The sequence below is a fragment of the Methylophaga sp. F-2 genome (assembly GCF_056859315.1).
This window is the reverse complement of the sequence record NZ_JBSXOF010000017.1, coordinates 57,672-163,591: the sequence shown is the minus strand read 5'-3', so window position 1 is coordinate 163,591 and position 105,920 is coordinate 57,672. Positions and strand designations below refer to the sequence as shown.

106 protein-coding genes, 1 tRNA gene and 1 riboswitch are annotated in these 105,920 nt (G+C 43.7%); of the genes, 33 read left to right on the top strand and 74 right to left on the bottom strand.

Features of this window, described 5'->3' with window-relative positions:
- Nucleotides 1-629: 629 nt before the first annotated feature.
- Together AC13DA_RS07075 and AC13DA_RS07070 are read left to right on the top strand one after the other, a co-directional pair.
- Nucleotides 630-2,501 (top strand): sulfatase-like hydrolase/transferase, encoded by a 1,872-nt coding sequence (locus tag AC13DA_RS07075; protein WP_284451654.1) that lies wholly within the window; start codon nucleotides 630-632, stop codon nucleotides 2,499-2,501.
- Nucleotides 2,502-2,689: 188 nt separating this feature from the next.
- Entirely contained in the window at nucleotides 2,690-3,448 is a 759-nt protein-coding gene (locus AC13DA_RS07070; protein WP_284451655.1) for a lipopolysaccharide kinase InaA family protein, read from the top strand.
- Between the two features lie 7 nt (nucleotides 3,449-3,455).
- On the opposite strand, the gene AC13DA_RS07065 is transcribed toward AC13DA_RS07070, so the two are convergent.
- Nucleotides 3,456-3,827, bottom strand: a complete 372-nt coding sequence (locus AC13DA_RS07065) for a cupin domain-containing protein (RefSeq protein WP_284451656.1) — start codon at nucleotides 3,825-3,827, stop codon at nucleotides 3,456-3,458.
- Nucleotides 3,828-3,854: 27 nt separating this feature from the next.
- Nucleotides 3,855-4,622 (bottom strand): class I SAM-dependent methyltransferase, encoded by a 768-nt coding sequence (locus AC13DA_RS07060; protein WP_284451657.1) that lies wholly within the window; start codon nucleotides 4,620-4,622, stop codon nucleotides 3,855-3,857.
- Nucleotides 4,623-4,739: 117 nt separating this feature from the next.
- Here AC13DA_RS07060 and AC13DA_RS07055 point away from each other — a divergent pair, with 117 nt between their 5' ends.
- Nucleotides 4,740-5,522 carry a helix-turn-helix transcriptional regulator gene (locus tag AC13DA_RS07055; protein WP_284451658.1) on the top strand — a complete coding sequence of 261 codons (783 nt, stop codon included), beginning with the start codon at nucleotides 4,740-4,742 and terminating at the stop codon, nucleotides 5,520-5,522.
- Between the two features lie 161 nt (nucleotides 5,523-5,683).
- On the top strand, nucleotides 5,684-6,412 hold the full coding sequence (locus tag AC13DA_RS07050) for an alpha/beta hydrolase (RefSeq protein ID WP_284451659.1): 729 nt from the start codon (nucleotides 5,684-5,686) through the stop codon (nucleotides 6,410-6,412).
- 9 nt (nucleotides 6,413-6,421) lie between these two features.
- Here the strand turns inward: AC13DA_RS07050 and cysK are convergent, their stop codons facing one another.
- From cysK to AC13DA_RS06930, 24 genes are all read right to left on the bottom strand, one after another.
- Nucleotides 6,422-7,378 (bottom strand): cysteine synthase A, encoded by a 957-nt coding sequence (gene cysK / locus AC13DA_RS07045; RefSeq protein WP_284451660.1) that lies wholly within the window; start codon nucleotides 7,376-7,378, stop codon nucleotides 6,422-6,424.
- A 71-nt stretch (nucleotides 7,379-7,449) separates the two neighbouring features.
- Nucleotides 7,450-7,665 (bottom strand): putative signal transducing protein, encoded by a 216-nt coding sequence (locus AC13DA_RS07040; protein WP_007147060.1) that lies wholly within the window; start codon nucleotides 7,663-7,665, stop codon nucleotides 7,450-7,452.
- A 53-nt stretch (nucleotides 7,666-7,718) separates the two neighbouring features.
- Complete coding sequence (locus AC13DA_RS07035; RefSeq protein ID WP_007147059.1) at nucleotides 7,719-8,180, bottom strand: CBS domain-containing protein; 462 nt, start codon at nucleotides 8,178-8,180, stop codon at nucleotides 7,719-7,721.
- Nucleotides 8,181-8,202: 22 nt separating this feature from the next.
- Nucleotides 8,203-8,400, bottom strand: coding sequence for a (Na+)-NQR maturation NqrM (gene nqrM / locus AC13DA_RS07030; protein WP_284451661.1), 198 nt, complete (start codon nucleotides 8,398-8,400; stop codon nucleotides 8,203-8,205).
- Nucleotides 8,401-9,618 (bottom strand): NADH:ubiquinone reductase (Na(+)-transporting) subunit F, encoded by a 1,218-nt coding sequence (nqrF, locus tag AC13DA_RS07025; RefSeq protein WP_007147057.1) that lies wholly within the window; start codon nucleotides 9,616-9,618, stop codon nucleotides 8,401-8,403.
- A complete protein-coding gene (gene nqrE / locus AC13DA_RS07020; protein WP_007147056.1) occupies nucleotides 9,618-10,226 on the bottom strand; it encodes an NADH:ubiquinone reductase (Na(+)-transporting) subunit E in 609 nt (202 codons plus the stop codon). Before nqrE ends, nqrF begins: the two co-directional genes overlap by 1 nt.
- Entirely contained in the window at nucleotides 10,227-10,889 is a 663-nt protein-coding gene (locus tag AC13DA_RS07015; RefSeq protein WP_007147055.1) for an NADH:ubiquinone reductase (Na(+)-transporting) subunit D, read from the bottom strand.
- A gap of 3 nt (nucleotides 10,890-10,892) precedes the next feature.
- Nucleotides 10,893-11,717 (bottom strand): Na(+)-translocating NADH-quinone reductase subunit C, encoded by an 825-nt coding sequence (locus AC13DA_RS07010; protein WP_007147054.1) that lies wholly within the window; start codon nucleotides 11,715-11,717, stop codon nucleotides 10,893-10,895.
- A gap of 4 nt (nucleotides 11,718-11,721) precedes the next feature.
- Complete coding sequence (locus AC13DA_RS07005) at nucleotides 11,722-12,930, bottom strand: NADH:ubiquinone reductase (Na(+)-transporting) subunit B (protein WP_284451662.1); 1,209 nt, start codon at nucleotides 12,928-12,930, stop codon at nucleotides 11,722-11,724.
- Nucleotides 12,931-12,933: 3 nt separating this feature from the next.
- The gene (locus AC13DA_RS07000) at nucleotides 12,934-14,283 is read right to left on the bottom strand and encodes a Na(+)-translocating NADH-quinone reductase subunit A (protein WP_284451663.1); all 1,350 of its coding nucleotides are present in this window, start codon (nucleotides 14,281-14,283) and stop codon (nucleotides 12,934-12,936) included.
- Nucleotides 14,284-14,413: 130 nt separating this feature from the next.
- A complete protein-coding gene (locus tag AC13DA_RS06995; RefSeq protein WP_284451664.1) occupies nucleotides 14,414-15,571 on the bottom strand; it encodes an MFS transporter in 1,158 nt (385 codons plus the stop codon).
- Between the two features lie 9 nt (nucleotides 15,572-15,580).
- Complete coding sequence (gene aroC, locus AC13DA_RS06990; RefSeq protein ID WP_284451665.1) at nucleotides 15,581-16,678, bottom strand: chorismate synthase; 1,098 nt, start codon at nucleotides 16,676-16,678, stop codon at nucleotides 15,581-15,583.
- Nucleotides 16,679-16,703: 25 nt separating this feature from the next.
- The gene (gene mgtE, locus AC13DA_RS06985) at nucleotides 16,704-18,062 is read right to left on the bottom strand and encodes a magnesium transporter (protein WP_007147049.1); all 1,359 of its coding nucleotides are present in this window, start codon (nucleotides 18,060-18,062) and stop codon (nucleotides 16,704-16,706) included.
- 180 nt (nucleotides 18,063-18,242) lie between these two features.
- The gene (gene ptsP, locus AC13DA_RS06980) at nucleotides 18,243-19,991 is read right to left on the bottom strand and encodes a phosphoenolpyruvate--protein phosphotransferase (RefSeq protein WP_284451666.1); all 1,749 of its coding nucleotides are present in this window, start codon (nucleotides 19,989-19,991) and stop codon (nucleotides 18,243-18,245) included.
- Nucleotides 19,988-20,257, bottom strand: coding sequence for an HPr family phosphocarrier protein (locus AC13DA_RS06975; protein WP_007147047.1), 270 nt, complete (start codon nucleotides 20,255-20,257; stop codon nucleotides 19,988-19,990). The genes ptsP and AC13DA_RS06975 overlap by 4 nt, the downstream gene beginning before the upstream one ends.
- Nucleotides 20,254-20,661: a PTS sugar transporter subunit IIA gene (locus AC13DA_RS06970; RefSeq protein WP_007147046.1), complete on the bottom strand. Its 408-nt coding sequence runs from the start codon at nucleotides 20,659-20,661 to the stop codon at nucleotides 20,254-20,256. Before AC13DA_RS06970 ends, AC13DA_RS06975 begins: the two co-directional genes overlap by 4 nt.
- A 117-nt stretch (nucleotides 20,662-20,778) precedes the next feature.
- Nucleotides 20,779-21,297, bottom strand: a complete 519-nt coding sequence (locus AC13DA_RS06965) for an HPr kinase/phosphorylase (RefSeq protein WP_284451667.1) — start codon at nucleotides 21,295-21,297, stop codon at nucleotides 20,779-20,781.
- A gap of 2 nt (nucleotides 21,298-21,299) precedes the next feature.
- A complete protein-coding gene (locus AC13DA_RS06960) occupies nucleotides 21,300-21,761 on the bottom strand; it encodes a PTS sugar transporter subunit IIA (RefSeq protein WP_007147044.1) in 462 nt (153 codons plus the stop codon).
- A gap of 13 nt (nucleotides 21,762-21,774) precedes the next feature.
- Nucleotides 21,775-22,101 (bottom strand): ribosome hibernation-promoting factor, HPF/YfiA family, encoded by a 327-nt coding sequence (gene hpf / locus AC13DA_RS06955; protein WP_007147043.1) that lies wholly within the window; start codon nucleotides 22,099-22,101, stop codon nucleotides 21,775-21,777.
- Nucleotides 22,102-22,136: 35 nt separating this feature from the next.
- Entirely contained in the window at nucleotides 22,137-23,591 is a 1,455-nt protein-coding gene (locus AC13DA_RS06950) for an RNA polymerase factor sigma-54 (protein WP_284451668.1), read from the bottom strand.
- A 94-nt stretch (nucleotides 23,592-23,685) separates the two neighbouring features.
- Entirely contained in the window at nucleotides 23,686-24,537 is an 852-nt protein-coding gene (gene metF, locus AC13DA_RS06945; protein ID WP_284451669.1) for a methylenetetrahydrofolate reductase [NAD(P)H], read from the bottom strand.
- 62 nt (nucleotides 24,538-24,599) lie between these two features.
- Nucleotides 24,600-25,910: an adenosylhomocysteinase gene (gene ahcY / locus AC13DA_RS06940; protein WP_007147040.1), complete on the bottom strand. Its 1,311-nt coding sequence runs from the start codon at nucleotides 25,908-25,910 to the stop codon at nucleotides 24,600-24,602.
- Between the two features lie 21 nt (nucleotides 25,911-25,931).
- Nucleotides 25,932-27,092: a methionine adenosyltransferase gene (gene metK / locus AC13DA_RS06935; protein WP_007147039.1), complete on the bottom strand. Its 1,161-nt coding sequence runs from the start codon at nucleotides 27,090-27,092 to the stop codon at nucleotides 25,932-25,934.
- A gap of 91 nt (nucleotides 27,093-27,183) precedes the next feature.
- Nucleotides 27,184-27,263, bottom strand: a riboswitch (S-adenosyl-L-homocysteine riboswitch).
- A gap of 71 nt (nucleotides 27,264-27,334) precedes the next feature.
- Complete coding sequence (locus tag AC13DA_RS06930) at nucleotides 27,335-28,027, bottom strand: M48 family metallopeptidase (protein ID WP_284451670.1); 693 nt, start codon at nucleotides 28,025-28,027, stop codon at nucleotides 27,335-27,337.
- A gap of 72 nt (nucleotides 28,028-28,099) precedes the next feature.
- On the opposite strand from AC13DA_RS06930, the gene dusA reads away from it, so the two are divergent.
- On the top strand, nucleotides 28,100-29,092 hold the full coding sequence (gene dusA, locus AC13DA_RS06925; protein ID WP_273178568.1) for a tRNA dihydrouridine(20/20a) synthase DusA: 993 nt from the start codon (nucleotides 28,100-28,102) through the stop codon (nucleotides 29,090-29,092).
- Here dusA and AC13DA_RS06920 read toward each other — a convergent pair.
- The gene (locus AC13DA_RS06920; protein ID WP_284451671.1) at nucleotides 29,089-29,871 is read right to left on the bottom strand and encodes an ABC transporter permease; all 783 of its coding nucleotides are present in this window, start codon (nucleotides 29,869-29,871) and stop codon (nucleotides 29,089-29,091) included. The genes dusA and AC13DA_RS06920 overlap by 4 nt on opposite strands.
- Nucleotides 29,872-29,876: 5 nt before the next feature.
- The gene (locus AC13DA_RS06915) at nucleotides 29,877-30,791 is read right to left on the bottom strand and encodes an ABC transporter ATP-binding protein (protein WP_007147035.1); all 915 of its coding nucleotides are present in this window, start codon (nucleotides 30,789-30,791) and stop codon (nucleotides 29,877-29,879) included.
- Between the two features lie 70 nt (nucleotides 30,792-30,861).
- On the opposite strand from AC13DA_RS06915, the gene mutH reads away from it, so the two are divergent.
- Complete coding sequence (gene mutH, locus AC13DA_RS06910) at nucleotides 30,862-31,533, top strand: DNA mismatch repair endonuclease MutH (RefSeq protein ID WP_007147034.1); 672 nt, start codon at nucleotides 30,862-30,864, stop codon at nucleotides 31,531-31,533.
- A gap of 60 nt (nucleotides 31,534-31,593) precedes the next feature.
- The gene (locus AC13DA_RS06905) at nucleotides 31,594-32,763 is read left to right on the top strand and encodes a GGDEF domain-containing response regulator (RefSeq protein ID WP_482945857.1); all 1,170 of its coding nucleotides are present in this window, start codon (nucleotides 31,594-31,596) and stop codon (nucleotides 32,761-32,763) included.
- Nucleotides 32,764-32,903: 140 nt separating this feature from the next.
- On the opposite strand, the gene prmB is transcribed toward AC13DA_RS06905, so the two are convergent.
- The 7 genes from prmB to hxlA (AC13DA_RS06870) all read right to left on the bottom strand — a co-directional run bounded on the left by prmB (nucleotide 32,904) and on the right by hxlA (AC13DA_RS06870) (nucleotide 39,131).
- Nucleotides 32,904-33,830, bottom strand: a complete 927-nt coding sequence (prmB, locus tag AC13DA_RS06900) for a 50S ribosomal protein L3 N(5)-glutamine methyltransferase (protein ID WP_284451673.1) — start codon at nucleotides 33,828-33,830, stop codon at nucleotides 32,904-32,906.
- Nucleotides 33,827-35,236 (bottom strand): 3-isopropylmalate dehydratase large subunit, encoded by a 1,410-nt coding sequence (leuC, locus tag AC13DA_RS06895; protein ID WP_284451674.1) that lies wholly within the window; start codon nucleotides 35,234-35,236, stop codon nucleotides 33,827-33,829. Before leuC ends, prmB begins: the two co-directional genes overlap by 4 nt.
- Nucleotides 35,237-35,382: 146 nt before the next feature.
- The gene (gene hxlB / locus AC13DA_RS06890) at nucleotides 35,383-35,922 is read right to left on the bottom strand and encodes a 6-phospho-3-hexuloisomerase (protein ID WP_007147030.1); all 540 of its coding nucleotides are present in this window, start codon (nucleotides 35,920-35,922) and stop codon (nucleotides 35,383-35,385) included.
- Between the two features lie 11 nt (nucleotides 35,923-35,933).
- On the bottom strand, nucleotides 35,934-36,569 hold the full coding sequence (gene hxlA / locus AC13DA_RS06885; RefSeq protein WP_007147029.1) for a 3-hexulose-6-phosphate synthase: 636 nt from the start codon (nucleotides 36,567-36,569) through the stop codon (nucleotides 35,934-35,936).
- 166 nt (nucleotides 36,570-36,735) lie between these two features.
- Nucleotides 36,736-37,719 (bottom strand): transaldolase, encoded by a 984-nt coding sequence (locus tag AC13DA_RS06880; protein WP_007147028.1) that lies wholly within the window; start codon nucleotides 37,717-37,719, stop codon nucleotides 36,736-36,738.
- A gap of 144 nt (nucleotides 37,720-37,863) precedes the next feature.
- Nucleotides 37,864-38,178: a hypothetical protein gene (locus AC13DA_RS06875; RefSeq protein ID WP_007147027.1), complete on the bottom strand. Its 315-nt coding sequence runs from the start codon at nucleotides 38,176-38,178 to the stop codon at nucleotides 37,864-37,866.
- A 311-nt stretch (nucleotides 38,179-38,489) separates the two neighbouring features.
- Complete coding sequence (gene hxlA, locus AC13DA_RS06870) at nucleotides 38,490-39,131, bottom strand: 3-hexulose-6-phosphate synthase (protein ID WP_007147026.1); 642 nt, start codon at nucleotides 39,129-39,131, stop codon at nucleotides 38,490-38,492.
- Nucleotides 39,132-39,324: 193 nt separating this feature from the next.
- Between hxlA (AC13DA_RS06870) and AC13DA_RS06865 the strand changes: the two genes are divergently transcribed.
- Nucleotides 39,325-40,170 carry an HAD-IIA family hydrolase gene (locus AC13DA_RS06865; protein ID WP_284451675.1) on the top strand — a complete coding sequence of 282 codons (846 nt, stop codon included), beginning with the start codon at nucleotides 39,325-39,327 and terminating at the stop codon, nucleotides 40,168-40,170.
- Nucleotides 40,171-40,194: 24 nt separating this feature from the next.
- Entirely contained in the window at nucleotides 40,195-41,181 is a 987-nt protein-coding gene (gene dhaK, locus AC13DA_RS06860) for a dihydroxyacetone kinase subunit DhaK (RefSeq protein WP_284451676.1), read from the top strand.
- On the opposite strand, the gene dhaL is transcribed toward dhaK, so the two are convergent.
- From dhaL to AC13DA_RS06815, 9 genes are all read right to left on the bottom strand, one after another.
- Nucleotides 41,178-41,807 carry a dihydroxyacetone kinase subunit DhaL gene (gene dhaL, locus AC13DA_RS06855; RefSeq protein WP_284451677.1) on the bottom strand — a complete coding sequence of 210 codons (630 nt, stop codon included), beginning with the start codon at nucleotides 41,805-41,807 and terminating at the stop codon, nucleotides 41,178-41,180. The genes dhaK and dhaL overlap by 4 nt on opposite strands.
- An 84-nt stretch (nucleotides 41,808-41,891) precedes the next feature.
- Complete coding sequence (nikR, locus tag AC13DA_RS06850; protein WP_007147022.1) at nucleotides 41,892-42,341, bottom strand: nickel-responsive transcriptional regulator NikR; 450 nt, start codon at nucleotides 42,339-42,341, stop codon at nucleotides 41,892-41,894.
- An 86-nt stretch (nucleotides 42,342-42,427) separates the two neighbouring features.
- The gene (gene glnT / locus AC13DA_RS06845; protein WP_273178589.1) at nucleotides 42,428-43,798 is read right to left on the bottom strand and encodes a type III glutamate--ammonia ligase; all 1,371 of its coding nucleotides are present in this window, start codon (nucleotides 43,796-43,798) and stop codon (nucleotides 42,428-42,430) included.
- A gap of 26 nt (nucleotides 43,799-43,824) precedes the next feature.
- Nucleotides 43,825-44,589 carry a creatininase family protein gene (locus AC13DA_RS06840; RefSeq protein WP_007147020.1) on the bottom strand — a complete coding sequence of 255 codons (765 nt, stop codon included), beginning with the start codon at nucleotides 44,587-44,589 and terminating at the stop codon, nucleotides 43,825-43,827.
- Nucleotides 44,589-45,497: an ABC transporter ATP-binding protein gene (locus AC13DA_RS06835; RefSeq protein WP_284451678.1), complete on the bottom strand. Its 909-nt coding sequence runs from the start codon at nucleotides 45,495-45,497 to the stop codon at nucleotides 44,589-44,591. Before AC13DA_RS06835 ends, AC13DA_RS06840 begins: the two co-directional genes overlap by 1 nt.
- A gap of 9 nt (nucleotides 45,498-45,506) precedes the next feature.
- Nucleotides 45,507-46,454, bottom strand: coding sequence for an ABC transporter permease (locus tag AC13DA_RS06830; protein WP_284451679.1), 948 nt, complete (start codon nucleotides 46,452-46,454; stop codon nucleotides 45,507-45,509).
- A 107-nt stretch (nucleotides 46,455-46,561) separates the two neighbouring features.
- Entirely contained in the window at nucleotides 46,562-47,527 is a 966-nt protein-coding gene (locus AC13DA_RS06825; RefSeq protein ID WP_284451680.1) for an ABC transporter substrate-binding protein, read from the bottom strand.
- 457 nt (nucleotides 47,528-47,984) lie between these two features.
- On the bottom strand, nucleotides 47,985-49,190 hold the full coding sequence (locus AC13DA_RS06820; protein WP_273178597.1) for a porin: 1,206 nt from the start codon (nucleotides 49,188-49,190) through the stop codon (nucleotides 47,985-47,987).
- A 319-nt stretch (nucleotides 49,191-49,509) separates the two neighbouring features.
- Nucleotides 49,510-49,585, bottom strand: a tRNA-Phe gene (locus tag AC13DA_RS06815).
- Between the two features lie 139 nt (nucleotides 49,586-49,724).
- Here AC13DA_RS06815 and AC13DA_RS06810 point away from each other — a divergent pair.
- Nucleotides 49,725-50,816: an efflux RND transporter periplasmic adaptor subunit gene (locus tag AC13DA_RS06810; RefSeq protein WP_284451681.1), complete on the top strand. Its 1,092-nt coding sequence runs from the start codon at nucleotides 49,725-49,727 to the stop codon at nucleotides 50,814-50,816.
- A gap of 41 nt (nucleotides 50,817-50,857) precedes the next feature.
- Nucleotides 50,858-53,974 (top strand): efflux RND transporter permease subunit, encoded by a 3,117-nt coding sequence (locus tag AC13DA_RS06805; protein WP_284451682.1) that lies wholly within the window; start codon nucleotides 50,858-50,860, stop codon nucleotides 53,972-53,974.
- 70 nt (nucleotides 53,975-54,044) lie between these two features.
- Here AC13DA_RS06805 and AC13DA_RS06800 read toward each other — a convergent pair whose 3' ends face one another.
- From AC13DA_RS06800 to AC13DA_RS06780, 5 genes are all read right to left on the bottom strand, one after another.
- Nucleotides 54,045-55,151 carry a hypothetical protein gene (locus AC13DA_RS06800; RefSeq protein ID WP_284451683.1) on the bottom strand — a complete coding sequence of 369 codons (1,107 nt, stop codon included), beginning with the start codon at nucleotides 55,149-55,151 and terminating at the stop codon, nucleotides 54,045-54,047.
- 28 nt (nucleotides 55,152-55,179) lie between these two features.
- Nucleotides 55,180-56,841 (bottom strand): DNA mismatch repair endonuclease MutL, encoded by a 1,662-nt coding sequence (gene mutL / locus AC13DA_RS06795; RefSeq protein ID WP_284451684.1) that lies wholly within the window; start codon nucleotides 56,839-56,841, stop codon nucleotides 55,180-55,182.
- 33 nt (nucleotides 56,842-56,874) lie between these two features.
- Nucleotides 56,875-58,221 carry an N-acetylmuramoyl-L-alanine amidase gene (locus tag AC13DA_RS06790; RefSeq protein WP_040576642.1) on the bottom strand — a complete coding sequence of 449 codons (1,347 nt, stop codon included), beginning with the start codon at nucleotides 58,219-58,221 and terminating at the stop codon, nucleotides 56,875-56,877.
- A 98-nt stretch (nucleotides 58,222-58,319) separates the two neighbouring features.
- Nucleotides 58,320-58,775, bottom strand: coding sequence for a tRNA (adenosine(37)-N6)-threonylcarbamoyltransferase complex ATPase subunit type 1 TsaE (tsaE, locus tag AC13DA_RS06785; protein ID WP_007147010.1), 456 nt, complete (start codon nucleotides 58,773-58,775; stop codon nucleotides 58,320-58,322).
- 9 nt (nucleotides 58,776-58,784) lie between these two features.
- Nucleotides 58,785-60,266 (bottom strand): NAD(P)H-hydrate dehydratase, encoded by a 1,482-nt coding sequence (locus AC13DA_RS06780; protein ID WP_284451685.1) that lies wholly within the window; start codon nucleotides 60,264-60,266, stop codon nucleotides 58,785-58,787.
- A 44-nt stretch (nucleotides 60,267-60,310) separates the two neighbouring features.
- Between AC13DA_RS06780 and queG the strand changes: the two genes are divergently transcribed.
- Nucleotides 60,311-61,381 carry a tRNA epoxyqueuosine(34) reductase QueG gene (queG, locus tag AC13DA_RS06775; protein ID WP_007147008.1) on the top strand — a complete coding sequence of 357 codons (1,071 nt, stop codon included), beginning with the start codon at nucleotides 60,311-60,313 and terminating at the stop codon, nucleotides 61,379-61,381.
- Nucleotides 61,382-61,435: 54 nt separating this feature from the next.
- On the top strand, nucleotides 61,436-63,373 hold the full coding sequence (locus AC13DA_RS06770; protein ID WP_284451686.1) for a methyl-accepting chemotaxis protein: 1,938 nt from the start codon (nucleotides 61,436-61,438) through the stop codon (nucleotides 63,371-63,373).
- Here the strand turns inward: AC13DA_RS06770 and AC13DA_RS06765 are convergent, their stop codons facing one another.
- The 6 genes from AC13DA_RS06765 to orn all read right to left on the bottom strand — a co-directional run bounded on the left by AC13DA_RS06765 (nucleotide 63,374) and on the right by orn (nucleotide 69,994).
- Nucleotides 63,374-64,753, bottom strand: a complete 1,380-nt coding sequence (locus tag AC13DA_RS06765; protein ID WP_284451687.1) for a sensor histidine kinase — start codon at nucleotides 64,751-64,753, stop codon at nucleotides 63,374-63,376.
- A 58-nt stretch (nucleotides 64,754-64,811) separates the two neighbouring features.
- The gene (phrB, locus tag AC13DA_RS06760; RefSeq protein WP_284451688.1) at nucleotides 64,812-66,203 is read right to left on the bottom strand and encodes a deoxyribodipyrimidine photo-lyase; all 1,392 of its coding nucleotides are present in this window, start codon (nucleotides 66,201-66,203) and stop codon (nucleotides 64,812-64,814) included.
- Nucleotides 66,203-67,741, bottom strand: coding sequence for a cryptochrome/photolyase family protein (locus AC13DA_RS06755; protein WP_284451689.1), 1,539 nt, complete (start codon nucleotides 67,739-67,741; stop codon nucleotides 66,203-66,205). Before AC13DA_RS06755 ends, phrB begins: the two co-directional genes overlap by 1 nt.
- A 5-nt stretch (nucleotides 67,742-67,746) precedes the next feature.
- Entirely contained in the window at nucleotides 67,747-69,189 is a 1,443-nt protein-coding gene (locus tag AC13DA_RS06750) for an exonuclease domain-containing protein (protein WP_284451690.1), read from the bottom strand.
- A gap of 22 nt (nucleotides 69,190-69,211) precedes the next feature.
- Nucleotides 69,212-69,370: a DUF2256 domain-containing protein gene (locus tag AC13DA_RS06745; RefSeq protein ID WP_007147002.1), complete on the bottom strand. Its 159-nt coding sequence runs from the start codon at nucleotides 69,368-69,370 to the stop codon at nucleotides 69,212-69,214.
- A 66-nt stretch (nucleotides 69,371-69,436) separates the two neighbouring features.
- A complete protein-coding gene (gene orn / locus AC13DA_RS06740) occupies nucleotides 69,437-69,994 on the bottom strand; it encodes an oligoribonuclease (RefSeq protein WP_273178620.1) in 558 nt (185 codons plus the stop codon).
- Between the two features lie 114 nt (nucleotides 69,995-70,108).
- Between orn and AC13DA_RS06735 the strand changes: the two genes are divergently transcribed.
- Both AC13DA_RS06735 and AC13DA_RS06730 read left to right on the top strand, forming a co-directional pair.
- Nucleotides 70,109-71,353, top strand: coding sequence for a M48 family metallopeptidase (locus AC13DA_RS06735; protein ID WP_284452135.1), 1,245 nt, complete (start codon nucleotides 70,109-70,111; stop codon nucleotides 71,351-71,353).
- 1 nt (nucleotide 71,354) lies between these two features.
- Entirely contained in the window at nucleotides 71,355-71,639 is a 285-nt protein-coding gene (locus AC13DA_RS06730; protein WP_273178623.1) for a c-type cytochrome, read from the top strand.
- Here the strand turns inward: AC13DA_RS06730 and AC13DA_RS06725 are convergent.
- The 4 genes from AC13DA_RS06725 to trxB are packed head-to-tail and all read right to left on the bottom strand — an operon-like array spanning nucleotide 71,632 to nucleotide 75,427.
- The gene (locus AC13DA_RS06725; RefSeq protein ID WP_284452136.1) at nucleotides 71,632-72,663 is read right to left on the bottom strand and encodes a GGDEF domain-containing protein; all 1,032 of its coding nucleotides are present in this window, start codon (nucleotides 72,661-72,663) and stop codon (nucleotides 71,632-71,634) included. The two genes, AC13DA_RS06730 and AC13DA_RS06725, sit on opposite strands and share 8 nt — an antisense overlap.
- A 56-nt stretch (nucleotides 72,664-72,719) precedes the next feature.
- Nucleotides 72,720-73,997 (bottom strand): MFS transporter, encoded by a 1,278-nt coding sequence (locus AC13DA_RS06720; protein ID WP_273178627.1) that lies wholly within the window; start codon nucleotides 73,995-73,997, stop codon nucleotides 72,720-72,722.
- Nucleotides 73,998-74,000: 3 nt separating this feature from the next.
- Entirely contained in the window at nucleotides 74,001-74,441 is a 441-nt protein-coding gene (locus AC13DA_RS06715) for a universal stress protein (protein ID WP_284452137.1), read from the bottom strand.
- Between the two features lie 50 nt (nucleotides 74,442-74,491).
- Nucleotides 74,492-75,427 (bottom strand): thioredoxin-disulfide reductase, encoded by a 936-nt coding sequence (gene trxB, locus AC13DA_RS06710; RefSeq protein WP_007146995.1) that lies wholly within the window; start codon nucleotides 75,425-75,427, stop codon nucleotides 74,492-74,494.
- Nucleotides 75,428-75,561: 134 nt separating this feature from the next.
- Here trxB and AC13DA_RS06705 point away from each other — a divergent pair, with 134 nt between their 5' ends.
- From AC13DA_RS06705 to AC13DA_RS06695, 3 genes are all read left to right on the top strand, one after another.
- Entirely contained in the window at nucleotides 75,562-77,859 is a 2,298-nt protein-coding gene (locus tag AC13DA_RS06705; protein WP_273178631.1) for a DNA translocase FtsK, read from the top strand.
- Between the two features lie 64 nt (nucleotides 77,860-77,923).
- Entirely contained in the window at nucleotides 77,924-78,556 is a 633-nt protein-coding gene (gene lolA / locus AC13DA_RS06700) for an outer membrane lipoprotein periplasmic chaperone LolA (protein ID WP_273178633.1), read from the top strand.
- Nucleotides 78,553-79,881, top strand: coding sequence for a replication-associated recombination protein A (locus AC13DA_RS06695; protein ID WP_273178635.1), 1,329 nt, complete (start codon nucleotides 78,553-78,555; stop codon nucleotides 79,879-79,881). The genes lolA and AC13DA_RS06695 overlap by 4 nt, the downstream gene beginning before the upstream one ends.
- Before the next feature lies 1 nt (nucleotide 79,882).
- On the opposite strand, the gene AC13DA_RS06690 is transcribed toward AC13DA_RS06695, so the two are convergent.
- Genes AC13DA_RS06690 through AC13DA_RS06680 form a run of 3 tightly spaced genes read right to left on the bottom strand, consistent with a single transcriptional unit; the run spans nucleotide 79,883 to nucleotide 82,185 of the window.
- Nucleotides 79,883-80,656, bottom strand: coding sequence for a class I SAM-dependent methyltransferase (locus AC13DA_RS06690; RefSeq protein WP_284452138.1), 774 nt, complete (start codon nucleotides 80,654-80,656; stop codon nucleotides 79,883-79,885).
- Complete coding sequence (locus tag AC13DA_RS06685) at nucleotides 80,628-81,614, bottom strand: YVTN family beta-propeller repeat protein (RefSeq protein ID WP_273178638.1); 987 nt, start codon at nucleotides 81,612-81,614, stop codon at nucleotides 80,628-80,630. The genes AC13DA_RS06690 and AC13DA_RS06685 overlap by 29 nt, the downstream gene beginning before the upstream one ends.
- A 7-nt stretch (nucleotides 81,615-81,621) precedes the next feature.
- Complete coding sequence (locus AC13DA_RS06680; RefSeq protein ID WP_007146989.1) at nucleotides 81,622-82,185, bottom strand: SRPBCC family protein; 564 nt, start codon at nucleotides 82,183-82,185, stop codon at nucleotides 81,622-81,624.
- A gap of 216 nt (nucleotides 82,186-82,401) precedes the next feature.
- Between AC13DA_RS06680 and AC13DA_RS06675 the strand changes: the two genes are divergently transcribed.
- From AC13DA_RS06675 to hisC, 10 genes are read left to right on the top strand one after another with little or no spacing between them, the layout of a single operon-like run.
- Entirely contained in the window at nucleotides 82,402-83,205 is an 804-nt protein-coding gene (locus AC13DA_RS06675) for an ABC transporter ATP-binding protein (protein WP_007146988.1), read from the top strand.
- On the top strand, nucleotides 83,202-83,981 hold the full coding sequence (gene mlaE, locus AC13DA_RS06670; RefSeq protein ID WP_284452139.1) for a lipid asymmetry maintenance ABC transporter permease subunit MlaE: 780 nt from the start codon (nucleotides 83,202-83,204) through the stop codon (nucleotides 83,979-83,981). The genes AC13DA_RS06675 and mlaE overlap by 4 nt, the downstream gene beginning before the upstream one ends.
- Before the next feature lie 5 nt (nucleotides 83,982-83,986).
- Nucleotides 83,987-84,454 carry an outer membrane lipid asymmetry maintenance protein MlaD gene (gene mlaD / locus AC13DA_RS06665; protein ID WP_007146986.1) on the top strand — a complete coding sequence of 156 codons (468 nt, stop codon included), beginning with the start codon at nucleotides 83,987-83,989 and terminating at the stop codon, nucleotides 84,452-84,454.
- Nucleotides 84,455-85,087 (top strand): MlaC/ttg2D family ABC transporter substrate-binding protein, encoded by a 633-nt coding sequence (locus tag AC13DA_RS06660; protein WP_284452140.1) that lies wholly within the window; start codon nucleotides 84,455-84,457, stop codon nucleotides 85,085-85,087.
- Entirely contained in the window at nucleotides 85,084-85,389 is a 306-nt protein-coding gene (locus tag AC13DA_RS06655) for an STAS domain-containing protein (protein ID WP_007146984.1), read from the top strand. Before AC13DA_RS06660 ends, AC13DA_RS06655 begins: the two co-directional genes overlap by 4 nt.
- Before the next feature lie 19 nt (nucleotides 85,390-85,408).
- Nucleotides 85,409-85,630, top strand: a complete 222-nt coding sequence (locus tag AC13DA_RS06650; protein ID WP_007146983.1) for a BolA family protein — start codon at nucleotides 85,409-85,411, stop codon at nucleotides 85,628-85,630.
- A gap of 23 nt (nucleotides 85,631-85,653) precedes the next feature.
- Complete coding sequence (gene murA, locus AC13DA_RS06645) at nucleotides 85,654-86,937, top strand: UDP-N-acetylglucosamine 1-carboxyvinyltransferase (RefSeq protein ID WP_273178645.1); 1,284 nt, start codon at nucleotides 85,654-85,656, stop codon at nucleotides 86,935-86,937.
- Nucleotides 86,930-87,574, top strand: a complete 645-nt coding sequence (gene hisG / locus AC13DA_RS06640; RefSeq protein WP_007146981.1) for an ATP phosphoribosyltransferase — start codon at nucleotides 86,930-86,932, stop codon at nucleotides 87,572-87,574. Before murA ends, hisG begins: the two co-directional genes overlap by 8 nt.
- Entirely contained in the window at nucleotides 87,567-88,868 is a 1,302-nt protein-coding gene (gene hisD / locus AC13DA_RS06635; RefSeq protein ID WP_284452141.1) for a histidinol dehydrogenase, read from the top strand. Before hisG ends, hisD begins: the two co-directional genes overlap by 8 nt.
- Before the next feature lie 2 nt (nucleotides 88,869-88,870).
- Nucleotides 88,871-89,926, top strand: a complete 1,056-nt coding sequence (gene hisC, locus AC13DA_RS06630) for a histidinol-phosphate transaminase (protein ID WP_284452142.1) — start codon at nucleotides 88,871-88,873, stop codon at nucleotides 89,924-89,926.
- On the opposite strand, the gene AC13DA_RS06625 is transcribed toward hisC, so the two are convergent.
- Nucleotides 89,927-90,481 carry a DUF4124 domain-containing protein gene (locus AC13DA_RS06625; RefSeq protein WP_273178651.1) on the bottom strand — a complete coding sequence of 185 codons (555 nt, stop codon included), beginning with the start codon at nucleotides 90,479-90,481 and terminating at the stop codon, nucleotides 89,927-89,929.
- A 125-nt stretch (nucleotides 90,482-90,606) separates the two neighbouring features.
- On the opposite strand from AC13DA_RS06625, the gene AC13DA_RS06620 reads away from it, so the two are divergent.
- Nucleotides 90,607-91,362, top strand: coding sequence for a sulfite exporter TauE/SafE family protein (locus AC13DA_RS06620; RefSeq protein ID WP_284452143.1), 756 nt, complete (start codon nucleotides 90,607-90,609; stop codon nucleotides 91,360-91,362).
- 3 nt (nucleotides 91,363-91,365) lie between these two features.
- Here the strand turns inward: AC13DA_RS06620 and pyrE are convergent, their stop codons facing one another.
- The 6 genes from pyrE to AC13DA_RS06590 form a co-directional block, all read right to left on the bottom strand.
- Complete coding sequence (pyrE, locus tag AC13DA_RS06615) at nucleotides 91,366-92,013, bottom strand: orotate phosphoribosyltransferase (protein WP_431522812.1); 648 nt, start codon at nucleotides 92,011-92,013, stop codon at nucleotides 91,366-91,368.
- The gene (gene metW / locus AC13DA_RS06610) at nucleotides 92,006-92,608 is read right to left on the bottom strand and encodes a methionine biosynthesis protein MetW (RefSeq protein WP_007146975.1); all 603 of its coding nucleotides are present in this window, start codon (nucleotides 92,606-92,608) and stop codon (nucleotides 92,006-92,008) included. The genes pyrE and metW overlap by 8 nt, the downstream gene beginning before the upstream one ends.
- Nucleotides 92,608-93,756: a homoserine O-succinyltransferase MetX gene (gene metX / locus AC13DA_RS06605; RefSeq protein ID WP_007146974.1), complete on the bottom strand. Its 1,149-nt coding sequence runs from the start codon at nucleotides 93,754-93,756 to the stop codon at nucleotides 92,608-92,610. Before metX ends, metW begins: the two co-directional genes overlap by 1 nt.
- A gap of 64 nt (nucleotides 93,757-93,820) precedes the next feature.
- The gene (locus AC13DA_RS06600) at nucleotides 93,821-94,390 is read right to left on the bottom strand and encodes a YggT family protein (protein WP_007146973.1); all 570 of its coding nucleotides are present in this window, start codon (nucleotides 94,388-94,390) and stop codon (nucleotides 93,821-93,823) included.
- Entirely contained in the window at nucleotides 94,383-95,216 is an 834-nt protein-coding gene (proC, locus tag AC13DA_RS06595; protein ID WP_273178654.1) for a pyrroline-5-carboxylate reductase, read from the bottom strand. The genes AC13DA_RS06600 and proC overlap by 8 nt, the downstream gene beginning before the upstream one ends.
- A gap of 48 nt (nucleotides 95,217-95,264) precedes the next feature.
- Nucleotides 95,265-95,954, bottom strand: a complete 690-nt coding sequence (locus tag AC13DA_RS06590; protein ID WP_284452144.1) for a YggS family pyridoxal phosphate-dependent enzyme — start codon at nucleotides 95,952-95,954, stop codon at nucleotides 95,265-95,267.
- A gap of 90 nt (nucleotides 95,955-96,044) precedes the next feature.
- Between AC13DA_RS06590 and AC13DA_RS06585 the strand changes: the two genes are divergently transcribed.
- From AC13DA_RS06585 to AC13DA_RS06575, 3 genes are all read left to right on the top strand, one after another.
- Nucleotides 96,045-97,082 (top strand): type IV pilus twitching motility protein PilT, encoded by a 1,038-nt coding sequence (locus AC13DA_RS06585; protein WP_007146970.1) that lies wholly within the window; start codon nucleotides 96,045-96,047, stop codon nucleotides 97,080-97,082.
- An 11-nt stretch (nucleotides 97,083-97,093) separates the two neighbouring features.
- Nucleotides 97,094-98,236: a PilT/PilU family type 4a pilus ATPase gene (locus tag AC13DA_RS06580; protein ID WP_007146969.1), complete on the top strand. Its 1,143-nt coding sequence runs from the start codon at nucleotides 97,094-97,096 to the stop codon at nucleotides 98,234-98,236.
- A 159-nt stretch (nucleotides 98,237-98,395) separates the two neighbouring features.
- Complete coding sequence (locus AC13DA_RS06575) at nucleotides 98,396-99,232, top strand: OmpA family protein (RefSeq protein ID WP_007146968.1); 837 nt, start codon at nucleotides 98,396-98,398, stop codon at nucleotides 99,230-99,232.
- A 568-nt stretch (nucleotides 99,233-99,800) separates the two neighbouring features.
- On the opposite strand, the gene AC13DA_RS06570 is transcribed toward AC13DA_RS06575, so the two are convergent.
- On the bottom strand, nucleotides 99,801-101,573 hold the full coding sequence (locus AC13DA_RS06570; protein WP_284452145.1) for a methanol/ethanol family PQQ-dependent dehydrogenase: 1,773 nt from the start codon (nucleotides 101,571-101,573) through the stop codon (nucleotides 99,801-99,803).
- A 501-nt stretch (nucleotides 101,574-102,074) separates the two neighbouring features.
- On the opposite strand from AC13DA_RS06570, the gene AC13DA_RS06565 reads away from it, so the two are divergent.
- Nucleotides 102,075-102,374, top strand: coding sequence for a hypothetical protein (locus AC13DA_RS06565; RefSeq protein WP_007146965.1), 300 nt, complete (start codon nucleotides 102,075-102,077; stop codon nucleotides 102,372-102,374).
- Here AC13DA_RS06565 and AC13DA_RS06560 read toward each other — a convergent pair whose 3' ends face one another.
- The 4 genes from AC13DA_RS06560 to pstC are packed head-to-tail and all read right to left on the bottom strand — an operon-like array spanning nucleotide 102,375 to nucleotide 105,824.
- On the bottom strand, nucleotides 102,375-103,088 hold the full coding sequence (locus AC13DA_RS06560) for a hypothetical protein (RefSeq protein ID WP_284452146.1): 714 nt from the start codon (nucleotides 103,086-103,088) through the stop codon (nucleotides 102,375-102,377).
- A gap of 14 nt (nucleotides 103,089-103,102) precedes the next feature.
- Nucleotides 103,103-103,930, bottom strand: a complete 828-nt coding sequence (gene pstB, locus AC13DA_RS06555; RefSeq protein WP_007146963.1) for a phosphate ABC transporter ATP-binding protein PstB — start codon at nucleotides 103,928-103,930, stop codon at nucleotides 103,103-103,105.
- 14 nt (nucleotides 103,931-103,944) lie between these two features.
- On the bottom strand, nucleotides 103,945-104,850 hold the full coding sequence (gene pstA / locus AC13DA_RS06550; protein WP_007146962.1) for a phosphate ABC transporter permease PstA: 906 nt from the start codon (nucleotides 104,848-104,850) through the stop codon (nucleotides 103,945-103,947).
- Nucleotides 104,847-105,824 carry a phosphate ABC transporter permease subunit PstC gene (gene pstC, locus AC13DA_RS06545; protein WP_273178665.1) on the bottom strand — a complete coding sequence of 326 codons (978 nt, stop codon included), beginning with the start codon at nucleotides 105,822-105,824 and terminating at the stop codon, nucleotides 104,847-104,849. Before pstC ends, pstA begins: the two co-directional genes overlap by 4 nt.
- Nucleotides 105,825-105,920: the final 96 nt, after the last annotated feature.

The window sequence follows — 105,920 nt, the reverse complement described above, 5'->3', positions numbered from 1 at the left end:
AGACCATAACCTACTTGAACGCCGTGACAAAAACGTCGGGAGCGTTTTTGAATGAGCGAAGCGAACCCGAAGGGGCGCCTACAAGGATGTAGGCGATAAAGTAGGTCACTGCCAGGCTTTATATACAAGAGAAGCCCATCCAAACAGATGGGCTTTTTTTATGTCTCACTGTTTTATATTAACCTGCCTGTGCTGGGCAACACACCCTGTGACCAGCAATCGTGCCTGCATGGCTGGCTCACATCACTTGCTTGTGACTAACAAAAAGCAGCGATAAGCAATGTGCCAGAGATTGCTTTGCATAGACTCCATCCTTGGCGATAAGCATTTTGAATAAGTGAAGCGAACCTGAAGGGGCGCTTACAGGGGTATAAGCAATAAAGTAGATCACTGACAGGCTTTTGGATATTAGAAAAGCACATCCTAAATAATGGTGACCTTTTTTATTGCCTCGTACTCTGCCAAGCTGATCGAAGACTGCTGCAATATTGAGCTTTATAGAGCCTTTCAGATAATTTGTACTTAGACGATGATAACTGAAAAGGTCTTTGTTCAGCTCATCTAAACTACTTAATATCTTGTTAAGCAAAGTCCATTATCGTAACGACCACTATTTATGGACTGTTACTATGCTGAATCACGCCCGTCAACTTAGATTATTTTTTGTTGTAAGTTATCTGATTTTATTTTCTATCACCTGCTTATTTTGGCCATACGCAAAAACTGATAGCAACTGGTTAAATAGCTATCTATTTTTCTCATCTGCAATCTATGCCTTCTTGTATTTATTGCCAGCATTAGTGATTACAAAACTGATTGATCTCGTGGCATTTTTTAACAATCGTTATGAGAAAAAGTGGTTGCTGGTGAGTAGGCAGGTTGCCTGGATACTGACATCAGTAATATTTCTAGCATTATACGCAGACTATGAAATCTATACGCTTTATGAATATCACTTTAACGGATTTGTGTGGAATCTGATAATAACCCCAGGTGGTATTGATGCCCTAGGCGCTACGATATCGACCAAAGTGACTATAGCTACTGAGGTTATCGCTATTATTGTATTTACGTATTTATTGAAGTGGCTATCTGGTAAATTGGCATATCGAACCCATTTTACAGTTTCACGACGTGTTTACATAAGCGCTTTAGCGATCTTATTACTGCTGGCCCCATTAGAAGAAAGTGTTTACGCCTACAGTATTTATACGGGCAAAGACGACTTTATCCAAGTCTCTAGTGTTATTCCCTTCCATCTCAAATCGAGTGCCCATAGCTTTTTCAAAAACATGGGTATTGAACAAGGTGGGCTTAAAAAGCTGAGACTAGCTCATGGAAAGATACATTATCCATTGGAGACGATTGCAACAGAACAGTTAGCAACATATCCGAACATCATTATGCTTGTTGCAGAGTCATTTCGTTGGGATTTACTGGATCCGGAAATAACACCTAATCTATGGAAATTGTCTCAAAAATCACTCACATTCGATAATCATTACAGCGGTGGTAATCGGACAAGGATGGGATTGCTATCGATGTTTTATGGCATTGATGCACCATACTGGTATGGTTTTCAGCAACAGAAGATTTCGCCTGTGCTGCTGAATGTTTTGCGTGATAAAGGTTATCAGTTTGATTTGCACACAAGCCAGAGTTTTGATTACCCAGAATTACGCGATACGGTTTTTCATAATATGCCTGAATCTGTGATGGAAGAATTAAAAGATGGAGAACCATGGGCACGCGATCATCAGAATATCAGTCATGTCATCAGTAATATCGATACACGTGTGAAAAATAAGCCTTTTTATAGCTTTATGTTTTTTGAGTCCACACATGCCCCTTATGCATTTCCTGAATCAATGGCTATCAGGAAAGATTATCTTAAAGATATGAACTATGCTGATCTCAATCTCAGGGATAATATTGAGCAAATCCACAATCGGTATATCAATGCTGCGCACACCATCGATGCTGAAGTAGGGCGTTTGCTGAATTATTTAGAAGAAAACAAGCTATTAGATAATACGATTATTTTATTCACTGGCGATCATGGTGAAGAATTCATGGAAAATGGACATTGGGGCCATGGGCACAATGAAATGTTTCCTGAGCAACAAATCCATGTCCCACTTATATTATCTATTCCAGGTACCAAGCCAGAACATATACGACATACAACCTCTCATATCCAGATTCCTGCCACGCTGATGGAGAAACTGGGTGTGACAACAAATGCTGATAAATATGCGCTTGCAGACGATTTAAACTCCATACTGCCGTATCTAGTTGTTGGTAACTATAATTATCTTTCTGTTATAGATAACAGCCACAAAATTACCTTTCCTTTTACCTCAACAGATTATTTTCACTATACCGTCTTCACTCGTGATGACCAAAGTGTCAATGCCGATGAAAAGCAGGAGGTAATTAAGCAAATCCAGCCTTTGATAGATGATGTTACAAAGGATTGTCAGCGCTTTGTCAGCCATTAAATAAGGAAAATCACTTTAAATCATCGTAATCTGTTGTATTTATCACAAATAAATAAAAAAAGGTCTCTATCTGAGGTAAAATAACAACAAATTCTGTCTGTACGTAAAGCTCATTAATGCCTTTACCTATAACCACTATAAATCAGCAGAATAACGTGTTGATTTAAAGAGTAGAGGATTGGCGAGCATTGATTAAAGAAGTCTGGTCTGCGAGTAATACTGAAATCGCGACAAAGTTCTTAGATTATTTCCCAACATTAGAAAGTATATTCGACTATCAAGCGACAATCATTTCTAAGGGAACACAAAGTGAAGTAATGCGATTTAATATAGAGGATACAGGCTTTTATATTAAACGCTACTCTAGAACCAAGGGTCTTAGAAGTCACTTAGGTTATTCACGTTTGCGGATGGAAATTCGTAATCAACAGCGATTCTTAAGATGGGGACTCAATGCTGCAGCTGTGATTGCCTATGGTGAGCGCTATCGCTTTACACATACGCTTAAGGGTGCATTAGTTACTTTAGCTGTGAACAACAGTTCTAATCTTGAAGATATTTCCCGTAATTCACCTGAGTTATTTAAAAATAAGGCTTGGCTGAGTCAAGTGATAAAGCAGGTTGCTGAGATGGCGCGTATTCTCCATGAACATCGGTTTTGTCATAACGATTTATTCTTACGAAATTTGCTAATACAGCAGAATAATAGTGACCAGCCAAAGCTGTTTCTTATTGATTGCCCATCTGGTTGTTTTTGGTTCGGCACTTTTCTTTCAAAACGTAAAGTTAAGGATATTGCTAGTCTGGATAAACATGCATCACTTTATTTATCCAGAACACAGCGTTTACGTTTTTTGCTCTATTATCGTCAGAGTAAACGCCTTACAAGTAGTGATAAACGATTCATTAGAGATGTGTTGGCCTATTCTCGACGAAAAAATGGATAATCTCTTCCTAGCTCAGCTCAGTGTAGTTTGATTCAGTAAACCGTGGTGAGCAGATAGCTAAAAATATCAGATCGGCTTCACCATTATTACTTATACGCTGGCGTGTTAAAGGGGGAATAATAACTACATCACCAGTGGATACAACTTGTGATAGCTCTTCGCCTATTTCAACGATACCCTGACCTGCGAGAATTACATAACGCTCAGTTGTTTGGTTTAAATGATGCCACTGTGTCGTTACTCCAGGCCCCACTCTGGCTCGAGCAATAGACACATCCGGATCTGATGTATGATTAGATAACTCATTTATATAACACCCCTCAATAAAGAAATACTCTTTATCAGGATCATAGTGCTGGATTGTTGGTTTATTGATCATCTTATTTTATAACCGTTATTTGATGGTTTATTGTTTTTTTGCCCAGTAAAGTCCAGTTTGAGAGGTAAAGCTAGCATCTTTCTCTATTGATAATGCTTGCTTTACTTCTTGGTTAGCATCTAACTGTAATTGCTTGAGTATGCCCACTTTATCTGCTGGTGTGTTCATCCTGCTTACCCATGAGTCAAATTGTAGCCTGGTTGACCAGCTTTTATATTTTTCAATGGTGAAGCCGGCATTTTCAATTACTTCCCGCCATTCAGTATGATCGCGGTTTCGTACATGTGATGGATCACGTAGATACTCGATAGTTTGTAAGTGCGTGTCGACAATTTTATTTATGTCGCCCTCAATATCGATAATAAGCAAATAGCCACCTTTTCTGACTATATTTCCTATGTGCTCAATCGCAGAATTAAAATCTGACCAGTGATGGGCACTGTAACGGCTACACACCAGATCAATATCAGAGAAATGGTGTGCTAGTTCTTCGGCTCGACATTGTTTTGCTTCAAGATTAATAAATTGTTTTGAGTGAGCCTGTTCCTTGACGATTTTTAGCATTGCAGATGATGAGTCTGTTGCAGTGACATTATCTACTAATGGCGCAAGCATGTAACTAAGATGGCCTGCACCACAGCCAATATCAACGGCTGATTTTATGTCTGTGCGATGATGTTCGATAAGTAATTTTGCAAAAGATAAATCAGGTCCTTGACTATGCACTGGGCTTGTTAAATATTCATTCGCTTGAGAATCGAATTGCTTTCCTACGCTTTGGTAATGTGTAGTCATTTTCTGTCTCCATTTTGTAGAAAGCAAAGCATATAAGTCTCATTGTAGTGTTACTAGATAGGTGTTTATCCTATTATAAAAACTGATAGCTAATGATTTAAATTAACGGGTGGAGCGATGAGCAATAATCGCGATAATAGTTTGGGTGCATTTTTGAAATCGGCAAGAGAAAGAACATCACCTGAGCAATTCGGTATAAAGAAAGGACGAAGACGAACGCCAGGACTTAGAAGAGAAGAAGTTGCACAATTAAGCGATATAAGCACGACTTGGTACACCTGGTTAGAGCAGGGTAGAACAACTTCTGTGTCAGCCCAGTTATTAGCACGATTGGCACAAACATTAAAACTATCTCACGCAGAACGGCATTATTTATTTAAATTAGCCAATCAATTAGATAAAGAGGAAATAACACAGTTATCGCCACAACTAAAGCAGCATCTGTTAACGCTAACTGAAACAGTATCAGCACCAACATATGTCATGGATCGTCACTGGGATCTGGTCGCTTGGAATGATGAATGCAAAAAATTGTTTGGTGGATGGCTCAATACCGACAAAAATAAAAATTTACTACGATTTTTATTTTTGGACCCTGTAGCTAAAACACTAATTAGTGATTGGCAACAACGTGCAGAGCGCTTAGTGGCTGAGTACCGGGCAGATAGTGTTGACTGGCATTACGATAAGGTGCATTTGGCACTGGTAGATGAACTCACTGCATTATCTGAAGACTTTAAAACAGCCTGGAGCAAGCAGCATGTATTACCTAGAGAGGGTGGAAAAAGAGGTTTTTTCCGACATGGTATTGAGTGTTTCTATGAACAATTTACTTTACGAGTTGCCGATAATCTCGATATGAAAATGGTGATATTACGCCCTATAAATGAGAGTGGTTAAGGTCTATGCACTAAAATGTAGCGCATAAGATAAATAGTAACCAATTGATTTAATGGCTTACATCTCTCGACTCTAGTCTATATCAGGCTTTCGGTCACTGACTTATAAGCTGGCATCTGTTATGCAAGACATTATCCGACATATGTCATAGGGAGGCCTCTATGAAACTGTTAATGATAGTTTTGCTTCTACTCAGCTCTAAAATGGCGGTTAGTGATACCTCGGCATCATGGAACCGTATTATTTTATCTGGCGGTGCATATACACTATTGGGCTTAGCCCCACCGGAACTCAGAGCTGCGGACACACTCAATATCTTTCTCGAAGGTGATGGCGCGCCTGGTACAGCATTAGAGTTAGCTGAATTCATTGGTGGTAATAGCGTTTATATCGCCAGACCTTGCCAGTATTTTTCGCGTCAACAATTCACCAATTGTGACAAAGCTTTATTGACATCACACCGCTATTCGCGGGCTGTGATTGACTCTATCAGTAGAGCCATTACAGCAATGAAAATTCGTTATCAAGCGAGTCGAGTGCGGCTTATCGGATTTTCAGGTGGCGGAGCTATTGCAACGATTATTGCTGCACAACGTGATGATATTGACTTGCTTGTTACCGTCGCTGGCAATCTTGATCACAAGCGTTGGACTGAGTTTAATGAGATTGCCCCTTTAATCGGCTCATTAAACCCGGTAGATTTCAGCGGCTCTCTTGAGGGTGTGAAACAAATTCACCTTATTGGTGAGCGTGACAATGTGGTGCCTGGCTCTGTACTAAGCTCTTATTTAGCTCACATGCAAAAACTGGATAATGTGAAAAGCTATATTATTTCTGGTGCTGACCATCTTTGTTGCTGGTCAATGGCACTTGCAGATGTCTTAGATTGACGCAGATGCTTAACCCAAGCTAGCCAGCCAATCATCATCTGAGCCTTCGTTCATCCCCTCAAAAAGGTATGTGGAAAGATAACGTTCTCCCGTATCAGGTAACATGGCCAAAATAGCACTTCCAGGCGTAGCTTTTTCCGCGACCTTCATGGCCGCCGCTAGGGTGCCACCGCATGATAAACCAACGAAAATACCTTCTTCTCGAGCAAGGCGTTGTGCCCAATTTTTGGCTTCTTCATCTGTCACAGGATAGAGTTCATCATAGATGTCACGATTTAATACATCAGGAATAAAATCTGGTGTCCAACCTTGGATTTTATGTGGGGCCCATGCATTACCTGCCAGCATGGAAGCAGCGGCAGGTTCAGTTGCGATAATTTTTGTTTCTGGGCGTGCAGCTTTAATGATTTCACCTGCACCTGTTAAGGTACCGCCGGTTCCCCAACCCGATACCCAGTAGTCAAGAGGTTTACCTGCAAAATCAGACAGAATTTCTGGTCCTGTAGTATTTCGGTGATAGGCCGGGTTCGCTGGGTTCTCAAATTGTCTGGCTAGAAACCAACCATACTTTTCAGCAAGTTCTTCTGCTTTTTTGACCATGCCTTTGCCACTTTCAGCTGCTGGGGTCAAAATGACCTTAGCTCCAAGGGCCCGCATAATCTTACGACGTTCCACGGAGAAGGTTTCAACCATGGTCGCAACAAAGGGATAGCCTTTCGCCGCACACACCATCGCGAGAGCAATACCGGTATTGCCTGAAGTGGCTTCAACGACTGTTTGACCCGGTTTCAGAACCCCACGTTTTTCTGCATCATTAATAACAGCATATGCCAAGCGATCTTTGACGGAACCCATCGGGTTAAACGACTCAACTTTCACATACATATCAACGTGGGCTGGAGCTATGTTGTTGAGTTTGACTACTGGTGTGTTGCCGATGGTATCGAGAATGCTGTTGTAAATCATAATATGTTTTCGCTTCTTTATGCTGATCAAAAAGCTTACATGAAATCTATCAATCAGAGGCGTGTCGTAAGCTAGAGAATGTTATTTTCGTAATCGTTAATAATTGACTGTGCAAGATTCACTTTACTTTGCTCAACGAACACATGAGCGAAATCAGTGGCTGGAAGATCGCCGACAGCGCCTTGTAAATAGTGGCCACCAACGTGACAGTCAATGTCATGGCTTTTCAACAAGCCAGCTACAATATGAGCTTCTAAAATATTATTAGCACGAAACATCAATTGCATATGTTTCTCCAATGCTGTTGAGGCTTTAGCTAGCAAAATTCGCTGCGTCGTGTTTATTTTGTAGTAACGTGAATCTGTTGTTTAGTTGATTGCTTTGCAGGTTTCTTGCTGCTCTCGATATTTGAGGAGGTTTGCAATGCACGTAGAATATTTTGTCTGGTAATTGAACCAACTAAACGATTATCTTTGATGACAGGTAAACACTTATATGCAGTACTGAGAAATGTCTGAGCAACATCGATAATAGAGTCATCAACATCAACTGTTGCACATGTTGTGTTCATAAACTCGCCAACTTGTCCTGCAGCTTCCCCTTGATAAGCCGCATTTAAAGCTACTTTCATACAATCTTTTTCAGATAAAAAGCCAATCAGGTTGCCATGATGATCGATGACAGGAGCACCAGATAACTTGAACTCTACCAATTGATTGATCGCCCGCAGAATATCCATATCCGGTGTGAAGGTAATTTTAGTACCATTCATATGATCTTTGACTTTTAACGGCGCTAACATATTTAGCTCTCCTTAATATGCGTTATTGTTGTTGGGCTTTCCGTTTCGCACATTCATCCCTTTCCTGGGCTGAACAAGCGCCACCACAACTTCCACTTAAGCCAACTTGATTGAGACCACCACAACTACCTTTGATGGCTGAGCGACCAAACAACACGCCTATCGCCATTGCTGCGACAACGACAAGTAATACAACAAATGCGGCGATAAAAGTTGTCATCTAACCCCCAAAGTCATCCAGGAATATGTTTTCACGTTCAACACCAAGATCTTCCAGCATTCTAATTACTGCAGCGTTCATCATTGGCGGTCCACACATATAGAATTCACAGTCTTCTGGAGCGGGATGATCTTTAAGATAGTTTTCATACAGTACATTATGAATGAAGCCAGTGTAACCCTGCCAGTTATCTTCTGGCAATGGATCCGATAGAGCCACATTCCAGGTAAAGTTCTCATTTTCGGCAGCCAGCTCATCAAAATCTTCAGTGTAGAACATTTCACGCAAGCTACGGGCGCCATACCAGAAACTGATCTTACGGTCGGTTTTAATTCTACGAAGCTGATCGAAAATATGTGAACGCATCGGTGCCATACCTGCACCACCACCGATAAAGACCATTTCTTTATCAGTATCTTTGGCAAAGAATTCACCAAAAGGTCCTGAGATAGTGACTTTATCACCTGGTTTTAAGTTGAATATATATGATGACATTTGACCTGGTGGAATATCATCGTTGTCTGGTGGCGGGGAAGCGATCCGCACATTCAGCATAATAATGCCTTCTTCTTCAGGATAGTTCGCCATAGAATATGCGCGGATAACATCCTCTTTTACTACGGATTTATAACGCCACATATCAAAGCGGTCCCAGTCGCTTCTATATTCATCTTCTACATCAAAACTTTTGTATTCAACCGTATGAGGTGGGCACTCTATCTGAATAAAACCACCGGCACGGAAATTTACATTTTCACCAACAGGTAATTCCAGTACTAATTCTTTAATAAACGTAGCAACATTGTGGTTAGAGCGAACAGTACAATCCCATTTTTTGACACCGAAAACTTCTTCGGGGACTTCAATTTTCATGTTCTGTTTAACGGCAACCTGACAGGATAATCGGTCACCTTCTGCTGCTTCACGTTTGGTGATATGTGACTCTTCTGTGGGCAGGATTGAGCCACCACCCTCAAAGATTTTAACTTTACACTGCCCACAAGTACCGCCGCCGCCGCAAGCTGATGACACAAATAGATCTGCATCAGCAAGAGCCCCTAACAGTTTACTGCCAGCTTTAGTTTTGATGGTTTTTTCCTCATTGATGACAATTTCAATATCACCAGTTGAGACTAATCTTGAACGTGCCCCAAGTATTAAAAATACCAAGGCCATGATGATAAGGGTAAATAGTACGATGCCGAGTACGATTTCCATCACAATTGAATCCCAGAAAATGCCATAAAACCAAGTGCCATGAGACCTGCAGTGATAAAGGTAATCCCTAATCCTTGCAGCCCATCAGGTACATCTGAATATTTGAGTTTTTCACGTATGCCAGCGATAGCGGTAATCGCCATTGCCCAGCCAAGACCACTACCAACACCATAAACAGCACTTTCAGATAGGTTGTAGTCACGTTCAACCATGAACAAGGTTCCGCCCAGAATGGCACAGTTCACCGTGATTAATGGCAGGAATATACCCAATGCGTTGTACAAGGCTGGAGCATATTTATCCATGGCCATTTCAAGAATCTGTACCATCGCAGCAATAACACCAATGTAGCTGATAAGACCAAGAAAGCTTAAATCAACATCAGGTAAACCTGCCCACGCAAGCGCACCATCCTTAAGTAGGTATTGGTAGATTAAGTTATTTGCTGGGACTGTAATGGCTTGAACCATGATGACGGCAATACCAAGACCAAGGGCTGTTTCAATTTTTTTCGACACAGCAAGGAAGGTACACATGCCTAAAAAGAATGATAAAGCCAGGTTCTCAATAAAAATTGAGCGTACGAACAGGCTTAGATAATGTTCCATCTACAATACCTCCGTACGATGAACTTGGTGAATTTGATAGTCCGGCGCTTCGACTTGTTCTTTTTTCCAGCTACGCACAGCCCAGATGAGCAGACCAATGACAAAGAAAGCACTTGGTGGTAAGAGCATTAATCCGTTTGGTATATACCATCCACCATCATTGGCGACAGGAATCACTTGGTAGCCAAATAATTTTCCTGCACCTAAGAGTTCACGACAGAAAGCAACCAACATAAGAATGAGACTATAACCCAAGCCATTACCAATCCCATCCAGGAAACTCAGCATGGGCGGGTTTTTCATTGCGTAAGCTTCAGCACGGCCTAATACGATACAGTTGGTGATAATCAAGCCGACGAACACCGACAATTGTTTGCTGGCCTCAAATGCATAGGCTTTGAGAATCTGGTCAACAATAATGACCAGTGAAGCAATGATCGTCATTTGCACAATAATCCGAATACTACTCGGAATATGTTTACGGATAGCACTGATACAGGCACTCGAGAAGGCTGTAACCGTGGTCAAAGCCAATGACATGATAAGTGCGGACATCATATTGGTAGTGACTGCTAATGCAGAACAAATACCAAGAACTTGTAGTGTAATTGGATTGTTATCAATGAGAGGATCGATAACATTATTTTTTGCTTGGCTTGCCATAAGTTATTTCCCCAATTCAGAATGCATTTTTTTCAGGTAAGGCCCAAACCCCTGATCGCCTAACCAGAACTGTAGAAGGTTGGTGACACCATTACTAGTTAAGGTCGCTCCTGATAAGCCATCTACCTTGTATTCGGCGTTAGCCGTATTTGGCTCAACATGACCACGAATCACACGAATTTCGACATTACCATCAGCATCAAAAATTTTCTTGCCAGCCCACTGAGCACGCCATTTAGGGTTATCAACTTCACCACCAAGTCCCGGTGTTTCCGCCTGTTCGTAAAAACGTAAACCACGAACCGTATTGAAGTCACCTTCCAATGCTAAAAATCCATATAACGTGGACCATAGACCATAGCCATGAACGGGCAGTACGACTTGTTTAATCGCGTCGCCTTCTTTCAATATATACACAGGTGCATAGTTGGCGCGTCGACCGATGCTGGCAATATCATCTTTGTCGTCTATGTTGATACTCATTTGTGGATCAGCTGATGCCGCACGCTGGTCATAACTGACAGGGTCGATGTTATTGTCAGCATAATTACCTGTACTCAAGTCGACCAGCTTAACTTCAAACTGACTAAAAATTTCATCAACAGTACCAGCTTGATTACTCATTCCTGTGACAGCAAGAATATTCTTCTTTATATCGTCTTTTTTATTGTCGTCCTGTATGGGACGTAAATAAACAGCCGCTGTCGAAACCATCACTGAACAAATCAGACACAACAGAATAGCAATAAAAAGAGTTTTTTTCGGATCATCATTAGGTAAGTTGAGTAATCCACCTAACAATCCTTTTTTTGTATTAGTTTCAGCCATGATATTAAGTTCGCTTCATTCTGCGTTTGATGTTGGCCTGAACAACAAAATAGTCGATCAGGGGCGCGAAAATATTGCCAAATAATATGGCTAGCATAATACCTTCTGGGAAGGCGGGGTTCACAACACGGATCATCACCGCCATAAAACCAATCAATGCACCATATATCCAGCGCCCTTTATTTGTCATCGCCGCAGAGACCGGATCTGTTGCCATAAAGACCATACCGAAGGCGAGGCCGCCCATGGTTAAATGCCAGTACCATGGAACACTGAACATCGGATTAGTATCACTGCCAATCAGGTTGAATAATAATGAGGTAGCAACCATACCAAGGAATACACCCAGAATGATTCTGAAGTTAGCCACTCGGGTATAAATTAGAAATGCTGCACCGATGAGTATCGCTAATGTGGATGTCTCACCCAGCGAGCCTGGCATCATTCCAAAGAAGGTTTGTGACCAGCTGTAACCAGCTTCTTTCACCGCCTCGATACCACCTGATGCGGCCAGAGCAAGAGGCGTCGCTCCAGTGTAGCCATCAACTGCAGTCCACACCGCGTCTCCAGACATTGCTGCCGGATACGCAAAATAAAGAAACGCACGCCCAGTCAGGGCAGGGTTCAAGAAGTTTTTACCTGTACCACCGAAGACTTCTTTACCCAGAACAACACCGAAAATGATACCAAGTGCGACCATCCACAGCGGTGTTGATGGTGGCAAGGTCAGGGTGTAAAGCATCGAGCTGACTAAGAAACCTTCATTAACCTCATGGTTTCTTACAGCGGCAAAGATGACTTCAAAAATACCGCCAGCGACCAATGTCGTTATATACATGGGTAAAAAGTAAAGTAAGCCATGAAACATATTGGCGAATAAACTGTTAGGGTCATATGCGATACCCAGCGTACTCATTATCCAGTTACGCCAACCATCCAGGCTTGTCATACCCATTTGGCTGATCGCATTATTCGCCTGAAAACCCGTATTCCAAAGCATCAATAATAAGACGGGGAATGTCGCTACTACGACATAACTCATTACCCGTTTTAGATCGATGGCGTCCCGCACATGTGGAGAACCTCGTGTTACATCAGCGGGTGAATATATAAAGGTATCCACCATCTCATATAACGCGAAATACTTTTCGTATGGGCCGCCTTTTTGAAATTGTGGCTCGATACGATCAAGAAAACGTCTTAAGCGTGCCATCAACTATCCTTCTATCTCAATTTGTGTCAAGTTTGATCTGAGTGCAGGGCCATAATCATATTTGCCTGAACAGACAAAGGAGCATAATGACAAATCTTCTTCATCAAGCTCTAAACAACCAAGCGCTTGTGCTGTATCGGTATCTTTGACCAGCAATGAACGGAGTAACTGTGTTGGTAAAATATCCAGTGGCATAACGCGTTCAAATACACCGACAGGCACCATCGCCCTGGGGCTACCATTTTGTGATGTAGTCAAGGCCACTTCTTTTTGACGGAAAATGCTGGAAAAGAAAACATTGAGTGAAGAAAATTTACCTTTACCGCCTGGACGAATCCAACCTAATAATTCTCGTTCAATACCTTCTGCGATCACAGAAATTTGATTATGAAATCTGCTTAAGTAGGCTGCCCAGTTATTGGCTGTATGGCCATGCAAAACCGAACCAGAAACAATACGTGATGGAATATTTTGTACTTCACCCAATACAAGATCCTGGGTACTTGCGCCTAAACGTGTACGTATCAATCGTGGTTTATTCACTAAAGGCCCAGCAAAAGCAATAATGCGCTCAACCCAAAGACGACCTGTTGTAAACAGTTTTCCAATAGCTATTACATCCTGATAACCGACCGTCCATACTGATTTACTGGCGTTGACAGGATCAAGCAGATGAATATGTGTTCCAGCTAAACCAGCAGGGTGTGGACCTGAGAAAGTATGAACTTCGATATTACTTTTCTGGTTAACCGGCAGGGCTGTATCAGGGGCCTGACAGACATAGACTTTGCCTTCTGTCAGTTGACTGAGGATGGTTAGACCGTGTTTAAAATCTTCAGCGTGTTCATTGATGATAATGCTTGGGTCAGCAGCAAGAGGATTGGTATCAATGGCTGTGACAAAAATGGCATGTGGTACGGCATCAACAGCTGGAGAGCGACTATACGGGCGGGTGCGGAATGCTAACCATAAACCGGAGTCAATTAAATTTTTGGTGATATCTGATCTTTTCAGATTGTCGAGCTTGTTTAAATCGTATTGCTCGAATGTGATCTCATCGTCACCTTCCAACTCAATGACGACGGATTGTAATGCGCGCTTGGCACCGCGGTTAATGGCTTTCACTGTTCCTGCGCCTGGAGAGGTGAACTGCACGCCAGGGTTTTTCTTATCAGTAAATAATGGTTGTCCGAGTTTGACCTTCTGGCCTTCTTCAACCATCATCGTAGGCCTCATACCTACATATTCATTGCCCAATATGGCTACCGAATTGACTTTGTTGCCATCGTAGATAGTTTGTTCGGGTTTCCCCGAAATGGGCAAATCTAGCCCTTTCTTAATCGAGAAATGCATACTTCACCTGGTCAGGAGACAACGGACGTACCTGCTATCTGTGTTACGTTAAATTCCCAGTCTGTAAGTATAAGTATTGTTTTCAATGAAAGAAAGAACAAATCCAGATAAATATTAGCTCAAATCCTACTTATCTCAGGATGCTATCCGTTTCTTTTAGCCATCTATAAGCAACAATAAAGCCTAAAAAGCTGAGTACGCTGGCAATGATGAATGTCCAGGCCGCGCCAGGACTATCCCATAAATAGCCGCTGAATAAGCTACCTATAACCCCGCCAATTCCAAAACTTGCGCTGCTATACAGCGCTTGTCCTCTGCCTTGTGTGTTGCCAATAAAATGACGATGAACCCAGGCAATAGCTGAGGCATGAAAACTGCCGTAGCTGGCTGCATGTAAAAACTGAGCCATAATCAGTGCAGGCAGGTTTTGCGGAAAGGCTGCTATCAAGAGCCAGCGAAGTGATGTTAATAATAGACTGACCATAAATACATTACGCAGTCCAAACTTGGGCAGCCAGCGATGCATTACAAGAAAAATAATGACTTCGGACATAACACCCAGTGCCCAAAGTTGGCCTATAACACTACTGCTGTAATCATGCTGCTCTAGATAGATGGAATAAAACGTGTAGTAAGGGCCATGACTAGCCTGCATTAACAAGCAGATCAGTAAAAAAGCAATCACACTGGGCCGCTTCAGTATGGTTTTTAATGAGATGGTGCTGTGCTCTGACGTGTTTGATGATTCAGGCACGCTGAGACTGAATAGCCATATACCAGTAATGCTGATTAATAATGCGATGGGAATAATCTTTGGCTCAAACTGCTCAAGTAAATTACCCAACACCATGACGATGACAATAAAGCCGATCGAACCCCATAAACGAATCTTGCTGTAGTGATGACTGTGTTCACCGAGATGTTGCAGTGTGGTGACTTCAACTTGGGGTAGTGATGCGTTCCAAAAGAAGCTAAATAACATCAGAACCAGTGCGACACTGAGATAAGATTGATCAATGAAAATTGCTGCAAAGACAATGATGGTGGCAAAACTGGCGAGTCTTACAATTCTCATGCGACGGCTATAATAATCTGCTAACCAACCCCAGATATTGGGCGTGATAATTCTGGAGGCCATCAGAATGGCGGTTAGTTCACCAATCTGGCTTGGGCTAAAGCCTTCCCATTTCAGGTAAAGGCTCCAGTAAGGTACTAATATGCCGAGACAAGCAAAATAAAAAAAATAAAAGCCAGACAGGCGCCAGTATGGCAATTGAGATAAAGGCACCTGAATGAGTTAAGCCTGAGCAGGAATGATCGGGGTATCAGTAGTGACGTCCATATTTTGAGCACGATGTCTCAACACATGATCCATTAAAACTAATGCCAGCATAGCTTCTGCTATAGGTGTCGCTCGAATACCGACACACGGATCATGGCGACCTTTCGTCACAACTTCAATGGCATTACCTTGTGTGTCAACACTTCGGCCTGGTAATCGCAGACTGGAAGTGGGTTTCAGCGCGATGCTGACAAGTAAATCCTGACCACTGGTAATACCACCGAGCGTGCCGCCTGCATGATTACTGAGAAAACCATCAGTGGTAATTTCATCACGATGTTCAGTGCCTTTTTGCGTGACCGAATCAAAGCCGGCACCAATCTCAACACCTTTGACGGCATTAATGCTCATCATAGCGTGAGCGATATCCGCATCAATACGGTCAAAAATCGGCTCTCCAAGTCCAACCGGTACATGGCGAGCAACAATATTAATTCTGGCGCCTACCGAGTTGCCTTCTTTACGTAAGGCATCCATATAGGCCTCGAGTTCAGTTTCTTTGTCTGGATCCGGTGAGAAAAAGGCACTTTTCTCTATGTGTGACCAATCTAGTTTTTCTGTTTTTATAGGACCGAGTTGCGATAAATAAGCATTTATTTCAATACCATAACGCTGACGAAGATATTTCTTTGCAATACCACCAGCGGCGACACGCATGGCCGTCTCTCTGGCAGAAGAGCGACCACCGCCACGATAATCACGCACACCGTATTTTTGGTGATAGGTGTAATCAGCATGAGCAGGTCTGAACTGATGCATGATGTTGCCGTAATCTTTGGAGCGTTGATCAACATTTTCAATCAACATACCAATGGGGGTGCCAGTTGTCTTACCTTCAAAAACCCCAGACAGAATTTTGACCTGATCGGGTTCGCGGCGTTGCGTTTCATGACGAGTTTTACCTGGACGGCGACGATCAAGATCGCTTTGTAAATCTGCTTCAGTTAATTCTAGTCCGGGAGGGCAGCCATCAACGATGCAGCCTAAAGCTGGGCCATGACTCTCGCCAAAGGTGGTAACAGTGAAGAGTTTTCCAAAGGTATTACCTGACATATCTCGTTCCGCTTTCGAGTGAAGATTAAACAATAAATAATTTGGCGAAGCCTAAAAAGGCCATAAACCCGACCACATCCGTGACAGTGGTGAGTAGTACGCTGCCTGATAAGGCTGGATCAATACCTATTCGCTTCAACCCCAACGGTATAGTTACGCCAGCAAGGGCTGCTGCCACTAAATTAATAATGATGGCAGTACCAATAAGTAGTCCTAAAGACACGCTATTAAACCAGATCACGGTGACTATCGCGATAGCTGTGGCCCATATCAAGCCATTTGTCGCACCAACCAGCATCTCTTTGCGCAATAACCAGCGTTCATTGTTACTATTCAGTTGACCCAATGCCATAGAGCGAATAACCAATGTTAAGGTCTGGCTTCCGGCTATGCCACCCATACTGGCAACAATGGGCATTAGGACTGCAAGGGCCACTTGTTTTTGTATTGTAGTTTCAAATAAACCAATAACCCATGACGCGAGAAATGCTGTCAGTAAGTTTACGGCAAGCCACACCGAGCGGCGATGAACACTGCGTTTGACGGTGGCAAAGGTATCTTCATCTTCACCCAAACCTGCCATGCTCAGCATCGAATGTTCTGCGTCATCACGGATAACGTCAACGACATCATCAATGGTGATACGACCAAGTAGGCGGTTATCTTTATCGACAACAGGCGCGGAAATCAAATCATGTTTTTCAAATCGTCTGGCGACATCCCGATCCGTCATATTCGCTGGAATCGGATCGACCTGGTGCGACATAACTTCACTTACCAGAAGTGAACGGTTTCGGCTCACCACTTGTGATAAACGTAATGTGCCCAGGTAATGATCATTATGATCCACCACATACAAACTATCGGTATTTTCTGGCAGTTCTCCCAGCATGCGCAGATATCGTAGGACAACCTCAAGCGTGATATCTGTGCGTACCGTGGTGACGTCTGTATTCATCAAACCACCGGCACTTTCTTCATCGTAGGCTAAAACAGCCTCAACACGACGCCGGTGTTGAATATCCATCGCACGCAAGACTTCATGGACGACATGATCCGGGAGATCTTGCAGAATATCGGCGATATCATCGGCATCAAGATCTTCGGTGGCATTAATCAGATCCGCGGTATCCATATCTGTCATCAGATCGGTACGGACTTCCTCACCGATATATGACAAGACTTCACCACGTAAGTCAGGATTAATTAATGGCCAGCAGATTTTCCGCTCGTTAGGCGGTAAAGATTCAAGAAGATGCGCTGTTTCGGCTGGATGTAGTCCTGCTAATAACCTACGCATTCTGACAAAACGTCCACTTTGCAGGGCATCAGATAAAGCATTAATAGATTGATTCAGGGCGTGATCATGGTCCAGCTCAGACATATCCAGTTCTCAACAACGGAGGTTTTTAGGATTGTGATTAGTGCTTATTCTAGCTTGCTTGCCACTTGCTGAATAGCGTGAAATGCTTCGTGAGCAAAGAAACTAAGGAGATTCAGAGGTTTTATAAGGTGAGTGCTGACACCCATAATATACGATTTGGTGTCAGCACAGGTTCATTATTTAGTGAGACGGGCCGTTAATTTTTTCAAGCAATAAATCCAGCTCTAGTTGGTCACTGGTATTCATAATATCCAATGTGTTAACGGGGAGTTCATTCAAGTTAGTTTCATTGATTACCTGTTTTACTTCGAGTATGGCATTGGGATGCATACTGAAGTTTTCCAATCCCATGGCCAGTAGAAGTCTTGTATAACGAGGGTCACCCGCCATTTCACCACACATGGACACATCCACATTATGCAGTTTTCCCGCCTGCAGCGTCATATATATCAGACGTAATACAGCTGGATGCAATGGGTCATAAAGATAGTTAACATGATCATCAATACGGTCAATGGCCAGTGTGTACTGGATTAAGTCATTGGTACCAATAGAGAGAAAGTCTACCTGTTGCGCAAATATTTCTGCGCAAACCGCACTTGCCGGAATCTCAATCATGGCGCCCACTTCAATATGATGATCGTATTCAAGATGCTCTTTATCCAGTTCCTGCTTACATTGCTCAAGCAGGTTCTTCGCTTGGAGCAGTTCATTCATGGTGGAAATCATCGGGAACATGATTTTGATTTTGCCAAAAGCAGAAGCACGAAGAATTGCGCGCAGTTGGGTGCGGAACATGGCTGGTTGGCTTAGGCATAATCGAATGGCGCGCATACCTAAAGCTGGGTTAGTCACTACAGTTTGATTGAGGTTACGCCCACCATCAACGGTTTTGTCTGCCCCCAAATCGAAAGTTCGAATTGTCACCGGTTGATTATTCATGCCTTCAACCACATCGCGATAGGCCGATAACTGTTCTTCTTCCTCTGGTGGTGACAGGCGGTTCATGTACAAAAACTCGGTACGATACAGTCCAATACCTTGCGCACCGGCGCTGCTGATTGTGGTTACATCTTCCGGTAACTCAGCATTGGCTAACAATGTGACTGATTTACCATCTCGTGTTTTTGTGGGTTGAGACTTATAACGACTCAGCGATGAGATATGCTCACGAAAAGCAATTAAACGGCCTTCATATTCATACTGTGTGCGTTCATCTGCCCCCAGCAACATAACGCCAGTCTCACCGTCAACAATCAGCGGTTCATTATCCTGAACATAACGACGAACAGACTCGACACCAACGATAGCCGGGATGCCCAGACTTCTTGCCAGAATGGTGGTGTGAGAAGTCGCACCACCATGCTCTGTCACGAAGGCAACAATACCTTGGTGCTGCATAAGCACAGTGTCCGCTGGCGTCAGGTCTTCAGCGATAATAATATGGCCTTTTAGCCGACCATCTGGAATTTCATGATCCGCGACTTCCTGATCAGCCAGAATACGGTGAATTCGATTGACCACATGATCAACGTCATCTCGACGTGTACGCAGATAAGGATCATCCATCTCATTAAAAACGTTAATCAACGCATCACGTTGCAACTGTAAGGCCCATTCGGCATTACAGCGGCGCTGACGGATCATATCTACTGGAATCTTATTTAGTGATGAGTCATTCAACATCAATAAATGGGTATCAATGAAGGATGTCACGTCAGCAGGCGCATTGGCCGGAATATGATTACGAATGGATTTTAACTGTTGTCTTGCCTGATCAATGGCATCGAGAAAACGGTCGACTTCTTGCTCTATTGCAAAGGCGGGGATTAAATATTCACGGACATCAGGCTGATTGTGAAAAAGAATATGGGCTCGGCCCATAGCAATGCCGCGAGAGACGCCAATTCCTTGTAGCTCAAGCGTCATTCACCTTCTCCAAAAAAATCATTAATAAGGGTATCTAGCGCTTGCAAAGCCTGTTCAGCATCATCACCTTCAGCGGTCACAGTGATTTGTGATCCTTTTGCCGCAGCCAGCATCATCACACCCATGATGCTTTTACCATTGACTGTTCTGTTTTCTCTGGTAACGGTAATCTCAGCATCATAAGCAGAAGCAGTAGTGACAAATTTAGCTGCTGCTCGTGCATGTAAGCCGAGTTTATTAATAATTGTGAATGTTTTTGTCATCATTTTCTTGAGTAGCCTGTGTGATGACAGCGAACTACACCTTCTTGACCGCCACTCAAGGCTTTGATTTCAAGTTCTTCTAAGTTTAGGGCTGGGTAGTTTAAAACGCGTATCAACATGGGTAGGTTTAAGCCTGAAACAACACGGATATCTGTTCTGTCAGATACTGCACAGGCTATATTACTTGGCGTTGAGCCGAACATGTCAGTCAGTATGAGAATACCGTGACCTTGATCAAGTTTTTTTAAATCTTCATCCATTTCCAAACGGATTGCTTCAGGATTGTCTTTGGTCTGGATTGAAATCACTTTGGTGGGAAGCGGGCAACAAGATAACATCTGGCGTGCAGTGTTAATCAGCTCTGTCCCGATGTTATTGTGCGAAACAAGTAAAATGCCTACGGTCATATTAGCTCTCTAAAAAAACAGCCAAAGCTGTATATAGACAAATCGGCTCAGCCTCTGTCTTGTAACGGTAATGAATGTAATGGATATACCGCATGTCATCAAGTTAATGTGAAATCATCACTGCTGAATTTGCTGTTGTTGGCGATATTTTAACTGTTCATTGGCATCATTTGTTGACTGTTGCATGTTTAACCAAGTTAACAGGCGAATGAGCACGGGTACCGGATTGGATATCGACAAATGTAGTGTCGGAATATTAATACCAAGAATAGTTTGATTGCTTTGGTTGCCTTCCAGCTGACTATCCAGTGTTAATTTTTCATGCAGGATCAGCTGATAGTGAAGTGAAGCATAATCAGTGACATGTGCTGGACCAAACTGGTGTTCGATATTAATGGTGCCAAGTTCACGTGTGTTAAGCAGGCTTTTTAATAGTGAGGGAGAACGACCAATAAGTTGATTTTTTTCAATAGTAAGGTCAATCACATCATCAGCGACTAATTGATGACCTTCAATGATTAACTGCAAAGCCAGACTACTTTTCCCTATGCCGGGGGAACCGCTAATCAGTACGCCTGAGCCATTGACACAAACCATTACTCCATAGAGTGAGTTGGTTTGTATTGCTTGGACCATGGTTAATCTTCGTCGATAGAAAGGAGTAGTTCGAAAATTTGTTCGGCGCTTGTTGCGTTACGCAACTTCTGACAGATATCAGGATCACGAAATAGAGTAACAAGACGTGATAAATGCTGTAGGTGATGATCTGTATCTTCTTCTGGTACGAGTAAACCAAAAGCAATATCGATGGGTTGATTATCGACAGACTCAAACGGCACTGGCGTTTCCAGTGTCAGCATAGCAGCAATGGTATGTGTTAAGCCCGGAACCCGGGCGTGGGGGATAGCCACGCCCTTACCGAGGCCCGTACTTCCGAGCCGTTCACGTTCCAATAAGACCTGGAATATTTTTTCTGCTGTTGTCGCGTTAGTATTACTGGCTAACTTTTGACTTAAGTTTTCCAGTACTTTCTTTTTGCTCGTGGCATTGTCATGAAAGCTGATACTGTCAGCATTAACCAATAATGCGGCAATTAGCATAAAAAAATCTCGTTTAGTTGACGTTGTGCTTCATATCGGCACCGACAGATTGATGATGATCGGTGATTTTATCTTTATGCTTGATGATTTGGCGATCAAGTTTAGCCACCAAATTCTCAATAGCAGAGTACATGTTTTCATTTTCATCTGAGGCGAACAAATCAGCACCACTTACATGAACAGTGGCTTCTGCTTTCTGACGTTGTTTTTCTACTGATAACACAACATGAACATTGGTCATGTGATCAAAATGGCGAGTCAATTTTTCGAATTTTTTGTTGACGTGATCGCGTAAGCTGTCAGTGATTTCGATATGTTGTCCGCTTAAATTTAACTGCATAATGATGGACTCCTTATTGAGTGATGATAACTGGTTTACACCAGTCGTTTTCGCTCATTCGATGGCGCTATTGCCAACGTTTCACGATATTTTGCAATTGTCCGTCTGGCGACATTAATGCCTTGTTCTCCGAGGATATCGGCAATTTTACTGTCGCTCAATGGTTTCCGTGGATTTTCTGCGGCAACCAGTTTCTTGATGATAGCGCGAATGGCTGTAGCTGAACATTCTCCGCCGGCATCTGTGCTGACATGACTGGAGAAAAAGTATTTCAGTTCAAAAATTCCTCTCGGTGTATGGAGGTATTTGCGGGTTGTTACACGGGAAATTGTGGATTCATGCATTTCTACAGTTTCAGCAATATCAGCTAAAACTAGCGGTTTCATGGCTTCTTCACCAAAGTCGAGAAAATCTTTCTGTCTTTCGATGATCGCTTCGGTCACTTTTAATAGGGTTTCATTGCGACTTTGTAAGCTTTTTAGAAACCAGCGTGCTTCCTGCAGATTATTTTTCAGGTAGGTATTTTCTGCGCTGTTATCGGCTCGATTAATGAGTTGCGCATAATGTTCGGCAATTTGTAAACGCGGTGCATTATCGGGATTGAGTGAGAGCACCCATTGGCCCTTAAGCTTTCTTGCATAGACATCTGGAACAATATATTCCGTGGTATCTGTTTGAATTTGACTGCCAGGACGAGGGTTTAACAGCTGAATGGAACGAACCAATTCGGTGAGTTCATCATCTGAGACTTTCAGAGCACGTTTGATTTGGGCGTAGTCACGTTTAGCCAAAGTATCGAGATGTTTATCGATAAGCTCTTTCATCAGATCAATATGAGGTAAACCTGATTCTTCATAAACGCGAAGTTGTATTAGCAAACACTCGCGTAAATCACGGGCTGCCACTCCGACGGGATCAAAGTGCTGAATACGATGCAGCACCGTTTCGATTTCATCCAGTTCTATTTCAGCAAACTCTTCACCTAAACTCGCTTGAATCTCTTCCAATGATGTTTTGAGATACCCATCATCTTCAATCGAATCAATGATCGTTGTCGCGATAGCTTCTTCAATTTCTGTGAAGTGAGTCAGCCGCATTTGCCAGAGCAAATGTTGCTGTAATGAATCGGTACTTTCGTCCTGATTCTCCCTTTCCATATCACCATCATGGATAACATTGCTGTTATTGGTGCTGATAGGTTGGTAATCGTAGGTATCTTCCCATTGACTATCGACGGGCAGATCTTCAGGAATATTTTGATTCTCAAGCTCACTGATTTCACGACTTGTTTGGTCTTCAGTGCTTGATTTACGTGCGTTTTCATCGAAGTCGAAGTCTTCTTCTACTTCGAGCAGAGGATTGCTCTCCAGCGCTTCCTGAATTTCTGTCTGTAACTCAAGCGACGACAATTGCAGCAAACGAATGGCTTGCTGTAATTGCGGAGTCATCGATAGACTCTGGCCTACACGCAGCTGTAATGAGGGTTTCACGAGAGTTCTTTATGTGTTTTTGCGACCATGTAAATATGTTACCGCAAGTCTTGTGCCATTGCCTACATGTACATAAAAAATCTTAACTCAAGATTTATTTAATCAGCCCTAAACGATCACAAATAGTGAGAGTCGGGTCAACTTTATTCATCGTGTAAAAATGAATGCCGGGTACACCGAGATCGATTAGCTGCTGAGTAAAGTCAGTCAAAAAATCAACAGTGAAAGCGTTCATGGATGCGCTATCATCATAAAATGCTTCAAGTTTTTTACGTAACCAGCGAGGGATTTCTGCACCACAATTCGCTGAAAATCGAGCAAGTTGAGTGAAATTATTAATGGGCATAATGCCGGGAATAATCGGGATGTCTATGCCATGTTTCTGACAGTTATCAACAAAATAGCGGTAAGCATCAATATTGTAAAAATACTGTGTGATAGCACTATTTGCGCCTGCATCGACTTTTCGCTTGAAATTAATCAGGTCATCCTCTGCAGATTGAGCTTGCGGATGAACTTCAGGATAGGCAGCTACTTCAATGGTGAAAAAGTCTCCCGTCTCTACACGGATAAACTCAACCAGCTCATTGGCATAACGAAAGTCGCCGGGTGCTTGCATACCTGAAGGCAAATCACCTCGAAGTGCGACGATACGATGGATATCATTATTGCGATAGGTCTCGAGGAGTGCGCGGATACGTTCAGCGGAAGAGCCTACACAAGAAAGATGAGGAGCTGCATCGATATTAGTCACTGCATGCTGTTTTTGAATGTCTATTACCGCATCCATGGTGTTGTCTTGTGTTGAGCCGCCAGCACCAAAGGTGACGGAAAAAAACTCAGGCTTCAGTGGCACAAGCTTTTCTCTGACAGCGCTTAAATTGGCAATGCCTTTTTCAGTTTTGGGTGGGAAGAATTCGCAACTCAGTGTGAGATTTTTTGCCATATTAGTAACTTAAATTAGAAAACTGGGCTGATAAACCAGCCCAGTTTTACATTGATTAAAGATTAATATCTGTAATGTTCAGGCTTGAACGGACCTGTTTTTTCCAGTCCCAGATATTTCGCTTGTGCATCAGTCAGAGTGGTGAGGTTGGCACCAATTCGACCTAAGTGCAGTTGTGCGACTTTTTCATCCAGTTTCTTCGGTAAAACGTAGACTTTATTTTCATAATTGTCAGCGTTCTGCCAGAGTTCAATTTGTGCCATGACCTGATTGGTGAATGAAGCTGACATCACAAAACTTGGATGACCCGTTGCACAACCGAGGTTAACCAGACGACCTTCAGCAAGCAGAATAATACGTTTGCCGTCAGGGAAAATGACGTGGTCTACCTGAGGTTTAATATTTTCCCATTCGTATTTACGTAATGAAGCGACATCAATTTCAGAATCAAAGTGACCGATGTTACAAACGATCGCTTCGTTTTTCATCTTCAGCATATGACCGTGATTGATAACGTCGATATTACCGGTAGTGGTGACAAAGATATCACCCATAGCAGCGACATCATCCATAGAGACTATACGGTAGCCTTCCATGCTGGCTTGAAGCGCACAGATGGGATCAATTTCAGTGACAAAAACGGTCGCACCCATTCCACGGAACGCTTGAGCACAGCCTTTACCCACATCACCGTAACCTAAAACAACACAGATTTTACCGGCGATCATCACGTCAGTAGCACGTTTAATACCGTCCAGTAATGACTCACGACAGCCGTATAAATTATCAAATTTAGATTTGGTCACTGAGTCGTTCACATTGATGGCTGGCACTTTTAATGTACCGGCTTTCATCATTTCATACAGACGGTGAACACCTGTAGTGGTTTCTTCCGACAGACCTTTAACGTCTTTTAATAATTCTGGATATTTATCATGCATGATTTGGGTTAAGTCACCACCATCATCCAGAATCAGGTTAGGACGCCAGTTGTCTGGACCCATAATCGTTTGTTCGATACACCAGATGGCTTCTTCTTCTGTTTCACCTTTCCAGGCAAATACCGGAATACCCTGATCAGCAATAGCCGCTGCAGCATGATCCTGTGTGGAGAAAATATTGCACGATGACCAGCGAACCTCAGCGCCGAGTTCGACCAGTGTTTCAATTAACACAGCGGTCTGGATTGTCATGTGTAAGCAACCAGCAATACGTGCACCTTTCAGTGGTGCTTGGCCTGCATATTCTTCACGTAATGCCATTAATCCTGGCATTTCGCTTTCAGCAATTTTAATTTCTTGATGACCCCATTTAGCCAGGCTGATGTCTGCAACTTTGTAGTCAGGTGTTAAGTTTTCTATTGGTGATTCCATCGTTCATTTCCTCAAATTCTTTTATAAACCGGCAGCATCGCGTAATACTTCTGCCATATCCGTTCTTTCCCAACTAAAATCAACATCTTCACGACCAAAGTGACCGTATGCTGCTGTTGGTTGATAGATCGGTTTGATCAAATCAAGCATCTTAATTAAGCCAACCGGACGTAAATCAAAGTGTTCACGTACCAGCGCGACCAGCTTCTCTTGAGAAATTTTTCCAGTACCGAATGTCTCAACACTAATTGATGTTGGGTCGGCAACACCAATTGCATAAGACACCTGAATCTCACAGCGATCTGCTAAACCGGCGGCAACGATATTTTTCGCCACATAACGGCCTGCATAAGCGGCACTACGATCGACTTTTGATGGATCTTTACCAGAGAAAGCCCCACCACCATGACGAGCCATGCCGCCGTAGGTATCGACAATGATTTTTCTTCCTGTCAGACCACAGTCACCGACAGGACCACCGATAATGAATTGGCCGGTAGGATTGATATGGATTTTTGTATTGGCAGACAACCATTCAGCAGGCAGCGTCGGTTTGATAATGCTTTCCATGACGGCTTCATGCAGATCCGCTTGTGAAATATCCGGACTATGCTGTGTTGATAAGACAACAGCATCAATACCGACTGGCTTACCATCTTGGTAAACAAATGTGACCTGACTTTTCGCATCCGGACGTAACCAGCTCAATTCGCCATTTTTGCGAACTTCAGATTGGCGTTTGACCAAACGATGTGCATAGGTAATAGGAGCGGGCATTAGGACGTCGGTTTCGTTACTGGCATAACCAAACATCAGGCCCTGATCGCCTGCACCCTGATTTTCTTCGGTATCTCTGTCTACACCCATCGCGATGTCAGAGGATTGTTTACCAATCAATGACATAACTGCACAGGTTTGACCATCAAAACCAACATCTGAGCTGTTATAACCGATATCTGTGATCGTTTTACGAACGACATCTTCCAGATCGACCCATGCCGATGTACTGATTTCACCTGCAACAATGGCGGTGCCAGTTTTTACTAAGGTTTCGCAAGCAACGCGAGCATGGGGATCCTGACGAAGAATTTCATCCAGGATAGCATCTGAAATTTGATCGGCAACTTTGTCTGGATGCCCTTCCGATACAGATTCAGAAGTGAAAAGATAATTGCTACTCATAGTCAACTTCCTCATTACAATGAGATTGTGGTAATGATAGTTGTGCTATTTGAGGGGGAATAAATCTCGCTCATTACTATCAGTTACCTGTTAATAATGAACGCAGTTTAAATAATTAAGTATTGAATAAGCCTAGCAGGTGAATGACCTGTTGCAGCGTTCCTTATTCGAAAGGACATATTAATCTATATAGAGAATTTTTCAAGCTTATTTATCTTCACAAAATCGTCACAGCGCGCGGCCTAGAGGGTTAATCTGTCTCCATTTTGTCTCAGCCACAGCTTGTGCTCTCTAAATGTGGGACAAACATCAGCCACCAACTGCCAAAAAGACGCTGAATGATTGTGATGATGAAGGTGACAAAGCTCATGCAGGATGACGTACTCGATCACTTTCTCAGGCGCCATGACGAGCTTCCAATTGAGCTGAATCTCACCCGAACGGCAGCAGCTCCCCCAGCGGGCTTTGTATGTTTTGACGATAAGACTTTTAGGCGAGAATTGATGAGCTTCAGCCAATTGAAAAAATCGTGATGTCAGGATTGTATTGGCTTGCTGTCGGTACCACTTTTCCAGCTGGCGTTTAATGCCATCTGCTGTCATATCTTTTTTCTTTGTATAGAGTTGTATCAGATTGTCTTCTTGCTTAATTGTATTTTCAGCGCTGGAGTTATGAATTTTTAATTCATAGGTTTCGCCTAAAAACAAAAAAGACTCGCCATTGGCATAAACTTTTTCTTGTATTACTGGCCGTTGCTGAAGCTTTTGTTTTATCCAGTAACTTTTTTTGTCTACAAAATGCTGTGCGGTGCTGACTGCAAGTTTCGCTGGTATCCGCACAATGACCTCACCTTGCTTGATAACAAGCGCCATACTCTTTCGGCGTGAACTGCGAATAATGGTGTAATGAAAGCCATCAGGATGTGTGTGTGTCATAAATAATCGTTATAAGCAGATTTTTGCGTGCTGATTTGAGAAAATGTCCCATTAATCTACGTTAATTGAATCATGTCATCATCATTATCTTTTATAGAATCTAGAAAATTATCTGTTGCGCCGATGCTGGATTGGACCGACCGTGATTTTCGTTATCTGTTACGGCTCATTTCGAAACATACCTTGCTTTATACGGAAATGGTGACTACCGGGGCGTTGATTCATGGGGATAGACAACGATTTTTAGCTCATGATGCAACGGAATATCCTCTCGCTTTGCAACTTGGTGGTTCTGATCCTGCTGCTTTAGCTGAGTGTGCAAAAATGGGAGAGGATGCGGGTTATAGTGAAATTAATCTGAATGTTGGTTGCCCAAGCGACCGTGTCCAGTCAGGCAGTTTTGGCGCGTGTTTAATGGCTGAACCTCAATTAGTGGCGGAGGGTGTGGCAGCGATGAAAAACGCCGTGAATATTCCTGTCACTGTTAAAACCCGACTCGGGATTGATGAACAGGATAGTTATCAATTTCTGACCGATTTTATTGATGCTGTGTCAGCAGCCGGTTGTGAAACTTTCATTCTGCATGCGCGCAAGGCATGGCTCAAAGGATTAAGTCCAAAAGAAAATCGTGATGTGCCGCCACTGGATTATGAGCGCGTTTATCAAATCAAAAAGGACTACCCCGAGCTACATATTGATATCAATGGTGGTATTCATAGTTTGGTGGAGGTTCAGGAACATCTGAAACATGTCGATGGCACAATGGTTGGACGGGCGATTTACCATGATCCCTATCTGCTAGCTGACGTGGATAACGTTATTTTTAACCAGCGTTCTGACTATATATTGAGCAGACATGAAGTGATTGAGGCGATGTTGCCGTATATCGAGCAAAGAATGAAACAGGGCCGACCACTGAAATCCATCACCCGACATTTATTGGGTTTATTTCAGGGCCAGCCTGGAGCCCGTCGTTGGCGGCGGCACTTAAGTGAGAATGCCCATTTGCCCGATGCGGGCATTCATACACTTCAACAAGCGCTAAGCCTGGTCGATAAGGTCTAGTTTCTAAGCCCGGTGCCTTTTTTCAACAGATATAAGGCATATGCGCTTAAGGCCACTATAAACAACATAATAATGCTAAATGCCGCCATGATAGGGATATCTGAAATACCTAACATGCCGTAGCGGAAAGCATTCACCATGTACAAAATAGGATTTAGCAGTGACACGTTTTGCCAAAAGTCGGGTAATAAATCAATCGAATAAAATACCCCGCCCAAATAGGTTAATGGGGTCAGAATGAATGTTGGGATGATGGCAATTTCATCAAAACTGCGTGCATAAACGGCATTGATAAAACCGCCCAGCGCAAATAAAACCGCACTCAGAAATACCATGCTGATGGTAATAAAAATATGCTCTACCGGTAGATGCGTAAAGAAAAGCGATACTAGCGTGACTATCATCCCCACACATAAGCCCCGTGCTGTACCACCGGCTACATAACCAGCGAGAATTAAATAATTTGGGATAGGGGCGACAATCAGCTCTTCAATATGATTTTGGAATTTAGCACTGAAGAATGAAGAGGCCACATTTGAATAGGCATTATTGATAACGGCCATCATGATGATACCCGGTACGATATATTCCATATAGCTAAAGCCACCCATTTCCCCAATTCGACTCCCAATCAGATTGCCGAAAATGATGAAATACAGGGTCATGGTGATGGCCGGTGGCAGAATCGTTTGCGGCCAGATTCTGAAGAAGCGGCGGATTTCACGAAATAGCAAGGTTGAAAACGCGACCCAGTGTCTTTGGTGACGAGTTGGTGTCATAGGTTTTACTCCGACTTCTCAACAAGGTTGAGAAATAATTCTTCCAGACGGTTCACTTTATTTTTCATACTGGTGACTTCGATACCTTTTTGAGTCAGTTGCTCAAAAACCGTGTTCAGTGATTCACCTCGGTGGATTTCGATTTCCAGCGTGGTGTTATCAATCTGATGATAATCAAAGCCATCAAGCTCAAAGGGGTGTTGAAGCGAGTGTTTGAGATCCAAAACAAAGGTTTCTTTATCCAGCCGATTTAATAGAGACTTCATATCGGTATTTTCGATTATCTGGCCTTTATCAATGATCGCAATATTACGGCATAAGCTTTCGGCTTCTTCCAGATAGTGCGTGGTCAGAATGATGGTGGTGCCTTCGGCATTAATCTTTCTGAGAAATGTCCACATGGAGCGACGCAGTTCAATATCAACACCTGCGGTCGGTTCATCCAGAATCAACAGACGTGGATTGTGAACCAGAGCACGGGCTATCATCAGGCGACGTTTCATACCGCCAGACAGTGATCGAGATGGCGTGTGTCTCTTTTCCCATAGTCCAAGTTGTTTGAGTAGTTCATCCGCTCTGGGTTCTGCCTCGCTGGCGGGCATCCCATAATAACCTGCCTGCGCAACCAGAATATGCTTTACCTGCTCAAAGCCATTGAAATTGAATTCTTGCGGCACAAGTCCTATATAACTTTTGGCTTGCTCAGCATCGATATCCAAATCGGTGTCAAAGACTTGAATGGAGCCACTGGTTTTTGTGACTAGCGAAGTAACCACGCCAATAGTGGTTGACTTGCCCGCACCGTTGGGACCGAGTAATGCAAAAAAATCACCCTGTTCTACATCGAGATTAATGTTCTTTAATGCATGCAATCCGTTACGATACGTTTTACTTAGATTCTTGATAGATAATGCTTTCACTGTCTCTCTCAAGCGTGATAAAGGTGGCTAGGTTATCATGCCTGCAGCAAGATGAAAATTTGGTAAAACGATGGTTAGAAATTCTGCTCCACAATCAATCGATGACCTGATGCAACGTTGTCATCACATAGCTGGAAAAAGCCTAGGACAGATTGCTCAAGAGGTGGGGTGCCGGGTGCCTGCAGATTTGTTGAGAAATAAAGGCTGGGTTGGTCAGCTATTAGAGTCCTATCTTGGTGCTGATGCGGGCAATCAGGCAGAGCCAGACTTTATTTCACTAGGTATTGAGCTGAAAACATTACCATTAAACGCGCATGGTGAACCTAAAGAGTCAACGTATGTTTGTACAGTGTCATTGAGTGAATACGAAGCGCTGACATGGCAGGAAAGCTGGGTCAAACGAAAGCTATCTCATGTGCTTTGGCTTCCGGTTGAGGCGGAGTCGTCCATTCCACTTGCTGAACGCTATATCGGCGCGGGTTGGTTATGGCAGCCAGATCAGATTGAAGAAGAAATTTTAAAGGCTGACTGGGAAGAGTTAATGGACCGGTTAGCGCTAGGTGAACAGTCAGAGCTAACTGCAAGGGAGGGCCAGTATTTACAGGTTAGACCGAAAGCGGCTCATAGTCGTATCTTGGCAAAAAGCTCCGATATTTCAGGTGAAACTATTTTGATGAATCCAAGAGGGTTTTATCTGAGAACAACTTTTACTAAGCGCTTACTCGCGAAGGCGTGCATTTGATGGTAACGTTGCATAAAAAATTAATGGATTAATTTGTATTACTCGGGAAATTAGAGAAATATGCTAAACGCGTTAGTTATAGATAGCTCACCAATGTTTTGTGAGCATATGATCGATTTATTAGAGTCTGCTGGTTTTAATGTTGAGACAGCAGAGAATGGAGCTGATGGCTTAGGCAAGGCTGCTCAAGCGAGGTATCGTTTAGTTTGTTGCTCTGATAACTTACCCGACTATGCCAGCAGTGAATTCTGTAGTCAGCTAAGAGCACTAAGTGGTTATGATTTTGCCACCTTGCTGGTCTTAACAGAACATGACAATTCTAAAATCCTCAAACAAGCCTTATTGGCTGGTGCTACCGATATTTTCAGCAAAAATGATATGGCTGAAATGGATACTTATCTATCTCGTCTGAGCCAGCGAGAGTCGCGACAATTAAGTGGTCGGGTGTTATTTATTGAAGATTCCCGGGTTTTGCAAACCATTATCATCGACTTATTAACAGATATGGGACTTGATGTAGACGCTTATAACTATGCTGAGAGTGCATGGGAAGCGTTTAAAGGTGGGGACTACGATTTGGTTATCACTGACATTATGCTTGAAGGCAGTATGAGTGGTATCACCTTAGTGCGTAAAATCCGGCGTATGCAGAGTGAATATAGCAATGTGCCGATTATCGCGACATCAGGTTTCGATAATATGTCCCGTAAGATCGAATTATTCCATCTCGGTGTTAATGATTATGTGTCGAAACCGATTGTGCGAGAAGAATTGAGACAGCGCGTTTTCAATCATATAACCAGTTATCAAACAACGCAGGAGCTTCGTACACAACAAAAGTCTTTGCATAGTCTTGCCATGCTGGATGAAACGACGGGATTGTTTAATCGGCACGCTTTGAGAGAGTTCGCGAGTAAATATTTCAGTGAAGCTTATCGGTTTAATCGTTGCTTATCTCTTGCTGTCATTGATATTGATCATCTGAAAGATATTAATGAGCGTCATGGATTTGAGCGGGGAGACCAGATGTTATCTGAGCTGGGTTCGTGGATGAAACGCCATGTACGTGACGTGGATCTGGTTGCCAGATGGGCAGGAGATGAGTTGGTGCTTTTATTGCCGGAGTGTGATCTGGTATCGGCAAAAAATATGATGGAACGAATGGTACAGCGCCTCAATAAGTTAAAACCTGCCAATTTGGAAGTAACGGTAAGTATTGGCATTGCCTAATTAAGGCAGGCAGACAATGATAATCTTAATAGCTTATTCGAGTTAGCAGATAAAGCCATGTATCAGGCTAAAATGGCGGGTCGAAATTGTGTCAGAGTTTATGTTGAGTCTGAGGTCGTGCCTGAATTAAGTGATAATGATTAGCCGTAACGCTGCTTAAATAGTTCACATGCGGCTTTATCCAGCATAAATATGCCATGACCACCGTTTTCTAATTCCAGCCATGTAAACGCGATATCAGGCCATTTATCATCGACCGCCAAATCGGTATTGCCCACTTCGACGAATAATAAACCTTGGTCGGTCATGTGATCTGCGGCCCCAAGCAGGATTTTTTCTACTAAGGCCAGTCCATTATCCTCGGCTTCGAGAGCTGAGACCGGTTCATGCCGGTACTCTTCTGGAATAGAGGTCATTTCATCAGCCCCGACGTAAGGGGGATTGCTCACAATCAAATCGTATTTTGCGTCAGCTGGAAAAGCTTGCCAGAGATCTGATTGAATAAGGTGTAAGTGGTCCTCTAATCCATGTTTCTTGCGGTTTATTTCTGCTACAGCAAGGGCATCTGTGCTGATATCACTCGCTGTCACTTCCGCTTGTTCAAAAGCCATAGCTAACGCAATAGCAATACAAGCACTTCCTGTACACATATCCAAAATAGTGAATACCGAGTCAGGCTCACTAAGCCATGGTTGGAATTGCGCTTCTATCAACTCTGCAAAAGGCGAGCGGGGGATAAGAACTCGCTCATCGACAAAGAATGGTAGGCCAGCAAACCAGGCTTCATTTGTCAGGTAAGGTAAGGGAATACGCTTTTCAACGCGTTTTTCAATGGCAATAAGCAATGCACGCTTTTCATCTTGGGTCAGTCTGGCATCTAAAAAGACTTCAGGTAAGGCGTCTACAGGCAAGTGTAAAACACTCAGTATGAGCTGCGATGCCTCATTAAAAGCGTCTTCATTACCATGGCCAAAAAATAATCCCGCTTCATTGAAGCGGGATGTTGACCATCGTAAAAAATCACGAAAAGTGTTTAATTCAGATTGAACAGCCAAATAATCAATCATAGGTTTTGTGTGATATCAACAAAGTGACCTGCGATTGCAGCTGCCGCAGCCATTGCTGGACTGACCAGATGCGTTCTGCCACCTTGACCCTGACGTCCTTCAAAATTACGGTTAGATGTCGAGGCACAATGTTCACCAGCTTCAAGACGATCCGCATTCATGGCCAGGCACATTGAACAGCCAGGATCACGCCATTCAAACCCCGCTTCGATAAAGATTTTATCTAAACCTTCTTGCTCAGCTTGTTGTTTGACTAAACCTGAGCCTGGAACAACCATGGCTTGTTTAACGCTGGCAGCGACCTTTCCACCTTGGATGGCCTCAGCTGCCTCACGTAAGTCTTCGATACGTGAATTTGTGCAAGAACCAATAAACACACGGTCCAGATAAATGTCCGTAATCGCTTGGTTGGCTTGCAGGCCCATATATTTAAGCGCTTTTTCCATGCCGTTGCGTTTCACTGCATCTGATTCCTTGACGGGATCAGGAATAGCCGAATCAACCGATACAACCATTTCCGGCGACGTGCCCCATGTGACTTGAGGTTTGATATCTTCTGCTTTCAGTACGACGACTTTATCAAAATGGGCGCCATCATCAGAGTGTAATTCACGCCATGCGTTAACCGCTTTCTCCCAGTTTTCACCAGATGGCGAGAAAGGACGATCTTTCAGGTAGTTGATGGTGGTATCGTCAACCGCAATCATACCTGCGCGGGCGCCAGCTTCAATGGTCATATTACAGACGGTCATGCGACCTTCCATACTTAAGGCCTGAATCGCTTCACCGGCAAATTCGATGGCATAGCCTGTTCCACCTGCAGTGCCAATCTCTCCAATGATAGCAAGGACAATGTCTTTGGCTGTGATGCCGGCTTTAACCTGACCTTCAACGCGCACTTGCATATTTTTGGACTTACGTTGAATCAGACATTGGGTGGCCATAACGTGCTCAACTTCGGAAGTACCAATACCAAAAGCTAAAGCACCAAAAGCACCGTGTGTTGAAGTGTGAGAGTCACCACAAACTACCGTCATACCAGGCAGTGTTGCGCCTTGCTCGGGGCCAACAACATGCACAATACCTTGTCGTAAATCATTTAATCCAAATTCAGTGATACCAAATTCGACACAGTTGCTATCGAGCGTATCTACTTGCAAACGTGAAATAGGATCAGCAATACCTTGCTCGCGATGTGAAGTAGGAACATTATGATCCGGTGTCGCTAAAATAGAGTTTAGGCGATAGGGTTTACGGTCAGCTAAACGCAGGCCTTCAAAGGCTTGCGGTGATGTCACTTCATGAACAAGATGGCGATCGATATACAGTAAAGCTGTAGTGCCATCTGACTCAGAGCGAACGACATGTTGATCCCAAAGCTTATCGTAAAGTGTTTTTGCTGACATATCTCTATTAAAACCGATTAGTGAGTTATAAGTATCCAGGCATTATACAGCGTCAGAGATGTAAGCTCTATCTGAACTGTAGACATAAAAAAAAACGGGTAACCCGAAAGTTACCCGTTTCTTTTTTTACTGCTAAGGAAAAGTGATTATTCCATATTAGCGTGTCTGTATCGCATTTCTTCTTCAGGAATACCTTTCTCATGGATAAGATGAGAAACGATGGCTTCCAAGAAAATCAATGTCGATAATTCAAACATAGTACCCATAGGCATGCCCTTAGTAGGAGCAAAGCTATCGTCGTTACCAATTTGAATTGTTTTGTCCGCTATATCACCAATCGTTGAACTTGCTTTTGAGCAGATTAATACTACTTTAGCGTTCTCTGATTTAGCTTTGTTCGCGAATGAAACCAACTGAGTTGTTTCACCTGAACCTGAGATAACGATTAATAAATCGCCTTCACGGATGCTAGGTGTGCTGATTTCACCTTGAACGTATACGGTGTAACCACTATGCATCAACCTCATACCCAGGAAGTTACCAACAAGACGTGAACGTCCGGCACCTGTAATGAAGATGCGTTTAGCATCATCACACATAGCAACGAATTCAGCTTCAAGAGAACTGTCAGTAGCCCCTAAAATATCAGTGATTTTGTTTACAACTAGATCACGATGCATTGTCATTTTTCTAATCCTTATGCTGCGTCAACTAATGCACGCAGTTCTTTTGCAGATTCAGCTGGAGATGGAGCGCCGTAGATAGCCGCACCAACAACAACGATGTCAGCACCAGCTTGAACTGTGCTTTGGATTGTATCTTTGTTGATACCACCAGCAACAGAAACTTTAACGTTCAGACCTAAACCAGCGATAGTTTTAAGATCTTCAAAAGGTGTTTGACCTGCAGCTTGTGCGTCAAGACCAGTGTGAACACCGATGATGTGTGCACCGTTAGCAGCAGCTTCTTTAGCTACAGCAGCTTTATCTTCAACACCGATTAAATCGATTTGAGCTTCAGCGTTGTTAGCGTTAGCTGCTTTGATAACGCCTTTCATTGTAGCCATGTCAGAAGCACCTAAAACTGTAGTGATGTCACCACCAGCTTCAAAGAAAGGAGTTGCTTCGTATTCACCAGCGTCCATTGTTTTCAGGTCAACCAGAATTTTTTTGTCTGGGTGAGCTGCTTTCAATGCTTTAACCAGTTTCAAACCGTTGTATTTAATACAAGGTGTACCGATTTCAAGGATATCGACATATGGCGCTACTTGTTCAGCCAGAGCCATTGTTGCGTCAAAGTCCAATGAGTCAAGAGCCATTTGGATTTCAGCCATGTTACATACTCCTAATTTATAGTAAAAATTATTGTTATCACGCTTGCTTAGGTGAAGCGGGACTATATGCAGAAATCAGTGACAAGTCAATTTCACTGACCCTGCTGCATTCGGGCCCACTCACAAATGGAGTGGGCTGAATACGGGGAAATTTAATTCTGATGAATTAGCTTTCCAGTTCTGCAAGACGGTTAGCCAGCAACTCTTCAAGAGTTTCAAGTGCTTTAGCAAAACCATCAATACCTTCTTGTAACTTTTCAGTTGCCATGCGATCTGCTGCGTGCATAGCTTTGAATGTTTCTTCAGTCATATCGATGCGTTCAACATCTGATGCTTTGGCATCTTCAACATTTAACTTACGTGGTAAGTCACCTTCAGTTGAGTGTAATTCGTCCAGTAAAGCAGGAGAAATAGTCAGAAGATCAACACCTGCTAATTCAGTGATTTCACCAACGTTACGGAAGCTCGCACCCATTACTTCAGTTTCTAAACCAAATTTCTTGAAGTAGTTGTAGATGTGAGTAACAGAAACAACACCTGGATCTTCTGCAGGTTCATAAGAATCACGACCAGTGTCTTTTTTGTACCAGTCAAGAATACGACCTACGAAAGGTGAAATCAGTTGGATACCATTTTCACCACAAGCAACAGCTTGGTGCAGACCAAATACCAGAGTCAGGTTAGTGTGAATACCTTCCTCTTCCAGTACTTTAGCAGCCATAACACCTTCCCAGGTTGCTGCGATTTTGATCAGGATACGCTCACGTGAAACACCAGCTGCTTCGTATTGAGCAATCAGGTCACGGCCTTTAGCAATGGTCGCTTCGGTGTCAAAAGACAGACGAGCATCAACTTCTGTAGATACACGACCTGGAACGATATCCAGAATTTTCAGACCAAATGAAACTGCTAAACGATCAAATGCGAGTGAAACCACTTCTGATGCAGGCGCGTCAGCACCTAATGTTTCACGAGCTGCTTTCAATGTGTCATCAACAATACCTTGGTATTGTGGCATTTGAGCTGCAGCAGTAATCAGTGAAGGGTTAGTTGTAGCATCACGAGGTGTAAATTTTTCGATAGCTTGAATATCACCAGTATCGGCGACAACAACGGTCATTTCCTTAAGCTGATCAAGTAAAGTAGCCATGTTTCGTACCTTTAATTTTTAAGTTAAAAATTAACAGCCATCGCATCTAACGCTGACTGTATGGTTGATTTTATTGATTATTATGTCGGCAAAGCCGGGATGTTGCCCGGCTTTGCCATAAATCTTTAGTGTGTAAGGTCAGGTTTAACCTTTGTTTTGAATATAACGTTCAACACCTGTCATTGGTTTTGCTTGTGCTTTATTACGAATATATTGCTCAACACCTGTTAACACTTTTACAGATGTGGTTTTATTTCTAATATATTTTTCAACACCAGTCAGTTTTGAACCGCTATTTGCTTGGTTTCTGATATAGCGTTCAACACCTGTCAAACCATCATTTGCTGTTTTTGCTGCTGGGCTTTGCTTAGCGCTGCTGGTTGGAGCAGGACTAGGACTTGATGAAAACAGGCTTTTAAAAAATCCACAAACTGATGCAAAGAAACCTTTATCACTCATAATATTATACCCCTGTTACATTTTAACCCCATCTGCCCAACATAACGAGGTTGGTGCAACGGGTAAATTACTATTTTAGATTAATCGTGGCAAGTCGGAAAAACTCAAGCAAAAATGCCAGAAGTCGACATGCAATACGATTAATCCGTTTGAATTTGAGATTGGCCAATTAAAATCATAATTATTATCAATGACCAATAACCACTATCTTACCTGATTATTTAAATTAATAAATTAATCAGGTGAGCATGAAAAAAAACGAGTGGTCAACGACCACTCGTTTCATTTTCTGCTTAACGCAATGCTAGTGCTTATGCTGCGTCAACTAAAGCACGTAATTCTTTAGCTGCTTCAGCTGGAGAATCCGCACCGTAGATTGCTGCACCAACAACAACAATTGTCGCGCCAGCGCGAACAGTGTCTTGAATAGTGTTTTTGTTCAAACCACCAGCAACTGAAATGCGAACACCTAAGTTTAAGCTAGCGATGTCTTTCAGATCAGCGAAAGGTGTTTGACCTGCTGCTTGAGCGTCAAGACCAGTGTGAACACCGATGATTTGAGCACCGTTACGAGCTGCTTCAGTTGCAACTGCTTTTTTGTCTTTAACACTGATTAAGTCGATTTGAGCTTCAGCGTTGTTAGCGTTAGCTGCTTTGATTACGCCGCCCATTGTCGCTTTGTCAGAAACACCTAATACTGTACAGATGTCAGCACCTGCTTCGTAGAATGGAGTTGCTTCGTATTCACCAGCGTCCATTGTTTTCAGGTCAACCAGGATCAGGTTGTTAGGGAATTTGCTTTTCAGTGCAGTAACCAGTTCAAGACCGTTGTACTTGATGCATGGTGTACCAATTTCTAAGATATCGACGTAAGGAGCAACTTGCTCTGCAAGCGCGATTGTTTGATCGAAATCCAGAGAATCCAGTGCCATTTGAATAAGTGCTTTTGCCATGCTGACATGCTCCTAATTAATTTAATTTATGAGTTATTACGTTGAAAATACGCTCGCAGACTATAAAGCAGATCAACAGATGCTGTCAATTTTTGACTCAATCTCGACATTTATCATCATTTTTATCACTAGACACAATGATTTGCAGTATGCGACTCTCTGTGACCAGATTGTATAGTTGCGAGGATATATTTTGAATACAGAATCTGCGGTCTATTTAGATAACGTGGCTGGTCTAATTATCGATATGGATGGGGTGCTATGGCATGGTAATAAAGCGATGCCCGGATTAGGGGACTTTTTTCAGTTACTGAGGAAAAAGAAGCTACCTTTTGTATTAGCGACGAACAATGCCAGTTTGACTCAGCAGCAATATATCGAAAAATTATCCTCAATGAATATTGAGGTCGAGGCTAAGGAAATTCTGACTTCCAGTATGGCCACGGTAAGTTATTTATGCGAACACTTACCCGCTGATAAAAAACGTGTATTTGTTATTGGTGAAGACGGGTTAAAACAACCCTTATTGGAAAATGATTTTGTACTGACCGATTTGTATGAAGTAGACCAGCCTGAAAAAGGAATCACGGGTCGAACAGCGGATATTGTTGTATCCGGACTTGATCGCACATTAACGTGGGATAAGTTGGCAACAGCGACATTAAATATTAATGCAGGCGCTGCTTTTTATGCGACAAATTCGGACTCCACTTTGCCTACCGAGCTTGGTGAAGTGATGGGTAATGGTGGCGTGTTAGCAGCGCTGGAGTCAGTCACCGGCGTGAAACCGATATCTATTGGTAAGCCTGAACCTATCTTGTATGAACAGGCATTAAAAATTTTAGGCACGACAAAAGACACCACCATTGCCATTGGTGACCGTCTTAATACCGATATTCTGGGAGCCGTTAATGCGGGAATCCGTAGCGTGCTGGTTTTAACCGGCGTGTCTTCGGCTGAGGATGTTAAGCAGGTTGATTATGAGCCAACATGGATTTTGGATGATTTGGCAGCATTAACAAAAGCCCTGGAAAATTAAAGAAAACAAAAAAGGAAGCGAGAGATGAAAAAATTGATTAATGGTGTGGAAAGTGTTCTTGAAGAAAGTTTGAATGGTTTTGCCAGAGCGCATAACAATATTATTCAATTCAATCATCAGCCCCATTATGTCACTCGAAAAAATAAGCCTGAAAACAAAGTGGCTTTAATCTCTGGCGGTGGCGCTGGTCATGAACCATTGCATACTGGGGTGGTAGGAAAAGGTATGTTAGATGCTGCTTGTCCTGGGCAAGTATTTACCTCTCCAACACCCGACCAAATGCTGATGGCGGCACAAGAAGTGGAAAATGGCGCGGGTGTTTTATTTATCGTTAAAAATTATGCTGGCGATGTGATGAACTTTGAGATTGCCGCTGAAATGTTGGATTGTCTACACGAAACGGTTTTGGTGAATGATGATGTGTCTTTACCTAAGAATCATAGTACTGGACGCCGAGGAGTGGCTGGCACGTTAATTGTTGAAAAAATCGTGGGCGCTGCAGCAGAAGCCGGCGCCGATTTAGCTGCCTGTAAACAGCTGGGTGACAAAGTCGTCAATTCTACTGCCTCTATGGGAGTGGCTTTGACCAGTTGTACCGTGCCAGCGTTAGGACAGCCTACATTTGATATCTCGGATAATGAAGTCGAAATGGGGGTTGGGATTCATGGTGAGCGCGGTCGTGAAATCATGAACTTAACGACTGCTGATGAGTTAGTTCAGATACTGGCTAAAGCGATTGATGAGGATTTGCAGCCAGCGAAAGGACAGCGCGTGTTACTACATGTGAATGGCTTTGGGGCGACACCATTAATGGAGCTTTATCTGGTTTATGATTTGGCGGCACAGTTTTTTGAAGAGCGTGGTATAAAAATTGTTCGATCACTGGTGGGAAATTACACTACGTCTCTGGATATGGCGGGTTGCTCAATTACCTTAACGTTGATGGACGATGAAATGCTGCAATATTGGGATGCCCCTGTTCATACTGCAGCATTACGTTGGGGGATTTAGGTTTTGCTGAGTTCGTCAGCAATAACACAGAGAATTAACTGAGAAGTTCTGGCGCCTGCGTCGATGTGGCCGCGGGCGCGCTCACCCAAAAATGATGCTCTTCCCTTGGTTGCCAGCATATCTTTGGTCGATTGCATGCCTTGTGTAGCGGCAGTTTTAATATTGCTTAAAACAGTCGTTTTATCTGCATTTTGTTTGGCATCACTTTGCAATGATTGCATGACTGGAATCAGGGTATCCAGCATGGTTTTTTCACCGATATCGGCCTTGCCTCGGGCTTTTATGGATTCAACACCCGCCGAATAAATAGCTGTCATTCCATTTAGGTCCAGTTCCTGCTCTTTGGTCGCTTTTCCCATACTCACAAACATTGAGCCGAGTAAAGAGCCTGAGGCTCCGCCCATGGTGGACATGAGTGTCATGCCAATTTTCATCAAGGCGGCTGACCAATCAAGCTGAACCAGTTCATCATTCAGTTTAGCAACAGCTTCAAGTCCACGTAACAGATTGGTGACATGGTCACCATCACCTATTGCACGATCCAGTGCGGAGATTTCTGCTTCATTGTTAATAATTTCAGATTGAATCGCTGCGATGAGCGGTGGGAGAAAGCTTGTATCAGTCATGTTTTGGCCAGTGATTTTATTGCAAAATATAAAACTACTGAATCCATAGCATTCGGTCAACTGACAACGAGAGTAACAATAGCTTTAAGTTTGTTTGGGCGGTAGAGGGTGGATCGGGGGAATAATATCGGCGTTCAATAATAGTCGGCCGTAGACAACACCACGTAGCGTAATCATTTTGTCAGCGATCATGTTCAGGCGATTAGCTGGACCTTGTACCAGAATGACCGACAGTGTGTTGGTATGGGTTAAATTGACATTGAGGTTGCTAATCACTTCATCAATATATTCGTATTGGAGATCATGGAGACGCTTTTGCAAGCCTGGGACTGAATGGTTATAAACCAGATTAACCGTACCCGTCATCACGGTATCGCCTTGTTGAGCACGGTGCTCATTAATTTGTAAATTGATCATGTCACAAATGGCTTGAGAGCGACTTTCAAAACCACGCTTGCTGACCATCTCATCCAAACCTTCTAAGAGACTTTCTGGTAAGGATATGCTGATACGGCTGACTTTTTCTTTGCTCATACGAACTCCTGGCGTATGTCATCATTATTGTTTAGTGATATAAGGCTATCACCCCAGCTTTTGGCTGGGGTGATACCTTTCTCTGTCTAAAATAAATGACTGTAGCGTTCAACTTCCCATGCGCTAACCACCGTGTGATATTCATTCCACTCGGCTTGTTTATAGCGAATAAACTCGTTTCTCAACTCACTACCCAATACTTCTTCTACAAAGGGATCGGCAGCGAATGCCTGAATCGCTTCGTCAAGCGTTCTTGGTAAGAACTGAATACCTAATTCTTCACGCTCCGCTTCGGTTAATTCATACAAATTACGTTCCTGAGGTTTGCCAGGATCAAGCCCTTCTTTGATGCCTTCCAGGCCAGCAGCTAAAACTAAGGCAGCTGCAAGGTATGGATTGACAGCGCCATCCGCATTACGAGATTCACAACGGCCACCACCCATAGGAACGCGAACCGAATTAGTGCGGTTATTTGAACCAAATGAGTTAAAGACCGGTGCCCAGGTGAAGTAAGGCATATCACCTTGGCGAACCAAACGTTTGTATGAATTCACTGTGGGGGCAAACACTGCACACAAAGCAGGGCCATGTTTTAAAACACCGGCGATGAATTGATAACCTAACTTGGTTAAACCTAAGCCGTGCTCATCTTCTTCAGGTTTGCACTGGAACAGATTGGCTCCTGTTTCCAGATCATAAAGCGACATATTGAAGTGGGCGCCCGTGCCTGTTTTGTTCGAGAAAGGTTTAGGCATGAATGTGGCTAACAGATCTTCCTGTTTAGCATATTCTTTTGCCATCATCTTCAAGAAAGTAAAGCGGTCACAACTGGTAATGGCATCAGCATAGTTAAAATCGAACTCGAACTGAGCGTTGGCATCTTCATGATCGAAGGAATAAAGTCCCCAACCGAGATCATCAATGCTGGTGGCCATTTTATCTAACCAACTGAAATTACTTAAAAAAGCACGAGTGTCGTAACATGGCTTTTTCAATTTATCATCAGGATCGGGAACGGATAAAGTCCCGTCGGCATTTTTCTTCACCAGATAAACTTCTGCTTCAATACCCAGATTCATGCCATAACCCAGCTCTTTTGCTTGCTCGAGTACCGACTTAAGTAACACACGAGTACTCAGCATATACGGCTTTTTGTAAAGCGTATTATCGGCTGGCATCCAGGCTATTTCAGGCTGCCATGGCATTTGTATGATGTGATCAAGATCCGGCACAGAAGCGATTTCATCGTCATTAGGTTGTTGGCCCAAGCCATCCACGGCATAACCAGTGTAAAGTTCTGAGCCATGCGCCATATGATGTAAATGAGAGAGCGGCACGACTTTACCTTTAGGAACACCGTGGATATCCACATAGGTGCCCATGCAGTATTTCACGCCTTTACTTTTTAACTCTTCTTGTATTTTTTTGATTTCATCATCAGTTTTGATGTTAATCATGAGATTACCCTTCTTTGGTTAACGGTTTATAAGAGAGACTGGTGGTAGCTTTGATCAAGCGGCGGTTGTTCCTTAATTGCTCTCATCACCAGTTGAGATAAGTCTTCACACATCCATGAAAAAAGTGCTTCACCATCCGCTTTGGTTGCTGTGGATGGTTTGCCTGTCACACCATTTAAGCTGGTGCGATTGACAGGGTGGCTGAACACGCAGCCATCGGTTCGGTCCGGATCGTCAGCGTCGAGTAATTTATCCTCACGCACTAACTCGGGATGTAAAGCCATCATCAAGGCTGTTTCAGCCTGATTGGCATGCCAGTCTTCCGCATCGTCATGATGGGCTTGTCGAACTCGTTCTGAAATTTGAGCAGTATGCACAAGGCCGATCATTAAGTCGTCATGACGTGCTCTGAGCATTTCCAGCGCACAGCGAAGCGGTGCAGCATTTGTCACATGGCCATTGATAAGTAACAACCGTTTAATACCTGAAGACGCCACCCAATCACCGATATCTGAAATAACATCAATCAGTGTTTTAGGATTAAGCGCCATGGTGCCGGGCCAGCGTTTTGAGTGGCCGATTGAGCAACCATAGGGTTGTGTCGGTAATAAAATGACAGGTGTTTGTTTTGCGACTTCTTTACACAAGGTGTCAGCAATGGCTGAGTCCATACCGCAACCCATATGTGGTCCATGCTGTTCAGTTGCGCCAACTGGAAGTAAAGCCGTATCCACGCCACTTTTGACAGCTTCTGCGACTTCTTCCCAGGTCATTTGTGCTAATTCATACATTAGAAAACACTCCCAACTTCATCATTTACCGGCACCATGCGAACAAGATTCAGATGATCGTCATCATCCTCCTGTTTGGGAGGATGAATCAGTTCCTCCAAACGTTTTTTGGTAGCGATAAATTCAGGGGATAAAAATTGTTCCGGATGCCTCGGTTGTGGAACGGCGACTTCAATGACTTCTTGTACTTCGCCTGGATTCGCTTTCAGCACCAGAATGCGATCAGCCAAGTAAATGGCTTCATCTAAATCATGGGTGATAAAAAACACCGTGACATCGATGTTTTTCCATATCTCCATCAGGTAAGCCTGCATTTTGCTGCGTGTTTGTGCATCAAGTGCACCAAAGGGCTCATCCATCAACAGCACTTTGGGTTTATTGGCTAATGCTCTGGCAATCGCCACCCGTTGTTTCATACCGCCAGAGAGTTGATGTGGATAGCTGTTCTCAAAGCGTGACAAGCCAATTAACTCGATCCACTGTCTGGCTTCCGCTTCTGCCGTGCCTTTGTCATAGCCAGACTCAATCAGACCAAACATGATATTTTTCTTGACGGTTAGCCATGGGAACAAGGTGTAACCCTGGAATACCATGCCTCGCTCTGGACCGGGTTTATCAACCACTTTTCCATCCAGTCTTACTTCGCCTTCCGTAGCTTGTTCAAGGCCCGCCAGAATTCGAATTAAAGTCGATTTACCACAGCCTGATGGTCCAATGACGCAGACAAATTCACGTTTATGGATAGTCAGGTTAATGTCTTTCAGGGCGGTAACAGTGCCATGTCGGCTTTGGAATGTTTTGCTTAATCCCGCAACTTCCATCGTCATTGGACGCTTTTTGATGCGGGCGAAACGATCCCGGACAGCCTCTGACTGAACGCGATAATCGGGTAAGTTTGATTCACTCATATCGGGCTCCTAATTTGCTTTTTGCCATGGGAAAAGACGACGGCCAAACCAGGCGAGTAATAAGTCAATGGTGAGACCTAAAATGCCGATCATCATGATGGCGGCAAACACATTGTCGAAGTTTTTGTAACGAGCTTGCTGAGTGATAAACCAGGTGATGCCTGAGCTGGTACCGATCAACTCGGCCACAATCAGGTAAGTCCAGGCCCAGCCGAGCAGAATGCGAGTATCCCGATACAGATCCGGCAAAATGCCTGGTAGCACAATGCGAAACAGCATCGAGCGATTGTTGGCTCCCAAGGTTTGGCCTGCTTCAAGTAAAGCCGGGTCCAGCTTTCGGGTGGTATTTGCTACGATGAGTACTTGTTGAAAAAAGGTACCGATAAAAATAATCGCTATTTTGGGGGCCTGATAAATTCCCAGAATCGCCACCGCTAGGGCACCAAAAGCAGGTGCAGGTAAATAGCGAAAGAATTCGATAAAGGGCTCAAATAATCGAGAGAAAAAGTCATAGGTCCCAGCCAAGACGCCAAGGGGAATGCCTATGATGGAGGACAAAAGGAATCCATAAAAAATAACCTGAATACTGCTCCAAAGACTTTCATGTAACCAAAGCTCACTGCTGCGTTTGGGCTCGGTAGTAAATGACGTATAGAAAGCAGTGACTACTTCATGTGGTGCAGGTAAATAAATCGGATTGGCCGGTATACCCTCTGGTATGGCCTTGCCTGCATTAGTAGCTTTGTCTAGCTCAGCATTAAAAACAGTTTTATCGACCAACATGCCTTCACGAAAGTAACTCACTGAGCCGGGTGAAGTGACTTCCATTTCTGGATGCCAGATAAATGGGACGTAGCTCACTAGACACCAGGTAAGGATAGGTAAAATAAAGCTACTAATAGTGACCAATTGCCGACTACGTGGCTCGAGTGGTTTATTAACTGAAAAGAGTGACATAAACAGTACCTTTGCTATTTTCAGACAACACGATCCCCTGCCTGGTCATGACATAAAATTTCAGGATGAGGGGAGGCACCGGTGGATGACCGGTGCCAGCTAGTCTCTTATTCGCCTAGTAAAAGAGAGGGATCGATGTAATCATCGACAGTCTGTTTATCGGCATAGACTTTATTGTCAACATTAAACTGGTCTGCAATTTCAGTTGAACCATACAAAGAGCCGAAACCATCCGCTTTTTTCATAAAGCCCTGCGCCTCTTCTTTGGTCAAAATCTTTGTACCATCAATAAAGGCTTTATAAACTTCTGGTTCAACACCAACCCGTGCGGCCATAATGCTGATCGCGTCATCACGTGTTTTTGGATCATTTAAGTAGTCAACCGCCATATACCAGGCATCAATGACTTTTTTCCACTCATCTTTGTGAGCCGCTAAGCTTGATGGTGATACCGCGAGCACATCATAGATCAGGCCTGGTTCATCAGCACTGGTGTAGATAGGTTTAGAACCTGGAACCAGTTGCAAAGCCTGACCTGAGTTTGGTTGCCAAGCACCGATGGCATCAACTTGGCCTGATGCCAAGACTTGTGGTGTTTCATTGGTCGGGACATTGACCAACTGAACATCACTTTCTGTCATACCGGCTTTTTCCAAGCCATTTAGAAGCAATAAATGATCAACAAAGCCCAGTTCAACACCGACTTTTTTACCTTTCAGAACAGTGATGGAATTGATGCCTGGAGCGCCTACAATCATATCGTTACCATTACTGTAGTCATTAATCAGGATCATCACGTTTTGTGCGCCTGTCGCTCCTGTTACCAATGCATCACCATTAGTCATAGTAACCGCATCTAACTGACCGGCAGCAAAGGCATCCATACTGGCAACGTAATCAAACCATTCAAATTGCACATCCACACCCACTTTCTCAAACATGTGCTTTTCGATAGCAATTTCCCAGGCAACCCAGCCTGGCCAGTCGCTGTAGCCGATCTTAAGTGGTTCAGCACTGGCATTACCAGCGAGTAATAATCCTGCGAAAACAGATAGAAATAATCTTTTTTTCATTTTTAGATACCCCAGTTAGTATTACGATTTACCAATTTGGTAATACTGGTGTCTGCAGTATATGTGCCAGTAGAGGAGGGGATTAGTGATTTTCTGGAGAAAGGTTGGTGAAAAATAATGTGAAATACTTAATTGAAAGCAGTGATAGTCAGCCTTTCCTGTAGTTTCAATGACTTAGAGTTAGGTGGTGGAAATAAAAAAGTGTTGTGATATCGATTATGTCGAAATGATGAGAGTTGATAGCACTGTACTAAAAAGCACCGTTTATTTTTAAAAAGCCCCAAAAGTGCGCACTGAATTTTAAAACAGCAGAATTGAGTAAAGCGTTTTAGGGGGGGCGACCTAATAAAATAGATAGTGTAAATAAAAAAGACAGATATAAAAAAAGCCCCAACCCGAAGGTTGAGGCTCTTTTATTAAGCTTTGAATCAATTCAATTGAATTGTTTCAGATTAGCTTACCAGCTGATGAAACCACCCAGAGATAATACATCAACTTCATCATCAGAAGACTGAACGTGGTATTCAGTTTCCATTTTTGAGTATTCAGCAACCAGTTTCAGGTTAGCTGTTACATCATGATAAATACCAACAGTTGTCATTTTGTTTTTATCAAGGTCAGCTACTGTACCGAAATCTGTGTTAGAGCTGTCTCTATCAAGTGTTGATTCACCGTATGATGCTGCAACAAAAGTTTGACCACCGAAACGGTAACCTAACTGTGCATAGTAACCATCACCATCACGTTCGACATTATCAGCACTAAATGCACCCAAACCAAGACCACCAATACCTTGGCCTTCATTGTCGTAGTATGAAGCTACTGCTTCAAAACCACCCAAGATTAATTGACCACCAACAGTGTAGGCATCTGTGTCACGGTCGGACACACCATTCACTTTAACTTTTTGAGTCATGCCATCTAACCACAGTTTCATAGAACCGCCATCAAATGCTGTTGCATAACTTAAAGATGCTTCATAACGAGCCTTTTTTTCATAAGCAGTGCTGTCATAATCAGCTGGTTGTAATAAATCATCACCATCAGCTACAGCTACAGCTACTTTAAAGCCGTTCATATCTGGCGTGGTATAACGAATTTGTGAACGCCAGTTGGCATAGTCATAACCCCAACCGATACGACCTAATGACGTTTGTCCAGTGTTTTGATTACCAGCTGCAGTAACACCGGTTGCACCAACACCGTATAAAGTTTGGTCTAACAGGATGTTATTCGCAGCGTAAAGACCTAAGCCTTTACCTAACATGACTTGACCGAAAGAACCATCAACAGTGGCGAACGCTTCACGTTGCTCCATCGAGCCGTCACCTTCCAAAGCACCGTCTGGATAGCTGCCATTGTTAGTTGATGGCGAGATTGAAACACGTGCTGCCACTTTAAGGCCATTGATTTCAGGCATTGCCACGTTAAAACCAAAGAATGTAGGTAACAGACCGTTAGCTACTTGTTGGTTATCTTGGTCAAATGCACCACCAGCGCTGTCTTGGTCGCTAGCGATAAAGAATTGGTTGATGTTACCGTCAACGCTGAATTCGTAGCCGTTTTCACCACCGACAACGATTGTCGCGTTAGCTGCACCAGCAGCTGTTAATGCTGCTGCACCGACTAATGTAGCCAGTGTTGATTTTTTTAATAATTTCATTCTGTTTCACCTTCTAATTGTTAACAGATTACTTTAAGTCTCTCTCGTAACCGGAGTTTGTCTCGGTTGTTAGCTATTTTGCATATAAAAAAATCTATTGCAACACTTTTACAACAATTTTTTTTATTTTGACGAGAAAATCACATTTCTGTGTTTTTTTTACCACAGATATTCTGATATCTGTTAACGAATGTATTGATGCATTGCGGTCTGAGGGGCTGGGTATAAAACGATAATTTGTTGTGGAAAATATACAACAGAAATAACAGGCAATAAAAAACCCAGCTTCTTTTCAGAAATCTGGGTTCTTTAGAATTCATGGTGGCTCGACCTGGAATCGAACCAGGGACACAGGGATTTTCAATCCCTTGCTCTACCAACTGAGCTATCGAGCCGATAAGGGTGCGTATTAAACCCTCTGGCAGTAATGATGTCAAGGGGAAATCATCATTAATTCTATTCCGGACTTGTCCGGTGAAGAGGGGCATGCTCTAATGACCAGCTATTTTTATTGATTATTCAATGGATAACTGAATGTCGGCATCAAGTAAAAAGTGGTTCTGGTCGTTGATAATTCTGGCTGCTCTTACGTTTATTGTAGTGGGGTTTTTATCGGATACATCCTGGACTGAGCGATTTAAAACGTTTATTTCCAGTCAGCACCAGGCGGATAGTGATGACGACGATGACGAGATTGAACAAGACGATGATGTAAATCGGCCTTTGATTGTCAAACTAGATGAGGAAACAGCCCCTTATACTGGTATCCAAACGCTTAAGCTGACTAAGAGCTTATTGTTCCCTGAATTTAAAGCCTATGCAGAAGTGGTGGATATTCGTGAGCTGATTCAATGGCGCTCACGACTCAATCAGCTTCGTTCGGCTGTCACCATCGCAAAGGTGACGGAAAATGCAGATCGACTCGAGTGGGAAAGGTTGAAAAAGTTGGCTAAGGGCACTGGAAGTGTAGCCAGTAAAAATGTGATTTATGCAGAAACCAGTTGGCGCGAGGCAAAAGCCAATCTTGAGTCTGCGGAGTTTCAGCTGGAAGATGCTAAAACAGAGCTTATTCAAAGTTGGGGCGAATCCATAGCTAACTGGGTCATGGATAAATCGTCCAAAGAGCTGGAGAGACTAATCAATCGTCACGACACATTATTGATGGTAACCCTGCCGATGGAATCGTCTTTACCAGCCGATGTGAATGTGATTCGGGTTTCACGTGCGGGGGATCGTGCATCAGCAAGAAAAGCCTATTTCGTTTCCCCAGCCTATATCAGTGCAAAACAAATTCAGGGTGAAACCTATTACTTCCGGATCGCGACTGGCAAGCTTCGTCTTGGGATGCGTTTGGATGCCTGGATTCCAGAGAATAGTGATCCTGATTCTGGTTTCCACATTCCGGATGAAGCGATCGTCTGGTATTCAGGGCAACCGTGGGCATATATCCAACTGGATGAGACCAGCTATAAACGCATTCCTTTGAGTGATGGCAAGCTGGTCGCGGGTGGCATTTTTATTCAGGATGAGTTTGAAGAAGGAAATCAACTGGTGATTTCAGGCGCACAAATGTTGTTATCCGAAGAGTTCCGCTGGCAGATTCATGATGAGGACGATGATGATTAAACACGTCTTCTCTAATTGTCTGCTGACCGAGGTGTAGCTGTATGTTGTCTAAAGTCGTTGCTTTCTCAGTGCGCTTTCGGGGTGTGGTCGTGGCGTTAGCCTCCATGCTATTGATCTATGGCATATATAAGCTATCTAATTCCAGCCTGGATATCTTTCCAGAATTTGCACCCAAACAAGTCATTATTCAAACAGAAGCGCAGGGGCTGACGGCTGAGCAAGTCGAAGTGTTGGTGACCCAGCCTTTAGAAAATGCCCTGGGTGGGCTGGTGGGTATGGAGTCTATCCGCTCACAATCTATTCCCAGCCTTTCGGTACTGATTCTGACGTTTTACGACAGTACAGATATTTATCTGGACAGACAGTTAGTGTCTGAACGCTTGTTAGGCTTGAAAGACGCTCTGCCTGCAGGTGTTGGGTCGCCATTAATGGTGCCGTTAGAGTCCTCGTCGGGCACGATTATGACCATTGGTCTGACCTCGGACTCACAAGACTTAATGACACTGCGCTCACTTGTTGACTGGACGCTTGCTCCGCGGTTGTTGAGTGTTGATGGTGTGGCAGATATCAATGTGTTTGGTGGCCATGAACGCCAATTGCAAATTCAAATCGACCCCAGCAAATTAGCGAAATATGGTATTTCGCTCGATGAAGTGATGACTGTGGCGCAACAAGCCACCGGCATTATGGGCACGGGCTTTATTGAAAATCAGAATCAGCGGATGACCATTCAAGTCAGCGGACAACCACTTAATGCCAAGCAGTTAGCCAAGGTTGTTGTCAGAAAACAGGGAAATACTGTTTTACGGCTGGGTGATATTGCAGTAGTGAAAGAAGCGCCAGCGCCCACAATCGGTGGTGCAGCTATTGGTGGTAAACCAGCTGTTGTGCTGATGGTGATTGGTCAGTACAAAGCCAATACGCTGGCGGTGACCGAAGGTATTGAAGCGGCTTTAGATGAGTTCAAAGATGGCTTTGCTGCGGAAGGTGTGGTCTTGCATGATGACTTATTCCGGCCTGCAAATTACATCCAGACCTCCTTGCATAATATTCAAGAGCATCTGATGGTCGGTGGTGGGCTGGTCATGCTGGTGCTGATTTTGTTTTTATTTAATATCCGTACCGCTGTTATTTCGATGACCGCCATTCCTCTGTCATTATTTACGGCCATGATTGTGCTGTTAGAGTTTGGCATCAACATCAATATTATGGTGTTGGGTGGCCTGGCGATTGCGCTGGGTGAAGTGGTGGATGACGCCATCATTGATACTGAGAATATCTTTCGTCGCTTACGACAAAACGCGCTACTCGCGAAGCCAAAACCTGCGATGGAAGTGGTGTATCAAGCGTCGATGGAGGTACGGAGTTCCGTCGTCTATGCCAGCTTTATTGTGATGCTGGTATTTGTGCCCTTATTGACCTTGAGTGGGGTTGCCGGGCGAATGTTTGAGCCGTTGGGTGAAGCCTATATTCTGGCTATTTTTGCCTCATTAGCGGTGGCATTAACGGTAACCCCGGCGCTTTGCCATATCTTGCTGACCCGGGCGGGAGATGTCAGCCATGATGAACCACCGTTGGTTAGGATGATTAAACCTGTTTATGGCCGTCTTTTATCATCGATAAGCCGTTTTCCAAGAGTGACATTATTGGGTGTGCTTGGGTTTTGTTTAGCGGGCTTAGCAATACTGCCTTTTTTAGGAGGAAGTTTTTTACCCGAGTTACGAGAAGGTCATTACATTATTCATACTGCCAGTGTGCCTGGGACATCCATTGAAGAATCCTTGCGAATCGGCGGCCGTATTGAGCAACGTGTGGCGGAAATACCCGGTGTTCGTTCAACGTCACAATGGGCGGGGCGTGCTGAGCGTGGTGCGGATACCTTTGGTACCCACTACAGCGAGTATGAAGTGGATCTAGAACCGATGGATGGTCCATCACAACAGCGGGTTCTGGATGAAATTCGTGAGATATTAGAAGCGTTTCCCGGGGTGAATTCAGAAGTGAATACGTTTTTAACCGAACGTATTGATGAAACGATTTCTGGTTATACCTCACCGATTGTGGTGAATATTTATGGCAAAGATCTGGATGCTTTAGATCAGACAGCACAAGAAGTTGCCAAAGTTATCAGGGATATTGATGGCGCAGCAGATGTACAGTTGCGCGCGCCACCTGGCGAGCCTCAGCTTGAGGTACGGCTCGATTTAGACAAACTGGCCTATTGGGGCTTACGTCCTGCGCAGGTGATGCAGGCTGTTAAAACAGGCTTTGATGGCGCCGTAGTCGGTCAGGTTTATGAAGGCAATCAGGTGTTTGATGTGGTTGTGGTTCTGCCTGAAAGACTACGTCGACAACCCCAACAATTAAGAAATTTACCCATTCAGACACCTGATGGGGTGATGTTGCGCTTGCAGGATATTGCGACCATTCAACAGGTCTCTGGACGCCATATGATTCAGCATCGCGGATCGCAACGTTTGCAGACCGTCACTGCCAATGTCACCGATCGTGATTTAAGCTCTTTCTTTACTGAGCTTAAGCAACGGGTTCATAAGGAAGTGGCATTTACAGCGGATATTTATCCCGAATTTACGGGCGCAGCGGTAGCACAAGCACAATCGCGAGAGGATTTAATTGTGCATTCCACCTTGGCGGGTGTAGCGGTGTTATTGTTACTTTTTGTGGCATTACAAAGCTTTCGTAATATGTTGCTGGTGTTAATCAACTTACCGTTTTCTTTAGTCGGCGGCGTGCTGGCCGTCGTATTAACGAACGGCGTCTTGTCTATCGGTTCATTAGTCGGTTTTGTCACCCTTTTTGGGATTACCTTGCGTAATGCGATTATGTTGGTGTCACATTATCAATATATGGTGAAAGAAGAAGGGGCGGAATGGAATTTGGATACCGCCATTCGTGGTGCTCAGGAGCGTTTACCATCGATTCTGATTACCGCTTTAGTGACGGCGCTGGCGATGTTACCGATTGCAATGAACTCAGATAGCCCCGGCCGTGAAATCATGGGACCCATGGCCAGTATTATCATTGGCGGCTTGATCTCATCGACGATATTGAATTTACTAGTGCTGCCAAGCGTGATGTTGCGCTATGGACGATTTAACGCTGACAAGGAAAGCGAGTCAGGTGTAAACACTGTTTAATCAAATGGGATTAAAAAGGCCACGCCAATAATCAGCAACACAACGACAAAAAAGGCGATTTCTAAAATCATCAGTGAATAGCAAACGTTTCTGCTTGTTTGTTTCGTTGATCAGCAAAGAATTGATAGATTTGTTTTAACTCATCATTGGAGAAATGAATCAAAATCAGTTGCTGTCCAGGATAGATAAGATCCGGATTATGCCCCATCGTGCTGGTGGTGTAGTTATAGATGTAGCTGGATTCCACTTTATTATTCAGTATCTTGCCAAGAAATGAGCTTAGGCCGGTGGGTAAAGGTTCATCGGCATCAGCAGGAATGGTGACTCGGACCAAATCTTTATTAATGCCTATGCCTTCAAGGGTTAGGCCCTGGCGAAAACGCTGAATCAAACCTGACTGAATAATGCCCCATAATCCCTGACGATCGGCTTCGGTAACGCGATGCAGGTAAAACAATGCGTTGTCATCCAAACCTCCGGATTTGACAATATCATTCACTGACAACTCGATAGAGCCGCGATCGATTTCTGCGTGAATGGCCTGCTTGGGGGAGAGTTCGGATTGTGATAATTGACCAATCGTGGTTTTTTTCTGAATGGGCTGTTTGTTAATCACGGTAATTTGTGCATTTTTATCGACATTATTATCGTTTATTAAATCTATCAATGGGCTTTGTTGCTGGCTGCCGTCAGCTTTTTCTATGGTGACAATCGTGTTTTTATCTTCAGTGCTGTCATCAAGTGCCTGTATGGTCGTCTGTTGTTTTTCGGTCTCGGTGTATTCGATGGTGACAGGGGTGTCAGGACTAAGGCTTTTATCGGCTAGTAGCTGACCGATAGTTGTGTCACGTTTTTCTACTTTTGGAATCACAATCGTACCGTCTTTACGGACGAACTCACCCTGTTTGCCATCCAGCGTGACAGCTTTACTACCCAGGTGGTCAACAAATTGTTCAGCTTCTTTCTCAGTAATCGCTTGTTGATCTTCGGGAGGTGCAACAGGTTCGATGGTGACTTCTTCTATTTGCGGATCTTCAATTTCAATCGGGGGCGAAACGGTGTGCTCGGTGCGGGAGGGTTGTAAGTCAGCAAAAAGTAAATACGCCAATCCGACCAGTACGATTAAGGCAAGAATAGCCGGGACAAGGGATGGGGCTGAACGAGCAGACTTAGCCATAATAGTTCTCTCTGAAGTTATGTCATTATTATGAAGATGAGAATAAGCCAGTCAGTAAGCTGGGATCAAGTTTACGATAGCACTGTGTTTTTTCAATGCTATTACTGAGTACCTGTTCGATAATCGGTTTTGCCTGTTCAAGGTTATGGATCGGATTATCCGGTATTAAGCGTATCAGTTCATCGGTGATTAACGCGTCACTATCGCTGCTTTTGTCATCGAGTATTGCTGCTAAGCGGCTAACTAAATCAGGCAAGGCGACTTGCGATAAAAGAAATGGAATACGTTTAATTGTCAGCGAAGTGTCATCCACTTCAAACTCAATGCCATAAGAAGATAAACGGGTTTTAAAATTCTGGAATTTATTGATGTCTGAGACGGACAGCGGAAAACAAAGAGGGACTAGAATCGGCCTGGAGCTCACAGTGTTGTTGTGAATAGCTTGCTTAAACTGTTGTTGGCGAATACGTTTGTCCGCTTGTTGCAGATCAATCAGCGCCGGTTCTGGAGCATGAACAACAATAAAACGGTTATGTAAAATCGATGCGGCTGACCAGTCAGCTCGAACCGTCATCTTATTTTTAAGACTGGCCGATTTTTCTATCGTTGTTGTTTCTGCCTGATATGTCGACGCCTGCTCATTGATGTGTATATTTTCTGGCAGCGTTAATTCCGTCTGACGACTATTTTCTTCTTTAGTTTCTTGTAGTGCTTCCTGAATTGCCTTGTTGATAAGCCCATGGATTAAACGTGCATCTCTGAAACGGACTTCATGCTTGGTTGGATGAACATTGACATCAACACGGTCTAACGGCATGGTCAGGTATAAAACATAAGCTGCCTGGCGACCAGATGGCAGCAATTCGCCATAGGCTTGACGAATGGCATGATTAATCACCCGGTCCTTGATCACACGGCCATTGATGAAGAAATATTGCACATCGGTTTGAGCTCGGTGGGCAGAGGCTTTGCTGACCCAACCAGATAAATGAATGTCTTCAAAAGACTGTTCCAGGTAGTTGGCATCACGAACAAAGGCCTGACCACAGATTTTTACCAGTCTTTGTGAGTACGTATCAGCTGACTTGAGTGCAGGTAATTTAATCGAAGTCTGTTCATCAAAACGGGCACTGAAACCAATATCAAAGCGACTTAATGCGAGTCGATAGAAGGTGGTAATAAGATGGTGAAGCTCGGTTTTATTGCTTCGCAGAAAACGACGACGTGCCGGTAAATTAAAAAACAGTTCCGCGACACTAACGGTGGTGCCATCTGGATGAGCTGCTGGCTCTGGCTGTAACTGATCTGAACGCACTTGCCAGGCACAGTCTTGTTCGGCTTGCTTGGATGTGAGGCTTAAACGCGTCACTGAAGCGATACTGGGTAATGCTTCACCACGAAAGCCTAAGCTACCGATCACGCTGAGTTGTTCGCTGCTATGTAATTTACTGGTGGCATGACGACTTAAGGCTAAAGCTAAGTCTTCAGGGTGAATGCCACTGCCATTATCGGTGACTTTAATCAGTTGGCTTCCCGCGCCTTCAATGACGATATCAATTTGGCTTGCATCGGCATCAATACTGTTTTCAACAAGCTCTTTGAGTACGGAAGCGGGACGCTCAACGACTTCACCAGCCGCAATCTGATTGGCTAAATGAAGTGGGAGAGCGTGAATTCTGGTTTCGTTCATACGCTAGAGTTTAACGTATGGATTCAAAGAGGTTTAGGGGATTTTTAACACATCACCAATTTGAATTTCGGATGAGGCCAGATTATTGACTGATTTAATGTCTGCCATTTTGACCTGATAGCGCTGAGCAATCATGCTTAGAGTATCACCACGGCTCACAATATGTTGCTGCGGCATACTGGTTCCTGGCAGGGGGTTTTTTTGAAAATAATTACGAATGCCGACCATCATCGCATGTGCCAGTTTATTTTGATGGTTAGCATTTTTCAGTTTCTGCTCTTCTTCCGGATTAGAAATAAACGCTGTTTCAACCAGAATAGAAGGGATATCAGGCGATTTGAGCACCACAAAGGCTGCGGACTCTACATGCTTTTTGTGTACATGCCCTACGCGTTTTAGACCGGATAATACGGTTTCAGCGACTTCCAGACTGCCTTCCAAACTCGCCGTTTGAGAAAGGTCGAGTAACACCGACGCTAATAAATCGTCTTTATCTTCCAGACTGATCCCACCTGCTAAGTCAGCCGCATTCTCGCGGTCAGCAAGGATTTGAGCAGCCTCACTACTGGCACCGCGGCTGGATAGCACATAAACCGAAGAACCTCTGGCATTGCGGTTAGTGAAGGCGTCAGCATGGATAGAAATAAACATATCGGCGCCATTTTCGCGGGCACGACGAATACGTTGTCTTAAGCTGATAAATACATCACTGTCTCGTGTCAGGTAAGAACGCATTCCCGGTTCTTTATCCACCAGGTAGGCAAGCTTTTTGGCAATAGACAGGACAACGTCTTTTTCTTTGGTGCCATGAGGACCTAATGCGCCTGAATCCTGGCCGCCATGGCCGGGGTCGATGGCAATAATGATGTCCCTTCGCGGCAGAATTTTATTGGTTTTAATGATTTTTTGTTGTTGTTCAACTTTATTTGTCACGGTGGCAGCAGGCTTATTCAACGCTTCATCTTTGACTGCAGCAATGGATTGTTTGAGCTGGGCGTTTGTATAGCTTAAATCGACGACTAAACGGTTCGGATAATCTTTTTGTGGCGGTAAGGACTGAACCTGATATTGCACTTCATGTGCTAAATCCAAGACGACGCGCAGTGTGTTTTGATCATATGCGGCATAACGCACGGCTTTAATCGGTGTATTAATTAACGATGGTATGGTTAATTTGTCGCGTTGCTGAAAGCCTTTCAAATCGATGACCAGACGATCAGGATTAGCTAATGTAAACGCTTTGTAGCTGACTTTATTATCAAGATCAAAGACTAAACGGGCACTCTGGTTATCAGCAGATACACGAAGACCTTGAATCGCATCAGCCAAAGCAGGCACTGAAACATATAGTAGAAAAAAACTTAGCAGGAGACGGACCATCTCAACACCCTTATGATCACTTGGGGGTTATTTTCTCTTTGCTTAAAATTAAAATCAAGTTTTCTTTCTAAATAAATGAGATACAAAGGAAAGTTGAACTATTTGTGAAGTTTTCCACAGACTTCTTCACCCAAAGCTGTCATCGCTTGAATATCGACCTGTCTTCCTTTGGATTGATACGTCAATTGAATCATCAGATCGGGTGGCGGTAAAAAATCCTGACCCCGTTGAGCCCACTCGATCAGTGAAATGGCATTTGTGTGGAAATAGTCATCGATGCCCATAAACTCGAGTTCACCTGGGTCACTCAGCCGGTATAAATCAAAATGATAAATATCACGGTTATTGAGCTGATAATGCTCAACCAGGGTATAGGTCGGGCTTTTGACATTGCCCTGATGACCTAAAGCCTGCACAAAGCCGCGGGTAAAGGTGGTTTTCCCGGCGCCGAGTTCACCTTCAAGATGGATAGTAAAAAGCTGGGCAGGCGCAACTAAGGCGAGTTCTCTGCCTAAATCAAGCGTAGCTTGTTCGTTGTCGAGGTATCTATGCACGTTATTTTCTTATTTTGAGTTCAACAGGTGGCGGAGGTGAGGTAATAAGTCTAATGCCAGTAATCCTCGCTCTCCATGTTCTTTAGCCGCTCTGTCGGCTGCCATACCGTGAAGTATGACACCAAGGCTGGCGGCGTCAAAGAGTGACATTTTCTGCGCGAGTAATCCGCCGATAATGCCGGTCAAGGCATCTCCCATACCACCACTTGCCATACCTGGGTTGCCCGCGGTTGAGACTAGCGTTGTTTGACCATCACAAATCAGTGTGCCGGCGCCTTTAAGCACGACCACACCGCCATATTTTTGTTGAATTTGTTTAACTGCCTGAAAGCGATCGGCTTCTATCTCACTGCTGTTGGTGCCGAGTAACCTGGCTGCTTCACCTGGATGGGGCGTGAGTATCCAATTGGGCTTGTTATGGGGATGCTGACTTAATAAATTTAAGGCATCAGCATCAATGACCATCGGCTTATCTGTATTGATAAGTGTGTTAAATAAGGTTTCAGACCATGCATTTTGGCCCAGTCCCGGTCCAAAACTTATCACTGATGCTTTCGCTAATGGCGATGTTAAGTCATCAACTGAATGAATGGCTTTAACCATTAACTCCGGGCGGTCAATATTTAACCAGTTGGCATGTTCAGGATGTGTCGCAATGCTAATAAGCCCCGCCCCTGTTCGCGCGCCAGCTTCTGCACAAATCCTGGCTGCACCTGACATTCCCTGATTACCACCCACAACCAGTAAATGCCCAAAGTCTCCTTTATGGGCTGAGCGTGCTCTCGGGCTTAGAAGTGACTGATAATGTTCGAACAGAGCCAGTTTGGTTGCAGTAGGAATTGTTTCGTATACCGTATCCGGTGCATCCAAATCATTAAAATAAATGCAGCCAGATAGATTAGGTCCATCCCCAGTAAACAAGCCCTGATTCAAGCCTAAAAAACTAACGGTAACATCAGCCTGAACCGCTACTCCCATAATCTTTCCAGTATCCGCATTCAGACCGGAAGGGATGTCGATAGATAACACCGGAGTGTGGGTCTTAGCATTCACGGCTTCAATCGCTTTTGCATACTCTCCAGTGACCGGGCGATCCAAGCCTGTACCAAATAAGGCATCAACGAGGACGTCAGCGTCCTTGATGTCACCATTAAATGGTTGTGCTTGTTGGCCCGTGCTCAAAAAGCCTTGCCTGGCCTTCAAAGCTTCTTCACTCATTTTATCGGGATTACCCAGTTCGATAACATCGACATTGAAACCCTGATTAATGGCTTGATGCGCGAGATCGTAACCATCACCACCATTATTACCGGCACCACACAGCACGATGATGTATTTGGTCCGAGGCCAGGTTTTGACCAAAATATCCAGAGCGGCTTTTGCCGCACGCGACATCAGTTCGCTACCGCTAATGTGATGATCTTCAATGATGCTGCGATCAATTTCACGGGTTTGCGCTGCTGTATATAAATTGTCCGGCAGTGTGTGCATAAGATGAGTCCTGTCATTCAATGCTGACAGCTTATAATAGGTTCATGGACAAACAAAACAGCGATATCAACTGGCAAGATTTTATTGTGCGTATGCAGCGTTGGGCGCGCTCGCTTGGTTTTCAGGCATTGGGCGTCAGTGATCTTGACTTGTCTGCAGCCGATAAACATTTACAGAACTGGCTGGAAAAAGGTTTTCATGGCGAGATGACCTTTATGGAAAAGCATGGGAGTAAGCGCACACACCCAGCACAGCTAGTTGAGGGAACACTCAGTGTTATCAGCGTCAGAATGGATTATTGGCCAGGGCAAGCAGCCGAACCGTGGTCGGTGATTAATGACAGTGAGAAGGCGTTTGTATCACGTTATGCCCTTGGCCGTGATTATCATAAATTGATGCGAAAACGTCTCGCAAAACTGGCCGAGCATATTCAAAAAGAGGTCGGCGAGTTTGGCTATCGGGTATTTACAGATAGCGCGCCGGTCATGGAAAAAGCCATTGCCGAAAAGGCAGGACTCGGCTGGATAGGAAAACATACCAATGTACTTAATCGTGATCACGGTTCTTACTTCTTTTTAGGCGAAATTTATACCGATTTACCGCTACCGGCGACGCAGTCTGTTTCTGCTCATTGTGGCAGTTGTTCAGCTTGTATTGATATCTGTCCAACGCAAGCCATTGTTGCCCCATATGAACTGGATGCGCGTCGCTGTATTTCTTATTTAACGATTGAGTTACGTGGCGCCATACCTGAAGAGTTTCGACCTTTAATGGGCAATCGAATTTATGGCTGTGATGACTGCCAATTGATTTGTCCCTGGAACAAATATGCACAGGCCACCACGGAATCAGACTATTTACCCCGCGATGGCTTAGATGCGCCTCAGCTTGTTGACCTGTTTATGTGGTCAGAGCACACTTTTTTATCCCGACTGGAAGGGAGTCCGGTACGGCGAATTGGTTATGATTGCTGGTTACGAAATATTGCGGTTGCTTTAGGTAATGCGAAAACGAGCCAGTCAGTTATTGAGGCATTACAGAGCCGCTCAAATCAAGTGTCAGATATGGTGCAGGAACACATTGACTGGGCGTTACAGCAGCATCAGGTGTCATAAAGCTGTCATTGAAGGGCTATAAACTCAGCACGTTTTTAACTGCTGAGAAATTAAGTGAAGTTATCGTTTGTTTCCCGCCTGATTACCTTTGTTATTGTTTTTGCTCTCATTCTGTCATCTGCTGTCGCCGTATGGGGATGGTACCAACTGGATAAACCTTATCAAATCACTCAGGAATTCAAGCAGTATCGTAATGCCTTTGACATAGATACACGGATTTTGCTCGAGCGTTACCTGGCTTCGGGACAGGCTAATTTATTACAGGATGCGGAAAATCAGCTCGATACCATGAAAACAAAGACGTTTGATTGGTTAAGCGAGTCAGATAATAGCGCAATTCAAGAAGGCATCGACGCATTACAAGCAGAAGTGCAGCAGGTACGTTCTGCAGGCAAACTTTCAGCTAATCCACAAACTTTATTGATGAATAATGAACGCGAACGTAACGGTGACTTGCTGAGTTTGAACCGATATGCGGAAAAAGCAGAAGCCACCCCTGCATCACAGATTGCTGATTTTCTTCAAGTGTTGGTAGAGCTTGAGCATAGCCTGAATCAAATTTCACTTTATCGTCAACGTTATTTTGAGACTCAGGATAAGGCGATTGAGAAAAGCTTATTAGACGAAAATCAACATTTTGCTGACCTCGTTAATCAATTAAAAGCGATGCCGCGTTTTGGCGTCTACACAGAAGTCGATGAAGAAGCATTAATACCTGAAGAACCTGATGAGTTAGGTGATCTCAGTATCTCGTCATTGCAAAGTCTGACTCAGCGTTACGAAAAAGAACTTAACAATACTTTGGCTATGCAACAGCAAGTGACAGTCAGTAGAGAAGCGTTAAACCAGAAAATGCTAGCGTTTCAAGCAAGGCTGGCAACGTATGAAGCGCATATAGGTCAGATAAAAGCTGATATCACTCAGCGTTTGCAATGGATGATTTTATTTGCTGGACTCTTTATTGTTCCGGCCCTTTGTCTGCAGTTTGTCATGCAGAGTCGTCTGATGCGGTTTTTGCTTAAACTCGATACCTTTTTTAAAGCCATGCTCAATGGCCATTATCAGCAGAGTCTGACCTCTGAACTCGCTTTTGCTGAAACCAACTCAGTGGTCGAGGCAGCACTTCACCTTCAGCACTATCTTGGCGACTTGATAGATAAATTAGATCACCAGGCTCAGACATTGATTGATGCGAGTCGATCTTTGCAAGAAGAATCAAAGGCGACATCCACTCTTACACAGCAACAGCAGCATAGTACCGATCAAGTGGCTACTGCCGTGATGCAGTTGTCATACTCTTTTAAAGAGGTCGCCAATAACGCAACAGATGCATCAGAGCATGTGATGCAAGCAAACGAGGCAACACATTCTGCCCGGCATAAACTCAGCGAAGCATCAAACGCAACGCAACAGTTAGCTAAGGATCTACTCGATGCAGAAGCGGTTATTCATCGCTTGGAACAAAACAGTCAAAATATTCACTCTGTACTGGAAGTGATTCAGAGTGTTGCAGAACAAACCAATTTATTGGCATTAAATGCCGCTATTGAGGCCGCCAGAGCTGGTGAGCATGGCAGAGGTTTTGCCGTTGTGGCAGATGAAGTTCGATTGCTAGCATCGAGAACCACGGAGTCAACAGAAGAAATCAAAGCCATCATTGAGCAACTCACCAGTTCAGGTGCTGAGGCGACAAATATTATTGGCCGCCAGAGTTCTGCTGCGAAACGATGCGCGACACAGACTGACGAAGCAAATCTCGCCATGGCACCCGTTGTTTCTGCAATGGATAACATCACACAAATGAATTCATCGATTGCTGTGGCCACCCAACAGCAAACTGCGACTGTTGATGATATTGCCAGAGCTGCAGAGCAGATTAAATCAAGCTCCATTGATGTGAATCAACATATTGAGGGTATTGGTCAGTCTGGAAAAGGCTTAACAACTATTAGTGAAGAACTGAAATTATTAGTTGTTGCGCTGAAGCAGTGATCAGGACTCGGCATTGCTTGCTAATGGGAGTTCAAACCAAAAGGTCGAGCCAAGCTGTTCTTTACTTTGGTAGCCAATTCGTCCACCCATTGCCTCAATGAGTTTTTTGGTGATGACCAGGCCTACACCACTGCCTTCAGTGGTCGAATTTTCTTGTCCCAACCGAGAAAAACTTGAAAACAGTAATCGTTGATTTTCATGGGAAATACCTGGCCCGGTGTCAATAACCAGCACACGAAGTGAATCCGCCTGCTTTTTGTATTCGAGCATTAAACGGCCTTCCTGACGATTATATTTGATGGCATTACTGAGTAAATTGATTAGGATTTGTTTTAAACGCATGGGATCAGCATAGACAAATACCGCCGGATCGTCGGCGATCACAAACTTGATCTGCTTCTGCTTAGCCAGTGTGTCTACGAGCGAGATACAATCGGCGACGATGGCACCAATATTTGTCGGCTTGAGCGTCAAATCCAGATGGCCACTTTCGACTTTTGCCAGATCGAGCACTTGATTGACTAATGTTAGTAAGTGTTTGCTTGCTACCATAATATGATCAAGACTTTCAGCCTGCTGAGAACGAAGCGGCATTTTAGGATCGGTGGCGAGTAGTTGAGTGAAGCCTAATATGGCGTTAAGGGGGGTCCTTAACTCATGACTCATGCTGGATAAAAACTCTGTTTTGGCACGATTGGCTGTTTCAGCCTGTTCTTTTGCCATCATAAGCTCAGAAGTTTGTTGCTGAAGAATTTTGGTTAAATAGAGTGACTGCCAGTACTCTGCGTTAGCACGGGTTGCCTGTAGCAGCAAAAAAATCATATATGAAACCAGCCCAAACAATATGCTGATGGTGCTTAAGTTCCATTTAAGCACTGTGGACAAAATGATAGGCAGAAATATCATGCACAAATACATCTGAGCGAGACGTTTCCATATAAATAAACTGGTTAATGCGCCCGCACCAATCCCGATGGTAAACATCAGAATCACCATATTGGTAAACAAGGTTTGATAGAGATAAAGGCATACCGCGACATAGATACCCCATGTGGTCGCGGAAATAAAAAAGACAGCAAACAGTTGTTTTAGCCATTTATCCAGTGCTTGCGGTTGTTTTAAGAATGAAAGCACGACATACAAGCGACATAAAAAAACGATACCCATAAAAGCGAATAAGACGTAGGTAAAAAGCGGGGCATCATCAATGATGGGAGAGTAATACGCTGAAATAAGCAAGGCTAGCAATACAATTACACCACCAGGAATGGTACGTTTTGCCAGATCCTTCGCCGCTTGTTGTTGTAATTGGGTTAGTGCTTTTGGATCCAGCTTCGGCAGAGATGGATCAATATAACCGTCTGATTCACCATAGAACATAAGCGAATCATATGTTAAATCAAACGAATATCAAATACTTAGAGTGATTGTTTTGCCGTTACTTTAATGCATCAAACGCTGATATCGCTTCTTGTCGGGCTTTTTTGTAATCCACAACGGGCTCTGGATAACCAAACTCTTTTCGTTGTGCTGACGTTGGCGAATGTATCTGTTTTGCAGACAGTGATTTTAGCTCCGGTACAAACCGCCGGATAAACTCACCATCAGGATCAAATTTTTCTGATTGTCGCTGAGGATTAAAGACTCTGAAATACGGTGCCGCATCACAGCCGGTGGATGCACTCCATTGCCAGCCCCCATTATTCGCCGCAAATTCACCATCAATAAGGGTTTGCATAAAATATTTTTCGCCCTGACGCCAGTCAATAAATAAGAGTTTGGTTAAAAAGCTGGCGACGATCATTCGTAAACGGTTGTGCATCCAGCCGGTTTGATTTAATTGACGCATGGCAGCATCCACAATCGGGAATCCTGTTTTGCCCTGACACCATGCTTCAAATTCAGACTTGTTATCATTCCAGCTCAGTTTGTCTGTTTCTGGCTTGAAGGGTTTTTCTTTATTCAGTTCAGGAAAGTGGATCAGTAATTGCCGGTAAAAGTCGCGCCAGGCGAGCTCTCTTAACCAGTCATTATCCTGCCAATGCAGGTTCTGCTCTGCACAATAATATTGAATGGTATGTAATAAACGTCTTGGACCGATTCGTCCCAGCGTTAAATAAGGTGACAGAGTACTTGTTGCTGGCATCGCCGGATAATCGCGTTTGTCCGGATAGGCTTTGAGTTTTTTCTGACAAAACTGTTGAAGCTTTTGCAGGATTTCAGTTTCTTGAGCGAGCCATAAATCGTCACGGTATTTGCCAGCCCAGTCAGGATTGATGTTTTTTACCTTAATAGCTTTACCTTGTTTGGCTGGTTCGTCATAAGGTGGACGGGCTCGGTCTTCAAGAAGCGTTCGCCAGCTTCGGTAATAGGGGGTAAATACCTTATAAGGTTCCTCCTTTTGAGTAAGCACCGGCACCGGCACCAGTAAATCTGATTCTAGTGCATGGCATTCGATATGGTTTTCTAATAATGTCTGACTGACCTCTTCATCCCGACGGCTTTCATCCAAAGCTGTTTCTTGCTGAAACCACACCGCCTCAATTTTATTTTGCTGGCAAAAAGCCAGTAAAGCGTCTGCTACATCAGCAAAATAATCGACCTCTATCAACGTGAACGCTATGCCTTTCTTGGCAAGATTCTGACAAATATCATTGATCGAGGCCGCTTTTAGCCCTAATTTGGCATCAGACTCATCATGTTGTCGCCATTGTTTGGCGGTGGCAATAAAAAGAACCTGAATATCGCCAAGTTGCTGGGCCTGTGCAATAGCTGGATTATCATCTAAACGCAGATCATTTCTTAACCAGACTAATTGTGATGCTGACATTAGGCTTCCTTGTTCATTGTATCGAGATGTTGAAATAGCCATTCGGCACGTTCACGGATGGCTTGTTGTTCGCTGTTTGATTTTTTTGCCCAGTTTTTCGCTTGCATCGCAAGCCGAGGGTTATGGCTGATAAGCTCATTATGTTGATCAATAAAATACCAATACAGTGTAGTAAAAGGACAGGCTTTATCACCAGAAGCTTGTTTCGGATCAAACGGACAATGCTGGCAATAATTCGACATGCGGTTGATATAAGCGCCACTGGCAATATAAGGCTTACTGCCAACGATGCCGCCATCCGCATATTGGCTCATACCGATCGTATTCGGCACCTCGACCCAACTGACCGCATCCACATACATGCCAAGGTACCAGTGATGAATGTGTTTCGGGTCAACTTGCCAAAGCAAGGCAAATAAACCTGTCACCATTAGCCTTTGAATATGGTGACCATAACCATGATCAAGCACTTGTTTTACGGCTTGATGCAAACACTGCATATCGGTGTCTGCTGTCCAATAGAAATCGGGTAAATCACGCTCGGCGTTGAGTGCATTAAACTGAAGCCAGTCTTTTCTATATGCCCAGTACAGCCCCCTGATATATTCACGCCAACCCAGTATTTGTCGAATAAAGCCTTCAACGGCATTAAGCGGGGCTTTGTCATTTTTATAGGCTTGTTCAGCGGCCTGAATAACTTCCTGCGGTTGTAGTAATTTAAGGTTCAGGCTGGCGGAGAGTCGGGCATGATACAAAAAAGGTTGTTCAGTCCACATGGCATCCTGGTAATCACCAAAAAAAGGCAGGTAATGATCAATAAAATGCCGTAGTTGAATCAAGGCCTGGCGACGGGTCACTGGCCAGTTAAAAGTATCGATAGTGCCGGGCAGTTGAGAGAAGTCTTTTTTTATCGTATTGATGACATCTTGTGTGATCTCATCAATGCTGTAATTAGGACTTTCCTTAATGACATCGGGACCTTGTTTGGAAAAACTTTGCCGGTTTGATTTATCAAAATTCCATTGGCCGCCCAGTGGTTTGCCATTATCTATCAAGATTTGGCGTGACTCTCGCAAATGCCGATACCAGTATTCCATAGTGGGCTTTTTACGTTGTTTTAACCAGTGACTGAATTCTCCGCGTTTAGCGATAAAGTGTACGTCTTCTAACCAGTCTATCTCTAGCTGATGTTGCTTAGCCGCGTGTTCAATTTCCTGCATCACCAGGAAATCACCGGGGAGCACGCAGCGAACTCGATCTATCTTATGGTCACTAAAGGTTTTTTTGAGGGCATCAGTGAACGATCTTAAACCATCGCTAATCGGCGAATAAAGCAACTGAAAATGTTTTTTCTGTATGTCTTCGGCAAAGTGGCGCATGGCTGACAGGAACACTACGCTACGTTGTTTGTTGGAAGGCGGCTGCAGTGAGGCTTGCGATATTTCGGCCATCCAGAAAATATCATTTTCCTGATCAATATCCTGCCAGATGAGACTGTCCCAGTTAAGTTGATCACCCAGAATAAGATTGAGTCTCATGACCGTTAACCCCAACCATCCATGATGATAGGTGATTGATGTTCCAGGGGATGAATTGTCAGATAAGGAAAGTTAGCGGCTTTAGCGGGAGTCAAAAACCGTAATAAAATCTTGTAGGTATCGATATCAAAGAATATCGGGCCCTGCTGATTCGTTAAATAGGTTTGTGGCTCACTTTGTTTATCCACTTGCCCCAAATAACACCATTGATCGATAAGATGATAGTGAGTGACATCAGACTGTGTTGATGTTGATTGTTCTGCAACGATGATGGGCGTTGACCAAGGCCATTGTTGATTTTTGATATGACTCAAGGCCATATCAACACGCAGGTTATAGCGCTGTGCTGGCTCTTTAGCACAACAGGCTCCCAGGCATTTTTTTAGTTGATAAGCAAAACAGCTGCCTGACGGTTTCTTTTCAATATGGCAGAGACGTTGACACAATTTATATTGAGTAATTAAGGCCAGTAATTTTGTTTGAGCCTGCTTTTTACTGCGAAATAAACCGTATTTGCTAGTGATATCAGAGGCGGCTGTCATATCGGCCAGAATGACATCTAATTCAGCATAACCTTGTTTGTTGATTGTTCTGCTGATTTGGTACAGTTTTTTTATCTTCGTCTGGCGACGGTTATAACGCGGTGAAGTTTGTTTGATATAACTATTTTCCAGTAACTGCGCGCCAAAGTCGGAGGGTGTTTCTATCCAGTCAATATGATGCAACTGCTGACTGATATCCAGTTCTTTATGATGTCTGTGATCGGCGGAAAAGTGACTGAGGACACGTTCTCTGATATTGACGGATTTTCCAACGTAGAGGAGTGCGCCAGTTTCGTCATAAAACTGATATACCCCTGGACTTTCTGGCAATTTTTGTATGAGCTGATTATCTAAATGACTGGGCAGACTGGGGCGTTTTAATATCTCGGCGATGCTCTTTTGTATCAGTGTTTCATCAACTTGTTGCTGAATAATTGTGAAATAAGACAGGATGGCATCGGTATCTGCCATGGCGCGGTGTCTGTCTGTAATATCAATCTGATGACGCTGGATGATTTTATCCAGACTATGGCCCTGATGCTGAGGATAGACCCGCCGGCTCAGTTTCACAGAGCATAAGGTTTTGGCAGAATAATCATAACCAGCACGTTTGAACTCTTGCTTCAAAAAACTGTAGTCAAAACGTGCGTTATGGGCGACCAGAATAGTGCCTTGTAATCGTTCGTACAATTCACTGGCAATCTCATCAAATGTGGGTGAATCAATCACCATCGCATCATCAATTCCGGTGATTTTGCTTATCCAGGGAGGAATCGGCCGCTGAGGATTAATTAAGCTTTGCCATTTATCCTTCACTTCACCATGAATAACTTCGATCAAACCTATTTCTGTAATGCGATCGTGACTGGCACGACCACCTGTGGTCTCACAGTCCAATAGAATCATGTGTTCGGGGAAACTGCTCAGTTTAGTCATAGGCTAATAGTGATGAGCGAGGGTGACGACGACAGCGTTGTGAGCAATAAATAACATTGTCCCAGTCGCGTTGCCATTTCTTACGCCAGCTAAAAGGACGTTGGCAGACAGGGCAGATTTTACGAGGAAGAGTGGCTTTATTATGGGTCACAATGGTTCACTAAATAATTTCACAGATAGCTTGTCGCGCTATCTGTGAAATCAATGTGAACTGTGTTTATTCGGCTTCGGGAAGCTTGATGAAATGTTCTCGATAGTGTTCCAGTTCACGAATGGAGTCTTTGATATCATCCATTGCCAGGTGAGACGACCGTTTTTTGAAACTCTTTTCCACTTTTGGCGCCCAGCGGCGAGCCAGTTCTTTCAGGCTGCTCACATCAAGATTACGGTAGTGAAAGTAAGCTTCGAGTTCTGGCATGCAGCGCGCCAGAAAACGACGATCCTGGCAGATACTGTTACCACACATGGGTGAGACACCGGCAGGAACGTATTTCTTCAGAAACTCGATGGTTTGTTGTTCGGCTTCAGCCTCGTTGAGCGAGCTGTTGCGAACACGTTCAACCAGACCAGATTTGCCATGTTGGCGAGTATTCCATTCATCCATACCATTTAATATGGCATCATCCTGATGAATGGCTAAAATAGGGCCTTCAGCTAAGACATTGAGTTGTGCATCTGTCACAATGGTGGCAATTTCAATGATATAGTCATTATTGGTATCAAGACCGGTCATTTCCAGGTCGATCCAGATGAGATTATTTTTACTTTTGGCCATGATCTCCGTCTTTTTGTTGAGTTGGGTTTAGACTGATTGAACTAACTTGCCACAGATTGTATCAAAGGCTACTCTGCATGACATTTTATAAAGATTCAAATTGGACATAAATTTATGAACGAATTTAGCTGGATATTTTTAGCGGCTTTGTTTTTGATGACGGCAACGGAACTCTGGTTATCAATGCGGCAAGGTAAACACGTTCAGGCCCATCGCGATAAGGTTCCTAAAGCGTTTGAGGATCAAATCAGTCTGAGTGCTCACCAAAAAGCCGCAGACTATACCGTGGCGAAAGGTCGGTTTGGACGTAAAGAAAATATCTATGGCGTGATTATTCTCCTGGTATGGACTTTTGGCGGTGGTCTGGCATTACTTTCTAACGCCTGGGATGGTCTGGGATTGTCATCGATGCTGACAGGCGTTCTGTTTTTATTGAGCTTTATTGTTATCGGATCGTTATTAGATTTACCTTTTTCTTATTACAGAACCTTTGTTTTAGAAGATAAATTTGGCTTTAACCGTAATACACCCGCATTGTTTTTTTCAGATTTTATTAAGCAAACACTATTAACGCTGATCATGGGCGCTTTACTGATTTGGGTGGCACTGTGGATGATGCAAAGCACCGGTGAGTTATGGTGGTTATATCTATGGGCGGCATGGATTGGTTTCGCCTTATTTATGATGTGGGCTTATCCCGCTTTTATTGCACCGCTATTTAATAAATTTACACCGCTGGATGATGCTGCTTTACAGCAACGGGTAGAAAATCTATTAGCGCGATGCGGTTTTAAAAGCCAGGGTATTTTTGTGATGGATGGCTCACGCCGCAGTGGTCATGGCAATGCTTACTTCACAGGGTTGGGGAGTAATAAACGTATCGTCTTTTTTGATACCTTACTTAACACGCTGAATGAAGATCAGATCGAAGCGGTTCTTGCCCATGAATTAGGCCATTTCCGTCGTAAGCATGTGGTGAAAAATATGGTAGTTATGGCTGTGATTAGTCTGATCGGCCTGGCGCTTCTTGGCTGGGCATCTAATCAGACATGGTTTTATGAAGGCTTAGGTGTCAGCCAGCAATCAAATGCCATGGCTTTGGCCTTGTTCATGTTAGTTATTCCGGTATTTATGTTCTTTTTACATCCGCTGATGACGTCACTGTCTCGTAAATATGAGTACGAAGCAGATGCCTATGCCGCCTCAGTATCTAGTGCGGATGATTTGATTGCTGCACTAGTCGCTTTGTATAAAGAAAATGCCAGTACCTTAACACCTGACCCGCTGGTTTCTGCTGTTTATGACTCGCATCCTCCTGCAGCAATGCGGATCGCTCACTTACAAACGAATTCTGCCTGAGATGTGGCAAAAAATAATTGTCTTTGCTAGCGGACTATTATTAAGCAGTATTGTGTTTGCTGATGGTAAACAGTTGCATGATACTGCTTGTTTGCAGTGTCATGCTTCCCTTGGAGGAGGAGATCCTTATCAGCTCTACAGTCGAACCGATAAGACAGTGAAAACTCTGGCGGGACTTGAGAAAAGGGTATCTTATTGTGTCAAAGCGGCTGATGTCACATGGACTGAACAACAAAAACGCACTGTAGTCGATTATTTAAATTCGACGTTTTACCATTTTAAATAAAATTTACCTGATTACGACCGCCCGTTTTCGAGCGATAAAGTGCTTGATCGGCGCGTTCAATCAAACTAATCGGGCTATCCTTGTCTTGGAAGCTACTGATGCCTGCTGAAACGGTTACCTGACCAATAGATTCATCACTGCCTTTTTTCTTCAGGCGGCTTTCAGAAAATTTTTCACGAATACTCTCTGTAATCATAAACGTCTCTTCGAGACTGGAATGCATGAATATCATAGCCAGTTCTTCCCCTCCGAAACGTGCGGCCAAATGAATATCATTACACTGATTTTTTAATAGAGAAGCAAAAAACTGTAGCACCTTATCACCCAATAGATGCCCAAAGCTGTCATTTAAGCGTTTAAAATTATCGATATCAAATAACACAAGCGAGAAACTGTAACCTTTGCTGCATAAATACTGCAGCTCATTGTCAAAGGCGCCACGATTTAATAGTCCGGTCAGACTATCTGTTCTCGCCATTTCTTTTACGCTTTCCAATTCTTGCCGCAGTTTCATAATCTCTTCCGTTGAGCGTGTTAACTCACTCTTCAGTTCGCCACTGCTGCTGCTAATCTGTTGTGTGTTTATCAGGATCTGGTTGACCAGCGTTTTGAGTTCATCAATATCATTACAGGTTTCGAGTTGTGCCTGGCTTTGCGTTAAACCCTGGCTGCATTGAGAAGCGGTTGCTTCCACCTTACTCAGGTTTTCCAGAGTATTATCAACAACGAGTTTTAGGCCATTATTGGTATTATTAAGCCGTTCAGGCATCCCCATTAATACATATTTTTCATAAAGATATTGCGTGACTTCTGGGGTAATTGCTTCATTTTTCTTTAAACGGGTATCAATGCTGTTCATCAAAGCCTGATTATCGCCCGAGACGTATTCATACCAAACCGCATAGTTCACAGGGGTGATGGGGGTTTTGTGGCGGTTCGCCAGTAATAGACTTTGGCGTAAGTTTTCTGAGGCCTGTTGAAACTCGTGTTTATAGACGGGGGGAAACGACAATGTTTTACTCACGTGCTGGTATCCATATAGGCAACTGTCCAAGAGAATTCACTAATTCTCTAATTAAATCAAGTATATCGTGCTTGTTTACTGCGTTGCCACACGAAACAAGCCAACAGTGATGTGATGATGGGCAAAGCCATTAATATCAATTTACTGGACAACATGGCTTGAGCTGCGATGAAAGTAATGACAAGACACGCGGTCATGACAATGTTCTGTACCCAATTATTACCAGCCAGTATGGTACCCAAATGTTGCTCGGGGGAATGCAACTGAATAAGCGCATTTAACGGAATAATAAACAGGCCACCAAAAAGCCCAAAGCTAAAAATCGCCGCCGCAAATGCTGAAACAGTATGTAATGCAGGAATAATAAAAAGAATGAGACTCATCCCGACAGCACCGACAGGGATAAAAGATGTTTTGATATGGCCTTTTTCTCCGGTTCCAGCGACCATAGAGCCAACAACGATGCCGATGCCAGAGCAAGCCAGTAGTCCTTGAATAATCATCGTGTTATTTTCAGCCAGGACGATTTTTGCAAAAGCAGGGAATACGGCAAGAAAGGTTTGCGAAATCCCCCAGAAAAACGATAACCCCAGCACGGAGTACCAAATAATGGGGTTTGTTTTTAGCTGTTTCACATTGGTTTTCAGTAAATGACCTTTTACGTAATCTTTCCAGGGAAATTGATGTGAAGTAGATGCAATGTTGATATCAGCTAAGCGACAAGCCAATCGCCATTCCACAACAGATAAAATCACCAAAAGCCAACCGGCAGGAGCAATGTGTCTGATTAAGCTGGCTTCATTATGATAGGTCTGATCGAGCAGAAGCCATTCAAATAATACGGTAAAGACAATAATCCCGGTTAAGATAGCAACAATCGTGGTTGCCTGAATAAAACCATTGGCAGGAGATAAGTGAGCATCACCGCCTAGTTGGCGGATATAGCCATACTTTGCTGGAGAATAAATTGCACTCTGGATGGCAAGTATCAATGTCATGAAAAAGGCGAAAACAAACCATCCTTGATAGTAAGCCAATGTTATTAACAGGGTAATGATGATGGCTGAGAAAGCCGAGATTCTCATGATAGAGGGTTTGGAAAAGCGATCTGACAGAAAGCCTGCCGGTGTAAATAAAAAGATGAAGGGTAAAAGAATAAGTCCGTTAACAACGGCAGTCAGCGCAACCTGCGTTTGATCATCATAAATTTTGAAAATGGTATTTTGAATAATAATCTTATGACCAAGATCAACCATCGCATTGATAAAAGCCACGGCAATAAAGCTCATAAAGCCCGGTAATTTTACCGTGCTCAACAGGTTGGATGATTTCAACGATTAGTCGTCCTTAAGTCTGACAGCGAGCACATCACAGTGAGCGTGATGAAGTACCGCATTAGCTGTTGAGCCCAAAAGGCGCTTAAAGCCATGTCGACCATGTGAACCAACAATAATCAGATCAACATTATTTTCGTCAGCAACACGGACGATGTCATGTCCTGGCGTGCCTAATTCAACCCACTGCTGATTTACAGGAATCGATAAACTTTCAGCCAGCGTCGCCAGTTGTTTTTTACCAGATTCCAATAGCGCATCACGCATATCGATATCGACGCTTATCATTGGTTCATAAGCAAAGTCGGTCAGAGGAAAGTCTTCAATAATATGGCAGATGCTGAGGTTTGCCTGATGCTGTTCAGCGAGTTCACGCGCTTTTGCACAGATCATATCTTTTTGTTTTGAAAAGTCCGTTGCAATCAAAATATGCTGATATTTCATGTTATTCCCTCATGAAAAAGGGGGCTGGTTAAGCCCCCTAATCGTATTACTTAATCATTATCTAAAAAGCGTTCTGCATCTAATGCTGCCATGCAGCCGGCGCCAGCAGATGTAATCGCCTGACGATAAATAGGATCGGATACATCGCCAGCAGCAAACACGCCAGGGACACTGGTTTGAGTGCCTTTTTTGAGAATGATGTAGTCATGTTCCATCTCTAACTGGCCTTTGAATATCCCGGTGTTAGGTTGGTGACCAATCGCAATAAACACACCGAGAACCGGGACTTCCTGAGTTGAACCATCTTCTGTACTTTTCACCCTGATGCCAGTGACACCAGAATCGTTACCTAATACTTCATCAAGTGTATGGTTCCATAAGATTTCGACATTACCTTCTTCTGCTTTTTTCAGCAGTTTATTCGATAAAATCTTTTCGGAACGGAAGGAGTCACGACGGTGAATAACAGTCACTTTTGAGGCAATATTCGATAGATATAACGCTTCTTCAACAGCCGTATTGCCGCCACCAACAACAGCGACATGCTGACCCTTGTAGAAGAAACCATCACAAGTTGCACAAGCAGAAACACCACGACCTTTAAACGCTTCTTCAGACTCCATACCTAAGTATTTTGCAGAGGCGCCTGTCGCGATGATTAAGGCATCGGCTGTATATTCACCCGCGTCACCAATCAAACGAAATGGACGCTGAGATAAATCAGTCGTGTGGATATGATCAAAGATGATATCCGTACCGAAACGTTCAGCATGACGTTGCATACGCTGCATGAGTTCTGGTCCCTGGACACCTTCATCATCTCCCGGCCAGTTATCAACATCGGTGGTCGTGGTTAATTGTCCACCTTGTTCAATGCCGGTAATCAATACGGGCTCTAATGCTGCTCTGGCTGCATAAACCGCAGCAGTGTAGCCCGCAGGACCAGAGCCTAAAATCAGTAAACGACAGTGTTTGCTGTCAGCCATAAGAGGTGCCTCCAAGAGAGTTATAAGATATCTATGGTTAGAGTAACCATTGCAATGATTTTGGACAAGCATCTAACTTCAAAAGCTGTGTTAAAATCAAGCGTTAATTTATTGGCAGGGTTGGAAATATCACAGTGACACAGTCGACACGTGTAAATGACAAGCAGAAACAAGAACTCAACTCTGGCGCAGTCGGCTTCCGTCTGCGTGAGGCAGCACTGATTTTGTCAGTCGCAATAGCGGCATACTTACTGTTGTCTTTATGGTCTTACCAACCGACTGATCCAGGCTGGTCAACTACCGGAACCGATGATGTTATTGCCAATAGTGGTGGCATTGTTGGTGCGTGGTTAGCCGATGCATTGCTGTATGGCTTTGGTTTTCCCGCCTATTTATCGCCACTGATGATTGGCTTCAGTGGTTGGTTATTATTTAGCTGGGGTAAACGTGCTGATACCGAAGATGCGTTGCATTTCTGGGTATTAAAAATGGTGGGTTTATTAATGGCTTTAGCTGCCGCTAGTGGCCTCTCCAGCTTAAGTCTGACCGACTATGCCGCGTTGTTACCTTTGGGAGCTGGTGGTGTACTAGGTGAAGTTGTTGGGCATGGATTTGAGTCAGTGTTTGGCGCTTCTGGCACCAGTTTATTATTGCTGGCGGTGTTACTGACAGGGGTCACGCTTTTTACTGGACTGTCTTGGTTGATGGTCATTGATAAGCTCGGTGCTATGGCGATGGTCGTCGCTATTCACGTGGCCCGCTGGTTACGTGAAATCAGAGAAGAACTGGATGCTAAGCGCACTCGTCAAAAACGCGAAGAAACCTTCTTGCAGCAGAAAGAAAAGTTACAGCATAAGGCAAAAGTACGTATTGAGCCTGTCATAGAGAAAAAAGAGCCAAGCAAACGCGAAGAAAAAGAAAAACAAGTGCCTTTATTCGAAACGCCTGATGCGCCAGGCATGCCGGCACTGGCTTTACTGGATATGGCTCAACCCAGTAAGCAGGCCTATAGTGAAGAAGTATTGCAGGCGATGTCACGTCAGGTTGAGTTAAAACTGAAAGACTTTGGCGTGGAAGTTCAGGTTGTTGAAGTTCAGCCAGGGCCGGTGGTGACCCGCTTTGAATTGCAGCCCGCTCCAGGTATTAAAGTCAGCCGCATCAGTGGACTTGCGAAAGACTTAGCGAGAGCACTTTCCATCAGTAGTGTTCGGATTGTTGAAGTGATTCCAGGCAAACCAGTGGTGGGCTTAGAAATCCCTAATGAGAGTCGGGAAATTGTTCGCCTGCGTGAAATTCTGTCCTGTGAAGAGTATGAAAATAGCAAGTCAATGCTGATGATGGCCTTGGGTAAAGATATTGCCGGCCGTCCGGTAGTCGCTAACTTAGAAAAAATGCCTCACTTGCTGGTCGCGGGGACAACAGGTTCAGGGAAATCTGTCGCTGTAAATGCCATGATTCTGAGTTTGTTATATAAAGCCACTCCTGATGATGTGCGTATGATCATGGTCGATCCGAAAATGCTGGAATTATCTATCTACGAAGATATTCCGCATTTATTAGCGCCTGTCGTGACCGATATGAAAGAAGCCGCTAATGCCTTGCGTTGGTGTGTGGCTGAAATGGAACGTCGTTACCCATTAATGGCTGCTTTGGGTGTGCGAAATATTGCTGGTTACAACAAAAAAGTCAGAGATGCGATTGAACGTGGTGAACCGATTAAAGATCCGACCATTGATGTTGAGCCCGGTGAGGTAGGACCTACCTTAGAGCCATTACCGTTTATTGTGGTGATCATTGATGAGCTTGCTGACATGATGATGGTGGTCGGTAAACAAGTCGAAGAATTGATTGCACGTTTGGCGCAAAAAGCACGGGCTTCGGGTATTCACCTTATTCTGGCAACACAAAGACCTTCTGTGGATGTTATTACCGGCTTGATTAAAGCCAATATTCCAACACGGATGGCATTCCAGGTGTCATCGCGAATTGACTCACGTACGATTCTTGACCAAATGGGCGCTGAGCAACTTTTAGGGCAGGGCGATATGCTCTACTTGCCGCCAGGTAGCGGACTTCCTGAACGTGTTCATGGAGCGTTTGTTGATGATCATGAAGTACATAACGTAGTCGAGCATTTAAAGAAAAACTCACAACCCAATTATCTTGAAGAAATCACTCAGGATCAGAGCAGTGATGACGGCGATAGTGCGATTGGTGATCCAAGTGATGCTGAGTCAGATCCTCTCTATGATCAGGCCGTGCAGATAGTGGTGGAAAGTCGCCGGGCATCGGTTTCAGGTATTCAACGCAGGTTGAAAATTGGTTATAACCGTGCAGCTCGAATCGTCGAGGCGATGGAAGCGGCTGGGGTTGTATCCGCCATGCAGGGTAATGGTAGTCGTGAAGTTCTGGCACCACCGCCACGCGACTAATTCAGGAACCAGACTGGCAATCCAGAGTCAGTAGAACATGCAATTTATCTTTCGGAGTCATTGAATGACCATAAAAAATTTAGCACAAGGCTTTTTGCTATTGTTGCTTCCTGTTGTTGCCATGGCAGATATGAGCGGCACAGAAAAGCTTGATCATTTTGTTAAACAAGTGAATACATTTCAGGCCCATTTTGAGCAAACCGTTCTGGATCCAGATGGTAATTTAGTTGAACAGGCTCAGGGCGAATTCCAATTGGCAAGACCGGGTAAATTTCGTTGGGATTACAATGACCCATACCCACAGCATATCGTGGCTGATGGCCAGAATGTCTGGTTCTATGATGTTGATTTAGAACAAGTCACCGTTAAAGCCCAAAATGAAGCCTTAGAGGATACGCCAGCCACCTTATTATCGGGACAGGCGCTACCTGAAGATAGCTACAATATTCGTAACCTGACCTCTAATGATGGTTTAACCTGGGTAGAATTAACACCTAAACAGAGTGGCAGTAACTTTCAGTCTGTGATGCTCGCCTTTAATAAAGATGAGTTACAGCAAATGATCATGCGTGATAGCTTTGATCAAAGAACGCGCTTGATGTTCAGCCAGGTGAAGATTAATCCGCAGTTTAAAAAAGATACCTTTAAATTTAGTGCGCCCGAAGGCATAGACATTGTGGGTGAAGCGCAGCAGTGAGTTTGTTTGATCAAGTTGATGACTTAGCTGGACGGCCCCTAGCGGATCGTATGCGTCCAAAGACGCTTGACCAGTATATTGGACAGACGCATTTACTGGGTGCAGGTAAGCCGCTGCGTCAGGCGATTGCTTCTGGGCATCCTCATTCCATGATTTTCTGGGGCCCGCCCGGAACGGGGAAAACCACCTTAGCTAAACTGATTGCGGGTTATTGTGATGCCGAGTTTATTACTATCTCGGCAGTCTTAGCCGGGGTGAAAGAGGTGAGAGCGGCTGTTGCTCGTGCTCAGCAGTTATTGCAGGAGCGTGGCCGTAGAACCATGTTGTTTGTGGACGAGGTACATCGCTTTAATAAATCGCAGCAAGATGCTTTTTTACCTTATGTTGAAGATGGTACGTTCACCTTTATTGGTGCCACCACAGAAAATCCTTCTTTTGAATTAAATAACGCTTTGTTATCCCGCGCCAGGGTCTACGTGCTCAAATCCTTAGAAGCCGAGGATTTACGCCAGATCATTGATAGAGCGATGTCAGACGAGGAGTTAGGGCTTGCTGACCGAGGCATCGAAGTTGGCGAGTCATTACGTGATCAGTTAGCACAAACGGCAGATGGTGATGGTCGCAGAGTGTTAAATCTGCTTGAAATAGCCGTAGATTTGGCTGACAGCAAAGGTCAAAAAGCGGTGGATGAGCATGACCTTGCTGAAGTCTTATCCGGGACGATTCGACGTTTTGATAAAGGCGGTGAAGCTTTTTACGATCAAATTTCAGCCTTGCACAAATCCGTGCGTGGCTCAGCACCTGATGCGGCTCTCTATTGGTTATGTCGCATGTTGGATGGCGGTTGTGATCCTGTATACCTGATGCGCAGAGTGGTCAGAATGGCTGCTGAAGATATTGGTAATGCCGATCCCCGAGGCTTACGCATTGCGCTGGATGCCTGGGAAAGTTTTGACAAGCTGGGTAGTCCAGAAGGTGAATTGGCTATCGCTCAAGCGGTTGTTTACCTTGCCTGTGCACCCAAGAGTAATGCGGTATATACTGCTTTTAAAGCCGCTATGCATGATGCCAAAACCCATGGCTCGGCTGAAGTACCGGTACATTTACGTAATGCGCCCACCAAATTGATGAAAGAGCTGGGCTATGGCAGAGAGTATCGTTATGCACATGATGAGCCTGATGCTTATGCTATTGGGGAAACCTATTTCCCCGAGTCAATGCGTGAGCGGGAATATTATCAACCGGTTAATCGTGGCCTAGAAATAAAAATAGCAGAGAAATTAGAGCGACTCAGAGCTATGGATAAGCAGGCTCGGCAGAAATAATCTAGCTATTGACGTAGAGATCGTAGCGGGTATTTTTACTCTGAATACTGGCGCTCGGCTTCTGATTGCCAACAAACTCAGCGGCTTTGGGACGTTTCACCACAACTCGACGCAGAGCTACCTGTCTCGCCACCGAGAGTAATTCTTCACTATTTGTATCTGGTCCGATAAGCTGGTGTAGCGCCTGCATCTCTTTTTTCACTAAGGCCGATTTATCCCGGCTGGGGTACATGGGATCCATATAAATGACATCAGGACGTTCCTGTACAGTCGATAAAAAATCGATGGCATTGGCATGATGGATAGTCATTCGCTGAGTGATGAGTCTCACCTCATCTTCCATCTCTTCTTGTTGTAATGCATCCTCAATCAGCAAACTTATCACTGGACTTTGCTCAAGCATCGTGACTGTACTTCCTAAAGAGGCTAATACAAAAGCATCTCTGGCAAAGCCAGCTGTGGCATCAATAATTTTGGGGGTATGTCCTTGTTTCATACCAACGGCTTTGGCTAATGGCTGTCCTTTACCACCACCGAATCTACGGCGATGATCATATTTGCCTGTGCTGAAATTGATAAAAACAGGCTTACCGATATCAGGCACCTGCAAACTCAATCGCTGCTCTTCAACCAATAGTTGTACAAATGACTTATCAAGTACCTTAATAGGCACAGAAAGTTTTGTTTCGAGACGTTTTGCTCGTGGCAGTGCTGCTGAAGTCACTGCCACGAGACTATCTAGTGCATTATTCAACGGTGGTAATAAACTGTCCAAAGGAGCGAGGCCCCTTGCCTGTTTCAATGGAATTAATGACTTTTTCTGTTTTAGTATCAATTACAGAAACGGTATTATTTCCCCAGTTTACCGCATAAAGCTGTGAACCATCGGCGCTAATATCTATACCTTCAGGTGTATCTTCAATCTCAATAGTATTGGTAATGTTGAAAGAGGTGGTATCGACTACAGAGATGGTCGCCTCATCCTGATTGATGACGTAAAGCTTTTTATTATCTTTACTAACAACCGCGCAATAAGGCCATTCTCCGACAGGAATAGTGTTGATGACTTTGGCTGTTTTAGTATCAATCGCAGTGACATCGCTGCTTTCAACGTTGACACTATAAACACGAGAGCCATCAGGTGAAATGGCCAGTCCAAATGGTGACTTACCAACATCGATGGTATGGGTAACCTCGTCAGTGTTGAGGTTAATGAATGACACACTGTTATCATCGCGATTAGCCACATATAGCCGCTGATTCTTTGCATCACTGACAAGACCCGCAGGAGACTTTCCAACTGCAATCGTATCGATTAACTCTCCCGAGTCAGGATTAATAATTCGAATATTATTTTCGTACCAGTCCGCTACATAGACGCGTTTACCATCCTTAGAAGATGTCACACCAACAGGTCCAGGCCCGACTTTTATCTGACGGAGTTCAGTAAGCGACTTTAAATCAAGCACAGAAATCGTTTGTCCGTCTGGATTAGTGACAAAAGCCATATCATGATATGGGCTGACACTAATACCAGCTGGGTGTTCACCGACAGGAATGGTTTTGATAACGGTCTGTGTGCTGAGATCGATGACGCTGACATTACTCGATAGTTGATTGGTAATCAGCGCATACTCTGGCTTATCATCAGCACAGCTAGTTAGAATGAAGCAGAATGAAAGAAAAAAGGCGACCCTGAGAAGAGTCGCCTTTTGAGCATTTTGAAACCACATGATGGAATTATTTTTCCAGCATCGCTTTCAGGTTGTTCAGACCTGATGTGTAAACACCTTTAACGGCATTAACAGCATCTTCATCACTTTGACCTTCAGGTACTGGAGGGTTATCCATGAATGAACGATAGAATTTACCTTTCCAAGTGACTTCAGAACCACCATCTTTCGCTTTGACTGATAACCAAGATTTATAGTTATTTACAGGCAGAGTGTAGTAAGGTGTGTCTTTGCTGTTATATGTAATTGTTTTGATAACGCTCATTTTTTCGATTTTGTAGATCATCATCATTTTGTCGTTATCAAGCTTTTCTAATTTTTCAGTGATGGTTGGATGACCTTCACCTTTCAGTGTTAATTTACGTTCGTTATCACTTAGCATTTCAACACTTGCCACAGCTGGGTGCCATTTATCAATTGCGGTAAAGTCGCTTAAAACGGCCCATACTTTTTCTGGTGAAGCATTGATAAAGACAGATTCTTTAACAGATTGTCTTGTTGGACCATGTGCACTTGCAATCATCGGTAATACAGCAAGTGTAATGGCAAAAAACTGTAATATTTTTTTCATTATTTCTATCTCCGTTTTTCAATAAATCCGACAGTGACGTTAACAAAGCCATCCTGAACACAGTCTGAACAAATGTCATCGAACACGTATCACCATAAGTTGGACTGCACACTGTATCGGAACTATTTAACATTTTCCACAAGGATATTTGACTTAGTCACGCATATTAATGAAAATTAACGACCTTTATATTCTACTAGACAAGCGGAGAAGCCTGTGCCACTGATAAAAATCAGGGACTTGCACTTTTATCGTGGTGACCGAGTCATTTTTGATGGCGTAAACATCGACATTCAGCGTGGTAAGGTTACAGCTATCATGGGACCAAGTGGCACCGGTAAGACCACTTTACTAAAGCTGATTGGTGGTCAGTTACGCCCAGATAAGGGAACGATAGAAGTCGATGGACAGGATGTTCATAAGTTATCTCACTCTGAGCTCTATGAGCTTCGTAAACGTATGGGCATGCTATTTCAAAGCGGTGCCCTATTAACGGATATTAATGTTTTTGATAACGTCGCATTTCCGCTACGTGAACATACCAACCTGCCGGAATCGATGATACGCGACTTGGTGTTGATGAAGTTACAGGCCGTAGGGCTTCGTAATGCCCGTCATCTTTCACCAAACGAGTTATCTGGTGGTATGGCCAGACGTGTAGCGTTAGCTCGGGCTGTTGCGCTGGAGCCTATGATGATCATGTACGACGAACCATTTACAGGCCAGGACCCTATCTCTATGGGAACTCTCGTTAATCTGATTCACCGTATTAACGATGCCATGAAATTAACCAGTATTGTTGTCTCTCATGACGTGGCTGAAACAGCTGAAATTGCTGACTATATTTACCTTATGTCAGGGGGTAAAATTATCGAACACGGTTCTCCTGTGCAGTTGAAACGTTCGGGCTCACAATGGGTTCAGCAGTTCATGCAGGGATTGCCGGACGGCCCAGTTCCATTTCATTACGCTGGCCCCGACTTCGCTGAGGACTTACTCAATCCTGAGGATAATGCATGATAAACTATATTCGAAGTCTTGGACGATGGGGACTCGGCTCATTCGAACGTCTTGGACGTGCCCACCTATTATTAGTGGCGATGTTAGCAGGCATACCTGGTCTGTTTTTGAGGTTTTCGCTTGTTATACAGCAGTTATTTTCGATCGGTGTTCTTTCGGTGATGCTGATCCTGGTTTCTGGTTTATTTGTCGGTATGGTACTCGGACTGCAAGGGTATAATACGCTTGTCGATTTTGGTGCAGAAGAGTCACTTGGTGTCATGGTTTCTCTGTCTCTGGTAAGAGAGCTCGGACCTGTAGTCAGTGCTCTATTGTTCGCTGGTCGTGCAGGTTCTGCACTGACTGCCGAAATAGGCCTGATGAAAAGTACAGAACAGTTGTCAGGTATGGAAATGATGGCTGTTGACCCAATAAAGCGAATTATTGCTCCCCGTTTCTTGGCTGGGGTTATCTCGATGCCTTTACTCGCTGCCATTTTTAGTGCTGTGGGTGTGTTGGGAGGCTTTTTGGTCGGTCATGGCTTGCTCGGAGTTGATGATGGCGCTTTCTGGTCTCAGATGCAGGCCAAAACAGACTTATTTGAAGATATTTTTAATGGCGTGATCAAAAGTGTCGTATTTGGTCTTGTTGTTACATGGATTGCCTTATTTGAAGGGTATGATGCGGTGCCAACGTCAGAAGGTGTTGGTAGAGCGACAACTCGTACAGTAGTACATTCAGCCTTTGCTATCTTGGGACTGGACTTTGTACTGACTGCGTTGATGTTTGGAGATTAGAGAGAATGATGCAGAGTAAGAGTACTGAAATTACTGTTGGAATGTTTGTCGCGGCGGGTATTGCTGCGTTATTTATGCTGGCAATGAAAGTGAGTAACCTCGGTGACTTAACGGAAGAAAAGGGATACCAGGTAACAGCTGAGTTTGGAAATATTGGTGGTTTAAAAGTTCGCTCACCGGTCACGATGGCAGGAGTGAGAGTCGGACGTGTTGCTGATATCAGTCTTGACCCAAAGACATTTGATGCCAAAGTCACACTTAATATTTATCCCCAGTTTGATAATATTCCGCTCGATACATCAGCTAGTATCTACACTGCTGGATTATTAGGTGAGCAATACATTGGTCTGGTTGCTGGTGCTGAAGATGAATCTTTAAAAAATGGCGATGTCATAACACTTACTCAACCAGCACTGGTTCTTGAACAAGTTATCGGCCAGTTTTTATACAGTAAAGCTGAAGGCAACGAATAAATGAACACGAAAATGATAAGCAAATATATTTTGTCTCTGATGGCAGGCTTTTTTCTTGCAACAAGTTTAACGGTTTCGGCGGATAGTATGCCTGTGCCCCAAGCATTGGTTAAAAATGCATCCGATGAAATGTTAAAAGCACTGAAAGATAATAAAGCTGAGCTAAACCAGAACCCGGATAAGATTTACTCGTTAGTCGAACAAATTCTTATGCCGTATTTTGATTTTGAAAAAATGTCCAAACTGGCTTTGGGTAAAAACTGGCGCCAGCTAGATAATGAACAGCGAGTTAAATTCGTTGAAGAGTTCCGACTGCTACTTATCAGAACCTATTCAACCGCTATGCTTGAATATACAAATGAAGAAATCCGCTTGTTACCTTTCCGTGATGATGTCTCCAGAAAACGGGTGACTGTGCCTATGGAAGTCGTTCAACCAGCAGGTCCTCCGATTCCTATGTCATTGGCGTTGTATGAAAATGATGACAATGCATGGAAAGTTTATGACGTGAAAATTGATGGCGTAAGTTTAGTCACAAATTACCGCTCAAGCTTTGCTACACAGATTCGTAACAAAGGTGTTGATAATCTGATCAGTGATTTAGCTGACCGTAATGCAAAATTAAAATCATGAGCGAATTGTTTGCTATCAAATACGAAGAGCACTCTAAGCGTTTTGTAGTGACCGGAGAGATGACACTTGAGTCAGCAAAGATTGCTTTAACAGAATCAAAAGGTGTCTTCGATGCGGTAAACGACATTGAAATTGATTTACAACATGTCACTCAGGCTGACAGCGCAGGTTTGGCTTTACTAGTAGATTGGATGAGAGCGGCTAAAAAAGCCAAGAAATCAATCGCATTCAAGCATTTACCTGAACAGATGGACGCTATTGCTAAAGCATCTGGCTTAGATGAATTGCTGCCACTAAAATAAATTTGAAAGCTATAAACTCATGAAAGCATCTGATATTAAACAAATGATTGAAGCCGGATTACCTGATGCCGAAGTACAGGTATTTGGTGATGATGGACAGCACTTTGATGCTCGCGTCGTCAGTCCATCTTTTGCAGGTAAAACTTTAGTACAACAACATAAAATGGTGAAAGAAACGCTGGGAGATAAATTTACCAGTGGTGAAATTCACGCTCTATCATTAAAAACTTCTGCGGCCTAGCAGTAGACAATACAAAGACTGTTATGGACAAATTGATTATTAGTGGCGGTGTAGCACTAGACGGTGAAATACGTATATCAGGTGCTAAGAATGCTGCATTACCCATTTTAATGGGGGCATTACTGGCTGACTCTGCTGTGCGTATCGGTAATGTGCCACATTTGCATGATATTACCACTACACTTGAGTTACTCGGTCGCATGGGGGTCACACTTACCGTTGATGAACGGTCTGGTGTTGTTATTGACCCAACTACCTTGACTGACACCGAAGCGGCCTATGATCTTGTCAAAACCATGCGAGCTTCTATTCTGGTGCTTGGGCCGTTATTAGCAAAATATGGCAAAGCAGACGTATCACTTCCTGGTGGCTGCGCTATTGGTTCACGTCCGGTCGATCTACATCTGCGTGGCTTACAGCAAATGGGTGCAGACATACGTGTTGAAAATGGTTATATCCGTGCCACAAGTGGTAAGGGGTTGAAAGGGGCGCATATTTTCATGGATCAGGTTACCGTTACCGGTACTGAGAATCTGATGATGGCGGCCACTTTAGCGCAAGGTACTACCACCATTGAAAATGCAGCGAGAGAGCCGGAAGTCGTCGATCTAGCCAATTATCTGAATCAAATGGGGGCAAAAATATCTGGCATTGGAACCGCCACACTTGTGATCGAGGGTGTTAAGTCATTATCAGGTACCAAATATCAGATATTACCAGACCGTATTGAAACAGGTACTTATCTCGTTGCAGCCGCATTGACCCGTGGACGAGTCAAGTTAAAAGATACTGATGCCAATCAATTAGAGTCTGTTTTGTTAAAGCTTGAAGAGGCTGGGGCATCCATCAGTGTCGGTGATGACTGGATTTCTCTCGACATGCATGGCAACAGACCTAAAGCTGTGAATATTAGAACAGCACCATATCCAGCTTTCCCAACGGATATGCAGGCTCAGTTCACTGCGTTGAATAGTATTGCTGAAGGCCAGGCCACTATTGTTGAAACGGTTTTTGAAAACCGCTTTATGCATGTGCAAGAAATGCAACGAATGGGGGCAAACTTACAAATCGAAGGTAACACTGTTGTCTGTAAGGGGCGTGATTACCTGACAGCTGCGCCAGTAATGGCGACTGATTTACGTGCATCTGCCTGTCTGGTTCTTGCTGCTTTGGTTGCCGAGGGTGAAACAGTAGTAGAGCGTATTTACCACATCGATCGTGGCTACGAATGTATTGAAGAGAAGTTGCAGCAGTTAGGCGCGAAGATTCGTCGTATTCCGAGCTCTGCGAGGTCAGATAATGTCTGATACGTTGACGCTTGCTTTATCAAAAGGACGCATTTTCAAAGAAACCTTACCTTTACTTGCAGCAGCAGGAATTGTGCCCGTTGATGATCCTGAAACCAGTCGTAAACTGATTCTTGATACCAACCTGCCTGATGTAAAATTGATTATTGTCAGGGCTTCTGATGTGCCTACTTATGTTGAATACGGCGGTGCGGATATTGGTGTGGCGGGTAAAGATGTTCTAATGGAACATCCGCACGCTGAACTATATGAACCTGTTGATTTGAAAATCGCGCGCTGTAAATTAATGACTGCGGGTAAGCCCGATGTTGAGCCGAGCTCTGGTAGATTGCGTGTAGCCACCAAATTTGTTGAGAGTACTCGCCGTTTCTATGCTGAAAAAGGCGAGCAAGTTGAAATTATCAAGCTCTATGGTTCAATGGAGCTGGCTCCGTTGGTTGGTCTGGCAGACCGAATCGTTGACGTAGTCGATACCGGTAACACCTTACGTGCTAACGGTTTGATTCCGATGGAACATATTGCGGATATAAGTTCTAGATTAGTGGTCAATAAAGCATCGATGAAAATGAAACATAAACGAATGCAATCTTTTATTGAACACATTAGAGACGCGGTTAGAGAACAAAACAATGATTGAATTAAAACAGCTCAGTGCATCACAAGCTGATTTCTGGTCTTCCCTTGAAGAAATTCTTGCCTGGGAAGGTGTATCAGATGACAAAGTAACAGACATTGTTAAGGAAATACTTGCAGAGGTGAAATCACGTGGTGATGAAGCCGTGCTCGAGTATAGCCGTCGTTTTGATCATGTCACTGCTGAAAAAATGTCTGATCTTGAGATTTCTCTGGAGCGAGCAAAAGCAGCATTAGAAAATATTCCGGCAGAACAAAGACAAGCGCTTGAAGCAGCAGCACAGCGTGTGCGTCAATATCATGACCATCAAAAACAGAGTTCGTGGAGCTATACGGAAGAAGACGGTACTTTGCTTGGACAACAGGTGACACCGTTAGACCGGGCTGGACTCTATGTACCAGGTGGTAAAGCCGCTTATCCATCCTCAGTATTAATGAATGCGATTCCGGCAAAAGTGGCTGGGGTACAAGAGCTAATTATGGTGGTGCCGACACCGAATGGTGAAGTCAACGAGTTAGTACTGGCAGCGGCAGCCGTTGCAGGCGTCGATCGTATCTTTGCTGTGGGTGGTGCTCAGGCTGTAGCTGCACTGGCCTACGGTACAGAAACTATTCCACAGGTGGATAAGATTGTGGGGCCGGGTAACATCTTCGTGGCTACTGCAAAAGGCATGGTTTTTGGTACCGTTGGTATTGATATGATTGCCGGACCTTCTGAGATTTTGGTGATTTGTGATGGTAAAACCGATCCTGACTGGATTGCCATGGACCTGTTTTCACAGGCAGAACATGATGAAGATGCACAATCGATATTGATATCGCCTGATGCCGATTTCCTGGAAAAAGTCAAAGTTTCAATTGCTAAGCTTTTGCCGACCATGGAACGTAAAGAGATTATCTCCACATCACTCAAAAATCGTGCAGCGCTTATTCACGTTGACGATATGGATGTGGCTGTTGAGGTTGCCAACTTTATCGCCGCTGAACACTTAGAATTATCTGTCGATGAACCGATGGAAATGGCAAAGAAAATCCGTCATGCCGGTGCTATTTTCTTAGGCCGCTATACACCTGAGGCTTTGGGTGATTATTGTGCGGGACCTAACCACGTATTACCGACATCAAGAACAGCAAGATTCAGTTCGCCGCTGGGTGTCTATGACTTCCAAAAACGTTCCAGTTTGATTCAGGTGTCTGCACAAGGCGCACAGAGCTTAGGTCAGATCGCCTCGGTTTTAGCTCGCGGTGAAAGTCTTACAGCCCATGCTCGTTCAGCAGAATATCGTCTTAAGGATTAATCATGAGTCGCTTTTGGAGCGGTTTTGTTAATGAGTTAGACCCTTATGTGCCAGGTGAGCAACCGAAGCTGGCTAATTTGACTAAACTCAATACCAATGAAAATCCTTATGGACCTTCACCAAAAGTGATTGAGGCCATTCGTATGGCGGCCAGTGATCGTTTACGTCTATATCCGGATCCGACGTCGGCCGAGCTACGCCAAGCGATTGCTGATTTTTATCAGATTGATGCAAGTTATGTGTTTGTCGGAAATGGGTCTGATGAAGTGCTTGGGCATGTTTTTAATGCATTCTTCAGACAAGAAGCACCTATTCTATTCCCAGATATCAGCTACAGCTTCTACCCGGTGTATTGTCAGCTTTATCAGATAAGCTATGACACTGTTCCACTTAGTCATGATTTTAGTATTAATGTTGATGATTATGATCGCATCAATGGCGGGATTATTTTTCCCAACCCCAACGCGCCAACAGGCTGCTTATTAGCACTGTCTGAAATCGAACGACTGTTACAGAAGAATACTGAGTCTGTTGTGGTAATAGATGAGGCCTATATTGATTTTGGTGGTGAGTCTGCGGTTAGTCTGGTAAAAGATTATCCCAACCTGTTAATCGTGCAGACCATGTCAAAATCACGCTCGCTGGCTGGAATGAGAGTTGGCTATGCGATTGGTCAAGCTGATCTTATTGAAGGATTAATCAGAGTTAAAGATAGTTTTAATTCTTATCCTGTTGACAGCCTGGCTTCTGCAGCTGGTGTTGCTGCAATGAATGATAAAGCTTATTTCAATGAAACCTGCCAAGCGGTGATCGATGAGCGGAATAAAGTGGTAGCAGGTCTTGAGGAGTTGGGATTTGATGTCCTGCCATCTGCTGCAAACTTTGTTTTTGCTTCACACAAACAGGTAGATGCTGTAGAAATTGCTGCCGGGCTCAGAAAAGAAGGCATTATCGTCAGACACTTCACTAAGCCGAGAATTAATCAGTTTTTAAGAATCTCTATCGGTACAGCGGGTGAAAATCAGCAGTTATTATCTGTTTTAGATACCTTAGTCTAGTTACTGTTTACGTTTAAGCAGGTAATTAAGACGTTCAAGATCGTGCTGATACTTCGACTGTAATTCTGTAATTTCTGCTTTAAGTTCGGTAATAGCTTGTTGTCTGACTTGAATTTCCTCTTTAGCTGCATCTAGGCGTTTTTGCATATTGGCGGTGACTTTCGCCCCACTTAGCTCTCGCTGAGCGGCTTCATTTTGTAGTTCATAGAGATATTGTTTGAGCTCAGGGAGTTTTTGTTGATGCATAGCAATTTGTTCTTGCCTATAAGCAATATCACTATCACGAGCGCGAATAAGATCTGCTTCAGAACGATAAGTAATCAGTAAGGTTTTATCGTAAGTTTGTTGCGCCTGTCGAGCTTCTTCTGCCTGTTTGGCCTGTTCTTCTGCTTGTAGACGTGCTTCTTCTTCGACTTTTTGTTTGGCGGCCTGCTCAAGTAGTTCCTGCTCAGTTAAAGCTGCAGGAACGCGTTCAATCAGTCGCATGGTTTCAGAGTCGATAATATCGTAGCCTTTTTGCGATGCGGCTGATGGTAATGTTGTGCTGAGAGTCATGACTCCGTTCTCATCAGGAAAGCGATACAACTGACCTGCGCTGACTGAAAGGCTGAATGTAGAGCAAAATATCAACAGGGGTAGTTTAGGTATCATGATCTTGTCTGCGTGATTGGAGTCAACAATTGAATTTTCTTGATCAATTTATCTTGTTTTTGGTCTCATTGGTAGCCAATACTTTTTCTGCCTTCTCAGGTGGTGGTGCCGGCCTTATTCAATTTCCCGTTTTAATCTTCCTTGGTTTAAGTTTTTCTGTGGCTTTAGCAACCCATAAAGTGGCCAGCGTCGCTTTGGGTGTTGGAGCTGTTTTGCGATATTTGAAAACAAGTCGTTTGGAACGACAGTTTGTTATTTTAATGTTACTTACCGGGCTGCCTGGAGTAGTTTTGGGAGGAAATATTATTTTGCTCATTCCCGATCGTATGGCAGAGATAGCGCTGGGAATATTGACTGGTGGCTTGGGAATTTACTCTATTTTGAAACCACAGTTAGGGCAAAACTATGAACCTGTACATCGAGACTGGATCGGCTGTGTTAGTGGTGGAATGATCTTGTTCCTGATAGGCTTCTTAAATGGCTCTCTAACCTCAGGTACGGGGCTTTTCGTGACACTATGGCTGGTAGGGTGGTTTGGTATGGATTATCAGCGTGCAGTCGCCTACACGCTGATAATGGTCGGTCTGTTTTGGAATGGCGCAGGCGCTATCACATTAGGACTGCTGGGGGATATTCGTTGGGACTGGCTTCCCGCATTACTACTTGGCTCTTTATTGGGCGGTTATCTCGGATCCCATCTGGCAATAAAACACGGTAACCGCTGGATTAAACGTGCTTTTGAAATTGTGACTTTGTTTATATCCGCGAAATTAATTTACGGCTGATGTTCAGGCTACACCAAATTGTTCGCGATATGCGTTGACTGCTGGTAAATACTCGCCAAAATCAGGGCTATCTTTAAGGTAGCCTAAAAGGTCGTTCAGAGAAATGATATTCAATACAGGAATATTATGTTCGGCCTGAACTTCTTGTATGGCAGAAAGCTCACCCTGACCGCGTTCTTGTCTGTCTAAAGCGATAATAACACCGGCGGGTTCTGCGCCAGCGGCACGGATTATCTCAACAGACTCTCTGACTGAGGTGCCGGCGGAGATAACATCATCGATAATAAGGACTTTGCCTTTCAGTTCAGCGCCAACCAGTTGACCACCTTCACCATGATCCTTGATTTCCTTTCGATTGAAGACATAAGGCATATCTTGATTATGCTGATCGGCTAAGGCGACCACGGTGGTAGAGGCTAGTGGTATGCCTTTGTAGGCTGGTCCAAATAACACATCAAACTCAAGTCCAGAGTCAGCAATGGTTTGAGCATAAAACCGACCGAGTTTTGCCAGACTGGCACCGCTATTAAACAAGCCGCTGTTAAAGAAATAGGGGCTTTGACGACCAGATTTCAGTGTAAATGAACCAAACCGCAAAACACCTGTGGCAATGGCAAACTCGATAAATTCTTTTTGATATTGTTTAATCATGTTGTTTTTGAACTCGGTAAATCGCGACCTGACCAAATAAGTTAGGCAGACATCGTATTCCTAAGCTGTCTTTATTGTTGTGGTTAACAATGCTTCTGTTATGAACCTTGAGTTGATGATCAGCACAAAGGTTCTCAAAATCTTGGATTGTGCATAAGTGAATATTTGGTGTTTCAAACCAAGCATTCGGAAGTGTTTTGGAGACCGGCATTTTTCCACCTAGTGCTAATTGCACACGGCATTGCCAGTGACCAAAGTTAGGGAAACCGATAATGCCATTTTTGCCAACACGAACGATTTCTTGCAATAAAAAGTCAGGGCGCTGAATCGCTTGTAAGGTTTGTGACAAGATAACAAAGTCAAAACTCTGATCAGCAAACTGCGCTAAACCTTCATCCAAATCTGCCTGGATAACATTGATCCCAGCTTCGATACATTCAGCAAATTTACTGTTATCAATTTCTAAGCCATAGCCTGTGATGTTTCTTTGTTGCAGATGTTTAAGCAGGCTACCGTTACCACAACCTAAATCCAGCACTTTGGCGCCATCAGGAATCCAGTCACTGATGATTTGCTGATCGACACGTAAGGCCATTATTTCACTCCTTCCGCAGCAATTTGTTGCATATAGGTGCCAAAGATTTCCAAATAGCGAGGTATGGGCATTAAAAACGCATCATGGCCCTGGTGAGCTTCAATTTCGGCATAACAGACGGATTTACCGGCAGCCAGCATGGCGTTGACGATTTCTTTTGAGCGTTCAGGTGAGAAGCGCCAGTCACTGGTAAATGAGATGATAAGCGACTTAGCCTGAATATTCGCAACGGTAGCGACAAGATCATCGTTAAACGCCTGGGCAGGATCAAAATAATCCAGTGCTTTAGTCATTAATAAATAGGTATTGGCGTCAAAGCGTTCAACGAAGCTGGTGCTTTGGTAACGTAAATAACTTTCGATTTGAAACTCAACATCATACCCATATTGAATGGCGCCATTACGTAATTCACGGCCAAACTTTTCACCCATTGCTTCATCTGAAAGATAGGTGATATGCCCGAGCATACGTGCGAGCCCAAGTCCCTGACGTGGCAAGGTGTTATGTTTTATATAATAACCATCGTGGAAATCAGGATCAGATTTTATCGCGGTTCTGGCGACTTCATTAAAGGCAATATTTTGTGCTGATAATTTAGGGGCGGCGGCAATGACGATAGCATGCCGAACACGCTCGGGCAGGCTGATTGACCACTGTAAAGCTTGCATGCCACCGAGGCTGCCACCAATGACGGCTGCCCATTGCTGAATGCCTAGTCGATCAGCAAGCATCGCCTGACTTCGAACCCAGTCAGGGACGGTAACGATAGGAAAGTCAGGGCCATATAACTCGCCCGTTTCAGGATTAATCGTGTTTGGACCGGTGGAGCCTTTACAACCACCCAGATTGTTCAGACACACCACATAAAAATGGTTGGTATCAATCGCCTTGCCGGGACCGATAGCCGTATCCCACCAACCGGGTTTGCGATCTTCCATCGTATGGAAACCGGCGGCGTGGTGATCACCTGAAAGGGCGTGACAAATCAATACAGCATTGCTGCCATTCTCATTCAATGAGCCATAGGTTTCATAGACTAAGTCATAACTTGGTAGTGTCTTACCACAGTCAAGCTGAAGTGGCGTATCGATATGAATTGTCGATGGTTTCACCAGACCAACAGAGTCAGCTGGTATAGATTCCGGCATATATGGTTGATTCCCGTAAAAAAGCGTTAAGTCTAATCAGACTGCCGTGGCAGCGCAATCTGGATCATATATAGCGACCTGCTAATAGCGGCATGACTAACATCGATAAAACTTGTAATCCCAGTAATACAAACAGTGGAGATAAGTCTACACCTGCAACAGGCGGAATGGTTCTTCTAACTGGACGAAGTAAGGGAGCATTCATCTTACCGACTAAGGGCGCCACCGGATTATAACTTCCTGCGGGGGTGACCCAACTTAATATCACTTCGATAATAATGCTGACGGTGAAAATATTGATAAACAGCTGAAATAGTTCTGCAAAGAGTATTGTCAGCCAGAAAAGACCTTTGGGTAATACGCCAGCGAGCATGCCAACGGCAATGATTTTTATCAGTGCTACAACAATCAGTAATACCAGAGTGGCCGTATCCCAACGACCTGCGGCAGGAATAAAACGGCGAAGAAACTTCACCGGTACCTGGGTGAGTTTGATAATAAACTGCACCATAGGATTGTGATACTCCCAGTGGGCCCACTGCATAATCAAGCGCAGCGCAACAACAACCATGTATAAATAGATGAGGGTATCGATAAGAAAAATAAGCGGATTACTGATATAACTACTAGTCATAGTCTTGTCCTAATTGTTCAGCCAGTTCATCAGCCCGCTGCGCTGCCGCCGTGAGTGCTTGTTTAAACAAGCCTCGCAAATCACCTTGTTCAAACACATCTAGGGCACGTTCTGTTGTGCCACCTGGTGAGGTGACTCGCTGACGAAGCACGCAGGCTGATTCATCACTTTCCAGTGCCATTTTAGCGGCACCGAAACTGGTTTCCAGTGCTAATAATCTTGCTGTTTCTTCTGGAAGACCTAACTCCATTCCTGCTGTTTGCAGGGCTTCAAGTACCAAGAAGAAATAGGCTGGTCCGCTGCCAGATAAGGCGGTTACGGCATCCATCTGTTTTTCATCACTAATCCATAATGCCAGACCAACAGCTCTAAGCATGGATTCAGCCAGCTCATGTTGTGCAGATGTCACATAGTCATTGGCACAGAGTGCGGTAGCGCCTGCCTGAACCAGCGAGGGTGTATTTGGCATAGCTCTGACGATAGCAGCACCTTCAAAGTCTAACCAGCGAGAAATGTCATTTAACCTGATTCCAGCAGCGATGGAGATGAGTAATTTATCCTGCTGCCATGCGGGTGCTATTTGACGAATAACCGATTGCAGCTGTTGCGGTTTCACAGCCAGGATGATGACATCTGCATCGGCAATTGCGGCGAGATTATCAGTAAAGGTTTTTACATTGTAGCGTGAGGATAAATTATCCAAAGCTTCGGTATTCGCATCCGAAACGTGAATGTTTTCTGCAGTAAACTGGTTGCTTATCAGGCCACCAATCAGGCTACGCGCCATATTGCCGCCACCAATAAATGCGATCGTGCATTGTTTCATTTGTTCACCTTATATCTATGTATCATCTGAGTTTGTCACATTGAAGAGCTAACGCTTATTACGTTGTCCAAATAATGCCGTACCAATACGTACCATTGTACTGCCGCAAGCGATGGCTGTAGACATGTCTGCTGTCATTCCCATAGATAAGGTATCTACCTGCGGGTATTTATGACGTAATTGCTGAAAAAGTTCATAAGCACGTGAGAAGCTGTCTTTTTCATCGGCGACGGAGTTTTTGGGCGAAGGAATCACCATCAGTCCTCTTAGATTGAGCTTATCGAGTGTTGCAATGTAGTCAGCTAATGTCAGTAACTTTTCTGGGCTGGTACCGGACTTGGTCTCTTCTTCGTCAATGTTGATTTGTATGCAGACATTGAGTGGTGCCAGTGAGTCAGGTCTGTGCTCATTTAAACGACGGGCAATTTTTTCTCTGTCGACACTCTGAACCCAGTCAAAATGCCCGGCGATATCACGGGTTTTATTTGATTGGATAGGACCAATGAAATGCCACTCCAAATCAAGATCGGCTAAAGCGTCAATTTTATCTAAGGCTTCCTGCAGGTAATTTTCACCAAACTGGCGTTGGCCTAATGCGGCTACTTCACGCAGGGCATCGGCTGGCCATGTTTTGCTAACAGCCAGTAACTGCACCGATTGTGGATCACGTTTTACCGCTGATACCGATGTGCTTATTTCGTGATGAATTTGTTGGAAACGTTTTTTTACATCTGTCATGTTGCAAGCCTCATAAGGGCGCGATACCTTTATACTCATTGCTTAAATTTTGAATTAACTAGACTACACCAAACCGCATAGGAATCGTTGATGGATATTACTGAATTGCTTGCGTTCAGCGCAAAAAACAATGCTTCGGATTTACATGTTTCGTCAGGTGAGCCGCCAATGATTCGTGTGGATGGTGATATCAAGCGCATTAATCTGCCGGCGATGGAACATAAAGATGTCCACGCGATGATTTACGACATTATGAATGATAAACAGCGTAAAGATTTTGAAGAATTTCTTGAAGCTGATTTTTCATTTGAAGTACCGGGGCTGGCACGTTTTCGTGTTAATGCGTTTAATCAGAACCGTGGTGCTGCTGCCGTTTTCAGAACGATTCCATCAAAAGTACTCAGTCTGGAAGAACTGGGCGCTCCCGATATTTTTAAAACCATCGCGGATAATCATCGCGGTATCGTGTTGGTCACCGGGCCTACAGGTTCAGGTAAGTCCACTACGTTGGCCGGCATGATTAATTATCGAAATGAAAAAGATAATGAACATATTCTGACGATTGAAGACCCAATCGAATTTGTGCATCAAAGTAAAAAATGTTTGATTAATCAGCGTGAAGTGCATCGTGATACACATGGCTTTAGTGAAGCACTTCGAAGTGCGCTGCGTGAAGATCCGGATATTATCCTGGTCGGTGAGTTACGTGATCTGGAGACAATCAGACTGGCGCTGACAGCCGCAGAAACCGGACATTTGGTGTTTGGTACCTTACATACATCTTCGGCAGCCAAAACTATTGACCGGATTATTGATGTTTTCCCTGCTGCGGAAAAAGACATGGTGCGCTCCATGTTGTCAGAATCATTGCGTGCCGTTATTTCCCAGACATTGATGAAGAAAGTGGGAGGCGGACGCATCGCTGCACATGAAATTATGATTGGTACTCCGGCTATCAGAAACCTGATTCGAGAAGACAAAGTACCGCAGATGTACTCGGCTATTCAGACGGGCGGCGCTATTGGAATGCAAACCTTAGATCAGTGTTTGCAGGATTTAGTCAGACGACAAAAGGTCACCAAACAAGAGGCATTACCACGTGCTGTTAATAAAGACTTATTCCGTTAGAGGAGTGTGATATGGAAATTGTCACGATACTAAAAGCCGCTGTGAAACATGATGCCTCAGATGTATTTATTACCGCTGGCCGCCCGGTTACCTTGAAAGTGAATGGCCGAATGGCAACGCTCTCTCAGGAAGCACTGCAGGATGATGAGGCCAGAGATTTAGTACTGAGCACGATGTCAGATGCTCAGAAAAAAACATTTGAACGTGAAAAAGAGTGTAATTATGCACTGGAGACTAAAGGTGCAGGTCGCTTTCGTATCAGCGCGCTTTACCAGCGAAATAAAATTGCTATGGTCATGCGCCGTATCAAAGATGAAATTCCTACCATTGAAGAAATTCATGTGCCTCAGGTCATCAAAGAATTATCGATGACAAAACGTGGCTTAGTCATATTTGTCGGGGCGACAGGCAGTGGTAAGTCAACCACATTGGCGGCGATGATCGGTTATCGCAATCAAAACAGTACAGGCCACATTCTAACGATTGAAGATCCTATTGAGTTTGATCATAAGCATGCCGGATGTGTGGTGACACAAAGGGAAGTGGGGATTGATACTGATTCGTATGAAGTTGCTTTACGCAATTCACTGCGTCAGGCGCCGGATGTCATCATGATTGGTGAGATACGTACACGTGAGACCATGGATTACGGTGTGGCCTTTGCAGAAACCGGCCATCTTTGTTTATCCACCTTACACGCTAATAATGCGAATCAGGCAATGGATAGGATTATCAACTTTTTCCCTGAAGAGCGTCATCAACAATTATTTTTGGATCTTTCATTAAATCTTAAAGCGGTTATTGCTCAGAGACTCATTCCTAAAAAGGATGGCTCGGGCAGGGCTGTTGCGGTTGAAGTACTTCTTAATACGCCGCTGATTGCTGATTTGATTGAGAAAGGCAAGATTTATGAAATCAAAGAAGTAATGAAACGTTCTAAAGAGCTTGGGATGCAGACGTTCGATCAAGCTGTCTATGATTTATATAAAGCAGGTGATATTAGCTACGAAGAAGCTTTACGTAATGCCGATTCAGCCAATGAAGTACGCTTAATGATCAAGCTAGGCATGGAGTCCGGCGAATTAGCCAAAGATAGTTCAGTTTCCAGTTTGTCATTACAAGCTGAACCCGAAGATGTGATAGGGCGTATGTGATTGTTGTTTTTTTGACACAGAGTTCACCCTATGACTTATAAGATCTATTAGACGTCAGGCAAATACTGGTTTAATATGTAGCGAAAGTACCACACTCGGTATTGAGCAAATCAATTTTAAGACGTGTTCGTTTATTTTTCTACGGAAAAGGAAGGCAATATGAAATTAACAAAACTCCTGTCAGCAGCTTTTGCAATAGCATTGCTGGCTGGTTGTGCGGGTAACCCGAAAACAACTAACCAAAACATTATGTGTGCAGTTGGTGGTGCTTTAGCTGGTGGTGCTGCTGGTGCTGCTGTTGGTGACTCTGATGCTTCTGCTGGTGGCGCAGTTGTCGGTTCAATGTTAGCGCTATTACTCTGCCCGAACGGTGATGAAGAACAAGAAGTGGCAGCTGTTGAAAAACCTGTCTGTGCTGTAGAACCACCTCCAGGTGCTTTAGTCGACCAAAATGGTTGCGCATATGACACTGATAAAGACGGTGTTTATGACGGTATTGATATGTGCCAACAAACTCCTCCTGGTGTCACTGTTGACCGTGTAGGTTGTGCGTTAGACTCTGATGGTGATGCAGTGCCTGATTATAAAGATCTGTGCCCTAACACACCGAAAGGCGTTATCGTTGACCAAGATGGTTGCCCATTAGCAGGTGAAAAAGTATTGTCTTTAGAAGGTGTTAACTTCGCATTTGATAAAGCAACTTTGACTGATGATGCGAAACAAATTCTTGAAGAAGCGGTAGCTGTTCTGAAAGATACTGACAGTGTTGTTGAAGTCCGTGTTGAAGGCCACACTGATAGCATCGGTAGTGAAGCTTACAACCAAAAACTGTCACAAGAACGTGCACAGTCTGTTGTTGATTACCTGACTTCACGTGGTATTAACGGTAGCTACCTGATTCCAGTCGGTATGGGCGAAAAATTCCCAGTTGCCACCAACGATACAGAAGCTGGAAGAGCGAAAAACCGTCGTGTTGACTTCGTTGTAAACGAATAAAACAAGACAGCATCAATTGATGTAGAAAAGGCCCTGCTTGCAGGGCCTTTTTTTTATCTGACGTGAGAAGCTTCAGCATGCTTGTCTTAAATATTGCATTTTAATATAGATACTATGGCAATCATTTTCCTCTTTATCTTTGTTGTTTTTGTATATTCAAAAAGAGGTTCTTGTTGCGTGAGTGGATAAGTCTGCTGTTGTCGATAAATGAGTGGGAAGGTTCGGGCTTGGATAGGATAAGAACGGTTGTCTGAAAGCCTTAAAATGAGTTTACTGAGAGATAAAGGGAGTTTTTCCTATATTGAGAGAGCCTTTATTTCTCTATTATTGATACCAGCTTTACGGCTTTCATTGGTTTTCCCTTCGCCCTTTCAGTTTTCTGATGAGGGCTTTTTTTTGCCTTAAGAAAATGAACTTAAAAAGGGATTAGAGAGTGAATAGAACGGTAACAGAATCTTTATTTGGCACGAAGACAAAATAAACAGATACACATAAAAAAACTCCGATGATATTTCTATCACCGGAGTTTTTTGCACTGTGTCGAGCTTTGTATTACTACGCTGGCATTTTATAAGCTGAAGACGCTCAGAACGCCGCCTAATGAAGTCCAGCTTGATAGAGATTTATAGGCACCTACAGCGCCTAAGCCATCAGTATCATTTTCCAGGTTATTGGTCATACCGATACCTGCCCAGCCACCAATACCTGACAATACAGCGATGTACTGTTTGCCATCATGTTTGTAAGTGTTCACGTTACCTACAATGCCTGATGGGGTTTTGAAGCGCCATAATTCACGGCCAGTTTGCGCATCTACTGCTTTTAGGTAGCCTTCCAATGTACCGTAGAAGACAACATCACCGGCCGTCGCCAGTGCGCCTGACCATACAGAGAATCTTTCTTTATCTGACCAGACGATTTTACCTTCGCGAGCATCCCAGGCAATAAAGTTACCCATATTGTCTTTTTCAGCGGCGAACATATTTACTTCAGCACCAACATACGGTTGACCGGCTAAATATTCCACTTGGAACGGTTCCAGATCCATACAAATATGATTGGTAGGTACATAGAACAAGCCGGTTTTTGGTGAATATGCGGCAGGTTGTTGGTCCTTAGCACCATGTGCTGCCGGGCAAATTCCCGTCGTGCTTGTGTCTTCACCGTTATATTCTGGTGAGTACTGTTTATTACGATCAGGTAAACCTGTTTTCAGATTAACGCTATTTGCCCAGTTAACAGAGGGATCAAATTTGTTAGCCACTAATAACTCACCTGATGCACGATCCATGGTGTAGCCAAAGCCGTTACGGTCAAAGTGAACCGCTGTTTTGTACATTTTGCCTTTAACTTTCTGATCGGCCAGAATGACTTCGTTTACACCATCGTAATCCCACTCATCATGTGGCGTCATTTGGTAAACCCATTTAGCCATGCCAGTATCTAAATCACGGGCAAACAATGACATGGTCCATTTATTATCACCAGGCCGTTGTAATGGGTTCCATGTCGATGGATTACCCGTACCGTAGTAGAACAGATTGAGATCAGGATCATAAGAATACCAACCCCAAGTGGTACCACCACCAATTTTCCACTGATCACCTTGCCATGTTTTTAAAGATGAGTTTTCACCGATAGGTTTCAGCATTGAAGTTGTTTTCTCTGGATCCACTAACATTTCTGCATCAGGACCTGTGCTGTAGGCTTTATATAAAGACTTACCATTTAAATCATAAGTCTGAACATAACCACGAACACCAAACTCACCACCAGAGATACCCACTACGATTTTGTCTTTAAATACATGAGCAACACCGGTGTTAGTTGCACCTACTTTAGGATCATCGCGTTTATCAGACCAAACGACTTCACCCGTTTTAGCATCAAGTGCTACCAATGTGGTATCCGCCTGATTAAGGAAGATTTTGCCGTCACCGTAAGCTAAACCACGATTGATGACGTCACAGCACATAACCGGCACGGTATCATCGTAGTTTTGTTTTGGTTCGTATTTCCATTTGATAGCACCGTCATTGTTCAAATCTAATGCATACACAATGTTTGGAAATGGCGTATGAATATATAAGGTATCGCCAATAACAAGTGAATTACCTTCATGACCTCTTAATACGCCTGTAGAAAATGACCAGGCCATATTCAGATCTTTGACGTTATCTTTATTAATATCTGTCAATTCACTATAACGGTGGTTGGCGTAGTTACCTGCTGACATTACCCATTCATTTGGGTTTTTTTGCATAGAAAGCAATTCATCTGCATAACTTGTAATAGGCAGAGCCACTGACATTAGTGCCAGAGATATTGTCGTTTTTTTCATAAATTTTCCCTTCAAACTTAAGATAAAGGAGTGGCGGAAGCTGAAGTCGCCACTCCTGTACCAAACGCTGACGTATAAAAAAACATAGGGCTTTTCTATAAGTCATCATTTACCAAACACAAAATCATGTTTGATAATCCCCGAGGGGTTGGGAAAGACTAACAGTCAAAAAAAGGAATTAATTGCACTTGTTTCCATAAATAAATGCTGTCTGGAATCTCAGACAAGTGGACAGTTTCTATACAACGTTGTTTTTTCTACTTTGAATCTGTTGAGCGGTAATGATCGTAAAGTGTTTGTTTAGTTAGTGGTTTAACTGTAAAAGACAAAGTGATGCTGAGATGATTTAGCCTGATTTTATTCAGATTCGGTCACGGATATTTCGATATAATACATATACTAAAGGCTGATTTCTCTGGTGTTCAGTCTGCTTAATTCAGAATGAGCCAGCTAACGCGACCTCTATCCATTTGAACCATTCAAGAAATAAAAGCCGCTAATATGAGTAAAAAAGATTCTCAAGATATGATTGTAGAGTTCACGCCTCTGGAAAAAATTGAGGCGCTCTATGAAGAGTTACTCGATTGGTATGGTGAGGCAGATAGCAAACAACTCAGAGTAGCGGCCAAGTTTCTGTTGCTGGCTTTAGAGAAGTTTTCTATCCATGGCGGTAATAACTGGCACGAGTTGGTGACAGAATACATTGATATTCTTCGCAAAGATCCCGAGAAATTTCAAAAAATTATCGAAGCTAACCGGGGCGAATTAAAAGAAAAAAAATCTAACACACGCTATCACTAGTCAAGTTTGCAGGAAAGATTGTCTTTTTTGCTCATCTTTCAGCAGTTTGGCAAATTTCCGTGTTTGTTTTGGCAGATAAATAAAATCGTCGACTAATGATTTCTTGCGACGTTTTTTTGTCAGCTCTGCAGGTTCAAAAAAATGTCTGGCATTATCATAAGACAATACAAACGGCTGATATCCTTCTCTCATCAGCACATAGCTCATGATTAATGAACCTGTGCGGTGATTACCTTCCAGAAACAGCTGGGGCTGACTCAATATATTGGTAAACAAGCCAGCTGTGCGTTTCCATATATTGGTATTTTGATGTAAGGCTAGCCAGTCCATGAGCTGGCCGATACCACCATTGCGTGCAGCATAGAAGTGCGCTTTTGTTGCCTCAAATTGATGCTGAGACTCTTCTTTCGATATTGATGAGGTATGGTAGAGGACAATATGATTCAACTCTAACAGCAAATGTGAGTTACCCATAGCGAAAAGTTCTATACCGTTAGCCAGATAAAAATCAATCTTGGCATAGCCTGCGACCAGGTTTTCAATCACTTCATTTGACGGCGGGGTCCTTTTTACCGTGAGTGTATTGTTAATTTGGTCGAAGTTATTCTGCGTATCCAGTAAACGCGATCTGACAGAGCCAATATCCAGTCGAGCAATATTGCTTGTCAGATCGTGCGTTGCATTGTGAACTGCATTAAATGATGATGACCCCATAATAACGGTTTAGCTTAACTAAACTCACCTCGCACATACTGTTTCGTTAACAACTGCTGTGGGTCTTCAAAAATCTTCTTAGTTTCATCCATTTCCACCAGATAACCCGTACGGCCACCTTGTGAAATATCCACACCTAAGAACGCCGTTGTATCAGCCACGCGAGTTGCTTGCTGCATATTGTGCGTGACTAAGGCCACACTGTAATGCTGTTTTAATTCCACCATCAGTTCTTCGATCTGACGCGTAGCAATCGGATCCAGTGCAGAACAAGGTTCATCCATTAATAAAACATCAGGTTCTGTCGCAATGGCTCTGGCAATACACAAACGTTGTTGCTGACCACCTGATAGTGATAAACCGCTATTTTTCAGTTTATCTTTAACGTCATTCCAAATAGCTGCACGTTTAAGTGCTTTGACCACCATCTCTTCTTCATCACCTTTATAACCATTTAATCTCAGACCAAATGCGACATTGTCATAAATGCTCATCGAGAAGGGATTAGGCAACTGAAAGACCATACCGATATAACGTCTTACGATTACAGCATCCACTTTTTTGCTGTAAATATCGTGCTTGTGATATTGGATGTGGCCTTCAAAACGGAATGAGTCGATGAGGTCATTCATCCGGTTCATGCTGCGTAGAACTGTACTCTTACCGCAACCTGAGGGACCAATAAAGCCAGTGACTTTATTTTTCTCAATAGGAATCGTGGTGTCTCTGACCGCTCTGAAATCACCGTAGTAAATGTTTTTTACATGGCAGTCTAAAACAACCGGGCCTTTTGGCTCGTACTTTTTAGCAATGAATTCACCGGTATCGGTTTGCATGTTCATAGATTTTCCTTCCGTTATTCTTTAAATTTCGATCTGCCGACAACGCGGGCCAGAATATTGAAAAACAGCACAAGTAAGACAAGTACCAGTGAGGCTGCCCAAGCTAATTCAAGCTGATTTTCAAATGGCATGCCGGAAAAGTTGTAAATCAGTATGGATAAAGAGGCTGTAGGTTCAGCTAGTTCAGCCATGTAGTAGTTACTAAATAAGGCAGTGAACAGCAAAGGCGCCGATTCACCTGCAGCACCTGCTACAGCCAATATCACACCAGTCAGAATGCCTGGTAAAGCCGTCGGTAGCACGACTTTCAAAATCACTTGAGTACGTGTACAGCCCATGCCAAATGCCGCATCTTTCATTTTTTGTGGCACTTGCTTCATGGCTTCTTCAGCGGCCAATGTGACTGTTGGTAACATCAAAACAGCTAATGCCACACCACCTGCCCAAGCCGAGTATGTACCCGTGGTAATAACAATTACAGCGTAGACAAACACACCCGCTAAAATTGAAGGAAAACCAGTCAATACTTTCGCTAAAAAGCGTGACAATGTTGCGATTTTGCTTGAAGGGTTCAGTATGGATAAATAAAGCGCAGCCATGATACCAATCGGAATGCTGATGGCTGAGGCAATGCCGACCATGGTTAAAGTACCGACAATCGCGTTACCAAAACCACCGCCCATTTCAAACCCGGCTGGTGGTAAGGCGGTAATCGCTTCCATATCCAGTCTTGCGCCACCCTGAACAATCAGCATATAAATCACTGAAAATAAGGGGATGCTGGCGAGTACCGCCAATACCCAGACCATAGAAGTCAGGAAGTAATTTTTTAAGGCTCTCACCTCAAAAAGATTTTTTTCCAGCGCTGGTAATTCAATTCTGGGAGGTAATACTGGCTCTTCCATTTGTAATTGACTCATTTTTTACCCTCAAATTTACGCATGGTGTATTGCTGCACGGCAAGGCCCGCGACATTTACGATGAATGTGATGAGTAATAGAACTAATGCCGCATACATCAATGCCTGGATTTCAATTTGACCCGCTTCAGGGAAGGTTGATGCAAGAAGTGAGGCTAGGGTATTTGCCGGGGCAAACAGCGATAAGTTGATGTTGTTAACGTTACCAATCAACATTGCGAGCGCCATCGTTTCCCCTAAAGCACGTCCAAACCCCAGTACCAGACCAGCCAATATGCCGGACGAGGCGGTAGGTAACATGACTTTTAAGATCACTTCCCATTTTGTTGCACCCATGCCATAAGCCGCTTCTTTCACTTTATAAGGAATGCGACGGAAAGCATCGGCAGATATAGCTGCCACGGTGGGTAGAATCATAATGGCTAAAACCAGGGCGGCGGGTGCGAGACCTGGTCCGCTAAGGTCTGTACCAAATAATGGAAACCAGCCCAATGTCTCATGTAACCACTGCGCGCCGGGTCTGATTAATGGGATAAGCACATAGATACCCCACAAACCGTAAACAACAGAAGGAATAGCAGCTAATAATTCGATGATCGTTCTAAAAATCATTTCGAATTTAGCGTGAACAAAGCTCTGGGTTAAGAAAATAGCAATTGCCACACCTAAAAAGCCACCAAGGAGTAGTGCCAAAAACGAGCTATATAATGTGCCCCAGATTTCTGGCAATACACCAAACACACCTTCATTAGTATCCCAGGTGGTGCCGGTAATAAAACCAAGGCCGTGTGTTTTAATGGCAGGTAATGCCTGTGAGCCTAATTCAAAAATGATATAGGCGACCAAAAGAATAATGGATAAGGCGCAAAAATAAGCAAAAGAACGGAATACAGAGTCTTTTAAATAATCAGTGGTAGATGGTGGTGCAGACAGTGTTTTATCACTGCTTGCCTCTTTAAATGGATCGTAAACCATGTGCGTTCCTATCAATTATTCATTCGTATTTGAAACATGTTTTATGCTGTCTCTAAAACAGAGAAAATGCTGCAAGGTCAAACGTCCTTGCAGCAT

What these genes read in the sequence shown, in the direction of transcription:
- dhaL (WP_284451677.1), bottom strand. Translation starts at nt 41,807, where the DNA reads ATGACTGATACAAGCTTTCTCCCACCGCTCATCGCAGCGATTCAATCT.
- trxB (WP_007146995.1), bottom strand. Translation starts at nt 75,427, where the DNA reads ATGGCTGACAGCAAACACTGTCGTTTACTGATTTTAGGCTCTGGTCCT.
- AC13DA_RS06750 (WP_284451690.1), bottom strand. Translation starts at nt 69,189, where the DNA reads ATGATTCTATTGGACTGTGAGACCACAGGTGGTCGTGCCAGTCACGAT.
- AC13DA_RS06830 (WP_284451679.1), bottom strand. Translation starts at nt 46,454, where the DNA reads ATGTCACTCTTTTCAGTTAATAAACCACTCGAGCCACGTAGTCGGCAA.
- nqrE (WP_007147056.1), bottom strand. Translation starts at nt 10,226, where the DNA reads ATGGAACATTATCTAAGCCTGTTCGTACGCTCAATTTTTATTGAGAAC.
- AC13DA_RS06825 (WP_284451680.1), bottom strand. Translation starts at nt 47,527, where the DNA reads ATGAAAAAAAGATTATTTCTATCTGTTTTCGCAGGATTATTACTCGCT.
- hxlA (WP_007147029.1), bottom strand. Translation starts at nt 36,569, where the DNA reads ATGGCTGAAATCCAAATGGCTCTTGACTCATTGGACTTTGACGCAACA.
- AC13DA_RS06930 (WP_284451670.1), bottom strand. Translation starts at nt 28,027, where the DNA reads ATGACACACACACATCCTGATGGCTTTCATTACACCATTATTCGCAGT.
- lolA (WP_273178633.1), top strand. Translation starts at nt 77,924, where the DNA reads ATGACCATAAAAAATTTAGCACAAGGCTTTTTGCTATTGTTGCTTCCT.
- AC13DA_RS07035 (WP_007147059.1), bottom strand. Translation starts at nt 8,180, where the DNA reads ATGTTAGCGCCGTTAAAAGTCAAAGATCATATGAATGGTACTAAAATT.
- AC13DA_RS06730 (WP_273178623.1), top strand. Translation starts at nt 71,355, where the DNA reads ATGTGGCAAAAAATAATTGTCTTTGCTAGCGGACTATTATTAAGCAGT.
- AC13DA_RS07055 (WP_284451658.1), top strand. Translation starts at nt 4,740, where the DNA reads ATGAGCAATAATCGCGATAATAGTTTGGGTGCATTTTTGAAATCGGCA.
- prmB (WP_284451673.1), bottom strand. Translation starts at nt 33,830, where the DNA reads ATGATTGATTATTTGGCTGTTCAATCTGAATTAAACACTTTTCGTGAT.
- nikR (WP_007147022.1), bottom strand. Translation starts at nt 42,341, where the DNA reads ATGAGCAAAGAAAAAGTCAGCCGTATCAGCATATCCTTACCAGAAAGT.
- metW (WP_007146975.1), bottom strand. Translation starts at nt 92,608, where the DNA reads ATGGCCTTACGTGTCGATCAGCAAATCATCAGTGACTGGATTCCTGAT.
- AC13DA_RS06820 (WP_273178597.1), bottom strand. Translation starts at nt 49,190, where the DNA reads ATGAAATTATTAAAAAAATCAACACTGGCTACATTAGTCGGTGCAGCA.
- mgtE (WP_007147049.1), bottom strand. Translation starts at nt 18,062, where the DNA reads ATGTCTGAGCTGGACCATGATCACGCCCTGAATCAATCTATTAATGCT.
- AC13DA_RS06920 (WP_284451671.1), bottom strand. Translation starts at nt 29,871, where the DNA reads ATGACACCAACTCGTCACCAAAGACACTGGGTCGCGTTTTCAACCTTG.
- AC13DA_RS06650 (WP_007146983.1), top strand. Translation starts at nt 85,409, where the DNA reads ATGAAAGCATCTGATATTAAACAAATGATTGAAGCCGGATTACCTGAT.
- metF (WP_284451669.1), bottom strand. Translation starts at nt 24,537, where the DNA reads ATGGCAAAAAATCTCACACTGAGTTGCGAATTCTTCCCACCCAAAACT.
- AC13DA_RS06905 (WP_482945857.1), top strand. Translation starts at nt 31,594, where the DNA reads ATGCTAAACGCGTTAGTTATAGATAGCTCACCAATGTTTTGTGAGCAT.
- pstA (WP_007146962.1), bottom strand. Translation starts at nt 104,850, where the DNA reads ATGAGTCAATTACAAATGGAAGAGCCAGTATTACCTCCCAGAATTGAA.
- proC (WP_273178654.1), bottom strand. Translation starts at nt 95,216, where the DNA reads ATGAAACAATGCACGATCGCATTTATTGGTGGCGGCAATATGGCGCGT.
- mutL (WP_284451684.1), bottom strand. Translation starts at nt 56,841, where the DNA reads ATGAACGAAACCAGAATTCACGCTCTCCCACTTCATTTAGCCAATCAG.
- hisG (WP_007146981.1), top strand. Translation starts at nt 86,930, where the DNA reads ATGTCTGATACGTTGACGCTTGCTTTATCAAAAGGACGCATTTTCAAA.
- AC13DA_RS06660 (WP_284452140.1), top strand. Translation starts at nt 84,455, where the DNA reads ATGAACACGAAAATGATAAGCAAATATATTTTGTCTCTGATGGCAGGC.
- mutH (WP_007147034.1), top strand. Translation starts at nt 30,862, where the DNA reads ATGGTTAGAAATTCTGCTCCACAATCAATCGATGACCTGATGCAACGT.
- AC13DA_RS06975 (WP_007147047.1), bottom strand. Translation starts at nt 20,257, where the DNA reads ATGATGACAAAAACATTCACAATTATTAATAAACTCGGCTTACATGCA.
- queG (WP_007147008.1), top strand. Translation starts at nt 60,311, where the DNA reads ATGGACAAACAAAACAGCGATATCAACTGGCAAGATTTTATTGTGCGT.
- AC13DA_RS06560 (WP_284452146.1), bottom strand. Translation starts at nt 103,088, where the DNA reads ATGGGGTCATCATCATTTAATGCAGTTCACAATGCAACGCACGATCTG.
- hxlB (WP_007147030.1), bottom strand. Translation starts at nt 35,922, where the DNA reads ATGACAATGCATCGTGATCTAGTTGTAAACAAAATCACTGATATTTTA.
- hpf (WP_007147043.1), bottom strand. Translation starts at nt 22,101, where the DNA reads ATGCAGTTAAATTTAAGCGGACAACATATCGAAATCACTGACAGCTTA.
- orn (WP_273178620.1), bottom strand. Translation starts at nt 69,994, where the DNA reads ATGGCCAAAAGTAAAAATAATCTCATCTGGATCGACCTGGAAATGACC.
- AC13DA_RS06575 (WP_007146968.1), top strand. Translation starts at nt 98,396, where the DNA reads ATGAAATTAACAAAACTCCTGTCAGCAGCTTTTGCAATAGCATTGCTG.
- AC13DA_RS06680 (WP_007146989.1), bottom strand. Translation starts at nt 82,185, where the DNA reads ATGAAAAAAATATTACAGTTTTTTGCCATTACACTTGCTGTATTACCG.
- phrB (WP_284451688.1), bottom strand. Translation starts at nt 66,203, where the DNA reads ATGTCAGCATCACAATTAGTCTGGTTAAGAAATGATCTGCGTTTAGAT.
- AC13DA_RS07065 (WP_284451656.1), bottom strand. Translation starts at nt 3,827, where the DNA reads ATGATCAATAAACCAACAATCCAGCACTATGATCCTGATAAAGAGTAT.
- AC13DA_RS06590 (WP_284452144.1), bottom strand. Translation starts at nt 95,954, where the DNA reads ATGACAGATGTAAAAAAACGTTTCCAACAAATTCATCACGAAATAAGC.
- AC13DA_RS06800 (WP_284451683.1), bottom strand. Translation starts at nt 55,151, where the DNA reads ATGGCTAAGTCTGCTCGTTCAGCCCCATCCCTTGTCCCGGCTATTCTT.
- AC13DA_RS06570 (WP_284452145.1), bottom strand. Translation starts at nt 101,573, where the DNA reads ATGAAAAAAACGACAATATCTCTGGCACTAATGTCAGTGGCTCTGCCT.
- AC13DA_RS06685 (WP_273178638.1), bottom strand. Translation starts at nt 81,614, where the DNA reads ATGTGGTTTCAAAATGCTCAAAAGGCGACTCTTCTCAGGGTCGCCTTT.
- hxlA (WP_007147026.1), bottom strand. Translation starts at nt 39,131, where the DNA reads ATGGCAAAAGCACTTATTCAAATGGCACTGGATTCTCTGGATTTCGAT.
- AC13DA_RS07050 (WP_284451659.1), top strand. Translation starts at nt 5,684, where the DNA reads ATGAAACTGTTAATGATAGTTTTGCTTCTACTCAGCTCTAAAATGGCG.
- nqrF (WP_007147057.1), bottom strand. Translation starts at nt 9,618, where the DNA reads ATGGAAATCGTACTCGGCATCGTACTATTTACCCTTATCATCATGGCC.
- dhaK (WP_284451676.1), top strand. Translation starts at nt 40,195, where the DNA reads ATGAAAAAATTGATTAATGGTGTGGAAAGTGTTCTTGAAGAAAGTTTG.
- ptsP (WP_284451666.1), bottom strand. Translation starts at nt 19,991, where the DNA reads ATGACGCTTGAGCTACAAGGAATTGGCGTCTCTCGCGGCATTGCTATG.
- AC13DA_RS07060 (WP_284451657.1), bottom strand. Translation starts at nt 4,622, where the DNA reads ATGACTACACATTACCAAAGCGTAGGAAAGCAATTCGATTCTCAAGCG.
- AC13DA_RS06580 (WP_007146969.1), top strand. Translation starts at nt 97,094, where the DNA reads ATGGAAATTGTCACGATACTAAAAGCCGCTGTGAAACATGATGCCTCA.
- hisD (WP_284452141.1), top strand. Translation starts at nt 87,567, where the DNA reads ATGATTGAATTAAAACAGCTCAGTGCATCACAAGCTGATTTCTGGTCT.
- AC13DA_RS06600 (WP_007146973.1), bottom strand. Translation starts at nt 94,390, where the DNA reads ATGACTAGTAGTTATATCAGTAATCCGCTTATTTTTCTTATCGATACC.
- AC13DA_RS06735 (WP_284452135.1), top strand. Translation starts at nt 70,109, where the DNA reads ATGAACGAATTTAGCTGGATATTTTTAGCGGCTTTGTTTTTGATGACG.
- AC13DA_RS06840 (WP_007147020.1), bottom strand. Translation starts at nt 44,589, where the DNA reads ATGTATGAATTAGCACAAATGACCTGGGAAGAAGTCGCAGAAGCTGTC.
- leuC (WP_284451674.1), bottom strand. Translation starts at nt 35,236, where the DNA reads ATGTCAGCAAAAACACTTTACGATAAGCTTTGGGATCAACATGTCGTT.
- AC13DA_RS06880 (WP_007147028.1), bottom strand. Translation starts at nt 37,719, where the DNA reads ATGGCTACTTTACTTGATCAGCTTAAGGAAATGACCGTTGTTGTCGCC.
- pstB (WP_007146963.1), bottom strand. Translation starts at nt 103,930, where the DNA reads ATGAACATGCAAACCGATACCGGTGAATTCATTGCTAAAAAGTACGAG.
- mlaD (WP_007146986.1), top strand. Translation starts at nt 83,987, where the DNA reads ATGATGCAGAGTAAGAGTACTGAAATTACTGTTGGAATGTTTGTCGCG.
- metK (WP_007147039.1), bottom strand. Translation starts at nt 27,092, where the DNA reads ATGAGTAGCAATTATCTTTTCACTTCTGAATCTGTATCGGAAGGGCAT.
- mlaE (WP_284452139.1), top strand. Translation starts at nt 83,202, where the DNA reads ATGATAAACTATATTCGAAGTCTTGGACGATGGGGACTCGGCTCATTC.
- ahcY (WP_007147040.1), bottom strand. Translation starts at nt 25,910, where the DNA reads ATGGAATCACCAATAGAAAACTTAACACCTGACTACAAAGTTGCAGAC.
- AC13DA_RS06805 (WP_284451682.1), top strand. Translation starts at nt 50,858, where the DNA reads ATGTTGTCTAAAGTCGTTGCTTTCTCAGTGCGCTTTCGGGGTGTGGTC.
- AC13DA_RS06835 (WP_284451678.1), bottom strand. Translation starts at nt 45,497, where the DNA reads ATGAGTGAATCAAACTTACCCGATTATCGCGTTCAGTCAGAGGCTGTC.
- AC13DA_RS06625 (WP_273178651.1), bottom strand. Translation starts at nt 90,481, where the DNA reads ATGACTCTCAGCACAACATTACCATCAGCCGCATCGCAAAAAGGCTAC.
- AC13DA_RS06790 (WP_040576642.1), bottom strand. Translation starts at nt 58,221, where the DNA reads ATGGTCCGTCTCCTGCTAAGTTTTTTTCTACTATATGTTTCAGTGCCT.
- AC13DA_RS06965 (WP_284451667.1), bottom strand. Translation starts at nt 21,297, where the DNA reads ATGGTCCAAGCAATACAAACCAACTCACTCTATGGAGTAATGGTTTGT.
- AC13DA_RS06715 (WP_284452137.1), bottom strand. Translation starts at nt 74,441, where the DNA reads ATGAAATATCAGCATATTTTGATTGCAACGGACTTTTCAAAACAAAAA.
- pyrE (WP_431522812.1), bottom strand. Translation starts at nt 92,013, where the DNA reads ATGATTAAACAATATCAAAAAGAATTTATCGAGTTTGCCATTGCCACA.
- cysK (WP_284451660.1), bottom strand. Translation starts at nt 7,378, where the DNA reads ATGATTTACAACAGCATTCTCGATACCATCGGCAACACACCAGTAGTC.
- AC13DA_RS06765 (WP_284451687.1), bottom strand. Translation starts at nt 64,753, where the DNA reads ATGTTCTATGGTGAATCAGACGGTTATATTGATCCATCTCTGCCGAAG.
- AC13DA_RS06875 (WP_007147027.1), bottom strand. Translation starts at nt 38,178, where the DNA reads ATGAGTGATAAAGGTTTCTTTGCATCAGTTTGTGGATTTTTTAAAAGC.
- AC13DA_RS06585 (WP_007146970.1), top strand. Translation starts at nt 96,045, where the DNA reads ATGGATATTACTGAATTGCTTGCGTTCAGCGCAAAAAACAATGCTTCG.
- aroC (WP_284451665.1), bottom strand. Translation starts at nt 16,678, where the DNA reads ATGTCAGGTAATACCTTTGGAAAACTCTTCACTGTTACCACCTTTGGC.
- murA (WP_273178645.1), top strand. Translation starts at nt 85,654, where the DNA reads ATGGACAAATTGATTATTAGTGGCGGTGTAGCACTAGACGGTGAAATA.
- metX (WP_007146974.1), bottom strand. Translation starts at nt 93,756, where the DNA reads ATGCCGGAATCTATACCAGCTGACTCTGTTGGTCTGGTGAAACCATCG.
- AC13DA_RS06755 (WP_284451689.1), bottom strand. Translation starts at nt 67,741, where the DNA reads ATGAGACTCAATCTTATTCTGGGTGATCAACTTAACTGGGACAGTCTC.
- AC13DA_RS06565 (WP_007146965.1), top strand. Translation starts at nt 102,075, where the DNA reads ATGAGTAAAAAAGATTCTCAAGATATGATTGTAGAGTTCACGCCTCTG.
- AC13DA_RS07010 (WP_007147054.1), bottom strand. Translation starts at nt 11,717, where the DNA reads ATGGCTGAAACTAATACAAAAAAAGGATTGTTAGGTGGATTACTCAAC.
- AC13DA_RS07040 (WP_007147060.1), bottom strand. Translation starts at nt 7,665, where the DNA reads ATGCAATTGATGTTTCGTGCTAATAATATTTTAGAAGCTCATATTGTA.
- AC13DA_RS07015 (WP_007147055.1), bottom strand. Translation starts at nt 10,889, where the DNA reads ATGGCAAGCCAAGCAAAAAATAATGTTATCGATCCTCTCATTGATAAC.
- AC13DA_RS06970 (WP_007147046.1), bottom strand. Translation starts at nt 20,661, where the DNA reads ATGACCGTAGGCATTTTACTTGTTTCGCACAATAACATCGGGACAGAG.
- AC13DA_RS07075 (WP_284451654.1), top strand. Translation starts at nt 630, where the DNA reads ATGCTGAATCACGCCCGTCAACTTAGATTATTTTTTGTTGTAAGTTAT.
- hisC (WP_284452142.1), top strand. Translation starts at nt 88,871, where the DNA reads ATGAGTCGCTTTTGGAGCGGTTTTGTTAATGAGTTAGACCCTTATGTG.
- AC13DA_RS07000 (WP_284451663.1), bottom strand. Translation starts at nt 14,283, where the DNA reads ATGCATTTCTCGATTAAGAAAGGGCTAGATTTGCCCATTTCGGGGAAA.
- AC13DA_RS06655 (WP_007146984.1), top strand. Translation starts at nt 85,084, where the DNA reads ATGAGCGAATTGTTTGCTATCAAATACGAAGAGCACTCTAAGCGTTTT.
- glnT (WP_273178589.1), bottom strand. Translation starts at nt 43,798, where the DNA reads ATGATTAACATCAAAACTGATGATGAAATCAAAAAAATACAAGAAGAG.
- dusA (WP_273178568.1), top strand. Translation starts at nt 28,100, where the DNA reads ATGTCATCATCATTATCTTTTATAGAATCTAGAAAATTATCTGTTGCG.
- AC13DA_RS06960 (WP_007147044.1), bottom strand. Translation starts at nt 21,761, where the DNA reads ATGCTAATTGCCGCATTATTGGTTAATGCTGACAGTATCAGCTTTCAT.
- nqrM (WP_284451661.1), bottom strand. Translation starts at nt 8,400, where the DNA reads ATGACAACTTTTATCGCCGCATTTGTTGTATTACTTGTCGTTGTCGCA.
- AC13DA_RS06780 (WP_284451685.1), bottom strand. Translation starts at nt 60,266, where the DNA reads ATGCACACACTGCCGGACAATTTATATACAGCAGCGCAAACCCGTGAA.
- AC13DA_RS06810 (WP_284451681.1), top strand. Translation starts at nt 49,725, where the DNA reads ATGTCGGCATCAAGTAAAAAGTGGTTCTGGTCGTTGATAATTCTGGCT.
- AC13DA_RS07005 (WP_284451662.1), bottom strand. Translation starts at nt 12,930, where the DNA reads ATGGCACGCTTAAGACGTTTTCTTGATCGTATCGAGCCACAATTTCAA.
- pstC (WP_273178665.1), bottom strand. Translation starts at nt 105,824, where the DNA reads ATGGTTTACGATCCATTTAAAGAGGCAAGCAGTGATAAAACACTGTCT.